This is a genomic window from Desulfuromonas sp. (genome assembly GCA_002869615.1).
Classification (GTDB): Bacteria; Desulfobacterota; Desulfuromonadia; order Desulfuromonadales; family UBA2294; genus BM707.
In genome coordinates, this window is record PKUH01000110.1 from 1 (window position 1) to 115,343 (window position 115,343).

The 115,343-nt window shown below is 54.5% G+C and carries 102 protein-coding genes, 2 pseudogenes and 2 riboswitches (1 of these 106 running past the window's edge); of the genes and pseudogenes, 48 read left to right on the forward strand and 56 right to left on the reverse strand.

Translation table 11 applies throughout. The annotated features are described in order from the left end of the window. The 7 genes from C0623_12725 to C0623_12755 form a co-directional block, all read right to left on the reverse strand. A partial coding sequence (locus C0623_12725) for a hypothetical protein (protein ID PLX98185.1) occupies positions 1-1,466 on the reverse strand: 1,466 nt, incomplete at its 3' end. A gap of 355 nt (positions 1,467-1,821) precedes the next feature. After that, on the reverse strand, positions 1,822-2,469 hold the full coding sequence (fsa, locus tag C0623_12730; GenBank protein ID PLX98186.1) for a fructose-6-phosphate aldolase: 648 nt from the start codon (positions 2,467-2,469) through the stop codon (positions 1,822-1,824). A gap of 221 nt (positions 2,470-2,690) precedes the next feature. Further along, positions 2,691-2,948: a hypothetical protein gene (locus C0623_12735; GenBank protein ID PLX98187.1), complete on the reverse strand. Its 258-nt coding sequence runs from the start codon at positions 2,946-2,948 to the stop codon at positions 2,691-2,693. A 9-nt stretch (positions 2,949-2,957) separates the two neighbouring features. After that, entirely contained in the window at positions 2,958-3,464 is a 507-nt protein-coding gene (gene folK / locus C0623_12740) for a 2-amino-4-hydroxy-6-hydroxymethyldihydropteridine diphosphokinase (GenBank protein ID PLX98188.1), read from the reverse strand. A gap of 82 nt (positions 3,465-3,546) precedes the next feature. Beyond that, the gene (locus tag C0623_12745; GenBank protein ID PLX98189.1) at positions 3,547-5,253 is read right to left on the reverse strand and encodes a hypothetical protein; all 1,707 of its coding nucleotides are present in this window, start codon (positions 5,251-5,253) and stop codon (positions 3,547-3,549) included. A gap of 21 nt (positions 5,254-5,274) precedes the next feature. After that, positions 5,275-5,514 (reverse strand): sulfurtransferase TusA family protein, encoded by a 240-nt coding sequence (locus C0623_12750; protein PLX98190.1) that lies wholly within the window; start codon positions 5,512-5,514, stop codon positions 5,275-5,277. Positions 5,515-5,527: 13 nt separating this feature from the next. Then, a complete protein-coding gene (locus tag C0623_12755) occupies positions 5,528-6,643 on the reverse strand; it encodes a hypothetical protein (protein ID PLX98191.1) in 1,116 nt (371 codons plus the stop codon). Positions 6,644-6,878: 235 nt separating this feature from the next. Here C0623_12755 and C0623_12760 point away from each other — a divergent pair, with 235 nt between their 5' ends. From C0623_12760 to C0623_12770, 3 genes are read left to right on the forward strand one after another with little or no spacing between them, the layout of a single operon-like run. Further along, positions 6,879-7,796, forward strand: a complete 918-nt coding sequence (locus tag C0623_12760; GenBank protein PLX98350.1) for an AAA family ATPase — start codon at positions 6,879-6,881, stop codon at positions 7,794-7,796. A gap of 32 nt (positions 7,797-7,828) precedes the next feature. Further along, positions 7,829-8,668, forward strand: coding sequence for a hypothetical protein (locus tag C0623_12765; GenBank protein PLX98192.1), 840 nt, complete (start codon positions 7,829-7,831; stop codon positions 8,666-8,668). After that, positions 8,643-10,559 (forward strand): hypothetical protein, encoded by a 1,917-nt coding sequence (locus C0623_12770; protein ID PLX98193.1) that lies wholly within the window; start codon positions 8,643-8,645, stop codon positions 10,557-10,559. The genes C0623_12765 and C0623_12770 overlap by 26 nt, the downstream gene beginning before the upstream one ends. Here C0623_12770 and C0623_12775 read toward each other — a convergent pair whose 3' ends face one another. Then, positions 10,560-11,858 carry a CCA tRNA nucleotidyltransferase gene (locus C0623_12775; protein ID PLX98351.1) on the reverse strand — a complete coding sequence of 433 codons (1,299 nt, stop codon included), beginning with the start codon at positions 11,856-11,858 and terminating at the stop codon, positions 10,560-10,562. A gap of 154 nt (positions 11,859-12,012) precedes the next feature. Here C0623_12775 and C0623_12780 point away from each other — a divergent pair, with 154 nt between their 5' ends. The 12 genes from C0623_12780 to C0623_12835 all read left to right on the forward strand — a co-directional run bounded on the left by C0623_12780 (position 12,013) and on the right by C0623_12835 (position 29,386). Continuing rightward, complete coding sequence (locus C0623_12780) at positions 12,013-12,504, forward strand: hypothetical protein (protein ID PLX98194.1); 492 nt, start codon at positions 12,013-12,015, stop codon at positions 12,502-12,504. Between the two features lie 95 nt (positions 12,505-12,599). Further along, entirely contained in the window at positions 12,600-13,028 is a 429-nt protein-coding gene (locus C0623_12785; protein PLX98195.1) for a hypothetical protein, read from the forward strand. A 29-nt stretch (positions 13,029-13,057) separates the two neighbouring features. Next, the gene (locus C0623_12790; GenBank protein PLX98196.1) at positions 13,058-13,969 is read left to right on the forward strand and encodes a tRNA (adenosine(37)-N6)-dimethylallyltransferase MiaA; all 912 of its coding nucleotides are present in this window, start codon (positions 13,058-13,060) and stop codon (positions 13,967-13,969) included. Continuing rightward, complete coding sequence (locus C0623_12795; protein ID PLX98197.1) at positions 13,963-15,210, forward strand: hypothetical protein; 1,248 nt, start codon at positions 13,963-13,965, stop codon at positions 15,208-15,210. Before C0623_12790 ends, C0623_12795 begins: the two co-directional genes overlap by 7 nt. Positions 15,211-15,285: 75 nt before the next feature. After that, positions 15,286-15,663 (forward strand): pilus assembly protein PilZ, encoded by a 378-nt coding sequence (locus C0623_12800; protein PLX98198.1) that lies wholly within the window; start codon positions 15,286-15,288, stop codon positions 15,661-15,663. A gap of 624 nt (positions 15,664-16,287) precedes the next feature. Beyond that, positions 16,288-18,663: a methyl-accepting chemotaxis protein gene (locus C0623_12805; GenBank protein PLX98199.1), complete on the forward strand. Its 2,376-nt coding sequence runs from the start codon at positions 16,288-16,290 to the stop codon at positions 18,661-18,663. Positions 18,664-18,674: 11 nt separating this feature from the next. After that, entirely contained in the window at positions 18,675-19,487 is an 813-nt protein-coding gene (locus C0623_12810) for an MBL fold metallo-hydrolase (protein PLX98352.1), read from the forward strand. Between the two features lie 35 nt (positions 19,488-19,522). Continuing rightward, on the forward strand, positions 19,523-21,361 hold the full coding sequence (locus C0623_12815; protein ID PLX98200.1) for a TIGR04442 family protein: 1,839 nt from the start codon (positions 19,523-19,525) through the stop codon (positions 21,359-21,361). 29 nt (positions 21,362-21,390) lie between these two features. Beyond that, positions 21,391-23,457 (forward strand): elongation factor G, encoded by a 2,067-nt coding sequence (gene fusA, locus C0623_12820; protein PLX98201.1) that lies wholly within the window; start codon positions 21,391-21,393, stop codon positions 23,455-23,457. Positions 23,458-23,626: 169 nt separating this feature from the next. Continuing rightward, complete coding sequence (locus C0623_12825; GenBank protein ID PLX98202.1) at positions 23,627-24,196, forward strand: hypothetical protein; 570 nt, start codon at positions 23,627-23,629, stop codon at positions 24,194-24,196. 151 nt (positions 24,197-24,347) lie between these two features. Further along, positions 24,348-27,101 carry a hypothetical protein gene (locus tag C0623_12830; protein PLX98203.1) on the forward strand — a complete coding sequence of 918 codons (2,754 nt, stop codon included), beginning with the start codon at positions 24,348-24,350 and terminating at the stop codon, positions 27,099-27,101. A 359-nt stretch (positions 27,102-27,460) separates the two neighbouring features. Continuing rightward, entirely contained in the window at positions 27,461-29,386 is a 1,926-nt protein-coding gene (locus C0623_12835) for a hypothetical protein (GenBank protein PLX98204.1), read from the forward strand. Positions 29,387-29,392: 6 nt separating this feature from the next. Here the strand turns inward: C0623_12835 and C0623_12840 are convergent, their stop codons facing one another. From C0623_12840 to C0623_12865, 6 genes are all read right to left on the reverse strand, one after another. Beyond that, positions 29,393-30,373, reverse strand: a complete 981-nt coding sequence (locus C0623_12840; protein ID PLX98205.1) for a hypothetical protein — start codon at positions 30,371-30,373, stop codon at positions 29,393-29,395. Continuing rightward, a complete protein-coding gene (locus tag C0623_12845; GenBank protein ID PLX98206.1) occupies positions 30,366-31,544 on the reverse strand; it encodes a hypothetical protein in 1,179 nt (392 codons plus the stop codon). Before C0623_12845 ends, C0623_12840 begins: the two co-directional genes overlap by 8 nt. Before the next feature lie 90 nt (positions 31,545-31,634). Continuing rightward, positions 31,635-33,470 (reverse strand): hypothetical protein, encoded by a 1,836-nt coding sequence (locus C0623_12850; protein ID PLX98207.1) that lies wholly within the window; start codon positions 33,468-33,470, stop codon positions 31,635-31,637. Between the two features lie 115 nt (positions 33,471-33,585). Further along, on the reverse strand, positions 33,586-34,323 hold the full coding sequence (locus C0623_12855) for a hypothetical protein (GenBank protein ID PLX98208.1): 738 nt from the start codon (positions 34,321-34,323) through the stop codon (positions 33,586-33,588). A 2-nt stretch (positions 34,324-34,325) separates the two neighbouring features. Then, positions 34,326-35,618 (reverse strand): hypothetical protein, encoded by a 1,293-nt coding sequence (locus tag C0623_12860; GenBank protein ID PLX98209.1) that lies wholly within the window; start codon positions 35,616-35,618, stop codon positions 34,326-34,328. Between the two features lie 125 nt (positions 35,619-35,743). Beyond that, a riboswitch (cyclic di-GMP riboswitch) is annotated at positions 35,744-35,823 on the reverse strand. A gap of 506 nt (positions 35,824-36,329) precedes the next feature. Then, a complete protein-coding gene (locus tag C0623_12865) occupies positions 36,330-36,569 on the reverse strand; it encodes a hypothetical protein (protein PLX98210.1) in 240 nt (79 codons plus the stop codon). 59 nt (positions 36,570-36,628) lie between these two features. Between C0623_12865 and C0623_12870 the strand changes: the two genes are divergently transcribed. Continuing rightward, on the forward strand, positions 36,629-36,724 hold the full coding sequence (locus C0623_12870) for a hypothetical protein (GenBank protein ID PLX98211.1): 96 nt from the start codon (positions 36,629-36,631) through the stop codon (positions 36,722-36,724). Positions 36,725-36,883: 159 nt separating this feature from the next. Here the strand turns inward: C0623_12870 and C0623_12875 are convergent, their stop codons facing one another. Next, positions 36,884-38,113, reverse strand: coding sequence for a hypothetical protein (locus C0623_12875; protein ID PLX98212.1), 1,230 nt, complete (start codon positions 38,111-38,113; stop codon positions 36,884-36,886). A 29-nt stretch (positions 38,114-38,142) separates the two neighbouring features. Between C0623_12875 and C0623_12880 the strand changes: the two genes are divergently transcribed. The 4 genes from C0623_12880 to C0623_12895 all read left to right on the forward strand — a co-directional run bounded on the left by C0623_12880 (position 38,143) and on the right by C0623_12895 (position 45,573). Then, the gene (locus C0623_12880; protein PLX98213.1) at positions 38,143-39,030 is read left to right on the forward strand and encodes an NAD(P)-dependent oxidoreductase; all 888 of its coding nucleotides are present in this window, start codon (positions 38,143-38,145) and stop codon (positions 39,028-39,030) included. Between the two features lie 262 nt (positions 39,031-39,292). After that, positions 39,293-41,515, forward strand: a complete 2,223-nt coding sequence (locus tag C0623_12885; protein PLX98214.1) for a hypothetical protein — start codon at positions 39,293-39,295, stop codon at positions 41,513-41,515. Then, positions 41,512-42,672 (forward strand): HD family phosphohydrolase, encoded by a 1,161-nt coding sequence (locus C0623_12890; protein ID PLX98215.1) that lies wholly within the window; start codon positions 41,512-41,514, stop codon positions 42,670-42,672. Before C0623_12885 ends, C0623_12890 begins: the two co-directional genes overlap by 4 nt. A 78-nt stretch (positions 42,673-42,750) precedes the next feature. After that, positions 42,751-45,573 carry a Fis family transcriptional regulator gene (locus tag C0623_12895; protein ID PLX98216.1) on the forward strand — a complete coding sequence of 941 codons (2,823 nt, stop codon included), beginning with the start codon at positions 42,751-42,753 and terminating at the stop codon, positions 45,571-45,573. On the opposite strand, the gene C0623_12900 is transcribed toward C0623_12895, so the two are convergent. The 8 genes and pseudogenes from C0623_12900 to C0623_12935 all read right to left on the reverse strand — a co-directional run bounded on the left by C0623_12900 (position 45,566) and on the right by C0623_12935 (position 54,092). Beyond that, entirely contained in the window at positions 45,566-46,855 is a 1,290-nt protein-coding gene (locus C0623_12900) for an insulinase family protein (GenBank protein ID PLX98217.1), read from the reverse strand. The genes C0623_12895 and C0623_12900 overlap by 8 nt on opposite strands. Before the next feature lie 112 nt (positions 46,856-46,967). Then, positions 46,968-47,939 (reverse strand): porphobilinogen synthase, encoded by a 972-nt coding sequence (locus C0623_12905; protein ID PLX98218.1) that lies wholly within the window; start codon positions 47,937-47,939, stop codon positions 46,968-46,970. An 11-nt stretch (positions 47,940-47,950) separates the two neighbouring features. Beyond that, positions 47,951-49,486, reverse strand: a pseudogene (cobA, locus tag C0623_12910) (uroporphyrinogen-III C-methyltransferase). A 195-nt stretch (positions 49,487-49,681) separates the two neighbouring features. Beyond that, entirely contained in the window at positions 49,682-50,644 is a 963-nt protein-coding gene (locus C0623_12915; protein ID PLX98219.1) for a hydroxymethylbilane synthase, read from the reverse strand. A gap of 38 nt (positions 50,645-50,682) precedes the next feature. After that, complete coding sequence (locus C0623_12920; GenBank protein ID PLX98220.1) at positions 50,683-51,999, reverse strand: glutamyl-tRNA reductase; 1,317 nt, start codon at positions 51,997-51,999, stop codon at positions 50,683-50,685. 26 nt (positions 52,000-52,025) lie between these two features. Continuing rightward, the gene (ccsB, locus tag C0623_12925; GenBank protein ID PLX98221.1) at positions 52,026-52,865 is read right to left on the reverse strand and encodes a c-type cytochrome biogenesis protein CcsB; all 840 of its coding nucleotides are present in this window, start codon (positions 52,863-52,865) and stop codon (positions 52,026-52,028) included. Further along, positions 52,862-53,758 carry a hypothetical protein gene (locus C0623_12930; protein PLX98222.1) on the reverse strand — a complete coding sequence of 299 codons (897 nt, stop codon included), beginning with the start codon at positions 53,756-53,758 and terminating at the stop codon, positions 52,862-52,864. Before C0623_12930 ends, ccsB begins: the two co-directional genes overlap by 4 nt. Then, positions 53,520-54,092, reverse strand: coding sequence for a hypothetical protein (locus C0623_12935; protein ID PLX98223.1), 573 nt, complete (start codon positions 54,090-54,092; stop codon positions 53,520-53,522). Before C0623_12935 ends, C0623_12930 begins: the two co-directional genes overlap by 239 nt. Positions 54,093-54,263: 171 nt before the next feature. Between C0623_12935 and trxA the strand changes: the two genes are divergently transcribed. Next, positions 54,264-54,593 carry a thioredoxin gene (trxA, locus tag C0623_12940; GenBank protein ID PLX98224.1) on the forward strand — a complete coding sequence of 110 codons (330 nt, stop codon included), beginning with the start codon at positions 54,264-54,266 and terminating at the stop codon, positions 54,591-54,593. 284 nt (positions 54,594-54,877) lie between these two features. Here the strand turns inward: trxA and C0623_12945 are convergent, their stop codons facing one another. The 6 genes from C0623_12945 to C0623_12970 form a co-directional block, all read right to left on the reverse strand. Next, on the reverse strand, positions 54,878-55,384 hold the full coding sequence (locus C0623_12945; protein PLX98225.1) for a hypothetical protein: 507 nt from the start codon (positions 55,382-55,384) through the stop codon (positions 54,878-54,880). Then, positions 55,384-55,833, reverse strand: coding sequence for a D-tyrosyl-tRNA(Tyr) deacylase (locus C0623_12950; GenBank protein ID PLX98226.1), 450 nt, complete (start codon positions 55,831-55,833; stop codon positions 55,384-55,386). The genes C0623_12945 and C0623_12950 overlap by 1 nt, the downstream gene beginning before the upstream one ends. Then, positions 55,830-56,687, reverse strand: coding sequence for a deoxyribonuclease IV (locus tag C0623_12955; protein PLX98227.1), 858 nt, complete (start codon positions 56,685-56,687; stop codon positions 55,830-55,832). Before C0623_12955 ends, C0623_12950 begins: the two co-directional genes overlap by 4 nt. 15 nt (positions 56,688-56,702) lie before the next feature. Continuing rightward, positions 56,703-57,338, reverse strand: a complete 636-nt coding sequence (locus C0623_12960) for a pyrimidine 5'-nucleotidase (GenBank protein ID PLX98228.1) — start codon at positions 57,336-57,338, stop codon at positions 56,703-56,705. 213 nt (positions 57,339-57,551) lie between these two features. After that, positions 57,552-57,971 (reverse strand): HIT family protein, encoded by a 420-nt coding sequence (locus C0623_12965; protein ID PLX98229.1) that lies wholly within the window; start codon positions 57,969-57,971, stop codon positions 57,552-57,554. After that, entirely contained in the window at positions 57,968-58,807 is an 840-nt protein-coding gene (locus C0623_12970) for a diaminopimelate epimerase (GenBank protein PLX98353.1), read from the reverse strand. Before C0623_12970 ends, C0623_12965 begins: the two co-directional genes overlap by 4 nt. Positions 58,808-58,942: 135 nt before the next feature. On the opposite strand from C0623_12970, the gene C0623_12975 reads away from it, so the two are divergent. The 5 genes from C0623_12975 to C0623_12995 all read left to right on the forward strand — a co-directional run bounded on the left by C0623_12975 (position 58,943) and on the right by C0623_12995 (position 61,317). Further along, the gene (locus tag C0623_12975) at positions 58,943-59,338 is read left to right on the forward strand and encodes a tautomerase (protein PLX98230.1); all 396 of its coding nucleotides are present in this window, start codon (positions 58,943-58,945) and stop codon (positions 59,336-59,338) included. A 63-nt stretch (positions 59,339-59,401) separates the two neighbouring features. After that, positions 59,402-59,626, forward strand: a complete 225-nt coding sequence (locus tag C0623_12980) for a hypothetical protein (GenBank protein ID PLX98231.1) — start codon at positions 59,402-59,404, stop codon at positions 59,624-59,626. Further along, a complete protein-coding gene (locus C0623_12985) occupies positions 59,614-60,240 on the forward strand; it encodes an MBL fold metallo-hydrolase (GenBank protein PLX98232.1) in 627 nt (208 codons plus the stop codon). Before C0623_12980 ends, C0623_12985 begins: the two co-directional genes overlap by 13 nt. Positions 60,241-60,243: 3 nt before the next feature. After that, positions 60,244-60,495, forward strand: coding sequence for a hypothetical protein (locus C0623_12990; GenBank protein PLX98233.1), 252 nt, complete (start codon positions 60,244-60,246; stop codon positions 60,493-60,495). A 132-nt stretch (positions 60,496-60,627) separates the two neighbouring features. Further along, positions 60,628-61,317, forward strand: a complete 690-nt coding sequence (locus C0623_12995) for a hypothetical protein (protein PLX98234.1) — start codon at positions 60,628-60,630, stop codon at positions 61,315-61,317. Between the two features lie 161 nt (positions 61,318-61,478). Here C0623_12995 and C0623_13000 read toward each other — a convergent pair whose 3' ends face one another. The 5 genes from C0623_13000 to prmA are packed head-to-tail and all read right to left on the reverse strand — an operon-like array spanning position 61,479 to position 67,800. Continuing rightward, positions 61,479-64,661, reverse strand: a complete 3,183-nt coding sequence (locus tag C0623_13000; protein PLX98235.1) for an AcrB/AcrD/AcrF family protein — start codon at positions 64,659-64,661, stop codon at positions 61,479-61,481. Positions 64,662-64,669: 8 nt separating this feature from the next. After that, positions 64,670-65,752, reverse strand: coding sequence for an efflux RND transporter periplasmic adaptor subunit (locus C0623_13005; protein ID PLX98236.1), 1,083 nt, complete (start codon positions 65,750-65,752; stop codon positions 64,670-64,672). 24 nt (positions 65,753-65,776) lie between these two features. Then, positions 65,777-66,103 (reverse strand): hypothetical protein, encoded by a 327-nt coding sequence (locus C0623_13010; protein PLX98237.1) that lies wholly within the window; start codon positions 66,101-66,103, stop codon positions 65,777-65,779. A gap of 24 nt (positions 66,104-66,127) precedes the next feature. After that, on the reverse strand, positions 66,128-66,919 hold the full coding sequence (locus C0623_13015) for a 16S rRNA (uracil(1498)-N(3))-methyltransferase (GenBank protein PLX98238.1): 792 nt from the start codon (positions 66,917-66,919) through the stop codon (positions 66,128-66,130). Continuing rightward, a complete protein-coding gene (prmA, locus tag C0623_13020; GenBank protein ID PLX98239.1) occupies positions 66,880-67,800 on the reverse strand; it encodes a 50S ribosomal protein L11 methyltransferase in 921 nt (306 codons plus the stop codon). The genes C0623_13015 and prmA overlap by 40 nt, the downstream gene beginning before the upstream one ends. 231 nt (positions 67,801-68,031) lie before the next feature. Between prmA and C0623_13025 the strand changes: the two genes are divergently transcribed. The 5 genes from C0623_13025 (at position 68,032) to C0623_13045 (ending at position 73,632) form a co-directional block, all read left to right on the forward strand. Beyond that, positions 68,032-68,838, forward strand: a complete 807-nt coding sequence (locus C0623_13025; protein PLX98240.1) for a phosphoenolpyruvate synthase regulatory protein — start codon at positions 68,032-68,034, stop codon at positions 68,836-68,838. 48 nt (positions 68,839-68,886) lie between these two features. Next, positions 68,887-69,558, forward strand: coding sequence for a DNA-binding response regulator (locus tag C0623_13030; GenBank protein PLX98241.1), 672 nt, complete (start codon positions 68,887-68,889; stop codon positions 69,556-69,558). A gap of 3 nt (positions 69,559-69,561) precedes the next feature. After that, the gene (locus tag C0623_13035; GenBank protein ID PLX98242.1) at positions 69,562-70,992 is read left to right on the forward strand and encodes a two-component sensor histidine kinase; all 1,431 of its coding nucleotides are present in this window, start codon (positions 69,562-69,564) and stop codon (positions 70,990-70,992) included. 76 nt (positions 70,993-71,068) lie between these two features. Further along, positions 71,069-72,442: a peptidase gene (locus tag C0623_13040; GenBank protein PLX98243.1), complete on the forward strand. Its 1,374-nt coding sequence runs from the start codon at positions 71,069-71,071 to the stop codon at positions 72,440-72,442. 182 nt (positions 72,443-72,624) lie between these two features. Continuing rightward, the gene (locus C0623_13045; GenBank protein PLX98244.1) at positions 72,625-73,632 is read left to right on the forward strand and encodes a ribonuclease Z; all 1,008 of its coding nucleotides are present in this window, start codon (positions 72,625-72,627) and stop codon (positions 73,630-73,632) included. Here the strand turns inward: C0623_13045 and C0623_13050 are convergent. Next, positions 73,620-74,126, reverse strand: a complete 507-nt coding sequence (locus C0623_13050) for a hypothetical protein (GenBank protein PLX98245.1) — start codon at positions 74,124-74,126, stop codon at positions 73,620-73,622. The two genes, C0623_13045 and C0623_13050, sit on opposite strands and share 13 nt — an antisense overlap. 133 nt (positions 74,127-74,259) lie before the next feature. Here C0623_13050 and C0623_13055 point away from each other — a divergent pair, with 133 nt between their 5' ends. The 3 genes from C0623_13055 to C0623_13065 all read left to right on the forward strand — a co-directional run bounded on the left by C0623_13055 (position 74,260) and on the right by C0623_13065 (position 77,206). Continuing rightward, the gene (locus C0623_13055; GenBank protein PLX98246.1) at positions 74,260-75,639 is read left to right on the forward strand and encodes a hypothetical protein; all 1,380 of its coding nucleotides are present in this window, start codon (positions 74,260-74,262) and stop codon (positions 75,637-75,639) included. A gap of 3 nt (positions 75,640-75,642) precedes the next feature. After that, positions 75,643-76,389 (forward strand): DNA-binding response regulator, encoded by a 747-nt coding sequence (locus C0623_13060; GenBank protein ID PLX98247.1) that lies wholly within the window; start codon positions 75,643-75,645, stop codon positions 76,387-76,389. A gap of 88 nt (positions 76,390-76,477) precedes the next feature. Further along, the gene (locus C0623_13065; protein ID PLX98248.1) at positions 76,478-77,206 is read left to right on the forward strand and encodes a FadR family transcriptional regulator; all 729 of its coding nucleotides are present in this window, start codon (positions 76,478-76,480) and stop codon (positions 77,204-77,206) included. 56 nt (positions 77,207-77,262) lie between these two features. Here C0623_13065 and C0623_13070 read toward each other — a convergent pair whose 3' ends face one another. The 8 genes and pseudogenes from C0623_13070 to C0623_13105 form a co-directional block, all read right to left on the reverse strand. Next, the gene (locus C0623_13070; protein ID PLX98249.1) at positions 77,263-78,582 is read right to left on the reverse strand and encodes a (Fe-S)-binding protein; all 1,320 of its coding nucleotides are present in this window, start codon (positions 78,580-78,582) and stop codon (positions 77,263-77,265) included. After that, complete coding sequence (locus C0623_13075) at positions 78,557-79,963, reverse strand: glycolate oxidase subunit GlcD (GenBank protein ID PLX98250.1); 1,407 nt, start codon at positions 79,961-79,963, stop codon at positions 78,557-78,559. Before C0623_13075 ends, C0623_13070 begins: the two co-directional genes overlap by 26 nt. Positions 79,964-79,999: 36 nt before the next feature. Next, positions 80,000-81,340: pseudogene (locus C0623_13080) on the reverse strand (C4-dicarboxylate ABC transporter). A 20-nt stretch (positions 81,341-81,360) separates the two neighbouring features. After that, positions 81,361-81,999 (reverse strand): hypothetical protein, encoded by a 639-nt coding sequence (locus tag C0623_13085; protein ID PLX98251.1) that lies wholly within the window; start codon positions 81,997-81,999, stop codon positions 81,361-81,363. Beyond that, entirely contained in the window at positions 81,968-83,125 is a 1,158-nt protein-coding gene (locus tag C0623_13090) for a TRAP transporter substrate-binding protein DctP (GenBank protein PLX98252.1), read from the reverse strand. Before C0623_13090 ends, C0623_13085 begins: the two co-directional genes overlap by 32 nt. 275 nt (positions 83,126-83,400) lie before the next feature. Continuing rightward, entirely contained in the window at positions 83,401-84,159 is a 759-nt protein-coding gene (locus tag C0623_13095) for a D-beta-hydroxybutyrate dehydrogenase (protein PLX98253.1), read from the reverse strand. Between the two features lie 21 nt (positions 84,160-84,180). After that, complete coding sequence (locus C0623_13100; GenBank protein PLX98254.1) at positions 84,181-85,548, reverse strand: succinyl-CoA--3-ketoacid-CoA transferase; 1,368 nt, start codon at positions 85,546-85,548, stop codon at positions 84,181-84,183. Between the two features lie 18 nt (positions 85,549-85,566). Continuing rightward, a complete protein-coding gene (locus C0623_13105; protein ID PLX98255.1) occupies positions 85,567-86,742 on the reverse strand; it encodes an acetyl-CoA C-acyltransferase in 1,176 nt (391 codons plus the stop codon). 342 nt (positions 86,743-87,084) lie between these two features. Between C0623_13105 and C0623_13110 the strand changes: the two genes are divergently transcribed. From C0623_13110 to C0623_13125, 4 genes are all read left to right on the forward strand, one after another. Next, complete coding sequence (locus tag C0623_13110; protein PLX98256.1) at positions 87,085-87,627, forward strand: hypothetical protein; 543 nt, start codon at positions 87,085-87,087, stop codon at positions 87,625-87,627. A 12-nt stretch (positions 87,628-87,639) separates the two neighbouring features. Next, on the forward strand, positions 87,640-89,799 hold the full coding sequence (locus C0623_13115; GenBank protein ID PLX98257.1) for a (Fe-S)-binding protein: 2,160 nt from the start codon (positions 87,640-87,642) through the stop codon (positions 89,797-89,799). A 69-nt stretch (positions 89,800-89,868) separates the two neighbouring features. Further along, positions 89,869-90,984, forward strand: a complete 1,116-nt coding sequence (locus tag C0623_13120) for a hypothetical protein (GenBank protein ID PLX98258.1) — start codon at positions 89,869-89,871, stop codon at positions 90,982-90,984. Positions 90,985-91,045: 61 nt separating this feature from the next. Then, a complete protein-coding gene (locus C0623_13125) occupies positions 91,046-91,624 on the forward strand; it encodes a hypothetical protein (GenBank protein ID PLX98259.1) in 579 nt (192 codons plus the stop codon). A 116-nt stretch (positions 91,625-91,740) separates the two neighbouring features. Here the strand turns inward: C0623_13125 and C0623_13130 are convergent, their stop codons facing one another. From C0623_13130 to C0623_13140, 3 genes are all read right to left on the reverse strand, one after another. Then, positions 91,741-92,742 carry a hypothetical protein gene (locus C0623_13130; protein PLX98260.1) on the reverse strand — a complete coding sequence of 334 codons (1,002 nt, stop codon included), beginning with the start codon at positions 92,740-92,742 and terminating at the stop codon, positions 91,741-91,743. Between the two features lie 289 nt (positions 92,743-93,031). Further along, positions 93,032-93,577 carry a YbhB/YbcL family Raf kinase inhibitor-like protein gene (locus C0623_13135; protein PLX98261.1) on the reverse strand — a complete coding sequence of 182 codons (546 nt, stop codon included), beginning with the start codon at positions 93,575-93,577 and terminating at the stop codon, positions 93,032-93,034. 330 nt (positions 93,578-93,907) lie between these two features. Beyond that, complete coding sequence (locus C0623_13140) at positions 93,908-94,702, reverse strand: hypothetical protein (protein PLX98262.1); 795 nt, start codon at positions 94,700-94,702, stop codon at positions 93,908-93,910. Between the two features lie 151 nt (positions 94,703-94,853). Here C0623_13140 and C0623_13145 point away from each other — a divergent pair, with 151 nt between their 5' ends. Then, a complete protein-coding gene (locus tag C0623_13145; protein PLX98263.1) occupies positions 94,854-95,213 on the forward strand; it encodes a hypothetical protein in 360 nt (119 codons plus the stop codon). Here C0623_13145 and C0623_13150 read toward each other — a convergent pair whose 3' ends face one another. Next, positions 95,214-97,211 (reverse strand): hypothetical protein, encoded by a 1,998-nt coding sequence (locus tag C0623_13150; GenBank protein ID PLX98264.1) that lies wholly within the window; start codon positions 97,209-97,211, stop codon positions 95,214-95,216. Between the two features lie 82 nt (positions 97,212-97,293). Here C0623_13150 and C0623_13155 point away from each other — a divergent pair, with 82 nt between their 5' ends. From C0623_13155 to C0623_13180, 6 genes are all read left to right on the forward strand, one after another. After that, complete coding sequence (locus tag C0623_13155) at positions 97,294-98,001, forward strand: GMP synthase (GenBank protein ID PLX98265.1); 708 nt, start codon at positions 97,294-97,296, stop codon at positions 97,999-98,001. Next, a complete protein-coding gene (locus C0623_13160) occupies positions 97,998-98,873 on the forward strand; it encodes an EamA family transporter (protein ID PLX98266.1) in 876 nt (291 codons plus the stop codon). Before C0623_13155 ends, C0623_13160 begins: the two co-directional genes overlap by 4 nt. 94 nt (positions 98,874-98,967) lie before the next feature. Next, positions 98,968-100,593, forward strand: coding sequence for a hypothetical protein (locus C0623_13165; GenBank protein PLX98267.1), 1,626 nt, complete (start codon positions 98,968-98,970; stop codon positions 100,591-100,593). 105 nt (positions 100,594-100,698) lie between these two features. Then, entirely contained in the window at positions 100,699-101,322 is a 624-nt protein-coding gene (locus tag C0623_13170; GenBank protein PLX98268.1) for a hypothetical protein, read from the forward strand. Between the two features lie 355 nt (positions 101,323-101,677). Then, positions 101,678-102,004, forward strand: a complete 327-nt coding sequence (locus C0623_13175; protein PLX98269.1) for a hypothetical protein — start codon at positions 101,678-101,680, stop codon at positions 102,002-102,004. Between the two features lie 21 nt (positions 102,005-102,025). Further along, positions 102,026-102,113: riboswitch (cyclic di-GMP riboswitch) on the forward strand. Between the two features lie 97 nt (positions 102,114-102,210). Beyond that, complete coding sequence (locus C0623_13180; protein ID PLX98270.1) at positions 102,211-105,564, forward strand: hypothetical protein; 3,354 nt, start codon at positions 102,211-102,213, stop codon at positions 105,562-105,564. A 126-nt stretch (positions 105,565-105,690) separates the two neighbouring features. On the opposite strand, the gene C0623_13185 is transcribed toward C0623_13180, so the two are convergent. Further along, on the reverse strand, positions 105,691-106,377 hold the full coding sequence (locus C0623_13185) for a hypothetical protein (protein ID PLX98271.1): 687 nt from the start codon (positions 106,375-106,377) through the stop codon (positions 105,691-105,693). Positions 106,378-106,515: 138 nt separating this feature from the next. Beyond that, a complete protein-coding gene (locus C0623_13190; GenBank protein PLX98272.1) occupies positions 106,516-107,271 on the reverse strand; it encodes a sigma factor regulator FecR in 756 nt (251 codons plus the stop codon). Positions 107,272-107,352: 81 nt separating this feature from the next. Here C0623_13190 and C0623_13195 point away from each other — a divergent pair, with 81 nt between their 5' ends. Further along, positions 107,353-108,135: an alpha/beta hydrolase gene (locus tag C0623_13195; protein ID PLX98273.1), complete on the forward strand. Its 783-nt coding sequence runs from the start codon at positions 107,353-107,355 to the stop codon at positions 108,133-108,135. A 213-nt stretch (positions 108,136-108,348) separates the two neighbouring features. Here C0623_13195 and C0623_13200 read toward each other — a convergent pair whose 3' ends face one another. From C0623_13200 to C0623_13230, 7 genes are all read right to left on the reverse strand, one after another. Beyond that, positions 108,349-110,730, reverse strand: a complete 2,382-nt coding sequence (locus C0623_13200; GenBank protein PLX98274.1) for a peptidase U32 — start codon at positions 110,728-110,730, stop codon at positions 108,349-108,351. A gap of 261 nt (positions 110,731-110,991) precedes the next feature. Then, a complete protein-coding gene (locus C0623_13205) occupies positions 110,992-111,678 on the reverse strand; it encodes a hypothetical protein (protein PLX98275.1) in 687 nt (228 codons plus the stop codon). 67 nt (positions 111,679-111,745) lie between these two features. Next, positions 111,746-112,009 (reverse strand): hypothetical protein, encoded by a 264-nt coding sequence (locus C0623_13210; protein ID PLX98276.1) that lies wholly within the window; start codon positions 112,007-112,009, stop codon positions 111,746-111,748. 8 nt (positions 112,010-112,017) lie between these two features. Then, the gene (locus tag C0623_13215; GenBank protein PLX98277.1) at positions 112,018-112,515 is read right to left on the reverse strand and encodes a ferritin; all 498 of its coding nucleotides are present in this window, start codon (positions 112,513-112,515) and stop codon (positions 112,018-112,020) included. A gap of 107 nt (positions 112,516-112,622) precedes the next feature. Then, entirely contained in the window at positions 112,623-113,501 is an 879-nt protein-coding gene (locus C0623_13220; protein PLX98278.1) for an NAD(P)-dependent oxidoreductase, read from the reverse strand. A gap of 39 nt (positions 113,502-113,540) precedes the next feature. Then, on the reverse strand, positions 113,541-113,846 hold the full coding sequence (locus tag C0623_13225) for a hypothetical protein (protein PLX98279.1): 306 nt from the start codon (positions 113,844-113,846) through the stop codon (positions 113,541-113,543). Position 113,847: 1 nt separating this feature from the next. Continuing rightward, the gene (locus C0623_13230) at positions 113,848-114,093 is read right to left on the reverse strand and encodes a hypothetical protein (GenBank protein PLX98280.1); all 246 of its coding nucleotides are present in this window, start codon (positions 114,091-114,093) and stop codon (positions 113,848-113,850) included. A gap of 224 nt (positions 114,094-114,317) precedes the next feature. On the opposite strand from C0623_13230, the gene C0623_13235 reads away from it, so the two are divergent. Together C0623_13235 and C0623_13240 are read left to right on the forward strand one after the other, a co-directional pair. After that, positions 114,318-114,506, forward strand: coding sequence for a hypothetical protein (locus C0623_13235; protein ID PLX98281.1), 189 nt, complete (start codon positions 114,318-114,320; stop codon positions 114,504-114,506). 127 nt (positions 114,507-114,633) lie between these two features. Continuing rightward, positions 114,634-115,343, forward strand: partial view of a J domain-containing protein gene (locus C0623_13240; GenBank protein ID PLX98282.1) — the 5' portion only. 49 nt of this gene lie beyond the right edge of the window; 710 of the gene's 759 nt are visible here — the first part of the coding sequence; the start codon lies at positions 114,634-114,636; its stop codon lies beyond the right edge, outside the window.

Here is a 115,343-nt window from a genome sequence, read left to right on the forward strand (position 1 = left end):
ATATGAATACCATCGTTTTTAAAAAATTGCGAATGCAGATTGATCGGCTCGGCAACAATGTCAATTAAATCCAGGGATGAAAATTCACCACGATCTTTCCGGGCAAAATTGAGCAGGTTTCGAACGATATTCGCGATTCGGCTCCCCTCTCTTATAATTTTTTCAAGGATTTGGTTTGCGTTGTCATTTTCATCATTCTTGTTTATCAACATCTGGGCATAGTTGATCACCCCGTTAATCGGATTGTTGATTTCATGAGCGACTCCGGCGGCGACTTCTCCCAGGGCCGAGAGTTGGCTTGAGCGGAGTTGTGCATCCTGGAGTTTCTTCATTTCGGTAATGTCGGAGTTAACACCAAGCATCCGGTCCGGCTTGCCGTCTGCTCCCATGATGACAAGGCCATTCGCCTTGAGATACTTGACCGTTCCATCAGGGTGCAGAACACGAAACTCCGTATCAAAGTCTTTTTGACCATCAAGTGCGGCCTGACATACAGCCAACGCAGACTCTTTGTCCTCAGGGTGCAATCCATTGAGCCAGGCATCTATGTTGTTGGGAGTTCCCTCCCGAGTCACTCCATACAGCTCAAACATCCGGTCATCCCAAACCATGGTGTTCTCTCGGACGTTCCAATCCCAGACACCAAGCTGCGCTGCCCTGGTTGACAATAAAAGCCGATCCGTCAGGCGTTCATTCTCCTCTTCGGCTTTCTTGCGGGCTGTAATATTTCGTTCAGTGCTCAGGTAAAACCGTTCACTACCAGTCACTATTAGTTTGCTGGTGACCTCCAGCCACAAACGTTCGCCATTCTTATGTAAGTGCTGGGCTTCAAATTGCACGATCTCTCCAGATTCAAGTCTTTCAGTCCGAGAGGCCACTTCTTCAGGACTTACGAAAGGATCAATGATTGTAAGGTGTTGGCCAATGAGTTCCGATGGAGTATACCCATGCAGTTTTGCGCCCGAAGGGTTCACATCGGCAATAATTGGAGGGCCGTCAGGGGATGGCTTAAGCAGAAAGATATTATCAGCCGCCTGATCAAAAAGAGTGCGGAATCTATGTTCACTTTCACGGAGTTTTTCTCGCTCACTAATACGGTCTGTAATGACCTCTGTGTAAACGATAATCCCACCAACAGAACCATCGGCTTCATACCACGGTCTGCATTCCCATCTTGTCCAGACAATTGAGCCATCTTCTTTGGGATAAGAATCTTCCTCTGCGCTTAACACCTCACCGGCAAGGACTCTCTGGTGAACATCCCGCCACTTTTGTGGCAAGTCTGGGAAGACTTCATAATGGTGTTTACCAATAACATCTTGGCTCTCAACGTTATACTCATCAAGATAGCGCTGACTAACATAAAGGTAATTGAGCTCTCTGTCATGAACCGCTACGGCACTTCGGGTATGCTCAATGATATATTTTAAAAGCTCATGCGAGTGATGCTTCTCTTCGTTGGACATGACCAACCCTCTCCAACCCCCTCCAACTCTCAATTAATTTCAAGATATGTGATCAAAGAGATTCAACATGTGAAGCATAAAGACAGAAAGGCAGTGCAGATAAGCAGGTATCATTTCTATAGGGACACGTGTCTTATGCTCAACTCAGACAACACATATAACCCACCTATCAAAACTCAGTACACAAAATAAATGGTAATTATTCTACTTGAAATAAAAAAAACGGTCAAACAAATGACCGTTCCTATACATCCTGTTTATTTCTAATCAGGCGCCAAGCAATCTACCTTATCGATGTTTCCTGTAGACCCTGAATTCCAAGAGATAAAAAGGGGGCATCACTGCCCCCTCATAATCACTTCTTTGTCTTATCCCAATCGGCCAGAAACTTCTCGATGCCGATGTCGGTCAGAGGATGCCTGGCCAGCTGCTGCATGACCGAGAACGGGATGGTGCAGATATCGGCGCCGATCAGACCGGCCTGCAGTACATGCTGCGGGCTGCGGACCGAGGCGACAATAATCTCGGTGGTGTAGCCATAGTTATCAAAAATGGTCCGGATCTGTTCAATCCCCTCCATTCCTTCGTGGCCGATATCGTCGAGCCGACCGACGAACGGCGAAACATAGGTGGCGCCGGCTTTGGCCGCCAGCAACGCCTGCACCGAGGAGAAGACCAGGGTCACATTGGTCCTGATTCCCTTTTCCGAAAGGCGGCGGGTCGCCTTGAGCCCCTCACTGGTCATCGGCACCTTGATAACAATCTTCTCTTTATTGATTTTGACCAGCTCGAGCGCCTCGTCAACCATGCCATCAGCATCGAGAGAGATGACCTCGGCCGAAATCGGGCCGTCGACAATGCCGGCAATCTCGGTGACGACTTCCTTGAAATCACGGCCACTCTTGGCAATCAGCGACGGGTTGGTGGTAACCCCGTCAACGAGTCCCAGTTCGTGCGCCGAACGGATTTCATTGACTTCGGCGGTATCGATAAAAAATTTCATGATCTGCTCCTTAGGTTGAAATGTATTTTTTTGCCACCAAGACACCAAGGTCACGAAGAAAATCTAAATCATTCTTAACGCAGAGACGGAGAGTCGGTGAGTGAGAAAAGTATATTAAATTCTGGAAATCCAATCTGCCAATAAAGACCCTTCCGTTCTCTCCTTTAAAAGAGCTTTTGCTCTTCCTGGTGCCCTTCGTGCCTTCGTGGCAGCGCCTTTATTTACGGTTTCGCTTTTTTCGAATATTCATCCCGGCACTCGACCGAACAGAAATAATGTTGCTCTCCGCCAACCGATTTTGTGATGGCATCGCCGCGCGGCACGTAGGTTCCGCAGTTCGGATCACGCACCATATCTTCTCCCACCGATGTCTTCTCCGGTGGCCGCTGCAACGGCTTCTGGGCGAAGCTGCGCAGGATAAATGTCAACAGTGTGTAGACAAGGTAAAAGAAGAGCGCGAATAACAGAATGCGTATCATGGGCGCACTCTACCACAACTCGGCGACCCGCTGAACCCCTTCTGTTGCATCGAGCCGTAAAAGAAGTTCTTCGACCCTTTGGTCGACCACCGGATGGATAATATCCGGATCAAGATCGACCAGCGGGCAAAGAACGAATGTGCGTTCGTGCAAGCGTGGATGCGGCAGGACAAGATCGGAGTCAACGCGGATGACTGTATCGAAGAAAAGAATATCAATATCGAGGGTGCGGGGGCCCCAGCGTTCTTTCCGTTGCCGACCGAAGTCCTTTTCAATCTGCAGGCAGAGAGACAATAGCCGCTCCGGCGTCAGGGTCGTCCTGATTTTGAGCACCGTATTGAGATAGGACGGCTGCCGCTCGGGACCACCCATCGGGGCCGTCTCGTACAGTGCTGCCGAGGCAGAAATATCGACCGCCGGATTCTTCCGCAGGGCTTTTCGGGCGCCGCGTAAATTTTCGAGACGGTCACCGAGGTTGGAACCGAGTCCAAGGTATGCAGTTACAGTTACTTCCATCAACTGACATTAAAGCATGGCGGCAGTTTCGAGGCAACAATCGGTAAAGATACGGAGAAAGGAGAGGTTCGTCTATCGAATCTCAATGCATCGCATCGGCAAGGGGGAATGACACCCGCACGGTCGTCCCTCGCTGTGGCTCGCTGTCAATCCGGACCGAGCCATTTTGTGCCTCAACCAGGTGCTTGACGATGGTCATGCCGAGCCCGGTTCCGGAAATGGCCGTATTGGCCGCGTCGGCCCGATAGAATTTCTCGTAAATGCGCTCAATCTCGTCCGGGGTCATGCCGATACCCGGATCAATAATCGAGAGATGGCAGCATCCATCATCCGCCGTAGCGTTGATCAGGATTTCACCGCCCTCAGGTGAATATTTGATCGCATTGCTGAGAATATTTTCGAGAATCTGGAAAAAAGCGTAACGATCGGCAGATATATGGATCGGTTGCGCTGAATCAAGGGCAAACGCGACCTGGTGTTTTTCACTGATGAGAGAATATCCCTCAAGAACTTGCTGGCACAGTTCCTCGACCGCATAAACACGTGGAATCATCTGCAATGCTTCACCCGATTCAATCCGGCTGATGTCGAGTAAATCGGAGACGATTTCCGACAAACGCTCAGCTTTTTGCTGAATCTGCACCAGAAAATCGTCAAGCTGCTCTTTTACTTCATCGCCACCATTAAGCAACAGATCAGTGTAGCCGACAATGGTCGCCAGGGGCGTTCGCAGTTCATGCGCAGCTGTCGAAACGAATTCACTCTTCATCCGGTCCACTTCGCGCTGCTCGGTTACATCATGCAAAAAGGCAATAGAGCCACGAAATTGTCCCTCGGAGGAACGGATCACTGTCACCCTCGCCTGATAAACATGAGATTCGTCACCATCACCGGTAAAAACCAGATCTTCCGTATAAAAATCATCCATCTCCCGGGCATTTTTCAAAATCTTTCTCAGCTGAACCGATGACAGATTATCGATACTGCAGCCCTTGGTCTTGTCGAACTGGTGAACTCCGAGCAATTCCTCGGCCCGCCGATTTATCAGAACAATTTGATCATCTGCATCGGTTACCAGGAAGCAGTCGGAGACCGAGCGCAATATCCCCTCTATTTTGCTGTTTGCCTCCCTGGTTTCTGCCAAAGAACAGAGCAAGGCCGATTCAGCCGATTTGCGGGCTGTCACGTCGGAGTAAGCCAGAACGACATGCGAAACCTTTCCTGATTCATCAAACATCGGCCGGCCGACAACGTTAAAGTCATGGTTATTGGTCGACCAGTCACTCAGATACTGTTCACGGCCGGAGTTGAGCACTCGACTAAAGAGGCAGCCGGGAGGAGGTGCGCCTTTGCAGATCAGGTCACGACAGCGCTGGCCGAGGGCCTCCTGCCCTTCAAGTAGAAGTTCCTCTGTTTTCTGATTATAAGCGACGATTTCCTGTTGCGGATTGAGAACCAGCAAGGCGGCCCCGACCGTGTCAAAAATCGCCTGGATTTCGTCATGCGCGAAGTGCAGCTTCGAATTGGTCTCGCGCAGGTTATCGAGAACATGCTGAAAAGAATCGCTGACGATACCGATCGGATCAAACTCGAGCAGGCTTGCATCATCGAGTTCTTCCGGCTTCAGTGATTTTGTACCGATAACCATGAGCATCTGGTCGACCTTGTCGCGAATATAAGAGTAGGCCATGGCATTGGCACGCCTCAGGTCTTCGTTCTCGGCGCGTAATTGCTCGAGTTCGGACCAAGAATCTGTTGCCTTAATATTTCGTTCAGTCTTGCTTGCCATGATCAGCTCTTTCCCGCAGCATCAATTGCCGACCAGGATACGATAGTATCCATCCTTTTTTTCGACGTCAGCGCCAAACCCCATATTTTCGACGGCCGCCGGAATCGTGGCGATCGCGTCCCGATTGTCAGTCATCACCAGAATCCTACCCTTTCCACTCGTCAACAGCTGGTGCTGCCTGTTGATCTCCTTGAGCGCCAGCAGTAAGCTCGACGGACAAACCTGACCGCGGATATCGATTTCAATAATTTCGGACGCCATGATCTGTCTCTCCTCACTCCCCTCCGACAAGCACTCGCTCAAGCATCAATCCTCCCAGCCATGAGCCGGGAAGCAGCCCGATCACGAACAACAGGCTCTGCAAGCTCAACATCGGGACTCCCCCAAGCAGATGCCAGATATTGCATCCGGGAGTCATCCGTGAGCCCAGCGCCATGACCACACCACCGGTAAAAACCACGGCAATCTGACGTATCGGCAACCTTCGATGAAATCTCATTTCGCCCAAAGCCATGGCCGAAACCACGGCCCCGGCGATGATCCCGACAATCAATGGATACTGGACCAGGGCAACAACATCCCATTGCGGCCCGGCACCACCGGTCATCCCACCGGGCATGCCGGGCAGGGAGAGGGTCACCGGTTGTCCGGAAAAAAAAGCAAGATCATCGACATGACCGGGAGCAAAGATCGCTTCAATCCAGGCTGCAACCTTGGCATAGGAAGTTGTCACGCCCATCGGAATACCGACAACAAGAACCGATCCGGCGCTGAGCAGTGACAGGACGACTGCTGTTATCCAGAGCGGGACATAACCTTCGGCCCGGCTTTGATTCCGATGCCGCTGTTCGAGCCACCAGCGCCAGGTCAGCAGGGTGCCGATTGCTGCGACCGGAAGCACCCATACCGCCGGCAAGGTGCCGGTCAATTGCGGCAAGGTCACAGCAGTATCATGCAATCTTGTTGCCGCCGCCAGACCATTCCAGAGGGGGTGAATCTCAGCGTAAATTGCGCTGCCAACGAACAGTCCAATGATCGCCACTCCGGCCAGAAGGCTGCCGCAGCCCAATTTGTACAGGACTCCGACTACACAGCCGCCAGCCAGAACCATACCAATACCAAAGATAACACCACCGACAATGTTAACCAGCGTCGGGGGAGAAAACCACGGGAAGGGATAAGCCGGCAGCCAGCCGAATACCCGAAAAAGTTCAAACAGGACCGCGCTGACGGTAACAAGCAGGATCAATGAGTAAATCCGCTGAAAGGACTTGAACAGGAACAGATCGCGAAATGCCCCGGCCAGACAATAATCGGAGCGATGCATGAAGAACCCGGCGATCAGACCAAGTACCAGTAAAAAAACAGAAATTATCAGCAGCGGCACCATAGAAAGCCCAGACTCTTAAATTAGGTCACCAACTTTGCATTATGGATCATTAGTGATATTTAATCAATATCCTGTCAACTAAAAAAGGTACCGGGTGAAGCGCATGCTGAAGGCCTCCGGCAATTTTCTATCCCATTCTTCCACACAAGGTTCAAATCTTCTGCTACCATGTATTTCTATGAACTCAAAAACAGTCGTCCACAACAAAGAAAAAGAGCTCCCGAAACAGGCAGAGATGTCCGGGGTTATTAATCAACTGGCCGAGCATTATCTCAAGGGAAAGATTCGTGCCCTGAAGCTGGCGATGACCACCTTGCTGGCCGGCGGCCATCTTCTGCTCGAAGATATTCCCGGCCTCGGCAAAACGACTCTGGCCCTCGCTCTGGCCAACGCCATCGGCCTCTCTTTCGGACGGATTCAGTGCACCAGCGATCTGCTCCCGTCTGATATTACCGGTCTTTCAATCTTCGACCGCAACGAAAACCGCTTCCGCTTCGTCGAGGGACCGATTTTCAACAATATTGTCCTGGTTGATGAAATCAATCGGGCGATGCCGAAAACCCAGAGCGCCCTGCTTGAAGCAATGGAGGAACACCGGGTCACAATCGAGGGCACGACCTACCCGCTGCCCGATCCGTTTCTCGTTATTGCAACACAGAACCCGGCCGAGCAGGTCGGGACCTACCCGCTGCCGGAATCGCAGATGGACCGCTTCCTGGTGACGACCGACATCGGCTATCCGCCGGAGGACATGGAAAAGGCGATTATCCGGGACGGCACCATCCGCGAGGATATCCGGCAGATTGAATCGATGGTCAGCCATGAAGAAATCATGACCGCCCGGCAGGCGGCCGGAGATGCGATCTACCTCGGAGATAAGGTCATTGACTACATTTACCGCCTCGCCGCCGCCACCCGGGAGCACCGGTTCATTACTTCCGGAATTTCAACCCGGGGCAGCCTCAGCCTCGCCGCCGCCGCCAGGGCAACTGCCTTTCTGGAAAACCGCAATTACGTCATTCCCGAGGATGTCCAGAACATCATTATCCCGGCTGGCGCCCATCGCCTGATCCTGAAACCGGAACAGGAAGTTCTCAACAAGAAGGAGGTGCTCCGATCCGTCGTCGAGAGCGTCGCAGTGCCTTTGGCCTGAAACTGACCAGGTCCGGCACCCTTTATATTGCCCTGACACTGTTTCTCGGTTTTGCCGCCGTCAACACCGGAAACAATCTGCTCTACCTTCTGGTATCGGCCCTGCTCGGTTTTATGGCGGTCTCCGGTCTCGTCGGGCGCTACAACCTGGCCGGTCTCCGGGCCGAATTGATGCCTCCGGCTGAAATTTATGCCGGGATCGAGACCCTGGCAACCATCAAACTACGGAACAACAAACCTTATCCTTCGTTTCTTGTTTTTGTCGAGGTCGCCGACGGCAAGACGCTCTTCCCGATTATCCCGGGCCGCAGCACGATTGAAAAGAGCATCTCGCTCACCCTTGCGAAGCGAGGCCGTTTCCGGCTTACCGAGAGCGCTTATCGTTCGATCTTTCCGGTCAATTTTTTCATCCGGAGTTTCCCGGCTCATATTTCTGCTGAAACAATTGTCTTCGCGGCTCCCATAAACTGCCAGACCGCAACGGCGCATGAAGGAAAACGCTCTCTGGGGGAGGATTCCTCACCCCGCCGCGGCGGCGAAGGGGAGATTGAACGCATCGGTGATTACCGCGGTGGTGAGCCGCTCAAGATGATTCACTGGAAGCTGACGGCGAGACAGGGTAAATTGATGATCAAGGAGGCGTCCGACACAGCCACCGAACCGGTGGTTATCGAACCGGAAAGCCTTCCCGGCAAAAACCTGGAAGAGCAGTTACGATGTGCAACCTGGCTGGTCAATGATGCCATGCGCAACAGTCGCCCGGTCGGGTTAAAATTTCCCCGGCAAAAAATCGCACCTTCATCCGGGAACCGGCATCGCCTGCACTTGCTTACGGAGCTGGCACTTTATGGTCAAGATCAAATCCCTGCTTGACACCCTGGTCTTTGCGACCAGCCTGATCGGTGTTCTGCCGGTTTATTTCTACCTCGATCTGCCGACCCGGGTAATCTTCCCGATTGCTCTGATTCTCGGCATCTGGTGCGACCGGCGCAACTTCTATTTCCTCAAGGCTCGCGCTGCAACCATCCTCTCGCTCCTGGTGTTTGCCGTTTTTGCCATCCAGATCAACAAGAACTATCTGGTCGAGCCGGCCCTGAATATAGCCGTATTGCTACTTGCTGTCCGGCTCCTGACGGAGAAGGAAGGGCGTCATTACCTGCAGGTGTTCCTGCTTTCCGGGTTCGCTCTGGCCGGCTCCAGCCTGATGACCCTGAGCCTCGCTTTTCTGCCGCTGATGGTGCTGCTGGTGACCGGCATTATCCTGGGTCTGGTTCTGCTCTGTTTCTACAGTGACGATCCGAGACTGGCTCTCGACCGGACCGGATTCATGCGGCTTTTGCGCATCACCCTTGTGATACCTGCCGGCGCCCTGCTCCTTGCTGTTCTCTTCTTCTTTATTCTGCCGCGGACCCGAAGTCCGCTCTGGAACTTCCTCAATCCACCGGGGGTGGCCAAGGTCGGTTTTTCGGAAGAGGTCCGGCCGGGTTCATTTGCTTCGACCGTCGCCGATGACACTGTCGCCTTCAGGGTCGAGGCACCGCCAATGGATCCGAACGAACTTTACTGGCGGGTTACGGTTCTCGATGAGCTGGAAGGTCGGGTCTGGCGTCGGGCCCAGCATGCGAGTAGCGGCTCTCCGACAGTCATCGGCGGCAAAAAAATCGGGCTCAATATCTTTCCGGTTTCGGGGCGGTCCAATGCCCTGGCAACGCTTGACCCGACAGCTTCAATCCATGGTCAGTGGACCCGGCGCTCAACCGATGCCACCTTCCGCCTGCATCGGAAATCGAAGCTGCCCAAAAATTACTATGCGATAGCTTATCTCAATGGACGTTTGAAAATCGACCGCGATACAAAAAAATCGCAATATCTGGGACTGCCCGAGACCGTAGCCCCACAGGCCCGGGCCGCGGTCGCTCGTATAGACCCCCAAACCGCAGAGAACCGCCTGACCAGAATCGACGCTTTGCGTGATTTCTTCATCGCGCAACAACTTGTTTATGCAACTCAAAATCTGCCGACCGGGGGAGATCCTGTGGACACCTTTCTGTTCGAGTCAAAACGGGGATATTGTGAATATTTTGCGTCGGCATTCGCCATCATGTTGAGAGAAATGGGCATTCCTTCACGACTGGTTGGCGGCTATCTCGGCGGCACCTACAACGAGTTGGGTGGATACTATACTGTCGGTGAAAGAACGGCGCATGTCTGGGTGGAAGCCCTCCTTGAAGACGACACCTGGCTCCGAATCGATCCGAATCTTTACGCAGTAAACGCTGAAGGTTCGCTGTTGGCCCGAAACAGTTTACGACCATCCACGTGGCGTCAACTTGTCGATGCGGTCGATTATTTCTGGACTCAGGCAGTCATCTCTTTTGACATCTCGCGGCAGTTTGAAATGGCACGTTCGGTCGGCGACTCCTGGCGCGACTGGCGCCGCGAAAAGCCTGAGCAGACCTTGAGTGTCTGGCTGATCCTGATCCCGGCAATTCCGCTAATCGGATGGCTGCTGTACAAATGGAAACGGCAAAGTACGGAAGAGATCCTGATCGACCGCTTTTCACGGATCGTCAGAAGACAGGTCGGTACGGAAAAAATTCCGGCGGCGGCCAGCCTGAGCGAAATGGCGAAACGGCTGCCGGGAAGCCGGGCAAAGCAGTTCGCTCAGATCTACAGCGCTGCGATATATCGTGATCGGGAATTGAGTAAAGAGGAAATAATACGGCTGAAACAACTGCTCAGGGAAATCGAGCAGGAAATCTGATCAGTTGCTGTCGGAAGACTGTGCCGCCGGTTTTCTCCGTGGCCGCCGGCGCCGCCGGTTGCCACCCGGCCGATTTTTCTGCCGCGATTTTACTTCGCCGCCGGCCGGCCGGGAGGAGATCAACGGCTGCCATGCCTTGATCAGCTCTTCTTCACCACCGTTAACCTCATGCCAGAGCTGAAACAGTTCAAAAGCGGCCGCGGTCGCCGGATGACGTAAAAAACGGCTTTCGCCCCGCCGTCCCCGCCCCCGTTTCAGGCGATAGATACCAAGCAGCATTTCCCGGGCCTGATGGCGGATGCCATGGGCGATATGGTAATGGGCCCGGTGCGGCTCAAGCAGTCCGTTCGCCAGATGCATCGCCGCGGCGAAATCGATATCGGGCGCCGCGGCCAGCCGGCGGCGGAAATCCGATAGGTAAAGCGATGCCAGCATCACCGCTTCGGTGACCGGAACACCGGAAGCAGTGCGCTGATCAATCCGATCGATCAGACGCAACGTCTCGTCATCAGCTGTATAATCGGGGAAGATATGCTCGAGCAGACCGGTCGCTTTTGCCTGGCGCAGGACCGGGCCGGCAACCTTGTGGCGAAAGAGCTCCATCAACTCCTCGCGCAATCTGGCCGGGGCAGCGCCGGCCAGGAGATGTGCCTGTACCCGGATCGCTTCCCGGGCCGAAGACTCGAGATCAAACTCAAGGCGGGCGGCAAATTCCAGGGCACGCAGCATCCGCACCGGATCTTCTTCGAACCGGACCAGCGGATCACCGATGACCCGAATCTGTCGATTCTCAAGATCCTGCAAGCCACCGACATAATCGATAATAGAAAAGTCGCTGATATCGTAGAACAGGGCATTTATGGTGAAATCACGACGAAAGGCATCTTCTTCCGGTGTTCCGAAAACATTCTCCGAAGCAACGGCCCGCTCTTTCGGGCAATCCGGAAGTTCCGATTGCTCGGCCTGACGCCGGAAAGTCGCAACCTCGACCAGGCGATCAGGACCGAACCGGATATGGGCGAGCCGGAAACGCCGGCCGACCAAAAAACAGTTGCGGAACAGCTTGCGAACCTGATTGGGCGTGGCATCGGTCCCGACATCAAAATCCTTCGGCTTGCGACCGAGCAACAGATCACGCACTCCGCCGCCAACGAGGCAAGCCCGGAATCCATGCCGGTGCAGACGATAGAGAACCTTGATCGTATCCTCGTCAATCAGCTTGCGAGAGAGTCTGTGTTCGGAGCGGGCCAGAACCAGCGGCTGCCCGTCTCCGGGTTGCAAGATCGTTTTCTTTTTCATAAAATCCATCAATCCGGGGTTGAAGCCGGCAACAACTTAGCAGAGATGCAGAAAAAAGGGAAGGTTCCTGACGTTCGTAAAAGAGTCTGCAGCGGCCACTGTTTCCCGATATAATGAAACCATCCAGACTATTTCGCAGCCGGAGAAAATTAATATGAAAATCATTAACAAATTAATGGCAGCTGTTTTCATGTTGTTGTTGATCTTCAGCATCGGCTGCCAGAGTACAAGCAGTAAATTTCTCGGGAAAACCGCCGTGCCGGAGTTGATCGTCCCGCTTCCCGGGCAAGCCAACGGCGAAATTTGGGAAGCCCCCGATCTTCTGCTCCGCTACAATTACAGCGAAAACGGAAAATCTTTCGTTATTGACGGCGAGCTTGAAATGGCACAACGCTACCGGGCAATATTCGACAAACTGATCAGGGCCGAGGTTTATCTTCTCTTTCTCGACAGCGAATCGACTGTGCTCAGTACTGTCTCTCTTCTCAGCCTTCTGAATGAAGAAACCGAAGACCGCTTTACTTTCAGAAAAAAGGCTGATATTCCGCTGAATGCCGTTTCCTTTTCATTTGCCTATGAAGGCTTCGCTGCCGAATCGGTCGACCGGAAAAGGAATTCGATTGATTTCTGGTTGCATCCCAAATAACAGGGCAGCTTATTCGGCGACCGGAACCGAGCATTGTACTTACTTAAATGCAGGCCCGGCTTTCCGAATAGCAACTCATCAGTCAGGAGGGGGAAATGAACAGAGCTTGTTACCGGAAACTGCATCGCTACAAGTACCAGCTCATGCAGGATTACGAAATTGAGACCGGGCTGGGCGGCTACAGCATCGAAACTGACTATATTGCGTTGCCGCCATCCGGCCGCATGACGATTCGCCAGGCATACGCCTGGGACGGCCCGAGCGGACCGACCATCGACACCCTGACCCTGATGCGGGGATCACTGGTGCACGATGCTCTCTATCAATTGCTCCGACTCGAAGCGCTGCCGTCCAAAGAGAAGGCCTTTGCCGACAAACTGTTGCGAACAATCTGTCTTGAGGACGGCATGAATCATCTTTTTGCCAGGATCGTCTATCTCGGCGTCAAATGGTTCGGTGGCTCCAGTTCGCGCCCCGGAACCGAGCGGCCGGACATGATTATCTGTGTTCCGGTCGATAATTAGAGCATGGCAAAAGATGTAAGGGTAATCCCATGAGTGAATTTAACCTTATTGTTGTCCTCGGACCAACTGCCTCCGGAAAAACGACACTCGGCGTCACTCTCGCCCGGCATCTCAACGGGGAGATTATTTCGGCCGATTCCCGCCAGGTTTTTCGCGACATGGACATCGGAACCGGCAAGGATCTTTCCGAATACGGCGACATCCCTTACCACCTGATCGACATTCTCCGCCCTGGAGAAGAATTCAGTGTTTTTGCCTTTCAGAAAAGCTTTTATGCCGCCTTTGAAAAAATCGTCGCGGCCGGCAGAATGCCGATCATGGTCGGCGGAACCGGGCTCTACCTCGAGGCCGCGTTACGCGGCTATCGCCTGGTCGAGGTCCCGGAGAACCCGACTCTGCGTCAGGCGCTCCGGGATCTCTCCCTCGAGCAGCTGCAACAGCGGCTGCTGGCTCTTAAGCCGGACCAACACAACAATACCGACCTGAACGACCGCAATCGACTGGTCCGCGCCATCGAGATCGCCGAAGGGGAGTCGGCTGCGACCACTACCCTCCCGAGACCGCCGTCCCTGCATCCTCTGATTTTCGGTATCCGATGGGATCGGGCCATGTTGCGCGAGCGCATCACCCGTCGGCTGAAGCAGCGCCTCAAAGAAGGAATGGTCGACGAGGTTGTTCGGCTGCATGACTCGGGAGTCAGCTGGGAGAGCCTCGAGTATTACGGCCTTGAATACCGCTTTATCGCCCGACACCTGCAAGGGCAACTGAACAGTAACGACCTTTTTCAGAAACTGAACAGCGCCATTCACCAGTTTGCCAAACGCCAGGAGACCTGGTTCCGGCGAATGGAACGACAGGGCACGAAAATCTCATGGCTCGACGGTCGGGACGACCTTGCAGCTCAGGCCCTGACCATCCTCGGGACGCACAAAGCATGCTGAGCGCCCGCCGCCGTTATCTCGATAAAAGAACACTGACCGGCCCTTGGCAAATTACCGGAGTTAAAAGGGATGATTATGCAGCAGCCGTCATCATTCCGGCCTGTGATGAGGAGAGGTGGCTCTTTCTAACCCTCGACAGCCTCGCCAAAAACTGTCCGCAACAGCGCCAGGAGACGCTGGTTCTGGTCGTTGTCAACCACCCCGCTGACGCCGCCAGAAGCATCAGGATTGCCAACCGGCGAACCCTCGAACTTTTCACGGCTTCGCCGCTCCGCCAGGGACTCCAACTCGGCTGGATTGATGCCTGCTCCGACGGATTCGAACTGGCCGAAGGGGGTGTCGGAAGTGCCCGCAAAATCGGCTTCGACCTGGCCCTGTCCCGGCTTGGAACCGACATCGATCCGCTTCTGATCTCTCTCGATGCCGACACGCTCGTCGAACCAAATTATCTCGAGGAAATCAGTCGGCATTTCGCTTCCAGCCGCGCCGGCGGCTGCGTCCTCCCGTTCCGTCATCAAGCCGCTAAAAACGAAAACATGCAACGCGCCATCGAACATTACGAACTCTACCTCTACTGTTATGTCATCGGTCTGAAGCTGGCCGGTTCCCCCTATGCCTATCACACCATCGGCTCGGCGCTGGCCTGCCGGACATCGGCCTACATCCGCTGCGGCGGTATGAACCGGCGCCGGGGCGGTGAAGATTTTTATTTTCTGCAGTCGCTTGCCAAAACATCCGGAGTCGACAATCTCGCAGGAACAACCGTTCATCCGGCCGGCCGCCTTTCCAACCGGGTTCCTTTCGGCACCGGACCGGCCATTGCCGGCCTGCTTGACAACCCGGAAACGAAACTGTTCTATCCGCTTGCCGCCTTTTCCCTGCTTGGCCGCTGGCTCGATTTGGCCAGACAATCACCCCTCCTTTCCGGTTCGGAGCTCCAATCTGCGGCATCCCGGATCGACCGGAGACTGGGGCATTTTCTGCACCGTCTTAAACTTTCCGAAAAATGGGACCGCCTCCGCAACAACCATCGGCCAGAAGATATGAACCGATCGTTTGACATCTGGTTCGACGCCCTCAGAAGTCAACAGCTGTTGAGATTTCTTTGCGACCACGGATTCTGCGAAAGACAGACTGCAGCCGCGGCGATACCGGAGTTTTTCAAGGTAATCGGCCTGAAATCATCCGGAGACCTGAAAACCGACCTCGAGCAGCTTCGCCATCTTCGGAATTGCCCCTGAAGGCACCAAAATAAAGGCTTTCCGAGACATATCAATTAGGGTATAGTTATGGCCATGTTTTTACGGGGATTAACAATGAGCAAGGACAGCAGTACTGCCGGCGGTGGCGTCCAGAAAAACAAGCGGAAGAATCTGCGCGCGCCGATTCTGACTTTGCGGGTCAAGCTCGATGACGGGCAAAAGGTCTTCTTCGGCTATGCCAAGAACATCAGCGCCTCCGGGATGTTCATCGCATCGGTCAATCCTAAAGATCCCGGCCAGGTTTATCAGGTTGAAATCCCCCTGCCCGCCCCAATCTACAAAACCATTCAGTGTACCTGCGAAGTCATCTGGAATCGCCATTATGACAGAAAATGTCAGCACGAGCCGGGCATGGGCTTGCAATTCATCGATCTCACTGCCGACGTTGCCGACGATATCGATCGTTGGGTTGCCGAATCGGGTGAAATGTAAAACGCAATACACCCTTTCGAATCCTGCTCCTTCTTTGCTGCTTACAATCCACTCGAATTCATCGAATCACCGATCTCCATCTCCTTGAGACGCACGACAGTTTTTTTCCGGACGGCAACCGGCATTTCAACGTGCAGACAGGTCGCGCCAAGCTTCGCCGCTTCGACCCGCTGCAGGGCATTGGCGCCGGCGCCCGGGAACCGGGGAGTGTCTGACTGCAGTCTTGCCAGCCGGAATCAACAAGCGGCAACTCCCGAAAAAATCGCAGCAAGACCATTTTGCGCCTCCCGGCCGAAAAACCGATTGTTTTATCGGGGAGCCGATAGTAAACACCATAATGTGCCGGATCGAGATAGATTGCGATACCGCTGAAAAGGTGTTGATTCGTCAACCGCGAACTCACTGAGAAATAACGCAGGTATCAGGGGCGAGTGACGCGACATTCAAAACTCCGCTACGGTAGATTCTTCTCAAGGATAAACGCCTGCTTCGAATTGACAACAACAAACCTTTCCAGAACACCTCAAATGCCATAAATTGTTGCGATAACAGGGGAAAGCGTGTATTTTTGACAATTAGTTGCGTGTAATAGGGATATTCAATTTCACGAATAAAGGTGCCGTAATGAACCTCGCTCTCAATCTCAGGTGGAAAATCCTCATCAGTCTTGTCGGCCTTACTTTTGTTTCACTCTGCGGTGCACTGATATTTTTCTCCAGCAAGAGCGAAACCGAGCTCAACAAAAGCATGGCCGCCCGGGTCGACCAGGTAGCCAATTTTGTCGACAGCACAATCAGTTTCAAAGAGACCGAGATCACCAATTACATCAAGCTGATTTCGTCCAACGTCGACCTCGTCAATGCTGTCTACTACGCCAGCCTGACCGACGACGATACCCAGTTGGCCAATGTCATCGATGCCGCTCAGTCGGTTTTTGACCTCGACCTGATTCAGGTCGTGTCGCAGGAAGGCAATCTGATGATTCGCAATCTCGCCGATGAATTAACCATCGAGGCCGCCAGCGGAGCGGACCATCCGCTGCTCGCCCAGGCCCTGAACGGAGAGGTCAGTCACGGCGTCACCGTTTTTGATAACAGGCTGTCAATCACAACCGTTGCACCGATCAAGCTGCAGGATTCACAAATCGGCATCATGGTCGGTGTCGATTTTCTTGACAATTCTTTTGCCGACGAGATTCAGCATATCAGCGGCGCCACCATCGCTTTTTACGATAGCGAGGGAGTCATTTCAACCTCGAATACGGCCATCGAAGGGACCAACCTCGCGGAAATTTTTGCCCGGGGGGAGAACACACTCGAGATTGAAGAAACTCCTTATGCCATATTTTCGAAGAAACTCGGTCAGAGCGGAAAATCGATGCTGGTCGCGGTTAATCGCAGCGACATGGCCGAAGCGAGCAGCAGCATCACCCGAACCCTGTTCACTATCCTGATCCTGGTGACCGTTATCGGGATTGTCGTTGCACTCGCCGTTTCGGGAAGCATCACGCGTCCGCTTGCCGCGATCGTCAGCACCCTGAAGGAGATCGCCGAGGGCGAAGGCGACCTGACCCGAACGCTTGAGGTCAAAAGTAAAGACGAAGTCGGTGAACTGGCGGAAAACTTCAATCGCTTCGCTGCCAAAATGCGGACGATGATCGCCCGTATCCATAATGTTGCCGGCGACCTTAACCAGGCGAGTGACCAGATCAAATCGGCGTCGACCACGGTTAACAACAGCAATCAGCAACAGTCCCAGTCACTGGAGGAATCGTTTCAGGCTCTGCAGGGCATTGACGAAAGTATCTCCGGCGTCGCCGAGAGCACCGGCTCGCTGGTCGAATCAGCCGAGGCGAGCTCCTCGGCAACCCTCGAACTCGGAGCGACCATTGAACAGATCGCCTCACAGATGGAAAAGCTCTTTTCGACTGTCGACGAGGTATCCAGTTCGATCAATGAAATGTCGGTCTCTTCGCAACAGGTTGCCGAAAACGTTGAGATCCTTTCCTCCTCAACCGAGGTTACGGCCTCCTCGATCATCGAGCTCGACGCCTCGATCAAGGAAATCGAGGAGAATGCCGAAAAAACCCACAACCTTTCGGAAGAAGCGGCCCGCGATGCCGAGGAAGGCAAGGCAGCCGTCGATGAAACGATTAACGGCATCGGTGAAATCCGCGAAACAGTCGACCGGGCGACGTCGGCAATTCAGGACCTCGGCGCCCAATCGAATGAAATCGGCAAGATCCTGACGGTTATCGACGAAATCGCCGACCAGACCAGCCTGCTGGCGCTGAATGCCGCAATTATAGCCGCCCAGGCCGGAGAGCACGGCAAGGGCTTTGCCGTTGTCGCCGATGAAATTCGCGAACTGGCCGAACGGACCGCAGTCTCGACCCGCGAGATAGCACTGATTATCAACAACCTGCAAAGCGGCACCAGGGAAGCGGTTGAAGCAATGGAAGCGGGCAGCCGGCGCGTTCATGAAGAGGTCGAGCGCTCCAAGGGGACCGGAACCGCCCTCGATCAGATCCGCACCAGTACCCTCAACGCATCGGAACAGGTTCGCGGCATCGTCCGGGCGACCCAGGAACAATCACGCGGCAGTCGCCAGATCACCGACTCGATCAATCAGATCTCGAGCATGCTTGGCCAGATCGCCGCCGCCATCAAGCAACAGACCGACGGCGCCCGCCAACTCGCCCATGCCGCCGAGGCAATGAAGGAAATCGCTTCGCAAGGCAAGCTGAGTACGGCCGAGCAGGCCAAGGGGAGCCGGCAGATCAATACCAGCATGGAACAGATCCGCAACATGATCGAGCGGATCGATGCGGCGACCCGCGAGCAGACCCAGCGCAGCCGACAGGTCGTCGAGGCGGTCGGCAAAATCCGCGAAATTTCCGAAGAGAACTCCGAGCGGACCTCCGAGCTTGATCAGGTGGCAGAGATCCTGACAAAACAGACGATGGCTCTCGAGGACGAAGTCGGTGCCTTCAAGGTATGACCCCTGGGCAAATCGAAGTCACGCTTCTCGGCACCGGCACCAGTACCGGAATTCCGGTGCCGGGATGCGATTGTCCGGTCTGCACATCTGATGATCCACGCAACAACCGCACCCGCTGCAGCCTTCTGGTCCGACACAACGGTAAAAATATCCTGATCGATACCGCCACCGATCTGCGTCAGCAGGTTCTGCGTGAAAAGATCTCCCGTATCGACGCGGTACTCCTGACTCACACCCATGCCGATCACATCCACGGAATCGACGATCTTCGCCCATTCAATAAGTCGGGGGATGATCCGATTCCGGTCTATGCCGCCGACGAAGCGATCCGCTCGATGCGGCGAAACTTTGCTTATATCTTCGGCAACGGCGAACGTTCCGGCTACTGCCCGCGCCTCAGCCTTCACGAGATCGACGGCCGATTCAATCTCTGCGGGCTTGAGATCATCCCGGTTCCGCTCCGGCACGGCAACGGCAACTCCCTTGGATTCCGATTCGGACCAATCGCCTACCTGACCGACTGCAACGAAATTCCGGCCGCAGCGAAATCGCTGCTGAACAACCTTGAGGTTCTGATTATCGACGCCCTTCGTTTCCGGCCGCATACTTCACATTTCAATATCGCCGAGGCGATAAAAGCGGCCGAACAGATTGGTGCTAAAAGGACCCTGTTGACCCACTTGAGCCACGAGATCGAACACGGGAAACATGAGACCGGCCTGCCGGATGGCGTTGAGTTTGCGTTTGATGGTCAAAAACTTCACTTGGCAATTCGACATGATAACGGTGAGTTATCCTTGCCAACTGACCCTGTTTCACATTAGAATTAGCAGGTTTCAATTTTCCCAAAGAGGCTGGCATGTATCAGGAAGTGCGACTTCACGGACATATCGATGAGACCATCGAGTACTTCGCCACAGCTGCGGCACGTGACGCCTACCAGTGTTATTTTTACGAGACCAAGGGTGACTCCCTTCGTTTTTTCTCCCCCGGCAATGAATTTATCATCGACAAAGAGGGAGTCAATCATCGGGGCAACGGCGGATCTTTTTGCGAGTACATGTTCGGTGTCGACCAGCCTTTGCCTGACCTCGCCAAGGGAGATGTCCGCAACCGCCTGATCCTCTATGGCGCGACGTACGAGGAGGGGAATAACGCCCTCACCTTTACCGACCGCAGCGACGGTCACCTGACCTATGATCGAATCTTTTTCGAGGGGAACGCACTCTATAACTACTATTTCTTCATGACCGGTTCGGTCTCCGGCCGGGTCCGCAATCAACAGGAGGATATTCTCCGCCTCCTCGGCAAGGTTCTCAAAAGAAGCGAAAATGTCAGCTTCTCCGACGATTCACCTCTGGTCGAAGAGCTGTTCGATCTGCTCGGTCACAAAAGTTCAATGTACCTGGTCAAACTGATCAACAAGAAACACAAGGCCTACCACGACGCATTTACCGACCTCTACTTTACCCACAAGTCGATTCCTGATGAAGAATACGATAATCTCAAGCAGCTCGCCGACCAGCTCGGTATCGACAAATACCAGCAGGAGCGGATCCGGATTGACGTTATGTACAAGCATCCGGACAACCGCCGGATTGTCGACGAATACAAGAGTATCCTGATCGAGTGCAACCAGAAGGGTTCGATAACCCACCAGGAGAATGCCCGCCTGACCCGGCTCAAGACCCTCTCGGTGCGCAACAAGATCCCTTCGGCCCTGTTCTACACGCTCGACGAGATGCTCAAACACGACAAACTGGTCGACCTCGACGAGCAGGGATACATCTCGGAGACCCGCCAGATACTGACCGGGATCTTCCTGCATGAACAGGAGATCGACGCCAACCTGAATAATGAGGATATGATCAAGCTGCTGCACGCCAAGCGCCAGGCGAGTGAGAACCGTGACCACATGTTCGAACAGCTTCTGCTTGATACCGGCAAGACATGCGATGAAAAGATCCGCGACGGGGCCGACCTGCAGCTGCTCGAAATGTTCTCCTATATCGTCACTTACTTTGACCGCTACGACAGCACCTCGGCCAACATCAACCAGCTCGCCTTCATGGAAAACGTCCACTTTACTGAAGAGATCATCCGCTCTCTGCTCGGCAACCGCGAGGAATTCAACAGCCTCTCGAGCGGGACCTTCAGCGAGCTCTTCTTCGAATCGATATTCGACAACAAGTACCTCGGCCAGTTCGGTCGCAAAAAAATTATCTGCCTGCAGAACGGCCTCGAGCAGATCAATGACGGCCGGATGACAGTGCAGGGCCTTCTTGGCCGCCTCAAGAATATCGACAAGGAAGAGAAGCTCTACCGGATCCTGCTCGCCCATGTCAAGGAACGGATCCGCAATTTCTATTCGAAGTACAACACCAAGGCCGAGCAGGATGCGCTGCGCGAAGAGATTACCGAGGAGTTGATCAACAAGAAGATCCTTGCCGATGAAATACCGGCCGATCTTTTCCGCGCGGTCGTTGTCAACATCAAGAAGGAGGCAATCTACGTCCACAACCTGCTGCCCCAGGTCATTGCTGAAAAAGACCCGGCCCTGCGCGAGGATTTCCTCGAAAACAGCGGCCTCGACCGCTTCTATGTCGAAGAACTCGAGCGCGAATATTTCGAGCTCAACGAACTCGACATGGAAGATCTCTACCAGATCCGCAAGGGACTCAACAACGTCGCCGCCTGATTACCCACACATTCCACGAGGCCAGAGCCATGTCACGACCCGCACCGGAAACGATTCGCAATATCGGCATCATCTCGCACATCGATGCCGGCAAGACAACCGTCTCCGAGCGGATTCTTTACTACACCGATGAGATTCACAAGATGGGCGAAGTCCATGACGGTCTGGCGACCATTGACTGGATGGACCAGGAGCAGGAGCGCGGTATCACGATCACCGCTTCCTGCACCTCCTGCAGCTGGAAGAACCACTGGATCAACATCATCGACACCCCCGGCCACATCGACTTCACAATCGAGGTTGAACGCTCGCTGCGCGTTCTTGACGGTGCGCTCACCATCTTCAGCGCGGTCGAGGGGGTCCAGCCGCAATCGGAATCGGTCTGGCACCAGGCTTCCCGCTACAACGTTCCGCGCATCTGTCTGATTAACAAGATGGACCGGGTCGGCGCCGACTACCGGGAGGTGCTCCGCCAGATTGAGGAGCAACTGCACGGTCGGCCGATCCTGCTCCAGCTGCCGCTCGGCAACGAGGGGGAATTCCGCGGTATCGTCGACCTGCTTGAAGAGAAACTGATTCTTTTTACCGAGGACGATCAAGGCCGCTCGCTGACCGAAGAGGCAATCCCGGCCAACCTGCAGAATGAAGCAACCACCGCCCGCGAAGCGCTCACCGAAGCGGCCGCCGATTTCGACGATACCATCATGGCCGATTTCCTCGAGGGGAATCCGGTTGCAGCCGATCGGGTCCGCGCCGCCCTGCGCCGCGGCGTTCTGGCCGGCGAAATTTTCCCGGTACTGCTCGGATCGGCTTTACGCAACAAGGGGATCCAGCCGGTTCTCGACGCAATCTGCGCCTATCTGCCATCACCACAAGATGTTCCGCCGCTGACCGCCAGCGACGCCGCCAGCCACGAAGAAGTGAAGCTTGAGCTCACCGAAAAGCAACCGCTTTGCGCCCTCGCCTTCAAGGTTGTCTCCGACGAAGGCCGCAAGCTGACTTTTCTGCGTATCTATTCCGGCCACCTCAAGGCGGGCGGCACCCTGATCAACAGCGGCACCGGCGTCAAGGAGCGGGCGGCCCGGCTCTTCCGGATGCACGCACACAAGCGGCAGCGGGTCGAGGAGGCATTCGCCGGCGACATCGTCGCCGCCACCGGCATCAAGGAGGTCCTGACCGGCGACACCCTCTGCGCCCCGGAGCGGCTGTTGTTGCTCGAAAGCATGCAGTTCCCGGAACCGGTCATCTCTCTGGCGGTCGAGCCGAAAGATGTGACCGCCAAGGACAAGCTGTTGCCTTCACTCGAAAAACTTCAGTGGGAGGACCCGACCTTCCGGGTCCGTGAGGATGCCGACACCGGGCAGACGATTCTGGCCGGCATGGGCGAGCTCCACCTCGAAGTGATCGTCCAGCGCCTGGCCCGCGATTTCGGAGTCGAGGTCAACACCGGCAAACCACAGGTCGTCTACCGAGAGGCGCTGCAGCAGGCGGTACAGCACCGGGAAACCTTCGCGCGCGAATTTGAAGGAAAGGCCCAGTACGGCGATATCGAGATCAGCCTGACACCACTGAAACGCGGGAGCGGCATTACCATCACCGTTCCGACAACTGAAGAGGCCACCGCGATACCGGCTACCTGGCTCGAGGAGTTGAAACCCGGCCTCGAACAGGCCTGCCGTTCCGGCATTCATGTCGGCTACCCGCTGACTGACCTCGATGTTAAAATCACCAAAATCCACCCGACCGGCGACACCACCGTGACCGGCCTCAAAGCGGCTGCCCAACGCGGCCTGACTGAAGCCGCCCGCAAGGGCAAACCGACCCTGCTCGAACCGATCATGGAACTTGAAATCATCGTCCCCTCCGATTACGCCGGCCAGGTCATCGGCGGCCTGCAACAGAAACGGGGCAAGGTCGAAGGGATGAACAGCCGGGCCGGCAACGAGATCATTCGTGCCCACACCCCTCTTTCGGAGATGTTTGGATATATGACCGAACTCCGCAGCGCCACCAAGGGCCGCGGCATGTTCAGCATGGAGTTTTCTCATTTTGATATCGCACCGGCTGAAACGCTCAGGCGTTTCGGGTTGAAGTAATCCCAGGCATCACGATCTTGGGCCGAATTTAAACAAAGGCAACTGGACGCCAAGAAACGATATCCCCGACTTGACGGGGATCAACTTTGCCTCCATTTAGCAATTTTATTGAAATAATCAGACCAAAGAACAGCCTGACTGGTCAAAATATTTCTGTTGTTGGAGATTTATGAACATGCTCACCTTGCCCGAATATCATGCATTAATTGAACAGGCGCCTATCCTGATATGGCGTGCCAATACAGACGCCCTTTGCGACTATTTCAACGAGCGCTGGCTCGTATTCAGAGGGCGTACGATGGAGCAAGAGTACGGCAATGGCTGGACAGAAGGCGTACACCCGGAGGACTTTGACCGGTGTCTGGAAATATTTCTCGGTAGTTTCAAAAAACATGAGATCTTCGAGATGGAATATCGCTTGATGAGATCTGACGGGGTCTATCGGTGGATATTCGATCGTGGCGTTCCATATTATAAAGATAACGGAGAATTTGCAGGTTATATCGGCAGTTGTATAGATGTGACCGAACGAGTCGAAGCGCAGGAAGCTTTAAAATTAAATTTAGAAGAAGAAATCCGCGTTCTCAAGGGAATCATTCCCATTTGTATGTATTGCAAAAAAATCAAAGACGACGAAGGGGCCTGGAGCCAACTTGAAAAATATATTTCGGAACATTCCGATGCCTATTTTAGCCACGGTATTTGCGATACGTGCATGCAAGAACTTCAGCAGGAATGATCAGGATACGGCCACAACCCTGGCCGTACCGCCCTTCAGCATAGACGGGCGGTACGGAGACGCTACTTTTTAACAGTGTTTTTTTAGATTTTGGCCAGGCAGGAAGTAGTCTGGCTGTTAAACCATACATCCCGCACCGGAAACGCTGTACGTGCTTATATTAAAATTAAAAAACCTGCTCAGACTTTCTCTGCTGTTCCTTGCTGTCGCCGTCTCGACACTGTCTGCGTCTCCGGCACCGGCGGCTGAAGGCACTGCCAAGTCCCCTATTCAGTCAGCCAGCGAAGTTGACTATCCCCCGTTCAGTTTTGTTAACGCCGAGCAAGAGGCCGACGGCTTTTCCGTCCAATTACTGCGGGCCGCCGTTGCCGCTATGGGTCAGGAAGTCGTCTTCGCTACCGGCCTCTGGAACGAAGTCAAGCAGTCGCTGGTTGACGGCAGGATCGATGTCCTGCCGCTGGTCGGACGAACCCCGGAGCGCGAAGCTGTTTTTGATTTCACATTCCCCTACCTCGAATTGCACGGCACGATTGTCGTGCGCCAATCGGAACAGCAGATTCAAGGTTTGACCGACCTCAAGGGCAAGAACGTCGCGGTGATGAAAGGCGATAACGCCGAAGAATTTCTGCGGCGCAGCGCTCTCGGGGCCAACATTATTCCTTTGAAAACTTTTCCCGAAGCGCTGCAGGCGCTGGCTCGGGGGGAGTATGATGCCGTGGTTATCCAGAAGTTACTGGCAACAGAGCTTATTGGAGAACTGGAGCTTGCAAATCTCAAAACGGTCGGTCCGCCCCTCGAAGACTTTGTCCAGAAATTTTGCTTTGCGGTCACCGAAGGGAACCGGGAACTTCTGGCGCACCTCAACGAAGGTCTCGCCATTGTCATGGCCAACGGGACCTTCGACCGCTTATGGCGGCAATGGCTGCAGCCGATTAAAACGTCCGCCTTTGAGCATCAACGCATTGTGGTCGGCGGTGACGATAACTATCCACCCTATGAATACCTCGATGCGAATGGCCAACCGGCCGGCTACAATATCGATTTGACCCGGGCCATTGCCGAGGAACTCGGTCTGCAGGTTACGTTTGAGTTGGCCTCCTGGGGAGAGATTCGGCAGAAACTCGATGCCGGGCAGATTGATCTGGTTAACGGCATGTTCTATTCGCCGGAACGGGAAGAGTCATACGTTTTTTCACCGCAGCATATCGCAATCTCCCACGTCTCCATTACCCGTGAAGGCCGCGAGCCACCACGAAACCTTACCGGGCTTTCCGGAAGGTCCGTTGCGGTCATGGCCGGCGACATTACCCACGACCTGCTTCTGGAAAACAGCGATCAGGCCAGGATCAAAAAGCTGGTAGCGACCGACTCGCAGCAGGAGGCTCTCCGTCTTGTCCAAAACGACGAGGTCGATGTTGCGTTGGCTGCGCGCTTGCCAGCATTGTACTGGATCGAGCAGAACGACTGGCAGAACCTCCGGGTCGGCTCCAGCTCTTTCATCGCACCGGAGTATTGTTACGCCGGCATCCACGGCGCTGAAGAGATGGTGACCCTGTTTGCCGAAGGCCTGGCGGCCGTTAAGGAATCCGGAAAATACCGGGGAATCTACAATAAACATCTTGGCAGCTATGAAGCGTTTGATCCGACGACCACCTATGTTTTACTTGCGGTCGCCGCAGGGCTTCTGACCGTGCTTGTGGCGACCCTGATCTGGAATAGCACCCTCAAAAAAGAGGTTGCCCGCCAAACCCTGGAACTGAGCAGCGAGGTCGAGGAACGCAAGAAATCGGAACGGGCGATCAGGCAGCGCGAAGAGACCATTTCCATGTTGCTCAATTCGACCGCAGAGGGTATCTACGGTGTCGATCGCGACGAGGTCTGCATCTTCTGCAACAATTCTGCGCAGCGGATCCTCGGGTACGATGAAGAGCAATTGATCGGCACCAACCTGCACCACAAAATCATCGTTGAGCCCCTGGACCAGGAAAGCAAGCCGATGGAACTCTGCCGGGTCAAGCAGGTCATCCAGAGCGGTGAACCGATCCATATCGAAAACAACCTGATTCGCCGGGCCGATGGTTCACCCTTTCATGCCGAGATCTGGGTCCACCCGATGCAGCACGGTTCCGGGACGGTGGGCGCTGTGGTCACCTTTCTCGACATCTCCGAAAAGATCAGTATGCAGGAGCAGCACCTCCGCTCGAGCCAGCTGTCGGCCCTGGGAGAAGTGGCCGCCGGCGTTGCCCACGAAATCAACAACCCGATCAATGGCGTCATCAACTACGCCCAGATTCTGCTCAACACCCTGCCCGTCAAGGAGCGGGAAGAAAAAATTCTCAACAACATCATCAAGGAAGGGAGTCGGATTTCATCGATTGTTTCGAACCTGCTGCACTTCTCAAGAAAAAGTGATAGTGAGAAGACAAATATCCACGTTAAGGAACTGATTGACGAGCCGCTGCAGCTCTACCACACGCAACTGGAGAATGACGGCATTGCGCTCGACTTGTCCATCCCCGAAGAGCTGCCTGGCGTTTACGGCAACGTGATGCAACTCGAGCAGGTGGTCCTCAATCTGCTCAGCAATGCCCGGCATGCTCTGAGCAAAAAATTCCCGGAGCCGCATGCCGATAAAATCCTGAAGATTTCGGCCGAACTGAATACGTCCGCCGGTGAGGCGATGGTGCAGCTTGTCTTTTTTGACCACGGCTGCGGCATCGCCGCGAATCAGCTCAAGAAGATTTTCAATCCTTTCTACACCACCAAAGCAGCCGGCGTCGGCACGGGCCTTGGCTTGAGTATCTCGCATGACACCGTGACAAAACATGGCGGTACGATACGAGTTGAGAGCGAACTTGACAGGTATACCAGGGTAACCGTAGAGCTGCCGGCATCAAAAACCTGACAAGGCAGGCCGGTGCAGGGTTCTTGCTGGAACAGACTGTCGCGCTTCTGGGCATCATGGACTCAAAAACCAGGACTACAATATTCTGAAGCGAAAGGGGCACACTCAAATCAGGCATTTTTTCAACACATGGTTAGAAATCAATTTACAGGAATGGTCATCTGATTGACCGTTCTTTTTTTTTCGAGTACAGTGACTTCTGAAATTTATATAGCTTGACAGGAATTTGCCGCCGGAGGGGGCTGGCCGGATCGATTGAAACCACTCTACCCGCAGGGTGGTATTGTTATCTGAAGTTTTACGATTTTACACGCTCGTACCAAATATGGATTAACGGAGTTTAGTCACTGGAGAATGTTTTGAAGTTCAAATTTTCAAAGCGAATACACGTACTTTCTCTCCTTGGTCTACTCCTTACGTTTTTTTCATGTGTCCTCAGTATTCATTCGCCTCAACTGATAGAAACATCTGAATCTCTTCTTCTCGATTATCGTTTTCTGTTGCGAAATATCATTGCCCCGCCAGCTCAGCCTGAGGACATCGTCATCGTCGAAATCGACGAAAGAAGCCTCGAAAAATATGGCCGATGGCCCTGGAGCAGAGAGCTGCAAGGTCAACTCATCGAAAAGATTTTCGATTGTTCACCAGCCGTCCTTGCTGTCGATATTTTCTACTCTGAAGTGGAATCGGAGGAGAACGATAAAAAACTCGGCAAGATTATCGCAGCAAATAGTGAAAAGATCGTCCTCGCCGGCGCCTTCGATTTTGCAAAGGAAAACACATCATTTCCTCCTGACTTTCTTCTGGACAGTGCCATACTCAAGGTAAGAGATTATTCCTCTCTCGGAAATACCCTCCGGGTCACGAACTTCAAAAAAGCTGTAGAAAATATTTACACGGGAGGTATGATCGGACACGTCTTGAGTCCGCCCGACCTTGACGGGAAGTTACGATGGGAACATCTCTATATCAACTATCAGGACGAATTCTACCCGTCGCTTGCGCTTGCTACCTCAGCAAAGGCAATGAACGTACCGATTGAAGAGATCACGATATATGGTAATTATGGTGTCGGAATCGGCGATACCCTGGTCCCGACCGACCCCTCTGGGAGAATCCGGATAAACCATTTGGGCGGGAAAGGTTTTTTCCTTCATCTTTCGGCGGCTGACATCATCTCGGGAGAGGCAGACCCCTCCCTGCTTGCCGGGAAAGTCACAATATTAGGAACAACGGCTATTTCAACGTTTGACTTCATGGTCACGCCCTTCCTTTCGAGAGCTCCGGCCGTCGAAAAAAACGCAACAGTCATCGAGAACCTTCTTCACTCCCGTCTTATCAGGGCCGTTCCGCTTTCAATTCTAATCCTTATCATCATCACGACGGGAACTTGTCTCTCTTTTCTCCTGCCGAAACTGAGGGCAGCAGGAGGGATCATCCTCTCGACATCTATCATCCTTCTTTTTGTAATCCTGAATGTCTATCTCTTTACATTCGAAGGGAAATATCTCAATTTTTTCTATCCCTTCGCCAATATGGCCATCATTACACTTTTCTTCGGCGGCTACAAATACTTCAATGAAGAGAAAAAATCCAAAGAATTAAAAAGAATTTTCTCCTCCTACGTCTCACCGAAAATTGTCGAACAACTTATCAAAAATCCCGAGATGGCGCGCCTTGGAGGAACCCGCAAAGAAGTGACCGTTCTCTTTTCTGACATTCAGGGATTCACCACTTTCTCCGAGAGCAGGGATCCTGAGGAAGTCGTTTCAATGCTTAACGAATATTTCAAGGTCATGTCCGATATCATTTTCCATTGGGACGGGACTCTGGACAAGTTCGTCGGGGATGAAATCATGGCATTCTGGGGGGCGCCAACCGAGCAACCTAACCACGCGGAACTTGCGCTAAGCTGCGCCCTGGACATGTCTGATCAGCTTGATAAATTAAGAGCGCAATGGCAGGCGGGAGGAAAGGCGCAGATAGACTGTGGCATCGGCCTTAATACAGGGGTCGCCCTCATCGGCAATATCGGGTCGCCTGACAAGATGATGGACTACACAGCCATCGGCGACACCATCAACCTCGGCGCCCGGGTCGAAGCGATGACCAGAAAATATGAGACACGGATCCTGATTACGGAATTTACACAGTCCAAACTTGCTGAAACCTGCGCCAGAAAGGATTTCGAGCAGATTATCATCAAAGAGGAAGATACGGTCAAGGTCAAAGGAAAGGCCCAGGCAGTCACGATCTATAGCGTCATGTCAGCCGCTCAGGATTAAAGGTACCTACTCGAAAACCGAGTAGAATGCTTCATTCTGATAGACATTAAACTTCCCTTCGCGATCGGCACGCTCAGGATCCCCCTCCTTGCGTGAGGAGTCGTCGTCAAAGACGACAACAATCCTCCCGTCTTCAGTAACGGCAACCCCTTCCGGTTTGTGCAGAAAAGATCGGAGCACCTCGATGTCGCAGTCACCCGTACCCTTCTCAAGGAGGTCTTCGGGGATGGCCCAAAGGTGCCCACCCAGGGCATCGATGCTCTCGCCTTCGTAGCTTGTCAACATCAGGTAGCGCTTTCTGAGCCCATCATATTCGAGGGCGGAAATCCCTTCGGCCCGGCCGAAGCGCTTCACGGTGTCGACCTCAAGGACTTTTTCGAGAGGATCGCCGCCATCGACAATCGGAAGTTTCCATATCATGACGACGTAAGAAGGCTCTTTGTAACTTGGTCCGATTTCACGGACACCGACATAAGCGGCCCTGTCATCTCTGGAAAGGGCAAATGCTTCGATCTTCATGTATGGGGTGTTGAGTCGTTCGCGCAACTCTGCCAACTTCGCCCCAAGCTCCGGGAGTTCCTCAGAAGACCAGCCACCGCCAGAACGGGGTGATATTTTGATAAGTCTGTTGTAGGCAGGATCAGGCCGATCGTACGAGGTGACCGCATATATCTCCCGTGAACCCCGGTTCGAGGCTGAAGCATCCTCGAATTTGCGCGCTTCGATTATGCGGCCATCTGCAGTCCGCAGAGGGATGTTTTCAATAAGGAAGAGTCCCTCCTGCAGATGATAAAGATAAACGGGAGGTTCGTCGTTCTTATCGTTAAAGACGAAAAGGTTCTCCCCCTGGTGAGCCAGACCCGATGGTTCAAACCTTGCGGCACGTGCGTGAGGGCCCTTCATGGTCAGATAGGTATCTTCGACCGGTATCCCGGAAGAACATCCCCAGAGCGGAATCAGACACAACAGCGGCAGGAACTTAATCATTCGATGGGGCATGCGATTTCTCCATAAAGGCTCTGAGTCTCTGCGAAAGGGTCGTGATGATGCCGCGAGTCAGTTCCGGATACTCCTCGATCAGTTCGTAGAAGTCGCCGCGATCGAGCTTCAGAAGATCACAGTCAGATATCGCCCTGACCGTCGCACTTCTCGGCGCGTTATCGAAAAGCGCCATCTCCCCGAAATAATCCCCTTTACTCAGGACGTTAATCCTCTTCTGCTCCTTCTCCACCGACACATTCCCGTTCAAAACGATATAGAAGGAGTCACTCGGATCGTTCTCCCGGCAAACGACTTGACCTTCTTCGACCGATTCTTCAGCGAACATCTCGGCCACCGGGCGAAGTTCTTCTCCGGAGAGGAGTGAAAACATCGGTACACTCTTAAGGAAAAATATTCTATCCATCGTCCACATCGAAGGACCTCCACTCTCTTGAGTTTTTTCGGTAACGACCCAGTTCGCAACAGACTTCAACCACGGATCATCTATTTCCAGAAGCAGATTCTGCCAGCCGCCTGCGCATTCCCCCTGGACTTCTCCTGTCGGCGCGGGGGAAGCCATCGGTAATGTATCTTCAAGGAAAGGAATGACATAAGAGGCGGTATCCTTATGGATAATATTTTCAAGGAGCTCTATGCTGTTGGCAACATCCCTCTTCTGGGTACTGATATAGTTCAGAAAGGCCTTGTAAATGGTCTTCTGATCGTAGAGAAGTCCCAATCCTCTAAAGATGCTCTCCCTGTTCCTTGCGATGCTATGGGTGATCTCCCGACAAAACATATTCCCCTTGAAAGATTCTATCTGATCGGGGTTCTCCGCAATTCTTGAAAAGGTGGCGAGGAGCACTTTCAATTTTTGCCCAATTTCGATCTCCGCTAGAATGATCTGAAGGAGTTTTTCTTCGAATCGATGCATATCATGGAAGGTTTTATTAATCGTGTTGAGAGATGACAGGGCCATGTTCCGATCGATCGAATCGGCATTAACGGCAATATCGACCAGATTTTCAACTGACTCGTCGCAGACGATCCGGCCGAGAGTGGAGAGGATTCCAAGTCGCAAACGCGAATTACCGTCATCGCGGTCATAGGTCTCACGGAGGAAGCGGACGCCCTCCGGGCCATAAGAAACCAGGGCGCTCTTCGCAACGCCGCACATCCCTCCAGATGCAAGAGCGTGGATAAGAAAAGGGAGAAGGGTGGGAGTCGAGAGGCGTCCCGCTGATTTGATCGCCTCTCGAAGAACCGATTAGTCGGGGCTTTCGAGTAGAGGGATCAATGGCTCTGCCAAGGAATCCAGAGCAACCTCACCGGCGATATACGCAGCCGTTCTCTGCTCTTCCGGCAGAGCGCTGTCAAACAGCTGCAGGAGACGCGACTCGGCGAGAGCTCTCGTTTCAGAATCTCCTTTCAGAATGAGATAAATCAGAGCTTCTCCCAGAACCTGGAGGTCTTTGCAGGAAAGGTATGGATCTAAATCTCGAGTATGATCAGTGCCCGGGATACAGCAAAGAGCACGAATGCAATACGCTTGATCAGCCGAAATACCTGTCGTTGCAAGATGACGCAATAAAACTCCGGAGGCTTTTTCGCCAAGACATTTACCGGCGACCATCAGGGCTTCTTTTCGGATGAGAGCACTTTTGTGATCAAAGAGCGCGCTTATGCGATCAAGACTCACCGGCAACAGATTCTCCTTGATCAGTTCAAGGGAGAAAAGGACCTCCTTGTCGACCTTTGACGTGAGGGTCTCCTCGATTGCACCGATAATATTTGGCTCGGAGATCCCTTCTGAGAATCCACCACTCTCCTGCAGCCTAATCCTTCGCCTGCTCAAAGAGCTTCTCAGCTTTTCCACATAAGGTTTTTTGAGATTGATGGCAGACAGAACGGCGAAGATGCAGAGAACGGAAACGGTAACTGATATCATCTGGAGAGACATCGTCTTCTCGGCAAGGATCAGTAAACCACTGGCCATCAGAACGGCCAGCGGTTTAAAGATACCATCCGAAGAAATCTTCAATTTTGACTGCTTGGCCGGTGAGTATGGCATATAGAGGATACTCGACGCCGTCTTGAATGATGAGTATTTGAGAACGTTTTCTGAAAAACGGATCCCGGCAACAATCCAGATGGATGGCAAAAAGACAAAAACGAGTGAACCTGTAAAGAGAGTCATTGGCATAAGCAGGAGGCTTACGACCATTCCGAAGGTCAGCAGGATGCGCCCCGCCACGAAGAGTTGGAAAAAGAGGGCGACTGCATTCAATGCCGCGAAAAAAATGCCGAGAAAAGCTGTGATCTGATCCCTGGAATAGCTCTCTTTAAGCATCGATTTGAATTGAAAATCTATCAGGGTCGAACAAATAACCATGGTGCAGGAAAGCGCGAGGAAGGTCAGCATCAGCCTGTCCTTCATCACATCAGTGCCCGCCGAGGACATGCGTAAGAAAAAATTCCTGCTCCGCGAACTTTCCGTGATCTCCTCAGCCTGAGAGCCCAGAAAAGTGTTGAAGATCTTCATGTCCAGAATGAGCATGAAGCCGAGGATGGGGATCACCGCCAGAAGGAGATTTTCTGTCCCGAACCAATGGGCCAAAACCGGCACCAGAAGCCCCATAAGAACGGCCCCCATCGTTCCTCCCGCATTGACAACTGAAGAGAGCCTCTTCGCCTCCCTGGTATCAAAGGTCCTTATGACCGTTATGGCACTGATCATGACAAGAATATCGACAAGGGTCTGCAAAACGATATAAAGCGCAAAGACGAGCCAAGGGGCAGGATTGGCAAGGAAAAGTCGTGCAAGGACAAGAGCTGCAATGAAAACAATTTTGAGGCCGAGAGACTCCGTGGTCTTCTTAAGCGTAAGAGAGCTTTGAACAGTTGAGACAAAGACAAAGAAGACAGATTGGAACGCAAAGAGGTAAGGGAGGTAATGGGTCTCGTAGGTGTCCAGGAAAAGGGCCGTTATCAGGCTCTGAATAACCACCAGGGCGGCTATGGCCAGAGCCGAATAGGTCGATAGGACAAGAACTTTTTGCCCTTCACCCTGTTTTATGCCGAGAAGGTCGCTGAGTTTATCCACAGGACTGATCTTTATTGCCATAGCTCTCGGCAGTAATTGATAATTGAGTGTCCATCCGAAAATCCGGATGGACACTCAATGGTTTCTGGTGGTGGATCGCCTTCCCAAGAAAAAGCTAGGGGATCGTTGGGCCCGGTTGGCCCGGTTCGCCAGAGTCAGGATCCTGATCAACGGGTGGCTCGAGCGCTGGATCCGGTTCGGTGATTGCATCGATCGTATCCGTTATGTCGTCAACTTCTTCGCTAACTTCGGACTCCTCCGTTATGCCGGTGAGGGGGACCGCTACCGGTTCGGAAACAGCCTTGCCCTGTTCGATTGTAACCATCTGTCCCGCTCGAATGAAGATTTTTCCACCCTGGGAAGGATCAACAGAAGAGACATCAACAATTCCTTCAAGGCAGGTAACAGTCGTAAAAGGATTGCCGCTTTCATTGACTCCGACGTTGAAATCGATCACGGTGCCACGGGCCGCGGCGTAACTTGTCGGCGTGTGAACCTCGAAATTGGTCTTGCCGACGACCGCACGCATCTGGCCATCGACAAGATTAAATATCGACTGGCCCCGATCTTCTCTATTGTAAACAAAATCTGATATCTGCATCTTTGACCGTGACTTGAGAGTCAGAATGCTGTCGTCAACAAAGAGCATTTTGATCCGTGAACTCCCCCCGGTCGCGACTGTATCGTCCAATTCGATACTATCGTTGACCATGGCCGCTGCCGCTTGTCCCTGAGTCTTATAAATCGTCGCCTCCCCCCTCACCTGAACGACCTTGCCGACAAGAGGAACGGCATACCCGTTGGAGGAGAGAACCAAAAGCAGAACCGTCATCGCAAGAATTATTCTAGCCATGATTAAAACCTCACTTTCAGATCGAGTCCGGTTATGGCCCTGTCATAAGTATAGTTGTCCATATTGGCCTTGTTATTAATATAACTCTGACTAAACATCAAACCGACATAGCTATTGAGCTGCTTCTCGAAACTCAATAAGGCCTTGTAGCTGTCTTGTTCTCTCTTTTTCGGATCAAATCCTTTTATCTCATCATATTTACGACGGTCATAGCTCCCGTAAATTCCGAAATTGAAATCGCCACTCAGATCTAAATTGTATTCGAGAAAAGTCTTGTTGCTGCTGTATTGACGAAAATCCTCCTTAGCAGAGTTTTTCGCATAGACATAACCCAATTTTGCTTTGCCCATCTCTCCCAGTTTCGCCGTTTGAACAATACCGGCAATATGTGTATGGCCTGTTTTCTGAGAGTTCGTTGGAAAAAGGGGGCTGTCCTCGTAGTTGGTTTGCTTGTAATTGTATGTAAGGATGGTCATAAGCTCATCCCCTTCCGGAATGATAATAGACGGGCCAAAACTGTTCGAATAGTTGTACTTTTCACTTCCGAGGAATGTGTAGTTAAAGGCATAGCGGGCTTCCAGGGTTACTGCCTCGAACCGATATTGGGTCTTTGCTTTCAGAGCATGTGACTGGATATCAGAATCATCGAGTTCATTGTGCAGAGTCTGAAAGAATGAATAAGAAGTGTTCAATTTGAATTTATCGGTGCGGAGCGCATCATATCCGCCATTAAAAGCAAAGGTATTTCTCCAGTCGCTCTCATCGTCAACTCCAAACGGGAGCGTTCCTGACTTCGATTTAACGATAACATTGGTGTCGTACTGAACTCCCGTCGAAAACTCAAGCTTCCAAGGTTTCTCCGCCTTCTTGATCGCCTCTTCTATCTGCAGAATATAATCATCAGCCTGCTTCGCAAGATCTGTACTGGGAGCCAAATCTCGCGAATTTTCAAAGAAATCTTGAGCTTCTTCATAGATCTTCGTTCGGTAGTAGTAAAATCCAAGCTCATAGTTGACCTTGGGATCTTCGGGATAGGAACGCAAAAGGCCTTTCAATATTGCCTCAGCTTCGTCAAGCCCCTCTTTGTTGAGAGTCATGCCAAGATAAAGCATCGCATCGTAGCTTTTCGGGTTGATCTTCAGGGCTTCCCGGAAGGAGGCTTCAGCATCACGGTATTTTTGCTCAGCCAGAAAGGCCTGACCCTGTTCCACAAGCTCTTCAGGAGAAGCCGCAAAACCATGCGGGACAAAAAAAACAAACAACAAGGCAAGCAGGACCAATAAGGAACGTTTCATTTCGAGACCCCTTTAAGTTGTTGTTAAATAAGAAAAATTAAAGCTGCAAAAATAAAAATAAAAATCCCATCTTCAACAACCGAAGATGGGATTAAAATATATTCCTCTACTCTTCCCCATCTCTCTTCGGCGGCCCAGCCATCTCTTTATTTCGAGACCTGAAACTCTGCGTCCTGGCATTGCTGCAAGTTTGCTCTTTTCGGAGAGTTATCACAGATTAACAAACAGGGTTTTACATGTCAATCAATACTTAGAATGAGAGTGAATCATGCTTTCTACAGACGCCTCTGATTAATCAAGTTTACTGAAAATGAAGATATATGAAGAAGGTGTCACCTCACCTGAGTGTCTCATAAATCCTCACGCAACTCGTTCCCGGATGACCTGAGGGATTTATCAGAGCTATTTCACCCCCTGAAAACACCCTCCCCAGTAACGACACGTCATCCTGCAGCAGCCCGGTGACTTACTAAGGACTCGAGCGCCATTCGGGCATAACGGCAGCTCGTCTGCAGGCTCCTGCCGTCGCGCGAAAGCACCGCGAGGTGTTCCAGCGCGAGTTCGAGGGCAAGACCCTGTATGGCGACATTGAAATCAGCCTGACCCCGCCGAAGCGGCGGAGCGGGCTCAGCAACAGCGTTCCAACGGCCGAGGAGGTCACCTCGATCCCGGCGACCCGCTCACCGACCTTGATGTCAGGATCACGAAAGTTCACACCTGTGGCGCCACCACCGAAACCGGCCTCAAGGCGGCGGTCGGCAGCAGAAACGGGGCAATATCGAGGGACTGAGCAGCCGGGCCGGCAACGAGATTATCCGTACCCTCACACCGCGCTCGGAGATATTCGGCTGAATTCTCGCATTTCGATGTCGCGCCGCAGGAGACGCTCAGGCAAGTCAGGGCGAAACAATCCCGACGCTTTCCCCTGCCTCTCTTCGGAAGGTATTTCATCTTTTGAATTCAGCGATAAGGTATAAACACAGACTAAACAAGAGGGAGGACGAGGCATCATGGGAACTCACTGGATCGATGAAGGATGTATCAATTGCGCAGCGTGCGCTGAAGTCTGCCCTGTAGACGTCATAAAGTGGGAGACGACAGCCTGAATCGAGTTCCCGAAGATTCCGAAAAGCAGGGTTTCCTCAAATCATCGATCTGAAAAAACAGATGGACGAAAAAGCTCCGCGACCGCCCGGAGATTCTCTGCAAGGCGGCGAAAATCGGCTAAAGTCTCTTCCCGGGATGATCCAGGGAGTTACAGAACATTATCTTCTCCCGAGAAACTCCATCCCGAGCAGAGAGACATCATCCTGCAGGGGGCGACTGTTGCCGAAATGATCGAGGGCCCGGCACAGGCCGGTGCAGGATTCCTGCAGGGTCAAGCTGTCGCGCCGCAAGACATCAAGAACCCGCTCGGGTCCGAACGCTTCACCACTGAAGTCACTGTACTCGGTAACCCCGTCCGAGTAGAGGTAAAGGCGGTCGCCCGGTTGCAGGGCCAGGTGCCCCTCTTCGTAAGGTCCGGTGCCGTGTAGTCCGATCAGGCCGCCGCCGGTTGTCAGCCATTGATGCGAACCATCATTGTGGATAAGAAGTGGTGCCGGGTGCCCGGCGCAACTGTAGGAAACGGTACCGGTCCTGATATTGATCAGCATATAGATGATCGTGAAGAACTTGTCGAAACGATCGAAGGGGTATTCGTTGGCGAGCTCAACCATGACTTCGGCCGGCGAGAGCAGGCGATAGTAGGGCGGCTCGGAGAACACTTTTTTAACGATCTGGCTGGTATGGGTCGATAAAGACTGGTTGACCGAAACCGTGACCATCGCCGAAGAGATTCCGTGCCCGCTGACATCGAGCAAAAAGGCCATGATCGTCTCCTCATCAACCTGGAGAACGTTAAACAGGTCACCGCCAATTTTCTCGAACGGTGAAAACTCCCAGGCAAAAGTCATCGCGCTGATATTAGGCAGCTTGCCCGGCAGTAGCGACTGCTGAATCAGCGCCGCCGAGCGCAGATCTTCTTCCTCCTCGGCGCTCCGCTCGAGCAAACGGATCTGCATCTCCTTGAGTTCCCGGGCCTGCCAGGCGAGTTGCCGGTAAAGGCTCAGTTTCTCCGACCATTCGGTCAGATTGTTCTGGTCGCGAATGACGCCATGGGTCGGTTCGATCTGTTGAAAACCGGGACTTTGTTCAGAAGAAAAAAGCAGACAGGGCGCATAGTGTTCGTGTGCGGTTTCAAGCATCGTGATGCCGGCTTTTTTATCCTCGTGGAAAAGCCGGGACTCGATCATGACCAGACATTCGGAGTTGATCGACGCCTTTCCGGCATCGGCAAAACTTGCCTTCCACGCCAGTGCATATCCCTGGTCGATCAGGAACTGCCTGACCTCAACCGGCAGGTCATTACTCCCTTTTGCAAACAAAATAGCATCAGCCATGGCATTGCCCTCTTTGCATTTGCCCACTTTATCATTATACTGCCGATTACGCATTTATTGATTTCACGCTTAAAGGAGCCGTAATGCCCCAACTTCTTATCGTCGGGTTCGGTGATATCGGCCAGCGGACTGCCCGGCTCGCCACCTCTTCCGGATTCGACGTTTCTGTCGCCAGCCGCTCTATCGAACTGAAAGCAAGTGAACAGGATGCGGCTCTCAACCTCTTCACCGCGAATCTCGACCGGCTCGGCACCCTCGGCGGGTTGCCGACCAAACAATCGATGATTCTCTACCTGGCCCCACCGCCGCCGCATGGCATTACCGACCCGCGGGTCCAGAATTTCTGCAACAGTATCCGCAAGGGCGAATTGCCGGTCAAAATCGTTTATGTCAGTACAAGTGGTGTCTATGGCGACTGCAGCGGTGATCTCGTTAATGAAACCCGGCCGCCACATCCGGAGACCGACCTGGCCAAACGGCGCGCCGATGCCGAAAAATCCTTCCGCAAGTGGGGGATGGCACACGGCGTCCCGATCATTATCCTCCGGGTTGCCGGCATATATGGACCGGGCCGCCTACCGGTCCAGCGGCTCAAGGAGGGAACCCCGGTTCTGCGCAAGGATCAGGCTCCATACAGCAACCGGATCCATGCCGACGATCTGGCCCGCGTCTGCCTGGCTGCCGTGCAGAAGGGAACGGACGGCTCAATCTACAACGTTTGCGACGGTGAAGAATCGACGATGACCGACTACTTCAAAGCTGTTGCCGACATGTACGGGCTGCCTGAGCCCCCGGTCATCAGCATGGCGGAAGCGCAGACGGCCCTCAGCCCGGAAATGCTTTCCTACCTGCTCGAATCCCGCCGGCTTGACAACAGCCGAATGATCGACCGGCTCGGGGTCGAGCTTCTCTACCCGGAACTCGAACAGGGTCTCTCGGCGATCCGTGACGAAATGCTCGAAAAGGAGTGATCGATTGCGTTCCGGGCAGCAGAGACTATACTTGATAGACGACTCGACATCACCGGAAATATTGATGAAAAGAACTCTTCGCCTGATTACACTCCCGATTTTTTCTGGACAGACTGCCGATGACCATACCTTCCTGATGGCGATTAGCGGATACCCGGGGAGCTAACTTGCTGTTACTTGATAAGACCCTGAAATGACGAACTTTTCTTTTATGCTCTGTTTTGCTATTATCGGTTCAAGACGGTAAATCAGGGGGGACCGCGTGGCGATTGACCAAAACAACAATTACGAACTTGATTATGATCCCAAGCTTCTTAATCGGTTCATCTTTTTATTTAACATCGCCCGCCATCACGCCAAGTCCTACCCGATCAATCACCCGCAGATTGCCAAATCGGTCCAGAACTTTCTGTCCCTGCTTGACAGCCTGCTTGAATACCGCGATGAAATCACAATCGGCGTCGCCAAGGACAACCTGATCATCGGTGATGCCAGTCTTGAGAAGAATGCCGTCTTCAAGGACCTCGCCAATTCACTTTTTGAATGCGATATTGCCTCGTTCACCATCCGTCGCTCAGTCACCCACGACGAGCTCCTGAGCTTTTACCAGTTAATCACCCTCGATCCCGAGGAAATTCGCGAAAAAGGTGGCTGCGGCTACCTGCTGCGCGACGCCGGTGTCGGCTCGGTACTGGTAATGGATATCGATTATTCGTCCTTCCATACCACCGAGATGGATTCCATCGAAGCGCCATCCGACGATGAAATCGAAGCGGTCATCGATGCACCATGGGAAAGCTTCATCAGCGGCCTTATCGAGGGGAACCTGAGCGCCGATGGCGAAAAAGCAACCGTCGATGATATCGATCCGGCGACCCTGGCCCAGATGATGAACGATCTTAAAAAGGAGAAAGGTAAAGCCGAAGAAGACCAGGGCGATGACAGCTACGACGCAACCATCACTTCTTTTTTCAAGGAACTCGACCGCGAGGGGCTCAGCGAAAAGGCGAGGGCGGCTTCCCTGATCCGACTCGGAAACTTTGTTGACCAGCTCAATCCGGACCTGCGTCGGGATCTTCTCAACAGCACCTTCGCAACCCTCGGCGACCGGACCGAACTCGCCGAGAACATGCTGAGCGGCGTCTCGCCAAACACCCTGATTGAGATCTTCGGCGAAGCGAGTGAAGAAAAGATTACCGTGCCGCCGGGATTGCTCAACATGCTGGCCCGCCTGTCCGAAGGCGGCGCTGACAAGGAAGTGGGCAAGCGGGTTATCCAGAAACATTCCGAGTCTCCCGAAGAAGATATCGAGGAACGGATCCGGACCATCTTCCAGAGCGGCAATCCGGGGCAATTTATCCCTGATGACTACCAGAAATTCCTGGAGAGCGTTCTCGAAATACAGCGCCTCAGTGATATCCCCGACGCAACGGTCGAGGAACTCTCGGAGACCCTCGAAGGGCATGACATCGAAACCTCGGTCATGAATGTTATCCTCGATCTGATCGATATCGATCCGATGTCGGAGCAGGCCGACCTGATGACCAGCAACCTGATCGACCTGGTACATTATTTTATCGAGGTTGGAGATTTCGACGCCCTGGCGACAACCTACGACCGGCTGCAGGAACACCATGAGGAATCCGAAGCATTTTCGATTCCGATTGCCGAAGAGACCCTGAAAATCTACGATACCGAAGAATTTACCAACGCCGTTCTTGACGGTCTCGATATCTGGGGCGCTGAAAAACATGACGCCATCCGGAGACTGATCGGCCACATCTGCGGCCCGTTCATCAATCCGATTATCGAGCGTCTCGCCGAGGATGATGATATGGCGATGCGCCAGTATATGATGTCGGTTCTGTACGAAATGGGCGATCCGGCGAAAGAGGCACTGATTAAAAAGCTGCACGACAAGCGCTGGTATTTTGTCCGCAACGCTATCATCCTCTTGCGTCGCTTCGATGATCCTTCAGTGATGCAGCCGATGAAGCGACTGATCGGCCACAAGCATCCGAAAATCCATCTCGAAGCGATGAAAACCTATCTTCACTTCAAGGATCCAAAGGCCGATCTTTACCTGATAAAGGAGATGCAGTGCGATAGCCTTGAGCGCCGCAAAAACGCCGCACTGCTCGGCCGTAACAGCAGCAATCCGGCCGTCCACCAGGAGCTGATCAATATTCTGATCGAAGGTCGTGACGACCCTGAATATGAGTTGCGGGCCATCGCCCTGAAGAGCCTCGCCGATATTGCCGACCCGAACTTTCTGCCGTCGCTGAAGCAGGCCCTTGCCACCCGCAACCTCTTCCGGCCCGGTATGCATAGGGAATTCAAGGCCAACATCCTCCGTTCGCTGATCAAGTATCCGACCGAGGAAGCACGCGCCTTTTTGCACGAATATGCCGAGCAGCCGAAAAGCGACCTGGCCGGGCCGGCGCGCCAGGTTCTGCAGCGCCTGCCAAAAGGAGCGTCGGCATGAGTGATCATCGACAGCAGGCCCTGCTCGATTTTATCCGACACCTTGCTTCGGCGGTGACGACAGCTTCTATCTACCCGCTCGAGCATAAACAGGTCGGGAGCCTCTGCGCCCAGGCTCTCGACAGCATCCTTACGGCGATCGACAAGGATTCCGAGATTTCGCTCAAACGGGTCGACGACCAGATGATTCTCGGCGGCAAACCGCTTGGCGGCGGGATGTATCCGATCCGGCTGGCCAGCATGCTCAAACACCGCGGTATCGGTCATCTCAAGATTTCCCGCTTTGTCGAGCAACAGGAGATTCTCAACCTGATTGCCGCCCTCTCCCGCAAGGACAAAAGCGAAATCCACTCAACCGAAAATGTCCGACTCGGCAAACTCGAACTGCGCTACAACCCGTCCGAGGGTGCTGAAGCCGAATCGACCGGTAATGAAGGAGAAGCCGTTAAACCCGACTACGCCGATCTCTCCGAGGAGCAGCTGGATCGGTTGATGGAAATCTATGAAGCGACCAAGAAACAGAAGAAGCTTCACTCCGTCGGAATTTCCGAAATCGTCTCTTCGTTCATCGCTTCGTTCACCCGGGAGTCGAACCCACTACTGGCCCTCGCCCCGTTACGCCAGATGGACGAATATACCTTCACCCACTCGATCAACGTCTGCGTCCTCAACCTGGCCCAGGCCTCGGCCCTCGGCATCGAAGGCGCCCTGCTGCACGATATCGGGATTGCGGCGCTATTGCATGACGTCGGTAAAATCCAGGTTCCCACCGAGATTCTCAACAAGAAAGAGAAACTCACCGATGACGACTGGAAAATCATCAAGAACCACCCGATTGAGGGAGCCAAGTTCCTGATTAATGCGCCAGGTGTCCCGCGCCTGGCGGTGGTCACTGCCTACGAACATCACTTTCGATTCGACGCCAGCGGCTATCCGACCCGGATCGGTAAACGTGAGCAGAATATCAGCAGCCACATGACAGCCCTCTCCGATATGTTTGATGCCATGTTGACGCATCGACCTTACTCGGCGGCCAGTGAACTCTCCGAGGTCGCAACGACGATGAAATACATGGGAGGGACCCAGCTCCACCCCCTGCTCACCGAGAACTTCATGAAAATAATAAAGAAGTACTATCCTGATCTCGATATCGCCTGAACGAGATATCACCTTTGACAGCGGCCGCCGACCCCCCTATACTCTCTGAGTACATTTGTTACACAGGGAGCACTTTCAATGATCGAACCGGCACAACTGGGCAGTCAGGTTGAAAAAATCACGCGCTTCGGCAAGGAGAACCTTGACGACATCCTGCATTTGCTCGGCGAAACGATCCTCCGTATCACCCGGCAAAACCGTTGCCGTATCTACCTTGAAGACCTCACCCTTGGCCGTCTGACCTGTGAAGCCGCCGCCGGCCGCTACCCTGACGATTTATATGACCATTCATTCCCGCTCAACTCGGAAAACTTCCTTGTTTCCCGGGCCTACCTTACCCAGGAAGAGGGGATGATCGCTGATACGCGACAACTTGAAAACGAAACAGCCCGCAAGCTGGCCAGAAGGTTTTCCGTCCGGGCCAGCTACCTGCTGCCGATCCGACACCTTGGCCGGCCGATCGGTGTCGCCTGTATCGACAGCAGCCGGGCCGGCAAGCTGCCGAACGAAAAACAGCGGCAGAATCTCCACGATTTTATGGAGCAGGTCGTCGAAAGCATCGATCAGGCGAGAAAATACCGGCAGCAACTGGTCCTGGCGCGACGTGTCGATGAAGCCAAAAAGAAAGAAGCGGCCGGGCATATGGTCAAGGCAGCGGTTAGACTGATCGATAAACTGGCCCTCGCTTCGGTGCTGGTTCCGGCCCCAATGGAGAGCCTGCACGAAGGCGAAAGTCTGCAGATCCTGGCGACCTATTCCCAAGAGAAAGAGGCCAGGAAGCTTTACGAGGAGGATCGCCTGATCAATCTCGGCCCCGGGCGTTCACTCCTGTCCCGCTTCATCAACAAGGCAGGGGTCATCATCGATGAGCGGATGCTCGAGCCACTCCTGATCCCTGAATTGTCAGCCGAACCGCTGCAGAAACAGTATCTGACCAAAGAACTTGGATTGAAATCATTGTATGTCGTTCCATTCTACGAAGAGCATTCAAGGCGCGTCACCTGCCTGGTCAACTATTACACCCGGGAAACCTACCACTTCAGCGAATTCGAAAAAGGGCTGCTCGAGGCCCACGCCGAAATGGCGCAACGGGTCATCCAGGAAATCGGTGTCGAGCATATGGAAATCCAGGTTCTTTCGGATATCAGCGACCTGCTCCAGGAACGCTTCACCGGATTACAGCCGTTTCTGACCCGGGTTCTTTCGAAAGCAACCGAACTGATTGGCGCCGACACCGGCAGCATTGCGGTGATCCGGGAGAGCGACGGCGAGCGCCAGTTGATGGTCGAGGACAGCGACGGAAACCTGCTTGGCGCAAAAAGCAAGGAGTGGCTGAAAAAGTATATTCCGCCGCTGAAACTCGGCGGCGAAGAGCTCCCTCCCGACCAGCGCAGCCTGTCGGGATATGTCGCCCACATTCAACAAGCGATTATTATTAACGATACGGCTGAGGCAAAACAGGAAAACGGTTACTATCGCGAGATTACCGACTCCATCCGGAGTGAGATCGCCGTTCCGGTGATCAGCGAGGGCGAAACAACGGCCGTGATCTGTCTCGACTCTTTACAGCGCCACTATTTCTCCGAGGAGCACAAGCGGATCCTGCTGATCATCAGCCGGATGATCGGCCGCTATCTGGCCGATCTTGAGCATATCGAGCAACTGACCTCGGAGGTCGGCCTGCTCCGCAGCGATGTTGGCTACCGTGACCCGAAAATTTCCTCTTACCGGCTGGGAAACATCATCGGCAACTCTGCCAAGGCGCTCAAAGTCGTCGATTTCATTACCCGAACGACGCCACCGCTGTTCAATCGGATCGCCAGCTGGCACGGCGCCAAGCTTGAAGAGGCGACGCTCGGGCTCCCGTCAATCCTGATTACCGGCGAAACCGGCAGCGGCAAGGAATTTGTTTTCAATAATATTTTCTCGCGGCTTAATGAAATGTATCAGGCCCGGTTCGGTCCCGACGACCAGCTGCCGCTCCAGAAATCGAATATCGCTGCCTACAGCGGCGACCTGACATACTCGGAGCTCTTTGGCCATAAACGGGGTGCGTTTACCGGCGCTCATACCGATCGTCGCGGCATCCTCGAAGAAGCCCATGGCGGCGTCGTATTCCTGGACGAAATCGGTGACGCCGACCCGAAAACCCAGGTCCAGCTGCTGCGTTTTCTTGACAACGGCGGTTTTGTCAGACTCGGTGAGAACAGCACCCGTTACGCCCGGGTACTACTGGTTGCCGCGACCAACAAGAACCTGCCACAACTGATCCGGAATGGCCAGTTCCGTGAAGACCTGTATCACCGACTGTCGGAACTCTCCCTCAACGTCCCTTCGCTCAACCAGCGCCGCGAAGATATTCCCGACCTGGCCGTCCATTTCCTCGGGCGTCTCTACCAGATCTACCGATCTGACGAGGACCCGGCTGACGCTGTCCCGACCATTGAGAACAAGGCAGCAGAGCTGCTGGCCCGCCACCAGTACAGCGGCAATATCAGGGAACTGCGCAGCATCCTGCTGCGGGCCCTTTTTTCCCGGAGCGGTTCAGTGATTCGCGAGAACGATATCCGCGAAGCGATCGGAACCGAGGCCACGACAAACGCGGCAGACCCGGATCCGGTGCAGGAGCTGACCGAGGAGGCGGCCCGGGAACTCTATGCTTCGATCATCAACGACGGGAGAGACTTCTGGAGCGCGATTTACAAGCCATACACGGAAAACCGCATCAGTCGGGAAATGGTCAAGAAAGTGGTCGGCATGGCTCGCAGCGAGGGTGCCGGCAGCATGCCGAAAATAGCCGCCATGCTTAAAGCTTGCGACCCGAAAAGCAGCGACCCGGAGCAGAAGAAACTCTTCTACAAATTCAAAAACTTCCTCTACAAAACGATCCACATCAGCTGACGGGTCTGGCAAATTGGCGGACAATCTGTTCGACCTGCGGGCGATCGCTTTGCCGCCAGGGGCCAACGACAACCAACCGAAGCTGGTCGGGATCAAGTGCCTGGGCAAGCGCGCTGGTTAAGGCATCGGTGGTCAGTTGCTCGAGGGCTGTACGGTCGGCTTCAATATCCCTGACAAACCCGACGAGCTCACCCCAGCCGTAGCGAACGACCATTTCATCGGGATGGTCATTGCTGAAGTCGAGATCGTACCGATACCCCTGAACGATCCGGGCAAGCTCCTCTTCCGGAACCCGGGTACGGAAAAGATCCGACAACACGCCACAGACCTCACGGACGGCGGCAACAAGGTTGTCCGGCGTGACCATGAAATCGATGACCAGCGCCCCGGTCTCCCGGAGGCTGGTCAAATTGGCTTCGATGCTGTAGGTGAGGCCGAGGTTTTCACGCAACTGCATCATCAGGCGCGACGCGACGCCACCGGAAAGTATCCGTTGCAGAATCCGCAGGGCAAGCGCATGCCTGCTTTCGCGGCCGGGTATCGGCAGTGCCATCTGAACCGACAGCTGCGAGGCCGAATCCTTAACCCAGGAGGATCTCTCACCACATGAAGTTTCGATTTTTTGCTGTTGCGGCACCGCTTCACCCTGCCATTTCCCGAAACTTCTTTCGGCGGCCAGAAAGACCACTTCCGGCTCGACCCTGCCGGCGACGGCGATGACCGTATTGACTGGCGAGTAGAATCGTTGGTGATGTTGACGCAACATCTGCGCATCGACCGAAGCAATGGTTTCGACCGAACCAATCGTCGGTTGAGCCAGTGGCGTATCGGGCCAGATGAGTCGCGCCATCAGGGAATCGGGATTGATCAGTTCACCTTTTTCATTGAAATCTTCGCGGGCCTCCTCAAGTATGATTTTCCGTTCTGTCTCGATATCTCCGAATAGTGGCCGCTGCAGCATCGAAGCAAAAAGGGCCAATCCTTCCGCAACTTTTTCAGGATGAAAGCGGCTGAAGTAGCAGGTCGATTCGGCGTCGGTCATTGCGTTGGCCCCGCCGCCGAGTGCCTCAAAGGCCTTTTCCAGCTCGAGGCTGTTCGGATATTCGGCGGTGCCGCGAAACAGCATGTGCTCGAGAAAATGCGAAATCCCGGCCTGTTTTTCTGTCTCGTAGCGGCTGCCGACTCCGATGTAACAGGAGACTTCGCAGGCGTGCAGATGCGGCTGCGGGACGCAGACGATGCGCAGACCATTCTCGAGCGTTATCTTATATTGACGATTCATCAAATTGATTTATCCGAAACGAGCAGACCGCCCGGAAGCGGTCGATCGATTTCATTATTTATCTCTTGGTTACGGCCCTATCAAAGGCAACAGAGCGAAGGGTGCTGCGCCATCAGCCAAGCAACCGGGCAGCCTCCTTGGCGTGATAGGTGATGATCAGATCGGCCCCGGCTCGCTTCATTCCGAGCAGTGTTTCGAGCATCACCCGGTCGCCATCGATCCAGTCCTTCTCGGCGGCTGCCTTGATCATCGAATATTCGCCGGAGACATTATAGGCAACCAGCGGCAGGTTGAAGCGCTCCTTGAGGTCGCGCAGGATATCGAGGTAGGCGAGCGCCGGCTTGACCATCAGGAAATCGGCGCACTCCTGAACATCGAGTTCGGCCTCGCGGAAAGCCTCGATCCGGTTGGCCGGATCCATCTGGTAGCTGCGTCGGTCACCGAACTGCGGCGTCGAATCGGCCGCATCACGGAACGGGCCATAGTAGGCACTGGCATATTTGACTGCATAACTCATCACCGGGATGTGACTGAATCCATTGGCATCAAGGATTTCACGGATCGCAGCCACCCGGCCATCCATCATGTCCGAGGGGGCGACAATATCGGCGCCGGACCGGGCATGGGAAAGGGCTTCTGCCGCCAATAAGCCAAGGGTCTCATCGTTGTCGACGTCGCCATCCTTGATGACGCCGCAATGCCCGTGGTCGGTATATTCACACATGCAGACATCGGTGATGACAGTCAGTTCCGGAACCTCTTTTTTGATCGCCCGGATCGTTTCCTGGATGATGCCGTTGTCGCTGTAGGCGTCCTGGCCGACCGGATCCTTGTGCTCCGGAATACCGAAGAGGATGACCGCCGGGATACCGAGCTGATAAACCTCTCTGGCCTCGGCGACAATATGCTCGATCGATTGCTGGTAGATTCCCGGCATCGACGGGATTTCTTTTTTGATGTTTTTGCCAAAAGCGCTGAACATCGGATAGATCAGGTCATCCACCCGCAGGTGGGTCTCCCGGACCATCCGGCGAAAATTGTGGTTGCGCCGCATCCGGCGGCCTCGATATTCGGGAAAAAACATGGTTATGCTCCTTACTCGGCCGGGTTGGCAACCGGCCTGTTAAAATAGTCTGTGATCGCTTCCAGCATGGCATCAAGAGTCGACTCTTCGGGCTCGACGACAACATCAAGACCAGCTTCATGTGCAGTTTTGGTGGTCAGGGGACCGATTGAAGCCACCGGAAAAGTTTGCACCCGGAGTTTGTTTTCAGTATCGAGCAAGGCCATCAGGTTGCTGACGGTTGACGACGCACTGAATGTCATCAGGTCGAGACCGTCAGCCAGGACCGCCTCGAGCCTCGGCGCTGAACCGGGCGGCACAATACTGCGGTAGGCAATCGGGGCATCGACGATCCCTCACGCTTCGGTCAACTGCTCCGGGATGACATCGCGGGCCCGTTCGGCTTTCGGGTAGAGAATCCTCTTGCCGGCGACCTGGTCGCGCAGCAGGGAAATAATCCCTTCGGCCCGGAAATCTCCCGGCATCATATCGGCTTTCAGCCCGAATTTTATCATGGACTCAGCTGTTTTCGGTCCGACGGCGACCAGCCTGACATGACACAGTTGCCGGACATCTTTTCCGAGCGCGGCCAGACGATGCATAAAGGCATCAACGGCGTTGACTGAGGTCAGCACCAGGTAATCGGTTTCGGCCAATCGTTCAATCGCCGCATCAAGGTCGAAGTATGAATCGGGCGGTACGATCTCGATCATCGGACAAAGGACCGGTTCGGCCCCGAGTTCAAGCAGGCGCTGGCTGAACTCCCCGGCCTGATTTGCGGCCCGGGTGACCAGGATTCTTTTTCCAAACAACGGCCGATTATCGAACCAGCGCAATGACTCGCGAAAGTTGACGACCTCACCGACGAAGATCAGGGCCGGTGGCCTGAACTCCTCATGCCGGACCATCTCTGCGATATTAGCGAGCGTACCGCTCAGAGTCTGTTGCTGCGGAGTTGTCGCACAGCGGATAACCGCTACCGGCGTATCCGGATTGCGACCATGCGCGATCAGCTGTTCCGAGATGTTTTCCAGGTTGGTCAGCCCCATGTAAAAAACCAGGGTGCCGACGGCGGTCGCCAGTTTTTCCCAATCAAGGCTCGAGAGTTTCTTCGTCGGATCCTCGTGCCCGGTAATAAAACCGAGGCTGGTCGTACAGTCTCGATGGGTCAACGGAATACCGGCATACGCTGCGGCTGCAACGGCGGCAGTCACGCCCGGGACAACTTCAAAGGGAATACCTGCTTTGGCCAGCGCCATCGCCTCCTCGCCGACCCGACCGAAGATAAAAGGATCGCCCCCCTTGAGCCGGGCAATGGTCAGGCCGGCACTCGCCTTTTCGAGCAACAGCTGATTAATCTTTTCCTGCGGGTAATGGTGCAGGCCCTTGCGCTTGCCGACATAAATGTGTTCGGCGGCGGGTGCCTGTTCGAGAAAGAGTGGATTAGCCAGGTAATCATAGATGATGACATCGGCCTGACGCAGACAGTCGAGCCCCTTGACGGTCATCAGCCCCGGATCTCCCGGCCCGGCCCCTATGAGGTAGACGTAGCCCTGTTGCTCGGTCATGCGTGGTTCCCTTGCCCGCCCGGGGCAAAAATGGCAGGATAGTTCTGCCCCTGTGAAACCTGTTCTCTGTCAAAGGTTGATCAAAAGCGCCCAGATGCCAGGCGCCCGCGGGCCGAGGAGTGAGGCGTAGCGCAAGCTACGTCGCAGCGACTCGGTCAAGGGCAACGCCGCAGATGGGTGTTTTTCATCAACCGCCTAGACGTCTTCCTTTTCGACGTTAAACGTCTCGCTGTTGTACACCTCGTTGAGGATTTCGCCGGCCCCCTGAATCAACAGGTCATCGGCCAGAGAGATCCCGAGTTTTTCAGATTCTTCAACAGATCCGGAAACCGTTTTCTTGAGACATCTGACGCCCTCGCAGTCGGAGACGAAACCGGTCAGGGTGAGCTCCGATCCATCAACCGTACCGTGACAGGCGATCGGAACCTGGCAGCCACCTTCGAGGCGTCGCAGGAAAGCCCGTTCGCCACGTACCGCCCGGTCGGTTTCCGGGTGATTGAAAAAATCGATCAGGCTGTTGGTCTCATCATCATCGATACGGCTCTCGAGACCGAGGGCGCCCTGGCCAATCGCCGGAATCGACACATCGACCGGCAGATACTCGCTGATCTGGCTCGTGAAGCCGAGGCGCTTCATGCCGGCGGAAGCGAGAATCACCGCATCGAGGTTGTCCTCGGTCAGCTTGCGGATCCGGGTTTGAACGTTGCCACGGATATCAATCATCTGCAGGTCAGGGCGCAGATGCAGCAACTGGGCCTTGCGCCGCAGGGCCGAGGTGCCGATGCGGGCGCCCTGGGGCAGGTCTCTCCAGGTCGAAACGCCGGGGCGAAGGATAGTAATGTCACGGCAATCCTCACGCTCAGTGATGCAGCGCAAGGCCAGACCTTTCGGGAAGATGGTCGGGACATCCTTCATCGAGTGCACGGCGATGTCAGTCTCATTGCGCAGCATCGACTCCTGCAGCTCCTTGGTAAACAACCCCTTGCCGCCGACCATCGCCAGCGGCACATCGAGAATCTTGTCGCCCTGGGTTTTGATCTTGGTCAGGGTGACTTCAAGATCGGGGTAACGCTTTTCGAGTTCGGACTTGACCCAATTGGCCTGCCAGAGGGCGAGGGCGCTGGCGCGAGTGCCGATACGTAAAACCTTTTTAGCCATTCTGATTCACCTGTTCCTTATATAGTCAATTACGTTAATCAAGATTGGTTGTCTTCGAGCTCATCGTTTTCTGCCGCTTCATCGGAGTCGGGCGGAGCCAGATCGAACAAGGCCCGAACCGCATCGACGTAGGCATCGCCGGACGAATCATCCTCACTCTGCTTAAGCATCGAGATCGGTTGATGTAAAAGCTTGTTGATAATCGCCGAGGTCATCGCCTCGATTGATTTCTGTTCCTTTTTGCCGATGCCGTTGAGGCGGCCCAGGGTTTTTTCAATTTCAGCCTTCCGGACCTCTTCAAACTTCTTGCGCAGCGCAACAATGGTCGGGACGACATCGAGGGTTCCGAGCCAACGGTAGAACTGGCCAATTTCCTGGTCGATGATTGCCTCGGCTTTTTTCGCCTCTTTCTGCCGTTCCTTGAGGTTGGCCTGCACCACCTCCTGCAGATCATCAACATCATAGAGGTAGATATTGGCAATGTCGTTGACCTTTGGCTCAATATCACGCGGCACGGCAATATCAATCAGGAACATAGGTCGATTCTTCCGTTTTTTGATGACCTCTTCCATTTTCTTGTGCCCGAGGATGAAATTCGGAGCCCCGGTCGAGGTCAGAACGATATCGGCCTGATGAAGATACTCGGTAAAATCCTCAAACGGGACCGGCCGACCGTTGAATTCTACGGCGAGTTTTTCGGCCCGCTCAAAGGTCCGGTTGGTAACCATAACCGATGAGACACCGTTGTTGATGAAATGTCGCGCCGCCAGTTCACACATTTCACCGGCTCCGATCAGCATGACCGTCTTGTTGTCGAGTGTTCCGAAAATCTTGCGGGCCAGTTCAACTGCGGCAAAAGAGACCGATACGGCGTTACTGGCGATGTCGGTTTCGGTCCGGACCCTTTTGGCAACGGAAAAAGCCTTGTGCAGAAACCGATTGAGGATCAGGCCGGCGGTCTTGAATTCCGAGGCATGGCCATAAGCGGTCTTGATCTGACCGAGGATCTGTGGTTCACCGAGAACCATCGAATCGAGGCTCGAGGCAACCCGGAAAACATGGCGGATCGCTTCTTCACCCTGGTAATCATAAAGATGGTCTTCCAGTGCGTCGGCCTCAAGTTGGTGAAACTCGGCCATGAAGCGCCTGAGTTGAATAACACAGCTTTCGACATCGCGGCTGGTCGCATAAATCTCGACCCGGTTGCAGGTCGAGACAATGACCGCCTCGGCAACCGTGCTGAGGCCAACAACCTGATGCAGCGGTTCCTGCATGGCGGTCGGAGCGAACGCGACTTTTTCGCGTATATCTACCGGGGCGGTTTTATGACTGAGCCCCACGACAATGATATTCATACAATCAAATCCGGATCGCGCCAGGGCTACTGCAGGCCCTGAATCGCCTTGAAACTGTGTTCAGCTGACATCAGAAGGTTGACCGCCAGCAGAGAAAAGACCAAACATGCAAAACCGATAATGGCGAAGAGCGCTGCCCGCCGCCCACGCCAGCCGATGGTTAATCGACCATGCAACAGTGCCGCGTAGAGGAACCAGGTGATCAGGGCCCAGGTTTCCTTCGGATCCCAGCGCCAGTATCCGCCCCATGCCTGGTTGGCCCAGACCGCACCGGAGATGATTCCCATTGTCATCAGCGGGAAACCGAAAGTCAGGCAACGGTAATTAATCGTATCGAGGACCTCGAGTGACGGCAGTCGATGATACAGACTCGAGATTTTTTTACTCTTCAGGACCCTCTCCTGCAGCAGGTAAATCACCCCGGCAATAGCGGCCAGGGAAAACACGGCATAACCGAGAAAGGCGAGACTGACATGAATCGGAAACCACCAGCTGTCGAGCATCGGATTCGGGGCCGTCACGGCCTTCGGTACAGCCGAGCCGATAATCATCAGCACAACCGCAAGCGGGCCGACAAAAGCACCGAGGATTGCCAGTCGATAACGAAAGTCAAACAGGAAATAGATTCCGACCACGGTCCAGGCAAAGAAGGAAAGGGCTTCATGCAGATTGGCTACCGGAGTCTGGCCAGCTTCAAAATAACGGACCCCCAGAGTGACCAGGTGAACCAAAAAACCACCGGCAAGGACCCATCGCGCCGCCTTGCCGAACTTTTCGCGGCGGGACAGAACATCAAGCAGGAAAAAAACTGTCGCTACAAAATAGAACAACAGCGCGATTTTGAATAACAGGATATTGGAACTCATGGCGAATCCTTTGGCAGGCTGATTCCGAGATCAGCCAGCGAATAGCCGTTGCCGAATTCCGCAGTCACCAGCTGATCGACCCCGGATGAATCAAAGTTCTCAATCATTGTCAGAATCCCACCGCTGACAAGATTTTGCAAAACCTGTTGATTGTACGCGGCTTTATGATCTGATGTCAACAGCCTGGCCCGCAGTTCACCGGCAATCTCAAGGAAGATTTGCCAGGCATCCGGGAGCAGGATTTCGACTTCGTCTCTGACCATGGCGGCTATCGCCGGCGAAACACCGCCGCTCGAGACAGCGATCGACAAGTTCCCCCGGCTGAAACTGGCCGGGACCGTAAAATCGCTCGCCGCCGGATCATCGGCAACATTCACCGGGATGCCCAGGGCGCGGGCGGCTTCGGCGACCGCCCGGTTGACCTGCTGATTGTTGGTGGCGGCAAAAACGAGACTGGCACCATCCAGATCATACTGCCGGAAAGCACGGTTAATCATCGTGGCTCCGGCAGGGGTATCAACCCGGTCCCGGGCAGGATCGATCAGAATGACGTCGGCCGATACTTCACATAATCGGCGGGCCTTACGCAAACCGACCGGGCCGGCACCGACCACCACGCAGCGTTTGCCGGCGAGCTGCAGTACCACGGGATAATCAGATACCAAAGAGTTCTCCTTCAACCAGTTCGCACAAAAGGCTTCCCAGAAAGACAGCCGCCTCGATGCCCCTGGCCTGGGAAACCTGGGGAAAGCAGAAGAGATAGTCCGGCTCGCCGTCGGCATTGTCGGTGCACAAACAAATATTGCCGACGGTGCACTCCAGCGAACGGGCAAACTGGATGGCCTCCCGGATCGCCGCATCGTGCCGTAAATCGTCAAACACCAGCAGGACATCTTCCGGCCGGGCCAGTGTCCGTAACTGTCGGACAAAATACTGGTCACTCTGGCCGTCGCTGGCAAGCGCGGTACCGAGAACGGCATTCTGGCAAAGGGAAATCGCCGGGAGCATCGGCCGATCAATTGAAAGCCGGTGACTGAACAGGTTGGCAACAAGATTAGCCACGGCGCCAAGGGTTCCGCTGCCGACGACGATCAGGCGGCCATCATTGTTGAACGATTTGACGACATCCCTGGCAAACGCCTGAAAGGATTCGGCATGGGTTACCAGAATTTCGTTTAGCAGCACTTTCTGGTCTTCGGCCGCCCGGACCACCTTGTCATGAATCATAAAACCCCCGTATTGTTCGCATTTCAGGCATGATATGAACCCGGCACCGCCATGTCAAGGCGAGCGTCAGAATTATACCGAAATATTTAATTCTTGATTTTTTTCAGCTGTAATCTATGATGACAGCACAGGTAACAATAAATTATGTGCAGTAGGTTAAAGGAGAGAAAAATGGCAAGCGACAATGTTGTACAACTTTCGGATGATGCATTTGAAGCGGATGTTCTGCAATCCTCGGTACCGGTTCTGGTTGATTTCTGGGCCTCATGGTGCGCACCCTGCAAAGCGATCAGCCCGGTAGTTGACGAACTGGCCGAAGAGTACGATGGCCAGATCAAGATCGGCAAGCTGAACGTTGATGAGAACCCGGCAACACCGGGACAGTTCGGTGTCCGCGGCATTCCGACCCTGATCCTGTTCAAGGACGGTCAGGTCGTCGACCAGGTGGTTGGTGCCGTTCCGAAGAACCAGCTCGAGGGACTGATCAAAAAGGCGCTGTAAACTACATCCAAAATACAAAATATGAGAGGCCCGCTCCATGGAGCGGGCCTTTTTATTTTGAAAAATATGCCGCCAGACCACCAAGGAAAGGCAGTAACTCTCTAACGGAGAGCCGGAGAGATGGAGAGTAAACGGGACAATCGGCCCCAAGCAAAGGGGCAATGCTCACCTGCTTTTATCGGTTTTGTCCTTCTCTGCGTCTTTGCGCCTCTCCGTTAAAACAGGTTTCGGGGTTGTTGCTCTTCGTGACCTTGGTGTCTTGGTGGCAAACAGGATCTTCACTGTTATTCATCCGCATCACGCAGGCGACGGAAGATCTCCCGGTAGGCTCTCTTGTCGCCACCATGCCGGACCGACCTGACCAGCCTTTGCAGCGCCTTGCGATCGACTGACGGAAACCGGTCGGCAACGATGTTGAGCGCCTCTTCATGTCCGTCCTCTGAACAGAGCTGCTCGCGCAGTTTTTCCAGATCGTGCTGCGCCGTCGTTTCCTGACCATGCTGCAGGTCAAACCGGTTCAGTGCCTCCTCCAGCGCTTGCCGCGCTCCATCATCACGCCGGAGCAGGCCGGCAAAATGTTTCAGGGAACGTTTGCGTGAACTATGCCCTTTGGTCTGGCGTACTTCAAGCAACTCATCCCGGAGTTCGTCCTCGAGAGGCAGGTTCGGCAATTCGGCTTCCGGAAGCGCAACCAGCCGCTCGGCGATCTTTTCAATAGCCTTGGCCTCCCGCTTCTTGGCTGACCGACCGCGGCCTTCGCTCCGCGGTTCTTCTTCGTAGTATTCATCCATCAGAATTCTTTTCGGCTGTCGAGCAGCATAGTGACCGGCCCATCGTTGACCAGTTGTACTTTCATCTCGGCCCGGAAAACCCCGGTCGCGACGTCAAGATCGAGGTTGTGCAGGCAGGAGACAAAATATTCGTAGAGGCTGTTCGCCCGCTCCGGCGGGGCCGCCGCACTGAAGCCGGGGCGCCGCCCCTTGCGGCAATCGCCGTAGAGCGTAAATTGCGAGATCGCCAGTATCGACCCGCCAACATCCGCAACCGCCAGATTCATCTTGCCGTCTGCATCTTCAAATATCCGCAAACCGGAAATCTTGTCGGCAAGATAAAGAGCATCCTGCTCACTATCCTCCCGGCCGACTCCGAGCAGCACCAACAGCCCCCGGCCAATAGAACCGACAACCTTCCCGTCGACCTCGACCGCAGAGGAGGTCACCCGCTGGACAACCGCCCTCACCCGGCAAGCTCCCGCAACAGGGCCAGGTTCTTGAGATCCCACTCGTTGTCATCCCCCTTCGGAGTCTCGAGAATTTTCGGCACGTCGTGAAAACGGGAATCCCGCATCAGGGCGCGAAAACCGTCACGACCGATAAAGCCCTCACCGAGCTGCTCATGCCGGTCGACCCGGGAAGCGAGCGGTTTTTTGGCGTCATTGACATGAAAGGCCCTGATCAGCTCAACCCCGATCAGGCGATCGAACTCGGCCATCACCTCGGCAAAACCCTCCTCGCTCGACAAATCATAGCCGGCGGCAAAAGCATGGCAGGTGTCGAAGCAGACCCCGAACCGCCCGTCCGGCACGCCTTCGAGAATGGTCGCCAGATGCTCGAACCGCCAGCCGAGATTGGTCCCCTGCCCGGCCGTGTTTTCAATCAGCACCATGACATCATCCGGTGTTTCGACAAAGATCTCCTTAAAGGCGGTACAGACCTTTTCCAGACCGGCCTCTTCCCCTTCACCGAGGTGCGAACCGGGATGCATGACCAGGCCCTCGATGCCGAGCTTCGAACAACGCTCGATCTCGTCGGCAAACGCTGCTTTCGATTTCGACCACTTGGTCTGGTCAGTCGCTGCCAGGTTGATCAGGTAGGTATCGTGAGCGATGACCGGTCCGATCGGGCTCTTGTCCCGGGCCTCCCGGAATAATTGCGCGTCGTCATCACTGATCGGTTTGGCCTTCCACTGGCTGGCATTCTTGGTAAAAACCTGCATCGCCGTGCAACCGACCTCTTCGCCGCGCGGAAAGGCGAGATGCAGGCCGCCGGCAATTGACATATGCGCCCCGATCGGCTGACTGAATTGTTCACTCATCTAATGCTGTCTCCTTCAGGCGGCAAGCCAGCCGCAAATAACCGAAGCGGCGGCGCTGGCAGTTTCGACGTGCGCATCAAAGCGTCTGTCCGGCTCCAGTTCGCGCACAAGAACGGTCTTCATTCCCATCTCCCTGGCCGTCAGCAGGTTCTCGATGGAATCTTCAACCATGACGCTCCGGTCCGGTTTACAACCGACCTTGCGCATGACTTCACGATAAGAATCCGGAAATGGTTTCGGCTGATAGGCGGCAATCCGGATATCGAAAATCTCTTCGAATTGTTCGGCGATCCCGAGGCAGGCCAGTACCCGCTCGGCATGGGCCCGGGAGCCGTTGGTAAAGACATAACAGGGCGACTCGATCGCCGCCAGCCGATCGCACAATTCGGGGTCGGGCAGAATCCGTTCATGGACATTCACATCGTGCACGTAATCGAGATAATCCTCGGCATCGACTCCATGGTGCCGGATCAGCCCCTGCAGGGTCACGCCGTAATCGGCCCAGTAGCGACGCCGCAGGCCATCGACATCGGCCGGGGCGATCCCGACAATATCGGACATGTAGCGGTTGATCCGTACATCGATCAGCGAAAAAAGTTCGCGCTCCGGGTGGTAGAGCGTATTGTCGAGATCAAAAAGTATTGCGTCCATAATTCGAAACCAAAGCAGGCCACCAAGTCACGAAGAGCACCAAGAAAATCAGAACCTTAAAATCTGGTTTAACGGAGAGTCGGAGAGACGCAGAGTGGAACAAAAATCAATTGTATCTTAATATCTGAAGTTGGCTTTCCTCTTTTCTCTCCAACTCTCCATCTCTCCGTTAAAAATTCTTGGCCTTTCTTGGTGTCCTTCGTGTCTTCGTGGCTAAATCTCTTTCAGCTTTTCCTTTATCTTCTCAATCCGCTTTTTATATTCGGCCGGCGACAAAAGCACCTCGTCATGCGGCTCGGCCCAGATCGGTTGCGGCCAGAGCGGGTCGGTTTCGAACCGGGGAACCAGGTGCCAGTGCATGTGCGGGACCATGTTGCCGAGCAGTTCGTAGTTCATTTTTGCCGGTTGAAAGATTTCGGCCAGCACCTCGGCCACCCGGTTGACTTCATCGATGATTGCGTGCCGCCGCGACGGGTCGAGGTGGAACAGTTCGGTGATGTGCTCCCTGGTGAAAACAAAACTGTACCCGGGAAAAAACTGGTCACGATTGAGCATGACATAGCTGTGCTCAAACTCGGCAATCCGCAACTCCGCTTCATCGTGCCATTTGTGGCACATCCGGCAGTCGTTCATCGCGGTGCGTACTCGCCACTGAATACTTCAACTGCCGGACCGGTCATCAGCACTGTCCCCGCTTCGGTCCATTCAAGCTCAAGATCACCACCGAGCAGATGGTTGATGATTTTCCGTTCAGTCCGGCCGGTCAGGACGCCGGCGACCGTCACCGCCGAAGCGCCGGTGCCGCAGGCGAGAGTTTCCCCAGCGCCGCGTTCCCAGGTCCGTTGCCGGACTTCTGTCGCTGAAATAACTTCAACGAATTCGACATTGATTCTTTCTGGAAAAGTTTCGTGATTTTCGATGTATGGTCCGACGTCGGCCACCGGAAAATGGTCGACATCATCGACATAGATGACACAATGCGGATTCCCCATCGAAACACAGGTCGCGTTAAAGGTTTCGCCAGCGACCCTGATTTCAAAATTGACGGCCGATTCTTCTGCCGGCCCGGTCATCGGGATTTCATGACGCCTGGTTCGCGGCTCGCCCATGTTGACCTGGGCCTTTTCAACCAAGCCATCGGTTCCGATGAAGAGCTGTACCGGTAAAAGACCAGCACCCGTTTCGATCACCATCGTTTCCTTGCGCACCAGGTTATGGTCGAAGGAATACTTGGCAACACAACGGATTCCGTTACCGCACATCTCGGCCTCGCTGCCATCGGAATTAAACATCCGCATCCGGACGTCGGCCTGATCTGACGGAAGGATCAAGATCAGCCCGTCGGACCCGATTCCGAAATTACGATCCGAGATCTCTTTGGCAAGTCGCGCCGGGTCGTCAATCTCCTGATCGAAACAGTCAATATAGACGTAGTCGTTACCAGCCCCGTGCATCTTGGTAAATTGTATCGGCATGTTATCCGGTCCTTTCTGCAATGTGCAATTATAAAGGCAAAAGACCGTCAATCACAACCGGTCATTCTCATGTGCAAATTTGCACTCTCGGTTTCGACTGCTACTCTTGTTAAAAGAGAGGAGGCCAATATGCCGCATCTGCAATTCGAACTGAATTTCACTCCTTCGCCGGAAGAGAAAAAACAATTTGCCGCCAAGGTGGTCAATAACTTTGCCACTATCATGGACACCGGCACCGACCATATCGGCATTACCTATCGCTGTTACGACACCAACGATCTGGTGTTCGGCCGGGCCGAAAAACCTGAGGATGGGATCGCTTTTCTCAACGCCGATATCCGTCTCGGCCGAACCCGGGAGCAGAAACGCCAGCTCGCCCTGGCCATTATGAGCGATCTGCACGCAACCTGTGGAGTCCCGACCGCCAGCATTTACATTATTTACACCGAGCATGACGGCCCGCATTTCCAGCTCGATGACCGGGAGCTCCCCTCATGGAGCGAAGGCGAAGATCCTCTCGAATAATTTTGGACATCCGGCGTCAACCCCGCTATCATACTCATATCATTAACAATCAGGAGCAGTAACATGGCATTTAATCTTAAAACCAAGCTCTGGCAGACCGGAGCGCTCGACTGGTGGGGAATGATCGGCAATGAAGACGTATATCTCGGCAGCCGGGAATTCCCGCTTCCTCCGGAAGAGGGTGACACCTGGGTCGTCAAAAAAACCGGCGACCAGTTCAAGGTGATCGATGGAGCAATCGTCAAAACCGGAACCGTCGAGATCAGCCCGGAGCCATGGGAGGCATAATGGACCTTGAAATTATCCAGATACCGGCCGGCGATGCCGATAATTTTTCTTACCTCGTTTACTGCAAGGCAACCCGTGAAGGGCTTGCTATCGACCCCTCTTTCACACCGGAGCTTTTACTGGCTAAAGCGGCTGAGCAAGACGTTACCATCAAGATCCTCGGCAACACCCACGGTCATCGAGACCACATCTCCGGCAATGGCGAAATCCTCGAGGCAACCGGCGCCGAGCTGGCCGGCCATCCTGAGGACCTGCCGCAGGCCGATATCGCGCTCGAAGAAGGGAGCAAGCTTCATATCGGCAATGGGACGATCATGATCCTGCATACTCCCGGCCATACCCCCGGCTCGATTGTCTTTAAAACCGATAAGGCGATCATCACCGGCGACACCCTGTTCGTCTCGCGCTGCGGCAGGGCCGACCTGCCGGGAAGCAACGTCGAAGACCTTTACGAGAGCCTGCAGCGGTTACGGCAACTACCGACCGAGACGAAAGTTTTTCCGGGCCACGATTACGGACCGCAACCGTTCTCGACCATCGGCTGGGAACTGGAGAACAACGAGTTCCTCCGCTGCCCGGACCTCGAAAGCTTCATCAAGCTGAGAATGGGTTAAGCCATGAGTAAAAAAAATTGCGACGCCAACATGCCGATTGCCATCACCCTTGAACCGGGCACTTACTTCCGCTGCGTCTGCGGCCGTTCACAGAACCTGCCGTTCTGCGACGGCGGGCACAGGCGCAGTGACGATCTGCCGATCCGCTTCGAGATCGCAGAGAAAAAGAAAGTCTATATCTGCAGTTGCTGCAAATCAAATAACCAGCCGTTCTGTGACCAGACCTGCGGAGTCGATTTACCAGAGGAGAGATGAGTTCGACCGCGCCGACCGGCAGGAATCAAAATCTTTTACCGGAACTCTCTTTTCTGCTATTATTCCCTCTCAAACCAATCATTTCAATTGCTTACCAATCCCGGAAAGCATTGGACAACACAAGGAGGGCCGATGAAACGCCTACTATACCTGTTACTTCTCGCGAGTTTCGTTGCTTCGCTGACCGGCTGCAAAACAACCGGCGCAACCAAGAGCATCAAGGAACTATCACAAATCAACAAAGTTGCGGTTGTTTCGCTTACAGTCAGTGATTGGGGCGGATCGGTCAAAGGTGGCGGCATCGGCAGCAACATGCATCAAACCATGCAAAATGCAACTGACAGCCTGTTGAACTACACCGAAAAAGAACTGGCCAAGCAGTTCAATGTAGCCAGGGCTTCGTCATTCATCGGTTCGAATGGGTATAAAAAACAGACTGAAGAACTGAGCTTGACCGCCTACGTCCCGAATGTGAAAGGTAAACCTCTGGGGGTTTTCACACAAGACAGCCGCAGTCTGAAACGTGGTGACCTGGCGCCGGAAAAGGCCGCCGCCCTCTGTCAAAGTCTCGGTGTCGACGGGGTATTTCTGATCTTCTCGGAATGGACTGTTGCCACCGGAAAATTGGTTCCGACAAACAAGGCCCTGACCAAAAACATTGTATCGCTCTGGGATGCCGCCGGGAAAAAAGTCTTTACCCGCCGGGTCGACAAAGTCGGCTCCAAGGTGCTGGGCAGTATGGGTTTCAAGGCTGTCACCCCGGAAACGATTCCGGAATGGACCAGCACCTACAAGCAATCGCTTATGCAGATTCTCAACTGAAGCTATTGATCGTATAGCACCAAAAAGGCCCGGCAAAACAGCCGGGCCTTTTTGGTGCAAATCCGCTCACAGGGTTGGCTGAAATCGCCAGATGCAAGGCATACTTCACTTACGTCGAGGGACGAAGATTGAAGAGCAACCTCGCAGATGACGGGTTAGGATCAACCTTCTTCAACCTCACGTTTTTCCATTTTGATCACCCACATCAGAATCGCCGGGATGACAAAGACGGTAAAGATAGTCGAAACCGCCAGGCCGCCCAGAAGGACACTACCGAGACCGCGGTACATTTCGGCGCCGGCACCCGGGATAACGACCAGCGGTAGCATCCCGAAGATACTGGTGGTCGCGCTCATGTAAATCGGCCGCAGACGACTGCGGACTGATTCGAGCACTGCCTCTTCATAATCCATGTTGTGGAGATGGAAATTATTGAGGGACTGGTGAACAATCAGGATGGCATTATTAACCACGACCCCGATGAGAATGACGAAACCGAGCATGGTCAGAATATCCATCTGCTGAATCGGCGCTCCGCCGAGGCGCAAAAAGATATTCAGGACCTGCACGCCGAGCACGCCGCCGGCACCGGCCAGCGGTACGGTGAGCATGATAATCAGCGGGTAGATAAAGTTGCCGAACAGCGACGCCATCAACAGGTAAGCGATCACCGCCGCCATGATGAAGTTCCACCCGAGAACCTCGGCGGTCTCTTTGAGCTTGTCGGCGGTTCCTCCAATTGAAACATTCAGTCCGTCGAAAGCACCGTTGGCCCCGACCGCCGGGATCAACTGGTTTTCGATAATATCGGTCGCTACCTGCAGCGGCATGTCGACCGGGGTAGAGACCTGCAGGGTAACGGTCCGCTCTCTTTCCAGATGACGGATCTGCGAAACCCCGATCGATTCTTTCATCCGGGCCAGGCTTGAGACCGGGACCACCCTGCCGGTCGGGGTGGCAAGCAGGGCATTATTGACATCCTCCGGCGTCACGACACTGTCATCGGCCGACTTGACAACCAGGTCGATCTTCTTTTTCCCGTCCTCCTTGAAGTCACCGATAATGGTGCCATCCATCAGGACATCGAGGGCGACGCCGAACTGGCGGGAAGTCATCCCGTTGGCGGTCATCAGGTCACGATCCGGAATAAAGTGAACCTCCGGGTAGGTCAGTTCAACCGATGGAATCGGCCGCGGACTCATCCCCTGTGGCGCGTTTCGTATGGCCCCGAAAAGCATCGCCGAGGCGGTCGTGATGCGGGTCAAGTCATCACCACTGATATTGACCTCGACCGATTTTGCGCCGCCCACATTTCGCTGAAAGACCCCGGGTTGCGATGCAACTCCGAAAATACCGGGAATCGAGTTGCTCATCCGGTTGAACAGGGGCAAAAGATCTCGGGCCTTGTCCCACTCTTCGGCCAGGGCACCGACAATCATGAAGCCTTCACGGCCAACATAGAACATATTGCGGATCGCCGGGACCCCGTCAACCTCCTGTTTGATATGCGGTTTGGCCAGTTCAAAGAACTGGTTCCCGATATCGTTCCGTTCCTCCAGCGACAAGCCGGGAGGCGGGATCAGAAAACTGAGGATAAAGTTGCGGTTGCCCTGCGGCAGGTAGTCCTTTTGCGGCATCAGGAAATAACCGGAGCAGATGGCCAGGGTTATCAGCAGAACAACGGTAGCGATCCGATTGCGCGTGGAAAGAGTCGCTATGCCGACCAGCCACATCATCCCGTCGCGTAAACGGAGACCGAAGCCGGAGAGCATTTCGTTGATCGGCTGTACTTTCGGCTGAAAGCGCTCGCTGAACGATTGCAGGCCATTGCTGATAACCCCGTCGGTCTCCTCGTCCTTGGCGGCGAGAAGCTTCTGGGCCAACATCGGGATAACCGATACCGAAACGAACAGAGACAGCGAGACCGCCGCGACCACCGCGATCGCAATGTCACGAAACAACTGGCCCGCTTCCTCCTCGATAAATACGACCGGCAGGAAAACCGCGAGGGTGGTAATCGTCGAGGCGAGAACAGCACCCCAGACCTCCTTGGTCCCTTCCAGGGCTGCCCGATAAGCTGTCTTGCCCATCTTCCGGTGCCGGTCAATATTTTCAATAACCACAATCGCGTTATCGACCAACATGCCGACGGCAAAAGCGATACCGGCCATACTGACGACATTCAGGTTGCGACCGAGCGCGTAGAGCATGATAAAGGTACCGATGACGCTGATCGGAATCGCCATACCGACGACAATGGTCGCGCGCAGACTACGCAGGAAAATCAGCAGAACAACGATGGCCAGGCAGCCGCCGAACAGGATGTTCTGCTTGATCATGTTGATTGCGCTGTTGATGTAAAACCGTTGATCATAAACCCATTCAAGGTAAAGCCCCTGCGGCTTCAGCTTGGTTTCATTGAGCCACTCTACCGCTTTTTCATAACTTTCAGTCAACTCGAGAATATTGGTTCCGGTCTCCGGGCGCAAACCGATCGCCATGCCGGGCGTGCCGTTGTGCAAAACCGAACCGAGCGACTTGGCATAGCCGCGCTCGACCTTGGCAACATCGCCAATGGTCACCCGCTCCTGACCGGTCGAGGCGAGAACAACGCCGGCAATCTGCTCCGGCGATTTAAATTCGGCGGTCGTCCGGATACGATAATCCCGGCGGCCGACACCGAGGATGCCGGCCGAGATGTTGACGTTCTCATTCCGCAGCGCATTAATAACCCGATCAACCGTCAGGCGATGTGACGCCAGTTTTTCCGGGCTGACCACGACGTGCATTTCCTCGGCGGTACCAGCCGGGAGGAAGAGTTCGGAGACCCCTTTGACCCGTTCCAGGTATTGCCGGATTTCGTTTTCGAAAAATGTCCGGTAAGTGTAAACATGACGCGGATTATCATCCATCGCCTTGAGAATGACCCAGATCGCAAAACTGCTCTGCGCACCGGAGGCATTGACGGCCGGCTGATCGACATCTGCCGGATAGGACGGCACCTCGTTGAGCTTGTTCGAAACCCGTAGCAGTGCGTCGTTGACTTCGGTACCGATCTTGAAGGTCAGGGTAATCTGGCCCTGGCCGTTGCTCGAGCTGCTCTCCATCTTGACCAGGTTGGTCAGCCCCTTGAGCGTATTCTCCTGCTCTTCGATGATTTCGCGTTCGATTTCATACGGCGTGGCGCCGCGCCAGGTGGTGGTAACCGAGATAACCGGTTCGACCACTGTCGGTGCCAGCTGAATCGGCAGCCTGTTCAGACTGATCAGACCGAACAGGACAACCATGACAATGATCGAAATAACCGTTACCGGTTTTTTAATTGAAAAAGAGACCAGATCCATTGATAACCTCAGGATCCGAATCGAACGGGCGTACCGTCATTATAGATGCGTTCCTGACCCTTGATAATGACATCCTGACCAGCCTTGAGGCCATCACCGCTGACCCCGAACTGCAGCCCGGAGTAGCCGGTGACCTCGACCGGAATCATTTTGGCCAGTCCGCCTTCAACAATATAAACAACATCGCGACCGAATTTATTGATGACGGCATCGCGCGGCACCAGCAGGCCGCTTTCGGCCGGACTGACCGGCAGCAAAGCTCTGGCAGCCATGCCTTCGATCAACGCATCGGTGTTCTTCAACCGGAGCTTGATCGAAAAGGTGCGGGTCGCAATATCACCCCTCGGAATCAGGGCAACATAACGACCGGTGTATTTTTTATCGCCGCTGATAATAGCAACTTCCCGTCCTTTTTCGAGCAGCCCGACCATCCGTTCGGGAATATCGACCACCACATCGACCTGTCGATCATCGGCAACCACGGCAACGGTACCGCCAGCGTTAACCCACTCTCCCTGTTCAACCTCTTTCTTGAGAACCACTCCGGAAAAGGGGGCGTCGATCGTCATTTTCTTTTTTTCGAGCTGGAGCCGGTCGAGATCGGCCTTGAGAGCGGCGGCCCTTTTTTCCAGACCCCGGGCTGTCGCCATCTGGTTGTCATAGGTGGTTTCGGCAATCAGATTGTCACTGTGCAGAGATTCAAGGCGGGTCAGGTCTTTGCGCGCCTGTTCCATGTCGATAACCGCCTGCTCGAAGGAATTGCGGGTTTTATCGATCATCGTTTCAAGGATATCGGTCTGGAGAGTGACCAGGCTCGCGCCTTTCTTGACCCGGTCACCATCATTAATGGCAACCGAAGCGACCAGCCCGCCGACCTCGGACGCTACGTTCGAAACCCGTGAATAAAAAACGGTCCCGACCATTTGCTGGCTCGGCTCTGCGGTCCCTTCAACAATCTTTTCAACCGCGACCAGCATTGCCGGCGGCGCATTCTGGGCCTGACCGCCCCCTTCTTTTCCACCTTCAGCGGCAACAGCGGAAACCGAAATCAGCAGAAGCGCAAGACCGACTATCAATATTTTGAATTGCATTGGTTATTCATCCGGTTTGATCGATCAAAAAGTATCGTCATCATCGAAACTGAAGCTGTCTTCCTCTTCAGCAAAATCGAAGGTATCATCTTCCGTGACTTCGGTCGCCGGCTCGGAGGGGGCGCCACCGCCAGCCTCCTCTTCCATGAAGTCGAATCCGAACTCTTCCCCTCCAGCAGCCGGGGCACCCGCGGCTGCAGTCGCCGCCGTGGCCGCTGCCGCTGCTCCGGAAGCCGGAAACATCAGGGAGCGGATATTGTGTTTTTCCTTGTGTTCCATCAGATCCTTGCCGCATTTCTTGCACTCGTCAAGATAATCGAAACTGGTGTAACCACACTTCGGACATTTCATTGTCTTTCCTCCCGGTAAATGGAATCAACCCCGACTGTTTTCATCGGAACCAAAATCACCATAAAGATACTCCAGAACGGCCGTGACTGCAAACCCGGATGTTTCAGCTCGCAAGATTCTTGGCCCAAGACTGACCGGTAAAAACCCGGCGGCTTTTGCACGGTCCACCTCATCCCGGCCGAATCCCCCTTCAGAACCGACCAGAACAGCAACACCGGCCGGTCTTTTTTCCGGCAATCTCTCGACCAGTGCAACGCTCCCGTCTTCCCAGAGCATCAGCTTGAGTTCCTCGCGGCAGGTCGAAATGACCTGACCAAACTCCTGAACCGGATCACAGATCGGCAGGATCGGGCGCCGGCACTGTCGGGCAGCTTCCGCAATGATTTTCCGCCAGCGCTGCAGCTTTTTCTCACCCCTGCCCTGATCGAATTCGGGAACGGAACGCTCACTGAATACGGGACTGAACCGATTAACGCCGAGTTCACAACCCTTCTGCAGAATCAGCTCCATCTTCTCCCCCTTCGGCAATGACTGAATCAGTCGAACCGGAAGGTTTTTTTCCCGTTCAAACCACTGCTCGATAATCAGAGCTTGCCCCGATCCCGGAGTAAGCTCATTGATCTGGCCCAGATAATGGTTGCCGACACCATCAAGCAGCAGGATCTGGTCGCCGGTCCCAAGGCGTAAAACCTTCCGGATGTGGCGAAGCAGATCACCATCCAGCCGGATTCGATCACCTTCGACTCCCTCCGGAGGGATAAAGAAACGACGCAGGGTCATGAACGCTGCTCTCTGTGATAGATCATGCAACACCATTCATTTTCATAACGGATATCAGGATCATTGAGGCCAAGATTACAGAAGCCGGCACAGACAAAACTTTCTTTTTCCTTAAGGATGCCGGACAGGATCAGGCAACCGCCGGGTGCGAGATGAGCAACCAGGTCAACCGCAAGTCGGACATTTTCCTCGGCAAGGATATTGGCAATAACAAGGTCATAGTGGCCGGCGATATCGGGCAGCGGCCGGCCGGTAATCTCAACCTGGCCGGCAACGCGGTTCAGCATGACATTCTCTTCGGCCACCCGGCAGGCGCCCGGATCGATTTCACAGCCGATAACCTTGCTCGCCCCGAGAGCGGCCGCCGCTATCGCCAGAATCCCCGAGCCGGTTCCGACATCAAGGACCGAATCCGGCGCCGGTGACTGCTCAAACCGGTCGGCCACCGCCTGCAGGCAAAGCCTTGTCGTTTCATGGCTGCCGGTCCCGAATGCCATTCCCGGATCGAGAGAAACCAGCGCCGAATCATCGTCACCCTGCCACTGTTCCCAGGTCGGTTTGACCACCAGTCGCGAGCCGAAGCGCACCGTTGAGAAATGCTGCTTCCACCCTTCGGCCCAATCCTCCTGCTGAACTCCGGAAAAACGGATCGCGGCAGGCGTCAGGCCGGGCATTTCAGCAGCCAGCCCCCGGCAGATACTCAGGGCCAGTTTCCCCGGCTCAGCTGTTTCCGGGAAATAGGCCCTGATCTCGTAACTCTCGGGAAGATCAGCATCCGGATCAGGAGCGACAAAGGTATCGAGATCACGCTCCTCGACCATGACACCGATACAGCCGATGCCATACAGGGCATCTGAGACCTGGTCAATCAGCTCGACCGGTACCGAAAAAACAGTTTCTGTCCAACTTAGCTCCATGCTCGAAGTTTTACAGAGTCAACCGTTTAAAAGCAATAAAAACCTTGACAAAATCAGACCGTTTCAGTTAAACATCACTAGGTTTTAATTAAAAAGTACCATGCGTGATATTTTTTACAGCAAGTCATATTAGCCCAGGTTTATTAAGGCTGTAAGGGTCCGAAAAGAATGGCTTCTTGATCTTAATGAAAGGTCTGTTACAATTTCAAACAACTCTCACCAGGACAGATCATGGCACAAAAACCGAATTTATACCTTCTTTCCGATGCGACGGGAGAAACGGCTGAGAAGATGGTGATGGCCGCCTTGACCCAGTTCCGCAAAAAGGACATCCGCATCAACCGGATCAGCCATGTCCGGACCAAAAATGCAATCTACGAGGTGCTCGATGATGCCCTGGAGAACAAGGGCCTGGTTGTTTTTACAATCGTAAATCGGGAAATGGCGCAGATGGTTCACGATGAATGCAATTCGCTCGGAATCCCCTGCATCGATCTGATCACCCCATTACTGATGAAGTTCTCCGAGTTTCTCGGGCGTGATCCCGGCGAAACCCCAGACCTGCTGCACGGTGTTGATGAAGAGTATTTCCGCCGGGTCGAAGCCCTCGAATTTACGATCAAGCACGATGACGGTCAGGAGGTACGCAACCTGACCAACGCCGACATCATTCTGGCCGGGATCTCGCGAACCAGCAAAACCCCCCTGTCGGTTTACCTTGCGCATCGCGGCTGGAAAGTCGCCAACGTTACACTGGTCAAGGGGGTTGAACCGCCACCGGAGCTCTTTACGGTCGACCGGGGACGCGTCGCCGGCTTGGTCATTGACCCACAGCGTCTGGGTGAGCTCCGGGCTTCCCGCTTGCGCAATCTCGGGCAGGATCCGAAAGCGGCTTACGCCGATTTTGAAGAGATTGAAGAAGAGCTTGCAGCTTCAAAAAAAATTTTCCGGCAACAGCAGTGGGTCACTATAAACGTGACCGGCAAAGCGGTTGAAGAAACAGCAAACGAAGTCCTGGTTAAACTGGGGCTGAAATAGGATTCGTTTAAACAGCTTAACAGAGCTTATTTACAGAAGGAGGCACACATGAAGATTCTGGTCGTTGAAGATGAAAAGAAAGTCGCCAGCTTTATTCAGCGGGGACTCGAGGAGGAAGGGTATGAGGTCGATGTCGCCTATGATGGTGAAGAGGGCCTGAGTATCGGGTCTGATGGCAGCTACGACCTGATCCTGATGGATCTGATGCTGCCCAAGATAGACGGCCTGGAGGTTATCAGCAAATTACGCGGCCAGGATGTGCGGACACCGGTTCTCTGCCTGACCGCCAAGGACAAGGTTGACGACATCGTCTCCGGACTCGATTCAGGAAGTGACGACTACCTGACCAAGCCGTTCGCCTTCGCCGAACTGGTGGCCCGGGTCCGGGCCCTGATCCGTCGCGGCAATACGGAACGCGGCGCTGAAATCGTCTTCGCCGACCTCCGCCTCGATCCGGTCTCGCACAAGGTTTGGCGCAATGACCGGGAGATTGATCTGACCACCAAAGAATACGCGCTACTCGAATACATGATGCGCAACCCGAATCAGACCCTGACCCGCAGCATGATCGCTGAACATGTTTGGGACTATACCTTCGATTCTTTTACCAACATTATCGATGTTTATGTGAATTACCTGCGGAAAAAGGTCGATCGCGATTTTGATAAAAAACTGATCCACACGGTTCGTGGCGTTGGTTACGTCCTCAAGGAGGATTAGCAGTTGTTTTTTCGTTCGATCCGTTTTCGATTAACCTCCTGGTATGCCTTGACCCTGGCCGCTGTGCTGGCGGCCAGTAGTCTGTTCTGGTACATTGCGCTGTCGCGTAACCTGGAAAAACATATCGATGAGAGACTGCTCGATGTTGCCAAAGTGGTCGAACGATCGCACCTGAAGGAGCACCGCGACCTGTCACTTCCGCAAGCCTGTAACGACCTCGACAAGTACATCCTCGATCACAACTGGGCCGGCTACGCCCAGGTCCGGAACAGTCTCGGCAATATCATCTGTAATATCAACTCGGTCGAAGGCAAACCGCTCCCTCTAGGCAAGTCGGCGCTGCTGAAAATAACCAAAATGCTCCACCATTTTGAAACGGTCAGAAACCTCGACTCTTATCCACTGCGACTTCTCAGCTACCCGATCGTCCATGATGGTCGCCTCGAACGAATTATCCAGATTGCCGAATCATACGAACAGGCCGAACATACGCTAAGCGACCTGAAAATCGTATTTCTGATGCTCAGTCCGTTCGCTTTTATCGCTCTGACCGGATGCGGTTGGTTCCTCGCCAACCGGGCCCTGACTCCGATTGTCAACATTACCGAAACCGCTCGTAAAATTACCGCCGAAAAGCTCGATGCCCGACTGCCGGTGCATGAACCGCAGGATGAACTGGCCAACCTCTCTAACACGATAAATTCGATGCTGGCCCGCCTCGAAGACTCATTTAACCGGATCAAACAGTTCTCCGGCGACGCATCACATGAACTCAGAACGCCCCTGGCTATTCTCAAAGGGGAAACCGAAGTCTCTTTGCGCTGGGCAAAAACGGAAGAAGAACTCAAGCAGACTCTCGAATCGAACCTTGAAGAGATCAACCTGATGGGCCGGATACTCGAGGACCTTCTGGAACTGGCCAAAAGCGAAGCCGGTGAGCTGCATCTCGATTTCGAGGAATTCAGCCTCAGTGACCTGCTTCAGGATATTTACATCCATGCCAAAACCCTGGCCGAGCCACGACAGCATCTGATCAAGCTCCGTCTTCAGGTCGACTCCGAAATTCATATCTGGGGCGATCAGATCCAGCTTTACCGGATGTTTCTCAACATCATCAACAACAGTATCAAGTACACCCAACCCGAAGGCACTATCGAGATAACACTCTCGGTTGACGATGAAACAGCCATTGTCAGCGTCAAGGATTCAGGGGTCGGCATTTCGAAAGAACACCTGGCGAATATTTATGACCGTTTCTACCGGGTTGATGCGGCCCGGAACCGCCAGGATGGCGGGACCGGACTCGGGCTATCGATTGTCAAGGCGATTGTAGATGCGCACGGCGGCCGGATTGATGTCGACTCGGTTGTCGAAAAAGGAACAACTTTTACCATCTCCCTGCCGTTGAAACGGGAAACCCTGAAAAAGAGTTGATCGCGGCATTGACATCCAACTGACCGATGATTAAATAGTTTTCCGGATGGAAAATATTATTTATCAAGGAGTTGCCATGTTTAGCAGATTCTTGCATCAAACACTATGGACCGCACTGATTCTTTTTGCCTTCAACACAAACAGCCTCGCAGCAGCGCCCGATTTCGTGCAGCTTGCCAAAGATCTCAAACCGGCTGTCGTTAACATCAGTACCTCGAAAACGATCAAGCAGAGACGCCCGCAAATTCCGGACTTCGGTCCGCAACGTGATTTTTTCGATGATTTCTTCAACCGTTTCTTCCAGGGGCAACCGCAGCGGGAGCGCAAAACAAGTTCCCTCGGATCCGGCTTCATCATTGACAAAGAGTGTTATATCCTGACCAATGATCATGTTGTCAATGGCGCCGATGAGATTGAAGTCAAAATGTCCGATGACCACTCTTTTCCGGCCAAAATCATCGGTTCGGACAGCAAACTTGATCTCGCCCTGCTGAAAATTGAGACCGATCATGATCTGCCGGTCGCCAAACTCGGCAACAGTGAGAATCTGCAGGTCGGAGAGTGGGTCATGGCGATCGGCAACCCTTTCGGCCTCGAGCAGACCGTCACCGCCGGTATTGTCTCGGCCAAGGGACGTGTTATCGGCGCCGGACCGTACGATGACTTTATCCAGACCGACGCCTCGATCAATCCCGGAAACTCGGGTGGACCGCTGTTCAACGCCAACGGCGAGGTCATCGGAATCAATACGGCGATTGTCGCCCGCGGACAGGGGATCGGCTTTGCCATTCCGGTCAACATGGCCCGGGAGATCATTGACCAACTCAAGGAGACTGGCCATGTGACCCGCGGCTGGCTCGGCGTTTCAGTCCAGGACATATCCGAAGAACTGGCTGAATCGTTCGACCTCGACTCGAAAAAGGGCGCCCTGGTCGCCGAGGTCATTGCTGACTCCCCGGCCGAAAAAGCAGGAATCAAGCGGGGCGACATCATTCTTTCCTTCAACGGAAATCCGGTCGATGAACTCAGGGATCTGCCACGGCTGGTTGCGGCAACTCCGATCGATAAAAAAGTCAATGTTGTCCTCTTCCGCGATGGCAAAAAGAAAACCGTTACCGTGACCATCGGCAAGATGGATGGCGATGAACAGGGGCCGGCCGCCATTGAAGAAAGCGACCTCGGCCTCAACTTGACCGACATCACCCATGAATTTGCCGAGCGCTACTCACTGGAGACAACCGAAGGTGTTCTTGTCACCGGCATTGACCCAGAGGGCCCGGCCATTGATGCCAACCTCCGGCCCGGTGATGTCATTGTTGAAATCAACGGCCGCGGAATCAGGTCGGTCAAGGAATTCAGAGCGGTGACCGGCGAGGTCAAGGAAGGGAAATATATCCGGCTGCTGGTCCAGCGCGCAACCAACCTGTTCTATACGACGATCAAGAAATGATCGGAAAATAATGATCGAAAGGGGCCTGAGTAATCAGGCCCCTTTTTTGATATGCGTCCGGCAACCCGGGCCATTAATCTCCGCCGTAAGCTCAACTTCACAATAGTTGTGGATCCCGTTTTTTTTCTTCCCTTGCAAACGGCAGAGGAGAAAATCGCAGCCTCTTCTGCTATCCTTAGCCCATGCGTCCGGTTTTCTATCCACTTCTGGTCGATGGTCCGCATGGCGATCCGGCCTTTTACGTCAGAATCGCCCACCGTCGGGAGGCCCTGCTGTTCGACTGTGGTTCGCTGGCCAGTCTCACGGCCCGCGAAATGTCGAAAGTAAGGCACCTCTTTATTTCCCACACCCACGTCGATCACTTCATTGACTTTGATCGGCTCGTCCGTTTCTTTCTCTACACCGATCATCACCTTACCGTTCATGGCCCGAGCGGCCTGGCCCGGCAGGTCGGTAGTCGACTGGCCGGCTACACCTGGAATCTGGTTGATGGTTTTCCATTCGAAATTACGGTTCGGGAATGGGACGGCGCAGTAATCGACAGCTTCCGTTTTCGGGCCCGCAACGCCTTCCGGATGGAAGAGCTTGATTCCATCGACTGTCCCGATGGCCGGCTCCTTGAGACCGCGGCCTATCATGTTTCGGCCGTCCGACTCGACCACGGCAACATCACGTCACTCGCTTACACTCTGCAAGAAGTCCTGCATATCGCCATTCACAAGGATGCCCTTGAACGAGCAGGGTACCGACCAGGACCCTGGCTGACCGATTTCAAGGATTTTTTGCGCTCGCAGCAGGCATGCCCTGACTCGATCGAGGTGCCATTACATGCTGGCGGTTCTGTCACCTGCACCATAGTCGACCTCGCTGCGAGAATCGCCCACACCGAACCGGGGATGAAGATCTGCTATGTTACAGACGTCAGTCCGACAGAAGCGAATCTTGAAAAAATCATCGCTCTCGCTGCCAGTGCACACCTGCTCGCCATCGAGGCACCTTTTGCTCACAGCGATCTTGAAAGAGCCCGAAAAAGAAACCATCTGACCGCACACCTTGCCGGGGCTATCGCCGCAAAGGCACAGGTCAGCCGTTGCCTTTTTTTCCACTTCTCTCCGCGCTACCATGAGACCGGCTATGACCTGGCCAAAGAAGGAGAGGCTGCTTTCAGAACTTCCGCTCAGGTGAGGTGAAGCGCTATCGCCGACACACCTGCCGAGCAGAGCCCGATCAATAGTGACCAGAGTCCATTTCGGATCAATGCATATTTCCTGGTCAGACGATGTTTTCCGAGGTAGTAGATTTCGTGCAGGTAGGCATCGTAAATTTTTTCCCGGTCAGCAATCAGTTCCTTGCCGAGGGCCATAAACTCGCCCTCTTCAATTTCGGCAAATGACCGGAAATAAAAGAAATTGACGCCGCCGTGGGCATGTATTGGCGGAATGATCGCAAAAATCGAAAAAATGATGGCAAGAAGTCCGGTGACCAGCAGCAACAGGACCGTCAGCAAAGAAAGCTGCTGCATCTGGGTAATGGTGATGGTCAGAACCAGAGATGATGCGGTCATGATCATCGACGCCTTGGTGTCGGCCATCTGGTTGAGGGTCATGTGTTTGCTCAGGTTGGCGCGCAGGACATTACTCGCCAGCAATCGCGGCAAAACCGGTTCTTCTCTCTTCTCCTCCATGTTTTCTCCTTTTCCCTTTCATCTGCAACCTGTTCATTATATCCGGCAAAGACAATTCTGCAAAGCTTTGCGACACCGTTCTTCTGTGCAAAAGCACAGTGTTTTTAAAACATTCCTGTGTTAGTTTGTGACCATGCGCCTTGCCTTGAAACATCAAATAATTCTCGCCCCGGCGACGGTCCTGCTACTGCTGGCACTGCTTCTCGGGTTCATGCAGCTCAGCTACTGGGATCTGACCCTGAAGCGCCAGGCTTCGCGCAAACTCGGAACCGTTTTCCTGTCGTTAGCCGAAGCCGACCTGGCAACCCAGAGAATATATCGCCTGGCGGTCCGCCTGAGCCGCGAGGACCTGGTCAACGTGGCCAGGGTCAGCGAACTCGCCATGTACTACCAGCACCTTGACGAAGCGAGTGAACGGATTATCTCGAACCTCGGTATGAACAAGCGGGACCGGACCCGGTTTCGCGAAACCGTCAACAAGCTGAATCCGGAGTTCGGCTTTGATGCCGAACGTTTTGTCGAAGCGATTGGCGAGCTCCGGCCCCAGTTTGTCAGTTTTTCCGAACAGATGCAGGAACGCCGCGCCACCTTGAGCAAGGTCCAGTCGGCTGATATTGACGAACTGGTCACCCGGACCACCCTCGTTTCAATTATCGTGCTCGGCACCGCGATTCTTCTTGGCATCTTTTTGTCACTCTATTTTGCCCGCCGCATCCTGCGGCGGATTCAGGGCCTCTCCGACAGCGCCCGCCGGATCGCCGAGGGCGAACTGGTCGCACCGACCCCTCCGGAGAAGATGCAGGACGAGCTGGACGAACTGACCTTATCGATCAGCCGCATGACCGACAAACTGATTCGCGTCGTCAGTACGGAGAAACTGCTTGAGGGCGCCGAGGAAGAACGGCGGCGCATCGCTATGGATATCCACGATCAGACCCTGGCCGATCTCGCCACCGTCAAGCGGGATGTCGAAGTCCTCAAGGAGAAAGAAGATTGCCGGGATGAAGCCGGCCGGCTCCAGAGCAACCTCGACAGGGCGATCCATAATCTGCGCGAGGTCATGGACAACCTGCATCCACAGACACTCGATATTCTCGGTCTCGGCGCCGCCCTCGAGTCGCATCTCGAGCGCCATTTCAGCGGTCCAGACCTGCCCGAATACCACTTCCACCAGACCAGCAAAGCCGAGGACCTGCAGCTGCCGAAATTTGCCAGCCTGGCCATTTACCGCATCGCCTCGGAAGCGATTCACAATATTATCAGGCATGCCAATGCCAACCGCTACGAAGTGAATCTTGATGTCAACAACGGACATTTTTCTCTCGTCATTGAAGACAACGGCCGCGGCTTTGACCCGGCTGCGGTTAACGAAAGCGGTCGCCGCGGTTTGCACAATATCAAGGAACGAGCGCGGGCAATAGGCGGCCAGGTATCGTGGAAAGCATCCCGCTTCTCGAGCGGCACCCGATTTGAACTTACAATCAATATCTCTTCCCTGAAACAGGAGGTATGACCGATGTCAGAGGTTCTCGATATCATTGTCGCCGAAGACAATCCCAAGGATTTTGAATTTCTCGAATCCCTTTTTGAAAAATGGGAAAACCTGCCGAACATCGAGCGGGCCCAGAATGGCGCCGCCGCCCTTGAGCTTGCCCTGAAGTACGAAAATCCGCTGGTGGTCAGTGACATCCAGATGCCGGAAATGAACGGCATCGAGTTTGCCCGCGAGCTCTGGGCGAAAAAGCCGACAACCCGCATCGTTTTCTGGAGTCAGTTCAAGGATGAGATGTATGTCCGGTCCCTGCTCAAGATCGTGCCGCCGGAAACCGTTTACGGCTACATTCTCAAATCGAACACCAAGGAGAAGATCGCTGCGGCCATCGAGACGGTACTCTGCGATGAACAGTGCTGGATCGATCCGGATGTGCGCAAGGTTCAGGGCGTCACCGGCCACAGCCAGACCGCACTTTCCGATATTGAATTCGAAGCCCTGATCGACATCTCGCTCGGCCTGACCGACAACCTGATCGCACAGAGACGTTACCTTTCCCGCCGTGGCGTGCAAAGCCGTCTCAATTCCCTCTACAACAAGCTCGGCATCGATCAGGAACAGTTTCACAGCGACAAGCATGGCGATGCCCTCAACCTCCGTAATCGGGCGGTTGCCGTCGCTCTGCGCCGCGGCCTGATCAACCCGTTCGAGCTCGAGAACGAAGAGACGATTTTCCAGGAATGGCTGGCCAAGTTTATCCGCAGCCACTGAGTTGGGTCGAATTGACCGTTCTTTATTGAATCACTCAACGAGATGTGCTAGATACAATGGTCATACAAAAAACCATTGGAGCAATGGCATGACCACTTTATTTCAACCGATCAAACCGAAAAAGATCTCTGAAGAGATCGTCGAGCAGATCAAACAGCTGATCTCTTCCGGCGATCTCAAGCCGGGCGAACGCGTCCCTTCAGAACGGGAGCTTTCGACCATGCTCGGCGTCAGCCGACCATCAGTCCGCGAAGCGATTATGGTTCTCGAGGCGATGGGATTTCTCGAATCACGACAGGGTGGCGGCACCTACATCCGATCCTTAACCGAGATGACTATAGCCGACCCGTTAAGCAGTCTTGTCGGCAGCAAGCAACCGAAAATCCTTTATGCTTTGACCGAAGTCCGCATGGGGCTCGAAACATGGTCGGCCTATTTGGCCGCGCAAAGAGCGACTGAAGACCAGATCCAGCAGATGCGCAGCCTCTACACCATCATGGAAAAACAGGCCGCCGAAGGTGGCTGGGATGCCGAGATTGATGCCAAGTTCCATTACATCATCACCGAAGCAACCCAGAACACGATCCAGGTTCACGTTCTCAATACGATCCATTCGCTCTTCCAGACAACAATTATGGTCGCCCTGACTGAATTTTACCAGAAAGAGGGCTATCTCGAACGCCTGCTGACGCAGCATCGAGACATCCTCGAAGCGATCGAAGCGCGCGACCCGGAGCGGGCGCAAAAAGCGATGCAAGTTCATCTTGAGCTGGTCGAAAAGAAAATGAATGAGTTTCTCGAAGAGGAGAAAAGCTGAGCACCTAAGCTTTAGCCGATAAGAAAAGGACAGGCGATGAGCCTGTCCTTTTTTGCTTAATCCTTTACCGCTTTGCCAATCAACTCCATAATATGGAGCACCGGTTGCTTCATTCCGGCCTCCTTCAATCCCCAGGCGAGCTGCAGGTGGCAGCCGGGATTGGCGGTGACCAGGATGTCGGCTTTCGTCGCCGCCACGTTATTGAGCTTTCGATCAAGAATCTCCCGACTCTCCTCGGTAAACTTGAGACCAAACGTCGCGGCCGAACCGCAGCACCAGCTCGCTTCGTTCATTTCGATATATTCAACACCCGGAAGCGACTTGAGCAGATCACGCGGCTGCCGACTGATGTTCTGGGCGTGGCAGAGATGACACGGCTCATGATACGTCACTTTGAGATCAAGCGGCTCAAGATCTTCGGTGCGCAGGCCGACCTCGGCAAGAAACTCGGAAACATCCCTGACCTTGGCCTTGAAGGCGACCAGCTTGTCATGATCAGCGGTCCCTTCGAGCAGCTCTTCGTATTCCTTGAGCGCTGCCCCGCAACCGGCACAATCAGTGACGATCGCATCGGCTTCGAGATCGAGGAACAGCTCGATATTATGCAGGGCGAGCTGTCTTGCCGTTTCCCGGTCCCCTTCATTGAGATGCGGCGCCCCGCAGCACTTCTGGGCTTTCGGGGTGACGATTTCGAAGCCCTGCTGGGCCAGAACCCGAACCGTCTGCCGCGACACTTCAGCATACATCAGGGTCATGATACAGCCGAGGAAGAAGGCGACCGTCCCGCGCTGTTCACCTTCGGCCGGCACTACCTCCGGCAGCTGCTGCCGCAACGGCGGGTGCAACTCCGGTATCATCCCCTCGGCCTTGGCCATCCAGTCCGGCCCGATTTTCATGATTCCGCTCTGACGAACCAGCCACTGAATGCCGAGCTTCTGGTAGAGCCGGGCCGGCAACATCGAAAATTCGAGTTTGTCGGGATCAGGCAGCATCTTTTCAAGGACAAAATTTCGGAAGGCCTTGACCGGAGTCGACGGCGGAAAAGCCTCATGTGCCTGGCTGCGGCAATGCTCCATCACCTCTCCGGCATGAACACCGGAGGGGCAGGCGGTCGTGCAGGCCCGACAATCGAGGCAGAAATAAGCCTCATCTTTCAGAGCCTGAGTAAAGTCGAGTTGCTCTTCGGCCACGGCGCGGGCCAGGGCAACCCGGCCGCGTGGACTGGAACGCTCCCGACCGGTCATAGCATAAGTCGGACAGGTCGGCAGACAGAAACCGCAGCGCATGCACTGCAATACTGACGGATAGGTCGGGGCATCATCATTGAATAAATTGCCGAGCGGCTTCTTGTCATTCACTTTTGGCCTCCGTGCCATTTGCCTCAAACATCTTTCCGGGATTGAGCAGTCCGCCCGGATCAAAACTCTGTTTAATCCGGCGCAGTACGGCAACGCCGCCGGGTCCGATCTGCCGTTTGAGGTAGCCCATCTTGGCCATGCCGATACCGTGCTCGCCGGAAACGGTTCCACCCCATTCGAGGACCTTGTCATACAGCTCCTCGTAAAAGGCGTGGGCCCGCTCCATCTCATCCTGATCGCGTTCATCACAGAGCACGGTCGGGTGCAGATTGCCATCCCCGGCATGACCGAAGGTTCCGACCTTGAGCTTGTATTTTTCGGTGAGTCGATCGATCTCTGCAAAGGTTTCGGCAAGACGGGAACGAGGCACGGTCGCATCTTCGAGCAGGGTCGTCGGTGAAACCCGGGCCAGGGCCGAAAGTGCCGTCCGGCGGGCCGCCGCCAGCTGGGCGGTATGCTCGGCATCACGGGCCAGATGAACTTCAGCGGCGCCGACTTCTTCCAGAACCTGCTGTACTCCGGCCGCCTCTTCAGCGACCATCGCCGGGTGACCGTCGACCTCGATCAGCAGCAACGCCGCCATCTCGCGCGGCAGGCCGATCGCTGAAAAATCCTCGACGCAGTTAATCGTCGCCTTGTCCATGATCTCCATGGTCGAAGGGATAATCCTTGCCGCAATGATCTTCGAGACCGCCTCGCCGGCCGTCCGGGTGTCGGAAAAATAAGCCAGTATCGTCTTCTTGTCCTGGGGCGGGGGGATCAGCCTGAGGGTCGCCTCGGTGACAATCGCAAGGGTCCCTTCACTGCCGATCAGCAAATCCTTCAGGGCATAACCGGCAACATCCTTGACGCTCTTGCCGCCGGTATTAAACGGTGTGCCATCGGCCAGGAAACCAGAGAGCGCCATCACATAATCGCGGGTCACTCCGTATTTAAGACCGCGCAGACCGCCGGCATCCTCGGCGATATTGCCACCAAGGGTCGAGATCTTCTGCGAGCCCGGATCGGGCGGATAGAACAGTCCTTTTTCAGCGACGGCATTAAAAAAGTCGAGGGTCACGACCCCGGCCTGGGCGGTGGCGGTCAGGTTCTCTTCATCAATCTCGAGGATACGATTCATTTTCGTGAGGCAAAGCACCAGGCCCCCTTGCGGAGCAATACTGCCGCCGGAAAGACCGGTTCCGGAGCCACGCGGAACGATCGGCATGCCCTCCTCGCTGGCCAGCGCAATAACAAAGCCGACCTCTTCCGTCGTTTCGGGGAACACGACCGCGTCAGGAACTCCCTGCAGACCCGGGGTTGCATCATAGCCGAAGGTCAGCAAATCCTCTTTTTCAGTGAGAACCCGTTTTTCTCCCAAACGCTCAATCAATGTCTTTTTTGCAGCTGCTGAAATCATATCCCGCACCTCTGAATTTTTTATGAATATCCCGTGTTAGCCACCAAAGAATACCGAAGGTAACCAGGTAATAATTTCCGGGAATATGATTAACATCGCCAGCCCGATCACCTGGATAACAACAAAGGGAAGAATCCCCTTGTAGATATCGCCCATGCTGTATTCCGGTGGGGCCACCCCCTTGAAGTAAAACAGCGCATAGCCGAATGGGGGTGTTAAAAACGAGGTCTGCAGGTTGACGCAGACCAGCATCGCGAACCAGAGCGGGTTGAAATCGAGATCAAGGGCAATCGGTGTAAAGATCGGGACAACGACCAGCAAAATCGCTGCCCAGTCGATGAACATGCCCATGATAAATACGACCGCCATCATGATTGCCAGAACCACGTACTCACTGACATCCATACCGAGCAGCAGATCGGCAACGACATCGCCGCCACCCATGCTCAGGAAAACGACCGAGAACAGCTTGCCGCCGATAAAAAGCAGCATGATCATCGACGTCGTCTTGAGAGTCGAATCGCAGGCCGACTTCATAACCTCCCAGTTGAGTTTTTTGTTGAAGAAGGCAAGGATCATGGCCCCGATGCAGCCGAGTGCAGCTGCTTCGGTCGGGGTTGCCACGCCGGCCAGGATCGTACCCATGACGATCAGAATCAGGCTGAACGGCGGCACGAAGCTCTTCAGTGTCATCACCACTTTCTGGCCAACAGTGTGGGTTCGCTCATCAAGCGGAATCGGTGGACCGAGCTCAGGCTTCAGTGCGCAACGGACGCCAACGTATCCCAGATAAAGACCGGAGAGCATGATTCCCGGCATAATCGCACCGGCGAACAGGTTGCCGACCGAGGTCTCCTTGAGACCGGTCAGACCGCCGTAAACAACCAGCATGATCGACGGCGGAATCAGGATGCCGAGAGTACCGGATGAACAGATAATGCCGGCCGCCAGGCCACGGTCATAGCCGCGCCGCAAGAGTGCCGGCCCGGCCATCAGCCCCATTGCAACAACCGATGCACCAATAATACCGGTGGTTGCGGCAAAGACCGTCTAGACCACGATGACCGCCAGCCCGAGACCGCCCCGCAGGCCGCCGAGGACAATATAAAGCGCATCGAACAGCCCCTCTGAAACCTTTGACCGATCGAGAATCTGTGCCATGAAAATAAAGAGCGGAATCGCCACCAGAACGTAGTTCTGGAAAATCCCCCAGCTGTTATTGACAAAAAGATCGAGCAGGGCCGGCACATTACCGCCATTATCGATCAGGCCATAGAGTGTCGCCACCCCGGCCAGGGTGATCGCCAGCGGGTAACCGAGAGCGATACAGGCCATCAGGGTCACGAACATCAGAATAGTGAGAACTTCAGGACTCATTCTTTTATCTCCAGATCAAGTTATTGATCTTGCTGTCGCAGGGAATGGATATCGCTGATCAGCTTGGCAATTCCCTGCAAAAACATGAGAATGAAGCCGATCGCCATAATCGTTTTGAACGGATAGAGTGGTGGCGCCCATGATGTCGATGCCAGCTCCCAGTTTTTCCAGGACGTCGTCGCGTAAACGACCCCCCATGTCGAAAGCAGACCGACCGTCGGAATGAACAGGACGACGTTGACGACAATCCGCAGAATCGTCCGCGGACGGAACTCCAGGCGTGACTCGAAAATATCGATGGCGACGTGCCCGTTGTGACTGTAGGTATAAGCCAGACCGAGCATGAAGTGAGAGCCGTATATCAGCGTTGTTGCCTCAAACGCCCAGACCGTCGGCGCATTGAACAGGTAACGCATGATGACTTCGTAAACGACAACCAGGATTAATGGCAAAACCAGAAATCCGGTAAAGTATCCAGCCTTGTCGTTCATAGCTGTGATGCTCTTCTCTACTCTGAGCATGATGTACCTCGTAAAATTATTATTGCTGAGAAGGCTTCTGGCGGGAGCCCGGAGGCTCCCGCCGAAACATGTTGTCACAACTGCGAAAGAATCGCAGTCAAACTTCTTATTGCAAGTGCTTACCCTTGATGTAGTCATCAATCGGCCACGGAGCGACACCGCTACGCTGCTCGCGCCAGGTCGCAAAGTCTTTCTTGAAATCTTCCTGCGAGTCGAGCACTTTCTTGACATCCGGGTACTTCGCCTTGAGGCTGTCCAGGTACGTCTTGGTCGTCTTGGCAAAGGCAATCCGGGTATCCTTGTCCATCTTGACGAATTCGATCTTCTTGGCGAACTTGTTGATCGCTTCGACGTTCAGATTCTCGATCCAGGCATTGGACCAGAGCTGGGTCTCCTTGGCCGCAATCTTGACAATCCACTTCAGGTCATCCGGAAGCTTGTTCCAGGCGTCCTTGTTGAAAAGCAGACCGCACTGAACCGACGGCTGATGCACGCCCGGCTCGATGACGTACTTGGTGATGTCGTCGAAGCCCATCGGGTAGTTGATGGCCGGAGACGAGAATTCGGCCGCGTCGATAACGCCACGCTCGAGGGCAAGGTAGACTTCACCGCCCGGCAGTGGCGAAACCGAGGCACCGAGGTTGTTCATGATGTCCATGAACCAGCCCGGCGTGCGCAAGCGCATCCCCTTGAAGTCCTTCATCGAGGTCGCCTTCTTGTTCGAGAACAGACCCATCTCCTGGCCACCGTTACCACCCGGCAGGGCATAGATATTGTAGCGGCCGTAGAGCTCCTGCATCATTTCGAGGCCACCGCGTTCGTAAAGCCAGACATTGTACCCTTCGGCATCAAGACCGAATGGAACCGAGGCAAAAGCGACAAACGCTTCGTTCTTGCCTTTCCAGTAACCGGGCCAGTCATGACCGACCTGGGCCGAACCCTTGCTGACAGCATCGAAGGTCTCCATGGCACCGACCAGCTCGCCGGCCGAGAAAACCTTGATGTCGAGGCGGCCGCCGGAAGCGAGCTTGACCGAATCGGCGAAATGCTGGGCCATATCGTAGAAGAGCAGTCCCTTGCTCCACGGCATGACCATCTTCCAGCGGATCTTTTCTTCCGAGGTCTTGATCTTGCGCAGTTCCTTCTTGACCGACTCATGCCGCTTATCGGAACCGAACTTTTCGCGCTTGGCTGCAAAGGCATTCGGAGCCAGAACCAGGCTCAGTGCGATCAGCAGACAGACTATCATTCTCCATTTTCTCATCACATCCTCCATCTTTCCGGTTGATTTTCCGATCGGTTATAGATCCCCGACCTTTCCGCGCTGACTTTATTACCAATTATTGGTCAGACCAATTTGCCGTAAACCTTAACGATAAATTAAAACGGGGTCAAGAAAAAAATAAAACAATGTTTTTAATCTCTCGCAGACGACTGACTTAAAGTTTGATTACCCGTACTCAGCCGGTGTACCTCTCTACCGACCAAAGGTATCAGCGGCGGCTCAATACTTTTTTAGCGAAACGATACAACCACTTATCAGCAAGCGGTCCAGCCGCAATCGATGGTAAGCGCCACTCCGGTCATACAACTGGCCGAATCGGAGCAGATAAAAATGACGGCGTCTCCGATTTCCTCCGGCTCGATCATCCTTTTGACCGCCGCTTTTTTGAGCATGACCTTTTCAATAACATCCTCACGGGGAATGCCGTGGGTTCTGGCCTGATCGTCGATCTGGTTGTCAACCAGTGGCGTCCGGACATAGGCCGGGCAGATCGAATTGACGGTAATCCCGTATGGTCCGCCCTCGAGAGCCGTCGTCTTGGTCAGGCCGGTGAGGCCATGCTTGGCCGAGATATAAGCCGACTTGAACTCGGAAGCGCGTTGACCATGGACCGAATTGATATTGATGATTCGGCCCCAGCCGCTCTTTTTCATGTATGGCCAGCAGTACTTGGTCAGCAGAAACGGAGCTGTCAGCATCAGCGAAATCATGAACTCCCATTTGTCCTCGGGAAAGTCCTCGACCGGACAAACATGCTGGATTCCGGCATTGTTGACCAGCACATCGACCGAGCCGCAGGTCGCCACCGCCTCCTCGACCAGCGCCTTACAGTCAGCGGCTTTTGAAAGGTCGGCCTTGACGAAGTGGCCGCCGACCCGGTCAGCCTGCTTACTGCCTTCAGCCTCGTTGATATCGGCCATCACCACATTGTAGTCGGCTTTGGCCAGAGACTCTGCTACCGCCAGGCCGATGCCGCTGGCAGCCCCGGTAACCAGGGCGACACGTTTACTCATTTCCATTCTCCTTGCACCGATTCAGGCGCCCTTGAGTTCAGGCGCAATGGCAAAATCACATCCGGTCGCCGTTTTGACCTCGTCCAGTGAGGAAAAAGGCGATACTTCGAGCAGGGTCAACCCCTGTTCAGCGTCGACGGCAAAAACTCCCTTGTCGGTCACCAACAGGTCGACAACATTCTTTCCGGTAATCGGCAGATCGCACTCATCGAGCAGCTTGGCACTGCCGTCCTTGGCGTTGTGGTCCATCATCACCACCACCTTCTTGACCCCGGAAACCAGATCCATGGCGCCGCCCGGGCCCTTGACCATCTTGCCGGGGATCATCCAGTTGGCGAGATCGCCGAACCGGTTGACCTGCATCCCGCCGAGGACCGACAGGTCGACATGGCCGCCACGAATCATCGCGAACGACTCGGAAGAGTCGAAGAAGCTGGCGCCGGGAATGGTGGTGATGGTCTGCTTGCCGGCATTAATCAGGTCGGCATCGACGGCCGCTTCGGTCGGGAACGGGCCGATGCCGAGCAGACCGTTTTCCGACTGCAGGGTGATATTGATTCCTTCCGGAATATAGTTCGCCACCAGGGTCGGCATGCCGATCCCGAGGTTGACATAGTCGCCATCAGAGAGCTCCTGCGCCACCCGTTTCGCCATCCATTCACGGGTCTCGCTAAACCCCTTGGCCGAAATTCCGGCACCGGAGAGGGTCTTCTGCTCAATCGGCTTCTCATAGTTACTGCCGAGCACCAGGCGGTCGATATAGATGCCCGGAACATGCACATGATGCGGGTCAAGCTCACCGACCTCGACGATCTCCTCAACTTCGGCCACCGTGAACCGGCCGGCCTTGGCGCAGGCAACATTAAAGTTGTTGGCAGTCTTGCGCAGGATCAGGTTGCCGGCCTTGTCGGCCTTCCATGCCTTGACCAGGGCGAGGTCAGTAGTAATACTCTCCTCAAGGACATAAGAGTTGCCGTCATATTCCCGAACATCCTTGCCTTCGGTCAACAAGGTGCCATAACCGGTCCGGGTATAAAAAGCCGGGATGCCGGCGCCGCCGGCGCGCAGCTTCTCGGCCAGGGTTCCCTGGGGCGTCAGCTCAACCTCGAGCTCGCCGGCCAGGAACTGTTTTTCGAATGTCGCATTCTCGCCGACGTAGGACGAAATCATTTTCTTGATCTGCCGGGTCTGCAACAGCAGGCCGAGCCCGAACTCGTCGACCCCGGCGTTGTTGCTGACCACGGTCAGGTTGGCGGTACCGGAATCGCGCAGGGCCGCGATCAGCTTCTCCGGAATCCCGCAGAGGCCGAACCCGCCGGCAGCAATCGTCATATCGTCTTGCAGTAATCCCTGCAGGGCCTCGGTAGCATCAGTATAAATCGGTTTCATCTTTTCTCCTCTATTCCTCTAAACACGTTCAAACAGGGCCGCGACCGCTTCACCACCGCCGATACACAGCGTGGCGATACCGTAGCGCACCTGCCGCTTTTGCATTTCCCGGACAAGCGTCACCGCCAGTCGGCCGCCACTGGCACCGATCGGATGACCGATAGCGACAGCACCGCCATTGACATTAACTTTTTCCGGATCAAGCCCCAGCTCCTTGATTACGACCAGGGGTACGGCGGCAAAGGCTTCATTAATTTCAAAGAGGTCGATATCGTCAAGCTTCAGCCCGGCCTTGTCGATGACCTTGCGGATTGCACCGACCGGTGCCTCGGCGAAATCGTCCGGAGCGATACTGTTGCTCGCCGTTGCGACCATCCGGGCCAGTGGCCGCAATCCGTTCTGCTCGACAGCCGCAGTACTGGCCAGGAGAACCAGGGCCGCACCATCATTGATCGTCGACGCGTTGCCGGCGGTAATTGTCCCCTCTTTGGCAAAGACCGGCCGCAGCGATGACAGCTTATCGATCGCCCCCCGCTCCGGCTCCTCGTCGATGTCGACCACGACATCGCCCTTGCGTCCCTGGATCGTCACCGGTACCAACTCGTCGGCAAAAATTCCATCGGCGAGCGCCGCCTGAGACAACCGGTAGGACCTGGCGGCGTATTCATCCTGGGCTTCGCGGCTGATGCTGTGGCGCTCGACCCAGCGCTCGGTGATATTCCCCATGTGTTCGCCGGAGTAGGGGTCGAGCAAACCATCAGTCAGCATCATGTCGAGCATCTGGCCGGCCCCCATGCGCTGCCCGAAGCGGGCCGTTGGCAGCAGGAAAGGCGCCAACGACATGTTCTCCATACCACCGGCGATGGTAATCTCGGCATCACCGAGACGTAAAGCATCTGACGCCAGCATGATCGATTTAAGACCGCTGCCACAAACCTTGTTGACCGTCATCGCATGCGCAGAATCAGGAATTCCGGCGAAGCGCATCGCCTGGCGAGCCGGCGCCTGGGCACTGCCGCCCTGTAAAACCTGGCCGATGATGACCTCGTTAACTTTTTCTGCCGCGAGGGATGCTTGCATGAGCAGAGCCGTCATAACCTGAGCGGCAAGTTGTGGCGCCGGAACGCCGGAGAGAGCCCCGCCAAAGGAGCCGAAAGGAGTTCGCCGAGCGGCGACAACGAAAACTTCCTGCATACTTGAACCTCCTGAAAATACGGGCCTAAGCCCTGAACGGTAGAGCAAGTGTGATCCTTACACAAAAAAACGTGATAGAATGACAACTTGACTGCTTGTGGAAAAACGATGGCGCCGAAGGAGCGAGCTTCAATTGAATCACCATTTCGTTTAATGTCAATTGATCCCCCGAATACACTACCCACTGCCGCCATCTGATTTAACCTGGCGCCACCAGCTGTCGAATGAATTGATTCATCGCAAAACTAGAATCACGTTTGATTTTTATTCTTGACACATTTCAAAACAAAAGACTACCATAAATTGGTCTTACCAATAATTTATCTGCCTAGCGGAGAGCTCATGGACACTTTCTCAAATGCAGCACAGAACGTCGGTGCCGAGATCTTCACCGCCGCCAACCTCGACGCCGCCTGTCACTACATCAGCGAACGGACCTCCGGGACCATGCTGCTTCCCAGGCAGGCGAGCCTGGAGCGCGCCGGTATTACCGCGGCGTTGCAACAGAATACCGGCTCCCTGGTCGTCTTCGACCGCCAGCAGGCCGAACAGGCCGAAAGCGGTGTCACCGGCGCCAACTTCGCCATCGCCGAAACCGGAAGTATCGCCCTTGAGAGCACCGATGAACAGGTCCGGCTGGCGACCACCCTGCCGAGCAAACATTTTGTCCTGCTCGACCCCGGAAAAATCGTTAGCGATGGCATGGCCGCCATTCCGCACGTCCGGAAGCTACATGAAAACGCTCCCCGCAACTTTCTGGCCTACATTACCGGACCGAGCCGGACCGCCGATATCGAGCGGGTCCTGACCATCGGTGTCCACGGCCCGAAAGAACTGCACATTATTCTGCTGAAAAGTCTCTCTGACGATTTTCTCGAGAGCTGATCGAGGACGATTATGTCAAAGCAACGTTCACAACAATATCGCACCCGTGTCCAGGATGCCCTGAACTCACCGCGCCTGCAGGACGCCCTGCATCGTTTCGCCGACGCCTATGTTATCGCTCGCGAAAAAGCTTTCGCCGGCAAGGATTTCGAGGCGATGCGCCAGGCCGTCGGCGAAATGAAGGATGAGGTCCGCGACAACCACCGGAAATATATTGACCAGTTTGTCGCCAATGCCGAGAAGGCCGGTGCGACTGTCTATTTTGCCAAGACGGCCGAAGATGCGAATAACTACATTGCCAATCTCGCAAAAGGACAGGGCTGCAAACTGGCGGTCAAGAGCAAGAGCATGGCGAGCGAGGAGACCCACCTCAACGTCGCCCTGGAAAAAGCAGACGTCGAAACCGTCGAGACCGATCTCGGTGAGTGGATTATCCAGCTCGCCGGCCAGCGCCCGAGCCACATGGTCATGCCGGCGATCCACATGTTCCGTGACGAGGTTGCCGAACTGTTCAGCAAACAGACCGGACAGCAGGAGCCGGATGACATCGCCCACCTGGTTGAAGTCGCCCGCCAGCAACTGCGCCAGGCTTACCTTGATGCCGATATCGGCATCAGCGGCGCCAATATTGCCGTTGCCGAAACCGGCGGCATCGCCCTGGTCACCAACGAGGGCAACGCCCGACTGGCGACGACCCTGCCAAAGACCCATGTCGCCCTGGTCGGCATTGAGAAGCTGGTGCCGACCCTCGAAGACGCCCAGAAGGTGCTCGACGTCTTGCCGCGCAACGCCACCGGCCAGTTACTGACCTCTTATGTCACCTGGATTCGCGGCGCCGTACCGTGCGGCGACAGCGAGAAGGACCTGCACATCGTCCTGCTCGACAACGGCCGCAGCGCCCTGGCCGAATCGCCGCACTGCAAGGATGCCCTGCGCTGCGTCAAGTGCGGTGCCTGCGCCAATGTCTGCCCGATCTACCAGACGGTCGGCGGCCACGTCTTCGGCCACATCTATATCAGCGCCATCGGCATCATCCTCACCGCCTTTTTCCACGGCCTTGACAAAGCAGCCGAGCTGGTCCGCGCTTGTATCGGCTGCCGCGCCTGTGTCGCCGTCTGCCCGAGCAACATCGATCTCGAAAGCATCATTTTGCACCTGCGCGAAGTGATCGGCGAGGAGGAAGGAATCGGCGTCGGCAAGGCCCTGGTCTTCAAGAGGGTAATGCGCAACCGCAAACTGTTCCACACCCTGCTCCGGGCCGGCAGCAAACTGCAGAAGCCGGTCACCAGGGGAGAGCGGTCGATCCGGCATCTGCCGCTGTTCTTCTCGTCACTGACCGAGTGGCGCTCCCTGCCGGCGATTGCCGACACGCCACTGCGCGATCAATGGAAAAAGATCGAGCAGAAGGTTGAAAAGCCGCGATACAAGGTCGCATTTTTCGCCGGTTGCCTCAATGATTTCGTCTACCCGGAACTCGGCCACGACCTGGTCAAGGTTCTCAACAAGCTTGGTTGCGAAGTCACCCTGCCGCTCGACCAGAGCTGTTGCGGCGTTCCGGCACTCTATTCCGGCGATAAGGAGACGGCGACGGTCCTGGCTGAACAGAATATAGACGCCATGCTTGCTGGTGACCCCGATTTCGTCGTCACCACCTGCCCGACCTGCACCATGTCGCTACAGCGCGACTTCCTCGATCTGCTCAAGGACAACCCGGTGTGGGCTGAAAAAGCGACCCGGCTGTCGGAGAAGACTATCGATATTGCCAAACTACTCGATGAGAAGCTTGAAACGGATGAACTGCTCAAGGGCAAGGCGAACCATGACCGGGCGCTCAAGGTGACCTACCATGACTCCTGCCACCTCAAGCGTGGCGCCGGCGTCTGGCAGGAACCACGCAACCTGCTCGCCAGTTCCGGCCGCGAGGTTGTTGAAATGGCCCACTCCGACCGCTGTTGCGGATTTGGCGGTTCCTACTCGTTCACCAGCCACCCCGATATCGCCAAGCGCATTCTGACCGACAAGCTCGATGATATCAAGGCGACCGGTGCCGACTGTGTCGCCATGGACTGCCCCGGCTGCATGCTGCAGATCAGGGGAGGACTTGATAAACAATCGACCACGGTCAGAACGGCCCACACCATCGAACTGCTCGCTGAAGCAATCAAAGACTGATCTCGGCTGGACAGTTTTCGCCAAACATGGCACGATGCTCCGGAGACATTCACGTCTCCGGAGTTTTTTATGGACCGACTGCAGCCATCCATCAGCTCGACCCGCATCCCCCTGCCGCGCCACGACCTGGCCGACATGATCCGCCTGGTGCGGGCCCTGTTTCGACTGAGCCGTCTCCCCGACTACCGGCAATCGGTCTGGCCACTGGTTCCAGAAATCGCCCGCTTCAATCCCGGCCATGATGCTGTGATGATGGGCTACGATTTTCATCTCTCGGAAAACGGCCCCCAACTGATCGAGGTCAACAACAATGCCGGCGGTGGCCTGCTCGCCTATCTTGCCTACCAGCCGGATGACAACCTTGCCTACGGCCGCTTGCCGGAGCGACTGCGCGAGCAGCTTGTTTTTTCATTTGCCGAAGAGATGCGTCGCTTTACCGGCGGCGATAAAACCTTGCCGCGCCGGATTGCCATCATCGACGAAAATCCGGAAAAGCAATTTCTCTACCCGGAAATGGAAATCTTCCGTGATCTCTTTGCCGACTGGTGCAGCTGCTGTGCCACCATCGTCGACCCGGGTGAGCTCGAAGCGAGTGCCAGGGGGGTCTTTATCAAGGGGATGCCGGTCGATCTCATTTACAATCGACACTGCGATTTTTACCTCGAAACCGAGGTGATGTCCGGCATTCGCGACGCCTACCGCAACGGCACGGTCTGCCTCACACCGAATCCATTTACCTACGGTCTGCTGGCTGACAAAAGACGGCTCGCCAGCTGGACCAACCCGGACAGACTCAGGGAAACAGGCCTCGACGAGCGGAGCCGGGAAATTATCCTGCGCATGATTCCGGAGAGTCATATCATGAGCGATATGGACCTCGATCAATTGTGGAGCGAGCGGAAGCAATGGGTTTTGAAGCCGGCCGTGCTGCATGCCAGCCGCGGTGTTCTGCTCGGCGCCAGTATCTCACGCAAACGGTTCAACGAATTCGTTCCCGAGGAGACGGTGGTGCAGCGATTTGTGCCGCCCAACCGGACCGAAACTGCAGACGGCAGCATGAAAACGGACTTCCGGCTCTTTGTCTACCGGCGGAGGGTTCTCGGGGTTTCGGCCCGGCTGTTTCAGGGACAAGTGACCAACCTGCGTACGGAGGGAGGCGGCTTTGCCGCGGTCGACCTGATCTGATATTTCGATAATAATCTACAGAATTACGTGAAGCCGGCTGCGGTCAGGAAGGATCGGAAAAATGAAAGAAGCAGGGACGAATCGCTTTATGAACCGCCGAAAATTCTGCAAGTTGACTACACTCGGGCTGGTCGGATCCTGTTTTCCGGCACTCACCGCGGTCGCTGATCTATCCGCAGATTCCGAAAGGAGTCTCTCTTTTGTCCACCTGCATACCGGCGAGACACTGCAGCAAACGACTTACTGGAAAAACGGCAGGGCTCAAAAGGCTTCAATCGAGCGGATTTTCCATATTTTACGCGACCACCGGACCGATGAGATTGCACCGATCGATATTGCCCTGCTCGACCAATTGAATCTCCTTAATCGCGCCCTCAGCCACTCAGGCCCCCTGCATGTCATCTCCGGTTTCCGGTCAGAATCGACCAATCTCTACCTGCGGCAAAAGAGTCAGGGCGGCGGCGTTGCCAAGAGCTCCCTGCATATGGAAGGGCGGGCTATCGATATCCGCGTTCCCGGATTCACCACCGGAGAGATCTTCGAGGCCGCCGCATCAATGAAGCAGGGGGGCGTCGGCTATTACCCGGGCCTCAAGTTTGTTCACATGGATACCGGACCGATCAAATCCTGGAGCGGTTAGATTTTTGTGGGATTAGACATTAAGTGAGCTTGAATCAACAACATAAATCCCTCAAAGCACAAAGGTCGCCTGTATATCTTTCTTATATGTCGTGATTTGCGGAAAAGTTTTTAAACTCAATCAAACTTGACCTCAAAAGTCACACCATGTTTACCACCTTCCAATTTAATGGCATGTTCATCTACGTTATAGCCACATAAATAGCAAAGCATAAATCTAATAGCTTCCCCAACAAGCTTGGGAATTTTATCTTTATCATCAATTATTGGTTCCATCCAGTCTGCGTTAATAGTCTCTCTGTTGATGATTCCATCATGTGCTACAGCATTTCTTAGCTTAACTAAGACATCAACAACGTCCTTATCTTCGGGCAATTCAATCGCCAAGCTAGTCAGCAACTGATTATAAATACCGTGTAATTTATATTCATCATAGAGCTGTCTAATTCTTTCAGCCAAAGTACCTTGATAGGTATCAGAGGCTTCTTCAAGTAATATGAGTTGAAACAATATTCTGTTATCTATGTCACTTTCTCTCACCGATGCCCTATAAAGGCTGAGCAAGGTAGATATCTTCGCGCTACTTTGAGCTGCCTTTTCAAAATATGGGAAGATTTCTAAAAAACCTGGAACATTTGTGGAGTGCCTTATAATTCGATCATTGGGAAAAGCAAAGTCTACTCCAGAATCCCCGGGTCTACTCGCAAACGAACAAAGCAAATTCACAGGATTTGCAGAAACGACTGATAATGCTTTAGCAATATTCTCAGCACTTTGTTTATTGATGTTAATTGCTTCTGCTACTGAATTTGCTTCAATATCTTCGTAAGAAACAAGAATACTTTGACCAACTTTTTTGAAATTCTCTTTCGCGGTCTCCACGTTTTTGTTTGAGAAGCTAAAACCAGACTGCTTTAACAATTCTTTAGCGTTATGGATCTCACCCTTTGCGCCCGTTGAGGCAAGTGGTATTACTGAAACTTTTTCAGATACTTGAAGCGTTTTTTGTATAAAACAGCGTGTAAAGATAAATCCAACCCTGTAAAAATTCTCCACTTTAATGCCCTCCTTAAGAAAGAAAAACCACCCTGCGAACAGAATGGTTTCAATCGAGCCCAATTACCCCCTCCGTATATCAGATTCTTAAAAACCTACATAAATTATAAAACACAATGTAGCCGAATAAAAAGGAACGGTCAAACAAGTGACCGTTCCCATAATTCCTCATATTTCTAATGAAAGGCTGAATCACCATCAATTCAGATCTTTCCTATAACTCCTGCATTCCAGGGACACCGAGACCCCAAAGAATGAGTGGCCACATGTCGTCAAAAGATGCCAAAACAGGAAAGCAGAACCAGCGCCCCTGGCAAGAGGATACTTAAACTGTCCCAATGTTCCTGACTAATCAACGCCCAAAGTGTGCAGTTAAAAAGGCTCTACCTAATACACCCGCACCAAACATATTAAATTGGCAGACAGTAGGTGTGGTCTCAGCATCAATTGTTAGCGTCTCAACTGGCAAGGCAGAAACGCAGAAAATATAACGATGCTTGCCGTGCCCAGGCGGTGGTGCTGCGCCACAGAAGCCAGCAAAACCCGCATCATTTTTTAGCATTTTTGCACCTTCAGGAAGTAACGAGCCGTCAGGGTTGCCAGCGCCAGTGGCTAAAGAGGTTATTGAGGCGGGTATGTCGTAAACAGTCCAGTGCCAGAAGCCACTAACCGTTGGCGCATCCGGATCGTAGCAGGTGACTACGAAGGATTTTGTCCCTTCTGGAAAGCCTGACCAACTGAGCGAGGGGGAGATGTCTTCACCGCCATCAACACCGAATGCCTTACTTAATTGCGGTGGCGGCATGGTGCCACCATCTTCAATATCTGTGGATGTAACCTTGAATAATGGTGCTTCTGGTAGTGAATCATAGGTGTTGTAGTTAAAGGGTGCGCTCATGATATTCTCTCCTTAAGTGTGCAGTATCATTGACAAGGAATCATTTTTCAACGGATTGGGCCACTCGCCCCGAGCGGTCGGCCTGGAGATCAGTTTATTGCAAAAATTGTAGTCGAAGCAGTTTTTTTGTCAAGGCTGACTCCCGGCATTATCAAGTCGTGAGTATTTGATTAATCAAGCTGCATTCTTTTGATGTGACCAGATTGGCTGCGAAATGCTTGCTGATCCTGCAATTCAAGAAAGCCAAATGCTTCCTGGTTGGCTATAAGCAGTTGCTTTAATTAATTGTTATCTCATTTTTAACTTATTCGACAATTTTATTACTTAAAATCAATCCATTGTCACCGGTACTGGCCGCAGAATAATCTCGATCCGGCGGTTTTTACTACGCCCTTCCGGAGTGTCGTTGCTTTCGACCGGGCTGTTTTCACCGAAGGAGATGGCCAGGAGCTGCTCTGGAGGAACCCCCTCCTTCTCAAGCAACCGAACCACGCTGGCCGCCCTTGCCCCAGCCAACTCCCAGTTGGTCGGATACTTCTCCTGCAGTTTACCGCTGATGGCGACATTGTCGGTAAAGCCGGCAACAACGGTCTGGTAGGGGTTGTCCTTGAGATCTCCGGCCGCCCGCGTCAGGACCTCGATCCCCATCTCGTTAAGATCGGCTGAACCGGAGGGGAAGAGGATCTCGTTGGCGAGGTTCACCTTGACCCCCGACTTCATCATCTCGATCTTCACCTGGTTCGCTTCCTGCTCCTTGGCGAAGGTCGTCTGCAGGTTCTGGTACACCTGCTGCTGGCGGTCGAGCTCGGCCTGGGCCGCCGCCGCTTCCGCCGCCGCCAGCTGCTTCTGGCGTTCGATTTCGGCAAGCGCCATCTCCATCTGCGCTTTTTCTTCCATCAAATCCTGCTTCTCGGCCGCGAGACGTTCCTTTTCGGCTTCCATTGCCGCCTTCTCGACTTCGACGGCCGCCTTAGCCGCGGCGACGCTGTCTCTTTCCTGGACCATCTCCTCGTACGTCCCCGTGGAGACACATCCGGACACTAGCAGCGTTGCAAACAGGAATAATAATGTCAGGAGAACCTTCCTCGACCATGGCTGTTGAGCAATCTTGAAATCAGGTAACATCTTTTCCTCCCCTTATCTTGATTATCCAATTTGAACGGTCACGCATTGACCGGTCGCACGCCTTCAAGTTTACCGCTGACTCCGGCAACGTCAATGGCATTAGTGCAGCAGGAGTGATTTCCGATATACTTAATTAAAAAGGAAAATTTCGATGAAGTGCCTCTTCTTGCTGTTACCGATTCTGGTCGCCCAGCTTGCCTGGGCCGGTGAAGTTGATGTAATCGAGGTCGATGCGACCCGAACCGGAGTCGGCGAATACCGCTTTGATGTCACTCTGCGTCACTCCGACAAGGGCTGGGACCATTATGCCGACCGATGGGAGATCCTGACCAGCGACAACACGATGCTGGCGACACGGACCCTTTACCACCCGCATGTCGAGGAACAGCCTTTCACGCGCAGTCTCGGCAATGTCAGAATTCCGGCCGAAGTGATAACGGTTAAAATCCGGGGTCATGATTCCGTCCATGGCTATGGCGGAAAGGAAATGACTGTCAAAATCCCGCAATAATTATCCCGTGGCCTGCAGAAACTCGCGAGCCCGGGTGATCGCCTCCTGCTCACCGAGCAGGATCAGGGTATCTCCGCCTTCGAGCACCTGGTCGGGTGTCATGCCGTAGTCGGTTTCGTCGTTGCGGACCAGCCCGAGGACCGTCGCTCCGGTTTTGGCCCGGAAGTCAAGCTCGGCAAGTGATTTATTGAGGCAGGTTGCGGTTTCCGGAATCCTGACGAATTCAATCCGGCCGCCCTGCAGCGCCGAGAGGTGATCCGACAGATCGGCACCGGAGGCCGCCGGCTGCAGCAGCGCATCGTAATGCTCCTTGCGCAACCGGGACGCAATCTGCAGAATACGTCCTTCCGGCGTCTTGAAACGCCGCAGCAGGGTTGTTGCCAGCTGCAGACTCGCTTCGACTTCGTCCGGAATCACTTCATCGGCACCGGCATCAAACAGTTCCTCCATCTCCAGAACAAACCGGGTCCGGACCAGGATATAGAGCTCGGGGCTGAAGCTGCGACAGGCCCGCACGATCCGGATCAGGGACGAGGGGTCATTGATTGCAACGACCATGGCGTCGGCCCGGTCGAGATGTGCCGCGTGCAGAACCGCCGGCGATGCGGCATCACCGAAGATGATCGACTCGCCGGCGGCGCGGCCCCGGCGAACAACCTCGCTGTTCATCTCGATATGTATATAGGGCCGTTCCTCCTCACGCAGAACCCGCGAGACTCCGCGCCCCGAGATACCGTACCCGGCTATAACAACGTGGCCGGTCGTATCTGCAACTGAATCCTCTGTTTCCGAATCTGGTTCGGGACGGCCACCGAAACGATCGGCGATAAAGTTGGCCGCAACCGCTGCCTTCGGAATTACCAGGGGCGTTGCCAGCATGGTCAGGGCGACAATCGACAAAAGGCTCTGGTAAATATGATCGGGGAACACCTCGAGCATTGATGCCTGGCGCAACAGGACAAAAGAAAACTCACCCCCCTGAAAGAGCAGGAAACCGCAGAGCAGGCAGGTGCGCAGAGGGAACCGGGTCCATATTGCAGCGAGACTACCGGCGAGAAACTTGACCAAGACAAACAACAGCGTGAGGCCAAGAAGAACTTCCCAGGACTGAACCAGGACATCGAGATTGACGAACATTCCCATCGCGATGAAAAAGATTGCCATGAACGCATCGCGAAACGGAATGATGTCGGAAAGGGCCTGATGCGAGTAATCGGATTCTGCCAGGGACAAACCGGCGAGAAAAGCCCCCAGCTCGAGAGACAGGCCGGCGAGATGGGTCAACCAGGCGGTACCGAGAACCAGCACGAGGACGGTCAGCCTGAACAGCTCGGCTGACCGGATCTGCATCAGTTTTCGTAAAAAAGGCCGCAACAGGTAGCGGGCCATGACAAAAAGAGCGACAAGAATCAGGGCCGAACGGAGCAGGGCGAACCGGTTGATCGATATTTCGCCGCTGGCAGCAATGAACGGCAGCAACACGATAAAGAGAATAACGCAGAAGTCCTGAAACAACAGGATGGCCAGAACGGTGCGCCCATGCGCCGAATCGACCTCGAACCGCTCCTGCAAAATGCGCAAGACGATCGCTGTCGATGAGATCGCCAGAGCGAAGCCGACGACGATCGCCGAGCGCAAAGGCAGCCCGAATAACAGGGCGAAAACAAAGATCAAACCGCCGCTCAACAGGATCTGGGTCGTCCCGCTTTTGAACATGAGGTCCTTGAGCATCAGAATGCGGCGAAACGAGAATTCAAGCCCGATCGTAAAAAGCAGAAGAATGACGCCGATTTCAGCCATGGTGTCAACTTCATCGATACTGCTGATCAGGTGCAACCCGAACGGTCCGACCAGGCAGCCGGTCAACAGATAACCGATAATCGGCGACAACTTGATCCGGGTGAAGATGTAGGCATTGACGATCGCCAGAAGCAGCAGAAGCAGAAGATCCTGAAGTACGCTCAAGTCATGCATGGAATAAAACTCCGGAAGAGGCATTAGTATTATTCAATTAATTTTTTCAGTTTAGCAGATCGTGCTAAAGTTGTAACAGGAAACCTGAGGCAAGGATTGTCAAACTATGAGAAAACTTCTGATCATCAAATGTGGCAGCACCATCCCGGAGCTGGTTGCTCGCAAGGGCGACTTCGAGGACTGGATCATCAGCGGCACCGGCCTCGATCGCAGCAAAGTTGTCACGGTTAATGTCGAGCAGGAAGAACCTCTGGCAGCGCCCGATGAGTTCTCCGGTGTCATTATCACCGGCTCACACGCCATGGTCACCGATCATCTCCCATGGAGCGAAGAAACTGCAGACTGGCTCCGGCAGGCCCACAACCGGATCCCGATCCTCGGCATCTGCTACGGACACCAGCTGCTCGGATATGCTCTCGGCGGCCGGGTCGCCGATAACCCGGAGGGTCGGGAGATGGGGACCATGTCAATCCGGTTCACCGCAGCGGCTGCTGCAGACCGGCTCCTTTCGATCCTGCCGGAAAGCATTCAGGCCCAGACCAGTCACCAGCAGTCGCTGATCGAGCTGCCACCACAGGCGATACTGCTCGGGCAGAGTGAACGCGAGCCACATCATGCTTTCCGGATCGGGCAGGCCAGCTGGGGCGTTCAGTTCCATCCTGAATTCGATGCCGACATTACCAGGACCTACATCGACTTCTGTGCCGAGTTGCTGCAGGCGGAGGGGCAGAACCCGGCCACCCTGAAAGCGGAGTGTCGCGAATCCGGGGCGGGGCACCTCCTTCTGCAAGGATTTGCCGGTATGCTGATATGACCCGGGGGATGAGTGAGCATACCCGCGGATTGCTGTTGACCCTGACCGCTGTGTTCGTGCTGAGCCCGGACGCCCTGCTGGTCCGGCTGATTTCGGCTGACAACGCAACCCTGCTGTTCTGGCGGGGGCTCCTCTCCGGCGGGACACTCTACCTTTTACTGTTTTTCATTTATCGCAAAAGATTATTCAGTATGGTCCGGGAGCCGGGTTGGCTCGGTCTTGTGGCGGCGCTCAACATTATGCTGGGCAATATCTTTTTTGTCATGTCTCTGCGTATGACCCTGGCGGCCAACACGCTGGTCATCCTCGCCTCAATCCCGTTGCTGGCAGCACTCGGCACCCGCATCTTTCTCGGGGAAACGATTCTTCGCCGGACCTGGATCGCGATTACCGTTGCTTTTATCGGCATCCTGACCCTTTTCTCGGGGAGCATCGGTCAGCAGAGCCTGCTGGGTGACCTGCTCGCTTTCTGCGCCGCCTGCAGCTGGGCCGGAAATCTGGTTATTATCCGCAAGCTGCGCCCCCTGAACATGATCCCGGTCAACGCCATCGGCAACCTTCTGGTTGCTCCGTTCGCGTTATTGATCAATGCCCAGCCGTTTGCTGTTTCGGCCGATGACTTCATCCTGCTGTTGATTCTCGGCGTCCTGGTACTGCCGATCGCCTATTCACTGCTCACCCTGGCGCCCCGGCTGCTCCCGGCCCCGGAGGTCAGCCTCACCATGTTGCTCGAAACGTTCCTCGGACCGTTTTGGGTCTGGCTGATCATCCACGAATCGCCGACACTGGCAACTCTGGCCGGGGGCATCCTTATCCTCGGAACCCTGATGATCCACACCGTTATCGGCATGCGAAAATATCGGCCCGCCTGACCGGATAATTTTCTTAACTTGACATAAAAGCCTGTCATGCCAGATAGTTGAAATTCTTGCGCACCGAATCTGTTGCATTGAGGCAAAGGCCTGCATGGATAACAACCCCAATTCGGCACAACCGGACCTGGCAAAAGTCGGAAGCCCCCCACTTCCGGACAGCTTTCTCAGGAGTGCGGTGCCCAACTGGCTGCTGATCAGCGCCACCATCCTGCTGGCGATCGGCCTGTACAGCCTGAGCCGCTACAACTTCCTCCTTTTTCATCTCCTTGTTGAAACATTTTTCATCGTCGTCGCCTTTACGGTTTTCAGTATCGGCTGGAATTCCCGGCGATTCTCGAATCACAATGCGCTGATTTTCCTCTCGGCGGCGTTTGCCGTAATCGGCAGTATTGAGCTTCTTCATTCGGTCAGTTTCCGTGGGATCAACATCTTCCCGGAGATCTCGGCCAATCCGGCCACCCAGCTCTGGATTGCGGCCCGCTACCTCGAAGTAGCTGCGTTCCTCGCCTCGGCGTTGCTGCTCGGCCGAAAAAAGATGATTTCGCCCTGGCACCTGCTAGCTATACCGGTTTTCACAGGAATTCTGGTTTGCGCATCAATCTGGCCGCTCGGGCTCTTCCCCGATTGCTATATCGAAGGATCAGGGTTAACCCGCTTCAAGATTGTCAGTGAGCTGATCATTGCGGCGCTGTTCGGCTTGTCAATACTCCTTTTCTGGAAAAACAGGGATCACCTTGACCGGCGCGTTCTGAAGCTACTGATAGCTGCGCTTTCTTTTTCGATTGTCGCCGAGCTGACCTTTACCCTGTACCAGGATATTTACGGGATGACAAATTTCCTCGGACATTTTTCCAAGCTGATGTCGGTCATCCTGATCTACCGGGTCCTGGTCATCGGAACGCTCCGATCGCCATACGCTGTTCTCTTTCGCGATCTCAGTCAGGCCAATACGGCACTAGACCTTGAACTGATCCAACGCAAGAAGACCGAACGGGCGCTCCGGGCAGCCAATCGCGAACTCGACGCATTCGTGCGGACCGTTTCCCACGATTTGAGCACTCCGCTGACCCCGATCGTCGGTCTGCCCGACCTGTTGCTCGAGCGCCACAGGGGAAGCCTGGATGAATCCTCGATACGGGCGCTCTGTGACATCAGGGATCAGGGAATGCGGATGGCCAGAATCCTTGAAGACCTGGTGCTTTTTGCCCGCGCCGGCCGACATCTTGACAACGTCGCTGTCGCGCCGCTCGATACCGTACTGCAGAACGTCCTCGAAGACCTCGGCAGCCGGATTATCGAAAGCGGCTGCCGGGTTGAGGTTGGCACGATGCCGGATGTGTCGTATCCGCGAACCGCGCTTTTCCAAATCTTCAGCAACCTGGCCGGCAACGCCGTCAAGTACGCTTGCGCGGCAGGGAATCCGATCGAAATCAGCGGCGAAATAATTGAAAATGATGTTGTACTGAAAGTCCGGGATCATGGTCCCGGCATCGCGAAAGACCTGAGAGAAAAGATTTTTGATGTTTTCTACCGGGGAGCGGAGACCAGGGAGGAGCCGGGCAGCGGCATCGGGCTGGCAACAGTGCGGAAGATCGCCCGTCACCTCGGGGGTGATGCCGGCGTCGAAGAGACGCCGGGTGGAGGCGCTACCTTCATCGTGCGGCTCGCTTTGCCGGAAGCGGAACGCCAGCAAGAGCTCGACTTCGATACGTTCTGAGCAGTTATTGACTTTACAAGGTTGATAATGCGATGATTTGCCTCCACGCGGCTGTTAACGATTACGGTTCACCTATGGAACAGAATTGATTGTCCGGATGCAGGCATGAAAGAAGAAACTCGAACATCGCGACTGTTGCTCCGCCGCATTATCGCTCTCGGAATCGGCCTTCTCTTCTCGGTTCGAAAAACCCTGCGCTACACCAACAAACTGGAGCTCGAGCATCCCTGCATTGTCGTCGGATTTCACGATGAGATTCTGCCGACCATCCACTCCCTTGCCGGTAGCGATTCGGTGCAGATGGTCGCCCACAGCCACATCGGCTACGGCCTTGCCCAGGTCCTGCGTTCATGGGGCTACCGGCAGATCATCCACGGATCGCCGGGTAAAAGCAGCAAACGGGCCTTTATCAACCTCCTCCGAGAAATTAAAAAAGGCAAAACCGCTTTTATCGCACCGGATGGCTCCCGTGGTCCACGTCATGTCATGAAAGACGGACCGGTTTTTCTTGCCAAGCAGGGCAAGGTCCCGATGTACATCATCAGCCCGAAATACCGGGGCATCCGTCTGCGTTTCATGTGGGACAAGTTCCTCCTGCCCCTGCCCTTCAGCAAGGTCACCTTCCGTTATCAACGGATTGATATTCCGTCGGACAGCAGCCGCGAGGAGTTGGAGACGATTCGGGCCGATGCCGAACGGCGGCTCGAGGAGATGTGCAACCCCTGCTGAAAAGCTGCTACCGAACAGGTTATCAGTAAATCAGCCTGTAACGCCTCGCGTGTACTTTCCCTATCTCCATTCCTGATCTTTCTGCCCTATTAAAGACTCATAAAAACCACATTCCTTGTCGTCTCCGACCGTCTTCTTTGATATCGGAAAACCTCATACTTCACGAAAACCTCTCAAGCAATTTTCTCATACTAAAGTATGAGATTTTCTAATCCGGCCGCACCGCTTCTCATGGTTTCAGCTGACGCTGCCCCCGAATAAAATCATCCGAAATTCATCCGATCCGGTAATTGTTTTATTACTGATCCAGGCTAAAACTTATCCATAAACCCTGATATCCGGCGATGAGTGAGCAATGAAAAATACTCCCAATCGACGCTTGACCGAACGTTTCGACCTGATGGTCCCCGTTGTCATTACGCAAGTTGCCAGAGAGGAGACCTTCTATTCTCAATTGTGCATGACAAAAGACATCTCCAGCCAGGGGGCCTATATCGGATTAACAAACCCGGTACCCGACGATGACGAAGTCTATGTCCAGCTATTGTATCCACTTAAAAAGGATGGGGGGGTCCTCGAGTACGTGAAGATGACAGCAACCGGAACCATCGTCCGCCGCGAGGCTTGTGGCCTGGCCATTATCTTCGACGAAGAATCGACGTTGAAACCTTTTTACATATAAGCATGAGCCGGAAAATTCGAGAATCTGAAAAGCCATCCCCTTCGTGAGAAGGGTGCGGAAAGCCGAGGATCTTCCAGGTGCGCCCCTGAAAGACGGCCGGGTTGCCGAAAGTTCTCTTTATTGAATAGGAAACTTTTCAGCAGCGGTTTGTAACTGTCTCTGAACGCGATTGAATGGTTCAGGGGGAAATTTCAAGGGAGGTCATCATGAAGAAGCTTGTGAAGAAGAGATTGGTCATCGTACTCGCCGTAACCGTTACGGCCATGCTATCGGCTGGCAGCGTCATGGCCGACGATGGCAAATTGGTCAGAAAAAGCCTGTCCCACGAGGGCAACCCCATTACCTATGATGGGTATGAGCTCGAAAACGAGCATGCATTTATCCACCTGATGAGATTTTATGCGCCGACGCAGGCTGCCAACGGGACCGTGGCAGCCGTCGATTATACCAATGTCGATGGAATCATTGTCGACGCCAGAGAACTGGCCAAGCCGTTGATCGGTGTCTACATCAACGGTCCGGTAGAGGGTATCGACGGGGTCGGTTTCATCGGCCACGGAAAACGCGACGCCTATGGTGCGATCAGCCTCGACGACGGCGTGACCTGGAAAAATACCAACCTGTCAGAATCGGCCGACCAGTCATCGCAGACCCGTGAGGATGACGTGTACCGGCCCGATATCCCGCTCTTCGTCACCGATGAAGATGCGAGCGGCGCCTACCCCGGTGACGTGGTCAACATCTTCCACGCCGTTGCCGACAACAAGGTCCTCGTCGCCTGGCCGAGCCGTTTCTGCAGCAGCGGCCAACCGAATTACTCGCTCGACGCAGCCGATGAAGAGACCATGGCACGCCGTGCAGCCATCGCCACGTACCTCGGTATTGACCTGGAAACGGCTTCGCCCGACGACATGTATCTGGTTGACATGTACCGGGTTGCAGGTCAGCAGGGCTCGGTCGATTATGCCGAGGACAAGTGGGAGCAGAACCACGTGGTTGGCGAGGTGCCATTCAATTGCGTCTGGACAGCCCGCGGCGAGCTGGTTGACGGTGACGATCCCCGCACCGATGCTCTCGAAGGAAGCTTCATGCGCTGGTTCAAAGCCGAGCGGTTGACCTCCGGTCGGCGTGATGCCAACCGCATCGAAGTCAAGGCCGTCCCCGGAGCCGGCTTCGCACTCACCTGGCAGGAGGACCCCGATGGTCTGCGCCCGGGGCAGGGTGAAGGGCCCGGTGAGGGCTGGAGCGGTGCTATCGGCAACAGCGGAACCGACATCTGGTACTCCTACATCGACTGGGAATACTTCGACGTCGTGCAAAATCCTGAGGATGAGACCGGTGCAACCTCGATGACCTTCACGGAATACACCGAGCTGGCGAATGACACCGAGAACGTGACCCAGAAGCCCAAGCCTTTCGTGCCGATGTCGATGCCGATGCCGATCACCGACAACGCCAAGTGCAACCCCGAAAATCCGGCGCCGTACTGCTACGGCAGCGCCCTCAACGGCGTCGTTCCGGTTCCGACTGATTCGTCGGGCACAGAACTCGACCCGCTCGCCTACGGCCTGAAGGACATGTGCGCTGACCTCGTCGAAATTCCGACAGGTCCACTGGGCGAACTCAAATCAATCTGCGTGACCGAGGACGGCATCCCGCTCGTCGGCAACTCCGCCTCGACGCGAGCCCGGCTCAACCTGTTCGGCTACACTTCGGCCTGGGCCGATGCCAATACCATCTCCTCCGGCATCGACAGCTCGTTCATTGATAACGCCTTTGTGATCGTTCAGGTCGAAGAGGACAAGGGGCTCGGACGGGCTTCGTACCTCAGCGACCCGGAGACCGGGTTGCCGACCGAGGCGGTCTGCCCGCCGGATGCCGACGAGAAAGAATGCGTGGCCTGGGACATCGGCAAGAACCAGCGCTATCATTCGTTCAGCATGTCTCTGACCGATGCATTGGCCGGCGACGAGCAGGACGGGCTGGTTGCCAACCTCACCTTCCCGGGACACCTGCTCAACCAGCCCGAGGTCGGCTGGTCGACCGGTATATTTATCCCGACATTGAACACCTCGGAAATCTGGGACTTCGGTGATTATAACTTTGATATTTACAATACCGAGATCGCCCGCCGCGGCAGTCTCCTGGCCCAGGATATCTACAAGGTGCACAAGGATACCTCCCGGGCAAAGAGCGGCCTGGTCGCGCTCCCCACCTGGAAGCAGGGCCAGATGAACCAAGGGGGGCCGGCGGACGTGATGGCGCGACGCATCGTCATGAAGGACAACTGGAAGTTATCGCGAGACGGAAACCCTTATGCTTTCCGCAATATGGACTGCAAGAACTGGTCGAAAGAGGCAGCTGACAACCCATTCTATCCGGGGGGTGTCTGTCTCGACCCGGCGATCAACCTGTCGGGCACCATTCCCGACACCGGGATCAATTCCGCAACCGGCGATGCCGTGACGACACTCTACGCCAACGACGACTGCACCAGCAGTATTAACCCGATTCTCCGGGGAATCGTGCAGGGCGAAGGGGACCAGACCAAGGTGCTGACGTGGCATCAGTGTCCCTCCAACTACGCGGTTGTGGCTTCTAGCGATGGCACCACGGCGACCGAGTGCACAGCGAAGGACAGCACCCTCGACGACCAGTCATGGTACAACCCGTTCGATGTTGCCAAGGGGCACCGTGGCTTCCTTGATGGTGATTTTGTCATGCTGCTCTACGCCTGGTCGCCCAACTGGCGTCTCAACACCGTCGGCCACGACCGCTACGAGCTCTATATTCGCCGCTCGTTCGACGGCGCTGACACCTGGACGACGCTACCCGGTAATTTCAAGCATTGGGACGGTTCAACCTGGGCCGGCAACGGCACGGTCGTCTGCGAGACCTATCGCACCGCCGACCAGCAGCAGCAAGGCGACTCGACAGAGCCGCGAGTCTGTTATGAATACGGCGCCGGCGCATTCGAACAGGCCCGAAACGTCACCCAACACCAGTCCATGCGGATCACGACCCTCGACCCACGCTACGCTCCGACCCCATCGAGCATCAAGTCGGAGCTGTTCCAGTTGGGCTATGGCGTTCCGGGCTACACCTCGGGCGGCGACAGCGAGGATCTGCGCGATCCGTCACGGTACTTCGTTGTTTTCGAGACCGGCGACAACACCACCACGGAGTTCGGTGAAGCGGAGCCGCTCGATCTTTTCTACAGCCGAGCTGTCAACTTCGGCGACGACTATCAGGTTTGGGCCGAGGACGATCTCAACGTCTGCTACCCGTCCGACCCGCACGGCGATGACAAGGTCGCCGAAGAACTGGTCGGCTCCGGGTTCTGCAACGAATTCGACAAGATGGAGCAGGGCATGCCGGGGCTTGAGGCGAGTGAGGCGAGCCTGACGACCAACCCGGGCGGCGAGTTCCTTTACGGCGTCTGGTCTCAGCTGGAGCATGAAACGGGTGAGTCCGAGGCCATGGCCCGCCGGGCATGGTGGATCGACGACTTTATCTCCGAAACAAATGCCTGGTTTTTCGGTCAAGGACCGAACCCGTAGCAGCATCGATAACGACCACTGTACGACGGCAGCCCATCAAATCCGATGGGCTGCCGCTTATCAATTTATCATTGAACCAGGTCTCGTATCGACTACCGTCTTGCCTGGGAAGTGCTGATAAAAGTCTTATTGCATGTACTTGGCGGCCCAGAGTGCGGCCTGGAGGCGATTGTCAACCTTGAGCTTTCTGATGATTTTGTAAATATGCGATTTCACCGTGTGGTTGCTGATAAACAGCTGGCCCGCAATTTCATTGTTGGAGAGACCGGTGCTGAGGAGATGGAGGACTTCCCGTTCCCGCGTTGTCAACAGTATGGCGGGGTGCTCATCCAACGCAACCCTTCGCGGTTTCTGCGAAGCATACTGCAGAAGAGTTGCCCGCGAGATCCAAAGCTCCCCGTTTTTAAGAGCGCAAATCCCTTTGAGAATCAACTCCGCTGAGTCATTTTCGAAGAAAAACCCACGGACCCCGATATCAATGAGCTCGGTGAAACCGGTCTCTTCACTTGATAAATTGAGAAGGGCGACGATATCGCTTGTGAGCAATCCAGAGGCGTCCATTTTGAGAAAAGACACGATCTCGGCGTTCGAAAGTCCAAGACAGTCAATAAAAATCAGGCGCCAGTCATCCTGCTGATCGGCTGCCTTGGTTTTTATTTCATCTATTCGCTCGACGACCCCCAATTTCGCCGGGGTATTGGAACAGATGTAATTGGCAAGCACTTCAGTGCTAAATCGCCGGGACCCGACAACCAGGATAGGCCGGTCAATATAAATGCACTGATCACAATCGTGTCTACGGTTGGAGCCCATCAGGTTCCCCCAAATAAACCAAATCCAAGTACACTTATTTTCCGGGATAAAGGCACATTGCCTAAAATTATACCCTTAAAAAAGTATAATACAAACCCCATCAATGCTCGGCTTTAACCTCGCGTCGCAAGGCAAAGGTCAAAGAGCAGATTCCAGCATACCCATTATCCCCTGCATCACCTCCCCGCAACCGTCCCGGAAGATCAGTTCAGCCAGATGATCGTATGGCGTCTCGGTCCGGTTGATGAATATAAGCCTGGCTCCAACCTCGGCGGCAGCGGCCGGAAGCAGGGCCGCCGGCTGGACCTCGAGTGATGACCCGAGCATAAACATGAGATCACATTTTTGCGCCACCGTGAAAGCGCGATTCATCTCTTTTTGCGGCATTGACTGACCAAACGAGACCGTGTCCGGCTTGATCGCACCATCGCAGCGGTCACATGCCGGGTCGAGATCATCCGTTTCGAGCCGTATCTGGATATCTTCGATCGGCCAGGTTTTTCCACAATTGAGGCAGCTCGCCGTCAGATTGGTGCCGTGCAACTCGATGACATCATGATTCCCGGCGGCCTGGTGCAGACCATCGATATTCTGCGTGAGCACTGTCTTGAGCTTGCATATATCCTGGAGCTCGGCAATCGCCCTGTGAGCATCATTCGGCTGTGCCGCCAGAAGTGTGGGGATCAGTTCGCGCCGCATCTGCCAATACTCGACCCGGGCCTCGTGGCTGGCCACGAACTCCGGATAGGTGACAATCCGGTAGCGCTCCCAAAGCCCGCCGGCTGAACGGAAATCGGCGAGCCCCGATTCGGTTGAAATCCCGGCCCCGGTAAAAACCGTGACAACACCGGCCTGTTCTACCAGCTCGGCCGCCTGTCTCAACATTTCATCCATATTGCCTCCTTGCCGGAGCAGCGGCAATCGGCGATAATGCCATTTCCGGACTGAACCTTGATTATATCAGAAGGAGAGTTTATGAACCGATCGATTCTGAACCATCCCCTGATCAGCGAACGCTATTTTTTCCCGCGCCGCGAAACATTTGCCGAGCCGTACTGGATTGATGCCGGGGAGGCCCGGCTCGCCTGTCATTATCACGAAGTCGACCCGGAGGCACTAACGGTTGTTCATTTTCATGGCAACGGAGAAGTTGTTGCCGATTATGTCGATTTCCTGCCGCATCTATTCGCCCGTCTCGGCTGCAACTCCCTGCTCGCTGAATTCCGCGGCTACGGCATGTCTTCGGGGCGGGCCGAACTCGGAGGCATTCTTGACGATGTCGATGCCATTATCGAACAGACTCCGTCGCCGGTTGAACGGATTGTTGTTTTCGGTCGGTCGGTCGGATCGATCCCGGCGCTGCATGCTGCCGCCCAATTCCCGAACCTTGCCGGAACGATTATCGAAAGCGGCATTGCTGATGTTCTCGAGCGTCTGCTTTTACGGGTCCATCCGATGGAACTCGGCGTCAGCCGGGCCGACATCAAAAATGCGGTGGCCGACCGGCTCGATCAGACCCAAAAGATTGCCGGCTACGCCGGGCCGTTATTGATTATGCATACGGCGAGAGACGGCCTGGTCGATGTTGAGCATGCCGAATCCCTCTACGAAGCGGCTGGCAGCCGGAACAAGAAAATACACATTTTCCAAAACGGTGATCACAACAGTATCATGATGGTTAACAGCGAAGAGTACTTCGGTCTGGTCGGAGATTTTTTACAGAAGATTGATGCGCGGGGCACACCATCGAGGGAGTGATTACGACCCGTGACCCTTTCCCGGTCGCGATTTCATGCCCTTTGTATGCCGGCATCCTGGTGAACATGGCGGCTGAGGCTCTGCATGGATATGAATAAGGGAACGATCATGCACGAGACCAGGGCAGCGGAGTTTAAGTGACAAGACATCCCTTTGTTGCGCAACAGGATGACATCCGCTCGTCAGGTCCATCGGGAGCAGCCTGGCAGTGGTTCACTCCATCCCGAAATCGAAATTGAATGGCGAGGTTGACGGAATTGATCGATCAGCGGTAAAAGCATTGAGAATGGTTTTACCTTCGGAGCTGAATACTCCGCGATGCGAATAATCGAGAGTGAAGTTCCGGAGATTCGCGGAACGGATCTGGTGAAGATAACCGAGCAGGGAAAAATCGGTTTCGGCGGCGATCGTCGAGATTCCCTTCTGCCGCCGGACCAGGTAATGCTCATCGCGACTCGAGACCAGCGGGCTATCGGTCCGGACCCGCGGCATCGGCACCCGGGTCGTCATCAACGGCACTTGAGAGTAGGCGATAACGTTGTAATCAACGCCGCTATCACGACTCAGGAGATCGAGCATGTTTTCCCGATCATCTTCGAGATAGAGAGTCGCCTCACCAACACCGAGCTCCTTCCAGGCAAGAACCGCCTGGGAATTCAGGCTGAACAGGCGGAAGCCGCTGAGCAGCTTTGCCGCACCAAGGCCGTTAAAGAGCTGAAAGTGGGCAAGGTTGTTCAAACGGAAGGATTCCCAGCCGGCTGCGACCAGAGCTTTGACGGTTTGTTCGAATGCCGCCCAGTCGCGGTCAAAAATAATGAACGGGAGATCCCAGACCAACTTTTCCCGGTTCTTCTTCAGGCGTTGGGGCAATTTGCCGAGGCGGTGCTCGATTCCCGGTTCAAGCGGCACCAGAATCCGGTCGACCTCCGGGCTGTCCACCAGTCGCGCCTCCTGCAAAGAACGGATGGCGACCATCAACAGGGAATCACCACCGGCCCGGCCAGTATTCTTTGGCAACAACGACGACATGGCCTGTTGCCTGTTCCGACCACGGCCCTGTTCCTGCTCGGCTGCCAGCTTTTTATTCAGATGCTGATAGAAATCGCGCCGGATTTCCTTCATTCGGCTCGGCGGAATCACCACCGGCGGCATCTTGTCAGCCGATATCCCGGCCAGTTCAATCGACTCCTGTCCCCCTTTGCCGAATACATTCTGCAGAATTTCCAGGTCAAGCGGTCGCTCCCTGGCCGGAAACGTTTCAACCGGGTAGCGCTGCCGTACCGTCAGGCTTCCGGTCTGCGCCGTCAGTTCCAGGGTGCTGTTGTCCGGCATGCCGACATGCAGATCGACCCGGCTTGCTTTTTTTTCCGCTGCTGCAAGCAGGCGGCGGCAAGCGGCATCACTCATATTGAACGCGGAGGTTGAGGAGACCTTGAACACGGCGTCCCCTTTATTGAACTTTTCATGGAAGGGAGCGACGACATTGACAAAATCGCCAGACCCGACTTGGCCAGTTTTCCTGGCGCCCCGATAAAGCTCCTTAAGGGTGAAGGCTTTTCCGGCCTGATCATTCTGTGGCTGGATACGGACCCGGTCACCAACATGCAGGTCGTTGCCGGTCCGGAAGCCGATCTGTTTGCCCCGTACCTGTTCAACCTTGCCGAGGAATCGACCGGTTGCGCCATGCACGCTCGGCACGGCAATGTCGGCCGGGACATCCCCCTGCAGAAAACCCCGGGTCGGCGGCCGGCCAAAGGAATCCTTGAGCTGTTCCTTCACTTCCCTGAGGACGATCTCTTTCTCGGCCGGAGCAACATCGATCAGAGACCGGTAGGCCGATACGACATTGGCGACGTATTCAGCCGATTTCATCCGCCCCTCGATCTTGAAACTCCCGACGCCGGCTGCGACCAGATCGTCGAGCAGGTCGATCGCGGAGAGATCGTTGGTCGAAAAATAATAACCCTGATCACGGCGATGGCGGTAGCGCCGTCGACACGGTTGGGCGCACCGCCCCCGATTGCCGCTTTTGCCGCCGAGAAATGATGAGAAGTAGCACTGACCGGAGAATGAGAAGCAAAGAGCGCCGTGAACAAAGTGCTCAAGCTCCATTTCAGTGCTGTCGCGAATCTCCGAAATTTCTTCGAGAGTCAGCTCGCGGGCCAGAACCGCCCGTTTAAAACCGAGCCGCTCCAGCATCCTGACCCCGGCCGTGTTGTGAATGGTCATCTGGGTCGATGAATGCAGATTCAACCCGGGGAAATGGTCGCGGGCCAGTTTCCATACCGCCATATCCTGCAGGATAACCGCATCGACTCCGATCTCCTCAAGCCCCGCCAGGGTCTCGATCAACTGCGGCAACTCCTTCTCCTTGACCAGGGTATTCAGGGTCACGTAGATTTTCCGGCGGCGGGCATGAGCGTAGGCAAGCATCTGCTCAAGATCCCTGAGCGAAAAGTTCTTCGCCTTGGCCCGGGCACTCATCTCCCTGAGCCCGGCGTAGACCGCATCGGCACCACTCTCCATGGCCGCGAAAAAGGCCTCGAGCGATCCAGCGGGAGCGAGCAGTTCGGGTTTGTTGGGATTTCTGGTCATAATAGATTCTTGCCACGAAGACACGAAGGCACCAAGGAAAACAAATGCATTGAATTCTTTCTAACGGTGAGCCGCGGAGGTCGAGAGAAAACGATGGTTCTTGGCTTTCTCTGCTTCTCTCCACCTCTCCGTTAAAATCGGTTTAGACTTTCTTCGAGCCTTCGTGACCCAAATTGATTTTTTTAAAAACGAAGCCGGGCATGATTACCCGGCCGGTTATATTTGAAGCTAGCATGTGCCAATTGCCAATGGCAAGGGGATTCAGCCCAGCAGTCCGCGATCACAGAAGCTGACATAACTGCCGTTGCCGATAATGATATGATCGAGGACCCGGACACCCATCAGCTTGCCCGCCTCGGCCAGGCGATCAGTCAGGTCGATATCCTCCCGGCTCGGAGCCGGGTCGCCGGAAGGGTGATTATGGACAAACAGGACCGCCGCAGCCGACTCACGAATCACCGGGGCAAACACCTCGCGGGGATGGACGATGCTGGCGTTCAGGCTCCCTTCTGACACCTGGACTTCCCGGATCAGCCGGTTCTTGCTGTCGAGAAGCAGGGAGAGAAATACTTCCTTTTTCCGGTCACGCAGTTTTTCGTGATAATGATCGAAGATTTCGCTTGATGATGTAAACCGGTCGCCGGGACGGATCTGCTGGCAGGCAAAACGCCTGCCAATTTCGAACAGCGCCTGGAGCTCGGCGGCCTTGGCCGGGCCGATGCCATTCTGGCGACAGAGTTCGCTGGTTGTCGCCGCAGCCAGAGCCCGTAAAGACCCGAAAGAGGCAAGCAACCGGCGCGCCTGATCAACGGCACTGGTGCGGTCGGCAGCGCTGCCGGTCCGGATAATCAAAGCAAGCAGTTCAGCGTCGGTCAGGACGGCCGCTCCAGACTGCAACAATTTCTCACGAGGCCGCTCTTCTGTCGGCCAATCCTTGATTTTATGCATTCCCCCTCCGGCACAAAAAAGAGCCCGGCACTCCGCCGGTCTCCGTAAATCTTTTTACTGGTTCATCCTATTTGGTTGGCGACCCCCAGAAGGTACCAAGAACCTTTTGTTCCCGATCAGACAGGGTCGCACCCATCTGCATCATCTTGGTCAGAATCTGGCTCATATCCTCCCCTTGCCGAATAGCATTTTCGATCCGCTCCTGCGAGTGGCAGAGGGTACAGCGCCGCTTGATAATCTCCTGATATTCGGCCGGATCATTGGGATCGGCAGCAAAGACCGGCGACATGACAAATAAAACTCCGGCAATCAATATAACGACAGCTCTCATCTTGATAATTACTCCCTTACGTAGGTATCCATATCTGTTTCATGTACCATGCCCATCATGTGGGCATATTCCGACTCGATAATAGCATAATGGTGGCGGGTTTCGAGCGCCATTTTTTCAAAGACCGCCCGGACCCCGGGGTCGACGATCTTGCCGGCAGTCATTTCGAGGTGCTGGGCCAGGTCCTCCTCTTCCTGCAGGGCAAACTCCATCGCCCGGCGCTCATGCACATCCTTGTCGAGGGCTTTTTCGAGATTGTGCAGAATCGTCGTGTCAAAAGAAGGTTCCGTCGCCATTAATTCAGCAAAAGAACCGAGGTCCTTGCCGTCATAGATATTGAAAAAATTACTGGCGTGCTCCCGCTCTTCGCGGGCCAGGGTTTCAAAGATTTTTTTTGCCCGTTCATTTTCGGTGATTTCAGCGGCCCGAATATAAAAATCCATGACATTTTTTTCGGTCTGGATCGCCATCTTGATTGCTTCCTGCATGTTGAATTCCTGTGGCATAGGCATCCTCCCCTGACAAAAGAGTGTAAAGTCTCGGTTTAAGGGGCCAACATTTCGCATCAATTATGAACGAATAGTGGAACTTTGCAACATCCAGCCGACCAGTTTTAGGCAATCAGGGCTGGCTCCTTGATCGCGCCCCTGAACAGTTTGTAAATTGCTGAAAAATCCTCAGATGCGAAACCTTCCTCGAAGGTCCGGCCATACAGTTCCTTGATCAATGCCGAAATCAAAAGCGATTTTTTCTCCTCCGAGGCAAGGTCCATCAAACATGCCAGGTCCTTATACAGCAGGGCTGACGAAAAATGGGTTGTAAAATCGTTTTCGAGCAACTTCTTTTTCTTGGCGGTCAATATCCTCGAACTGCCGCCGCCGACCGACAGGATTTCCAGAGCATCAACGACGTCGATACCGGCCTTTTCTGCCATCGCCAGCGCTTCGGCGTTGGCGGCCATGATGCTGCCAAGCGCCATATTATTGATCACTTTCATCTTCGATGCAGTCCCCGGCTCTTCGAGAAAAAACAGATTCTCACCGAGGTTCTCAAGGAGGGGTCTGACCTGCTGGTAGGTTTTCTCGTTGCCGCTGGCGAGGATGGTCAGCATCCCCTTTTGCGCTGGAACGACGCTGCCGATAACCGGAGCCTCAAGATAGCTTGTCCCTTTCTGGCGGCAGAGGTCATGAAACGAGACAACTTCACGGTAGTGGTTGGTCGTGACATCGATGATCACTTTTCCGGCCATGTCGACGGAAAGAACCCCTTTCTCGTCGAGGAGAATCGAGCGTACGGCGTCACTGTCGAACAGACAGAGAAAAATGATATCGCAGTCTTCTGCCAGCGCTGCCGGACTGATCGCGACGCTCGCGGTGAGCCCTTCGGTGCGGTCGGCTGACCGGTTCCAGACAATGAGTTCATGACCACATTCGGTCAGCCTTTCTGCCATCGCCCGGCCGAGATGGCCAAGACCGATGAATCCGATTTTCATTTTTTTCTCCTTCCTGTGCTTCTGTGCGGTTCGCAAAAACTACATGCGTGCCTGGCTTAGCAAGTAGAGGTCTATTGCCAGCGATTCAAAAAGCATTAACAGGGCAACGAAAGGGAGCGCCATTGCTCTGTTTAGCCCCGGTTTTCTGGTTTTCCTGAACGAGCGAACCGTTTCGCTGACCAACCAGATAAAATTGCCGATCGGAACAACCACAAACAGCCCGACCAGCAGTCCCAACCCATGATCAGTCTGGTTGAACCCTCCGAGCAGATCCCGACGACCAAGCTCATAATAGAGCAATGGGAGCTGGGTCAGCATGATTGCCATGGCCCGTAAGAGGTTCATTTCACGACCCCAGAATAAGCAGGGTGACCAACGGGGTCGCGCTGAAGAAAATAAAAAAGATCTTGTAGGCCCCGAGGAAGCAGTAAAAGACGATGTCGAAACGCTCGCGGGACATCGGAAAGAACCGCGTCTGGATCAAATAAACCTGATCGGAAGCAATCATCCAGGTCAGAATCCAGAAAATCAGCAAACCACCGTTAATGACAGTACACCACATAAAAAAATCTGTAAGCATCTCGATAGTCATTGCTTTTACCCTTTCCGCCGACCCTGATCACGACCCTTTCATAAGTTATCTGATTTCAGATAGTTAGTATAGCAGATCGTATGACAGGCGCGATTTGCCGCCGGCAAAAATAGCGAAAGCACCGCTAACCGATTGGTTCACCGACAAAAAAGAGACAGTTCGACCTTTCTTTTGATCACGGTATGCTATAATTTTTTCAAACCCCGAATGCAGCGGAGAGATGGATGGCACTTTTTTACGACCCGCACGATTTACAGGACCAAAAGCGTATCGAATCACTCCTGAACAAAAACGGGATTCCCTACTCGTTGCACCCCGAACCGGTCACCGGCAAGGGCCCGATGCAGATTTTTGTTCCTGAGAAGAATCTCGCAAAAGCGGAGGATTTGATTCTGCACCGCCAAAGACACTGATCCGGCAGTCCGTTTTCTCCAATTTGAAGGATCAAGACTCTTGCCGTACACCACCAGTTGTTGTATTCTTCCGACAGATTGAGCTCTAAATATTGTCGAGCCTCACGCTGCCGTACGGAAACGCCTTATGTCGTCAATACTCACCGAAACAGAGCTCATGGCTGCCTGCCGAACCCTTTTTGGCGATGAACTGATGCTCTCCCGCGATTTTCTCCGCTATCTGCAACCGACCGGAGTCAAGGCTGCCTACCGGCTCAAGGCGAAAGAAGCCCATCCTGATCGCTTCGCCGACTCTTCACCGCACGTCAAACAACAGCAGACTGTATTTTTCCAGGAAATTAACAAGGCGTATGATCTCCTCCGCTCATTTTTCCAGGAACGGGAGCGGGGCGCCTGGGAAGCGCCGCCGGGGAGTCATCACAAGGCAAAAGCACGAGCACACCGGCACGCTGATACGGCCCGCAAAAGTTCCTGCCGCATTCCGGAACGAACCCTTGAATTCGGCCATTATCTTTATCATCGCGGCCTGATTTCCTATCCGCAGCTGATCCACGCCCTGGTCTGGCAACGCCAACAACGACCGGTCCTCGGAGAGCTGGCCGTTCATCTTGGCTGGTTGAGAAAAGAGGATGCCCTGACAATTATTAAACAACGGGGGCCCTATGCCCGTTTTGGCGAACGGGCCATCCGCCTCGGGATGCTCTCTCCCGGACAGGTCAAGGCGCTGATCATTCATCAGCGGTCTCTGCACAAGCGGCTCGGTCAATATTTTGTCGAGAAAGGTCTGCTTTCGGCTGGCGAGATTGAACACCTCGCCCAGAAATTGACAGAGCACAA

Excerpts from the sequence above, each read along its gene's own strand:
- C0623_13030 (PLX98241.1), top strand. The coding sequence starts at position 68,887 with ATGAAGATTCTGGTCGTTGAAGATGAAAAGAAAGTCGCCAGCTTTATT.
- C0623_12865 (PLX98210.1), bottom strand. The coding sequence starts at position 36,569 with ATGAAATACCTTCCGAAGAGAGGCAGGGGAAAGCGTCGGGATTGTTTC.
- C0623_12840 (PLX98205.1), bottom strand. The coding sequence starts at position 30,373 with ATGATTAAGTTCCTGCCGCTGTTGTGTCTGATTCCGCTCTGGGGATGT.
- fusA (PLX98201.1), top strand. The coding sequence starts at position 21,391 with ATGTCACGACCCGCACCGGAAACGATTCGCAATATCGGCATCATCTCG.
- C0623_12930 (PLX98222.1), bottom strand. The coding sequence starts at position 53,758 with ATGTCCTGCTGGTGTTTGACGATTTACGGCACGATGCGGCGATCCGGG.
- C0623_12960 (PLX98228.1), bottom strand. The coding sequence starts at position 57,338 with ATGGACGCAATACTTTTTGATCTCGACAATACGCTCTACCACCCGGAG.
- C0623_12825 (PLX98202.1), top strand. The coding sequence starts at position 23,627 with ATGAACATGCTCACCTTGCCCGAATATCATGCATTAATTGAACAGGCG.
- C0623_13190 (PLX98272.1), bottom strand. The coding sequence starts at position 107,271 with ATGGATGAAATGTTGAGACAGGCGGCCGAGCTGGTAGAACAGGCCGGT.
- C0623_13105 (PLX98255.1), bottom strand. The coding sequence starts at position 86,742 with ATGCAGGAAGTTTTCGTTGTCGCCGCTCGGCGAACTCCTTTCGGCTCC.
- C0623_13235 (PLX98281.1), top strand. The coding sequence starts at position 114,318 with ATGGCACTTTTTTACGACCCGCACGATTTACAGGACCAAAAGCGTATC.
- C0623_13195 (PLX98273.1), top strand. The coding sequence starts at position 107,353 with ATGAACCGATCGATTCTGAACCATCCCCTGATCAGCGAACGCTATTTT.
- folK (PLX98188.1), bottom strand. The coding sequence starts at position 3,464 with ATGGAAGTAACTGTAACTGCATACCTTGGACTCGGTTCCAACCTCGGT.
- C0623_13125 (PLX98259.1), top strand. The coding sequence starts at position 91,046 with ATGAAAGAAGCAGGGACGAATCGCTTTATGAACCGCCGAAAATTCTGC.
- C0623_13090 (PLX98252.1), bottom strand. The coding sequence starts at position 83,125 with ATGAGAAAATGGAGAATGATAGTCTGTCTGCTGATCGCACTGAGCCTG.
- C0623_13205 (PLX98275.1), bottom strand. The coding sequence starts at position 111,678 with ATGCATAAAATCAAGGATTGGCCGACAGAAGAGCGGCCTCGTGAGAAA.
- C0623_12870 (PLX98211.1), top strand. The coding sequence starts at position 36,629 with ATGGGAACTCACTGGATCGATGAAGGATGTATCAATTGCGCAGCGTGC.
- C0623_13185 (PLX98271.1), bottom strand. The coding sequence starts at position 106,377 with ATGGGCTCCAACCGTAGACACGATTGTGATCAGTGCATTTATATTGAC.
- C0623_13145 (PLX98263.1), top strand. The coding sequence starts at position 94,854 with ATGAAGTGCCTCTTCTTGCTGTTACCGATTCTGGTCGCCCAGCTTGCC.
- C0623_12895 (PLX98216.1), top strand. The coding sequence starts at position 42,751 with ATGATCGAACCGGCACAACTGGGCAGTCAGGTTGAAAAAATCACGCGC.
- C0623_12805 (PLX98199.1), top strand. The coding sequence starts at position 16,288 with ATGAACCTCGCTCTCAATCTCAGGTGGAAAATCCTCATCAGTCTTGTC.
- C0623_12855 (PLX98208.1), bottom strand. The coding sequence starts at position 34,323 with ATGGCTAGAATAATTCTTGCGATGACGGTTCTGCTTTTGGTTCTCTCC.
- C0623_12875 (PLX98212.1), bottom strand. The coding sequence starts at position 38,113 with ATGCGTAATCGGCAGTATAATGATAAAGTGGGCAAATGCAAAGAGGGC.
- C0623_13005 (PLX98236.1), bottom strand. The coding sequence starts at position 65,752 with ATGCAATTCAAAATATTGATAGTCGGTCTTGCGCTTCTGCTGATTTCG.
- ccsB (PLX98221.1), bottom strand. The coding sequence starts at position 52,865 with ATGAGTTCCAATATCCTGTTATTCAAAATCGCGCTGTTGTTCTATTTT.
- C0623_12845 (PLX98206.1), bottom strand. The coding sequence starts at position 31,544 with ATGTGCGGCGTTGCGAAGAGCGCCCTGGTTTCTTATGGCCCGGAGGGC.
- prmA (PLX98239.1), bottom strand. The coding sequence starts at position 67,800 with ATGGAGCTAAGTTGGACAGAAACTGTTTTTTCGGTACCGGTCGAGCTG.
- C0623_13085 (PLX98251.1), bottom strand. The coding sequence starts at position 81,999 with ATGACTACATCAAGGGTAAGCACTTGCAATAAGAAGTTTGACTGCGAT.
- C0623_12995 (PLX98234.1), top strand. The coding sequence starts at position 60,628 with ATGAAACGCCTACTATACCTGTTACTTCTCGCGAGTTTCGTTGCTTCG.
- C0623_13225 (PLX98279.1), bottom strand. The coding sequence starts at position 113,846 with ATGAACCTCTTACGGGCCATGGCAATCATGCTGACCCAGCTCCCATTG.
- C0623_12900 (PLX98217.1), bottom strand. The coding sequence starts at position 46,855 with ATGAATCGTCAATATAAGATAACGCTCGAGAATGGTCTGCGCATCGTC.
- C0623_13210 (PLX98276.1), bottom strand. The coding sequence starts at position 112,009 with ATGAGAGCTGTCGTTATATTGATTGCCGGAGTTTTATTTGTCATGTCG.
- C0623_12775 (PLX98351.1), bottom strand. The coding sequence starts at position 11,858 with ATGAAAAAGAAAACGATCTTGCAACCCGGAGACGGGCAGCCGCTGGTT.
- C0623_13155 (PLX98265.1), top strand. The coding sequence starts at position 97,294 with ATGAGAAAACTTCTGATCATCAAATGTGGCAGCACCATCCCGGAGCTG.
- C0623_12860 (PLX98209.1), bottom strand. The coding sequence starts at position 35,618 with ATGAAACGTTCCTTATTGGTCCTGCTTGCCTTGTTGTTTGTTTTTTTT.
- C0623_13200 (PLX98274.1), bottom strand. The coding sequence starts at position 110,730 with ATGACCAGAAATCCCAACAAACCCGAACTGCTCGCTCCCGCTGGATCG.
- C0623_12965 (PLX98229.1), bottom strand. The coding sequence starts at position 57,971 with ATGAACGACTGCCGGATGTGCCACAAATGGCACGATGAAGCGGAGTTG.
- C0623_12785 (PLX98195.1), top strand. The coding sequence starts at position 12,600 with ATGAACAGAGCTTGTTACCGGAAACTGCATCGCTACAAGTACCAGCTC.
- C0623_13140 (PLX98262.1), bottom strand. The coding sequence starts at position 94,702 with ATGTTACCTGATTTCAAGATTGCTCAACAGCCATGGTCGAGGAAGGTT.
- C0623_13180 (PLX98270.1), top strand. The coding sequence starts at position 102,211 with ATGAAGAAGCTTGTGAAGAAGAGATTGGTCATCGTACTCGCCGTAACC.
- C0623_12935 (PLX98223.1), bottom strand. The coding sequence starts at position 54,092 with ATGATTCATGACAAGGTGGTCCGGGCGGCCGAAGACCAGAAAGTGCTG.
- C0623_12980 (PLX98231.1), top strand. The coding sequence starts at position 59,402 with ATGGCATTTAATCTTAAAACCAAGCTCTGGCAGACCGGAGCGCTCGAC.
- C0623_13100 (PLX98254.1), bottom strand. The coding sequence starts at position 85,548 with ATGAAACCGATTTATACTGATGCTACCGAGGCCCTGCAGGGATTACTG.
- C0623_13150 (PLX98264.1), bottom strand. The coding sequence starts at position 97,211 with ATGCCTCTTCCGGAGTTTTATTCCATGCATGACTTGAGCGTACTTCAG.
- C0623_13120 (PLX98258.1), top strand. The coding sequence starts at position 89,869 with ATGGACCGACTGCAGCCATCCATCAGCTCGACCCGCATCCCCCTGCCG.
- C0623_13160 (PLX98266.1), top strand. The coding sequence starts at position 97,998 with ATGACCCGGGGGATGAGTGAGCATACCCGCGGATTGCTGTTGACCCTG.
- C0623_12815 (PLX98200.1), top strand. The coding sequence starts at position 19,523 with ATGTATCAGGAAGTGCGACTTCACGGACATATCGATGAGACCATCGAG.
- C0623_12750 (PLX98190.1), bottom strand. The coding sequence starts at position 5,514 with ATGGCGTCCGAAATTATTGAAATCGATATCCGCGGTCAGGTTTGTCCG.
- C0623_12770 (PLX98193.1), top strand. The coding sequence starts at position 8,643 with ATGGTCAAGATCAAATCCCTGCTTGACACCCTGGTCTTTGCGACCAGC.
- C0623_12990 (PLX98233.1), top strand. The coding sequence starts at position 60,244 with ATGAGTAAAAAAAATTGCGACGCCAACATGCCGATTGCCATCACCCTT.
- C0623_12880 (PLX98213.1), top strand. The coding sequence starts at position 38,143 with ATGCCCCAACTTCTTATCGTCGGGTTCGGTGATATCGGCCAGCGGACT.
- C0623_13135 (PLX98261.1), bottom strand. The coding sequence starts at position 93,577 with ATGAGCGCACCCTTTAACTACAACACCTATGATTCACTACCAGAAGCA.
- C0623_13015 (PLX98238.1), bottom strand. The coding sequence starts at position 66,919 with ATGGTGTTGCATGATCTATCACAGAGAGCAGCGTTCATGACCCTGCGT.
- C0623_13230 (PLX98280.1), bottom strand. The coding sequence starts at position 114,093 with ATGACTATCGAGATGCTTACAGATTTTTTTATGTGGTGTACTGTCATT.
- C0623_12780 (PLX98194.1), top strand. The coding sequence starts at position 12,013 with ATGAAAATCATTAACAAATTAATGGCAGCTGTTTTCATGTTGTTGTTG.
- C0623_13095 (PLX98253.1), bottom strand. The coding sequence starts at position 84,159 with ATGAGTAAACGTGTCGCCCTGGTTACCGGGGCTGCCAGCGGCATCGGC.
- fsa (PLX98186.1), bottom strand. The coding sequence starts at position 2,469 with ATGAAATTTTTTATCGATACCGCCGAAGTCAATGAAATCCGTTCGGCG.
- C0623_12800 (PLX98198.1), top strand. The coding sequence starts at position 15,286 with ATGAGCAAGGACAGCAGTACTGCCGGCGGTGGCGTCCAGAAAAACAAG.
- C0623_13065 (PLX98248.1), top strand. The coding sequence starts at position 76,478 with ATGACCACTTTATTTCAACCGATCAAACCGAAAAAGATCTCTGAAGAG.
- C0623_12745 (PLX98189.1), bottom strand. The coding sequence starts at position 5,253 with ATGGCAAGCAAGACTGAACGAAATATTAAGGCAACAGATTCTTGGTCC.
- trxA (PLX98224.1), top strand. The coding sequence starts at position 54,264 with ATGGCAAGCGACAATGTTGTACAACTTTCGGATGATGCATTTGAAGCG.
- C0623_13070 (PLX98249.1), bottom strand. The coding sequence starts at position 78,582 with ATGGCACGGAGGCCAAAAGTGAATGACAAGAAGCCGCTCGGCAATTTA.
- C0623_13055 (PLX98246.1), top strand. The coding sequence starts at position 74,260 with ATGCGCCTTGCCTTGAAACATCAAATAATTCTCGCCCCGGCGACGGTC.
- C0623_13010 (PLX98237.1), bottom strand. The coding sequence starts at position 66,103 with ATGAAATGTCCGAAGTGTGGTTACACCAGTTTCGATTATCTTGACGAG.
- C0623_13175 (PLX98269.1), top strand. The coding sequence starts at position 101,678 with ATGAAAAATACTCCCAATCGACGCTTGACCGAACGTTTCGACCTGATG.
- C0623_12905 (PLX98218.1), bottom strand. The coding sequence starts at position 47,939 with ATGTTTTTTCCCGAATATCGAGGCCGCCGGATGCGGCGCAACCACAAT.
- C0623_13215 (PLX98277.1), bottom strand. The coding sequence starts at position 112,515 with ATGCCACAGGAATTCAACATGCAGGAAGCAATCAAGATGGCGATCCAG.
- C0623_13050 (PLX98245.1), bottom strand. The coding sequence starts at position 74,126 with ATGGAGGAGAAGAGAGAAGAACCGGTTTTGCCGCGATTGCTGGCGAGT.
- C0623_13075 (PLX98250.1), bottom strand. The coding sequence starts at position 79,963 with ATGATTTCAGCAGCTGCAAAAAAGACATTGATTGAGCGTTTGGGAGAA.
- C0623_12795 (PLX98197.1), top strand. The coding sequence starts at position 13,963 with ATGCTGAGCGCCCGCCGCCGTTATCTCGATAAAAGAACACTGACCGGC.
- C0623_13040 (PLX98243.1), top strand. The coding sequence starts at position 71,069 with ATGTTTAGCAGATTCTTGCATCAAACACTATGGACCGCACTGATTCTT.
- C0623_13045 (PLX98244.1), top strand. The coding sequence starts at position 72,625 with ATGCGTCCGGTTTTCTATCCACTTCTGGTCGATGGTCCGCATGGCGAT.
- C0623_12790 (PLX98196.1), top strand. The coding sequence starts at position 13,058 with ATGAGTGAATTTAACCTTATTGTTGTCCTCGGACCAACTGCCTCCGGA.
- C0623_12735 (PLX98187.1), bottom strand. The coding sequence starts at position 2,948 with ATGATACGCATTCTGTTATTCGCGCTCTTCTTTTACCTTGTCTACACA.
- C0623_12975 (PLX98230.1), top strand. The coding sequence starts at position 58,943 with ATGCCGCATCTGCAATTCGAACTGAATTTCACTCCTTCGCCGGAAGAG.
- C0623_13025 (PLX98240.1), top strand. The coding sequence starts at position 68,032 with ATGGCACAAAAACCGAATTTATACCTTCTTTCCGATGCGACGGGAGAA.
- C0623_13115 (PLX98257.1), top strand. The coding sequence starts at position 87,640 with ATGTCAAAGCAACGTTCACAACAATATCGCACCCGTGTCCAGGATGCC.
- C0623_13165 (PLX98267.1), top strand. The coding sequence starts at position 98,968 with ATGGATAACAACCCCAATTCGGCACAACCGGACCTGGCAAAAGTCGGA.
- C0623_13060 (PLX98247.1), top strand. The coding sequence starts at position 75,643 with ATGTCAGAGGTTCTCGATATCATTGTCGCCGAAGACAATCCCAAGGAT.
- C0623_12890 (PLX98215.1), top strand. The coding sequence starts at position 41,512 with ATGAGTGATCATCGACAGCAGGCCCTGCTCGATTTTATCCGACACCTT.
- C0623_13110 (PLX98256.1), top strand. The coding sequence starts at position 87,085 with ATGGACACTTTCTCAAATGCAGCACAGAACGTCGGTGCCGAGATCTTC.
- C0623_12955 (PLX98227.1), bottom strand. The coding sequence starts at position 56,687 with ATGAGTGAACAATTCAGTCAGCCGATCGGGGCGCATATGTCAATTGCC.
- C0623_12945 (PLX98225.1), bottom strand. The coding sequence starts at position 55,384 with ATGGATGAATACTACGAAGAAGAACCGCGGAGCGAAGGCCGCGGTCGG.
- C0623_13220 (PLX98278.1), bottom strand. The coding sequence starts at position 113,501 with ATGAAAATCGGATTCATCGGTCTTGGCCATCTCGGCCGGGCGATGGCA.
- C0623_12920 (PLX98220.1), bottom strand. The coding sequence starts at position 51,999 with ATGAATATCATTGTCGTGGGGCTCAGTCATAAAACCGCCCCGGTAGAT.
- C0623_12760 (PLX98350.1), top strand. The coding sequence starts at position 6,879 with ATGTCCGGGGTTATTAATCAACTGGCCGAGCATTATCTCAAGGGAAAG.
- C0623_12915 (PLX98219.1), bottom strand. The coding sequence starts at position 50,644 with ATGGCTAAAAAGGTTTTACGTATCGGCACTCGCGCCAGCGCCCTCGCC.
- C0623_13000 (PLX98235.1), bottom strand. The coding sequence starts at position 64,661 with ATGGATCTGGTCTCTTTTTCAATTAAAAAACCGGTAACGGTTATTTCG.
- C0623_12755 (PLX98191.1), bottom strand. The coding sequence starts at position 6,643 with ATGGTGCCGCTGCTGATAATTTCTGTTTTTTTACTGGTACTTGGTCTG.
- C0623_12985 (PLX98232.1), top strand. The coding sequence starts at position 59,614 with ATGGGAGGCATAATGGACCTTGAAATTATCCAGATACCGGCCGGCGAT.
- C0623_13170 (PLX98268.1), top strand. The coding sequence starts at position 100,699 with ATGAAAGAAGAAACTCGAACATCGCGACTGTTGCTCCGCCGCATTATC.